Genomic DNA, 114,574 nt, shown 5'->3' with positions numbered 1-114,574 from the left:
ACTACATAGGCGCCTGGCTGCTCACGAGGGGCATGGTGGAGATCACGAAGAGACGGTTCAGTGAGTTTTAAAATCTCGCCTTTGGATTAGCGGGCGGTTGTGCGGTTCTAACCATTGGATTCTGCGTTCTCCGCGCGAAAATCATCTTACACCGACGTCCGAGATTCGGACCCCAGACTAAGGAACAAAACCATGTTCGATCTCACCGGCATGACCGCCCTCGTCACCGGCGCTTCGGGCGGCATCGGCTCGGCCATCGCGCAGGCGCTCGCGGCGCAGGGCGCGCGGCTCGCGGTGTCGGGCTCCAATGCCGACAAGCTCAATGCCTTCCGCGATACGCTCGGCGGCGACCATGTCGCGCTGCCCTGCAACCTCGGCGATGCGGCCGCGGTCGATGCGCTCGTCCCGTCGGCGGTCGAGGCGTTGGGCCAGCTCGATATTCTCGTCAACAATGCCGGCGTCACGCGCGACAACCTGATCATGCGCATGAAGGACGAGGAGTGGATGGATGTCATCCGCATCAATCTCGAGGCCAATTTCCGCCTTGCGCGGGCTGCGGCGAAGCCGATGATGAAGGCGCGGTTCGGCCGCATCATCTCGATCACCAGCGTCGTCGGCGCGACAGGCAATCCGGGGCAGGCCAATTATGCCGCGTCAAAGGCGGGCGTCACCGGCATGACCAAGGCGCTGGCGCAGGAACTCGCGAGCCGCGGCGTCACCGCGAACTGCGTCGCGCCTGGCTTTATCGCCACCGCGATGACCGACGACCTGCCCGACGCGCAGAAAGAGGTACTCAACCAGCGCATTCCGGCCGGCCGGATGGGTGCTGGCGACGATATCGCCGCCGCCGTCGTCTATCTGGCGTCGAAGGAAGCGGGCTATGTCACCGGTCAGACGTTGCATGTGAACGGCGGGATGGCCATGCTGTCCTGAGGGGGCGCACCCTAAAGGGCGGAAGGATTCGTCGATGCATAAGGGTCTGATCGCGGGCGTTGCACTTGCCTTGGCGATGCTTCCGGGCGCGGTCCGGGCGCAAGAGGGCGAGAAGTTCGACTGCGTCGTCACGTCGGTCCCGATCGGCACCAAGAATTCGATCGGTCTCGCGATGGCCGGTGGCGGCGACGAAGCATCGCGCGAGGCGCTGTTCAAACAGCTTGGCGCGGTCACCGACGATTGTGTGACGCGCCATGGCATCGCCGCCGAACAAAAGAGTGTCTATTTCGACTACAGCCTCGCGCGCATTTCGCGCGAATGGCTGATGGGCGACATCGCAAAACTCGGTCTGGCGAGTGTGATCGTCGACAAGGCGCTCGATTTCGGTCCCGGCGGCGCGAACCCCGATCTGTCGGGCGACATGACCGAGGATCAGATCATGAAGATCGTCCAGGCCTATATCGAGAGCGGCGTCGACATCGAAAAGGTCGACGGCGCGGCGTGGGAAAAGGTCGGCGCCTATGCCGCGGCGACCTCGATCTACTGGAACAAGCGCAAGCAACTCGCCTTCTGAACCCGAACGGGCCGGATCCGGCTGAACCGGACCCGGCCCTCGGGACGAGCGGAGAGAGGGGTTAGAAGCTCGCCCGGGCTGTCAGCCGGAAATCGCGTCCGGCCAGCGGCACATAATCCTTGGTAAAGCTGGCGTGGCGGCGCGCTTCGACGTCGAAGATATTGTTCGCCGACAGGCTGAGCGTCAGATTCTTCGTATCGGGAAGCGGGCGCCAGCTGAGCGAAGCATTGACCAAAGTGAAGCCCTTGGTCGGCGTCTCGAACTGCGCGACGCGCGTCTGGTCGTCGGTCCATTCGACCTCGACGCGCGCATCGACGCGTTCGCCTTGTGCTTCGAGCCCGCCGAGGACGCGGAGCGCCGGGATGCGCGGCACGTTACGGTCGAGCCCGGCATTCTTGATCTTCGCGCGCGTCATGTCGGCGGTCACATCGCCGACGATGTTGAAGCCGCCGATCTGCGCCAACCGCGCGCTCGCTTCGGCCTCGAAGCCATAGACGCGCGCGTCGCGCTGGAAATACTGGAAGACGGGCAGTTCATCCTCTTCCGCGCCGGTTGCGGCCGAATAGATGAAATTGTCGAACCAGTTCGAATAGCCGGTCAGGCTGAGGTTGAACGCATCGGTCTTGATCTTGAACGAAGCTTCGGCACCCCAGTTCGATTCGCGCTTCAAATTCGGGTCGCCGAGCTCGAAGCTCTGCGTTGCGATGTGCGGGCCGTTCGACAGCAGCTCCTCGGCCGACGGCGCACGGACCGCGCGCGATACCGAGACGCCGAATTTCGCGCCCTCGAATATGTCGTAGGTCGCGCCGAGCGCGCCCGAAAAGCTGTCGAAATTGCGTTCGAAACCCAGCGTGTGGGCGCGGACATTGGTCTTTTCGTACCGCGCCGCGGCTTCGAGCCCGAGCGGACCCATCGTATATTCCTGCAGCGTGAAGAGCGCGAACTGGTCGGTCAGGTTGTGGGGCACGAACGCCTCGGCGCCGATCGCGTCAAAGTCGCGATGGCTATACTGCACGCCGCTCGCGCCGCGCCAGCCGCCGCGGTCGTTCTGCGCCAGCTCGATCCGGCCTTCGATGCCCTGGTTGGTGAAGATGGTGCCGACCTCGTCGCCCTCGAACTCGGTGTGTTTGTAATCGGCAAAGCCCGCACGGACGCGCAGCTTGTCGAAGAAGCCGTCGCCCAGCTCGACTTCGCCGCGAAGATCCGCGCGCCACTGCTTCAAGCCGATGGTGACGGGACCTTCGCCATGGTCATGACCGCCTTCTTCCTCGCCGCCATGGTCATGCGCGGTGTTCGGGCGGTCGGGCACACCGTAATTGGAGTCGAAATAGCCGATCGATATGCCGAGCTGGCCGCCGTCGTTGATCAGCGACAGGCCGCCGCCGGCGGTCCATGTCTCGCTCTGCGTGTTGTCGATCTTGCCGCGCTTGCCCGCCTGTGCCGTCAGCTCGGCCGCCTCGTCGGGATGCCCGTCCTCGATCTCATGCTCGGCAAGGTGGAGCAGGTCCCCGCGAATGCCGGGAGCATAGACGAAGCCGCCGCTGCGGGCGTCGCCCGTCTTGCGCCAGCTGCCGTCGAGATGCGCGACGATCTGCGGGCTCAGCGCGACGTCGATCGAGCTGCCGATGTTGCGGTCGTTCGCGGCGGTCGCATAGCCGCCGATCGCATCGATATGGACATGATCGGTCGGAACCTTGCGCGGGATGCGGCGGTCGAACATGTTCACCGCGCCGCCGATCGCCTGGCTGCCGAACAGCAGCACCGCGGGGCCGCGCAGAATCTCGATGCGTTCCACGGTCAGCGGGTCGATGGTGACCGCATGGTCGGCGGAGGTGTTCGACGCGTCGATCGACCCGATGCCGTCGGTGAGCACGCGCACGCGCTCGCCCGAAAAGCCGCGGAGCACGGGGCGCGAAGCGCCGGGCGAGAAGCTCGTCGCCGACACGCCCGGCTGGCGGGTGAGCGTGTCGCCGATCTGCCCGCGAATGTCGCGCGCCAGCTCGTCGCCTTCGAGCACCGACACATTGCCGAGGATATCGAGGCTACGGACATAGGGCGCGGTGACGACGATCGGCTCGCCGGTGTGCACATCGTCGTCGCTGCCCGCGGCGGCGCGGTCCTGCGCGTACGCGGGGGCGGCGAGGAAGAGGGCAAAGGTGAAACCGGCGGAGCAAAGCAAACGCATAAGGGGAGAGTCCTGTTGTTATGGCGACCTGTCGGCGCACCCAGTAATGATATACTGTTACAATCGCAACCCTTGAGGTGGTCCCGGGCTGTCGTTCGTCGGACGTCGATGCCCGTTGGTCGACAAAGGCCGAACATTGACAGGGCAAGCGAAGCTGTCTTGCGAGGCTGCGGGCGGCGCCCTAGATCATGCTTATGACTATTGCTGCAAACAGCCTCGACCTCATCGGCAACACCCCGCTGGTGCTGCTCAAGGGGCCGAGCGAAGCCACCGGCTGTGAAATCTGGGGCAAGTGCGAATATGCCAACCCCGGCGGATCGGTGAAGGACCGCGCCGCGCTCTATATTGTCCGCGATGCCGAAGCGAACGGCAGCCTGCGTCCCGGCGGTACGATCGTCGAGGGCACCGCGGGCAACACCGGCATCGGGCTGGCGCTCGTCGGCAATGCATTGGGCTACAAGACGATCATCGTCATGCCCGACAACCAGAGCGCCGAGAAAATGGCGACGATCCGCGCCCTGGGTGCCGAACTGGTGCTCGTCCCACCCGCGCCCTTCGCCAACCCCGGCCATTTCGTCCACACCTCGCGCCGCATCGCCGAGGAAACCGACAATGCGATCTGGGCCAACCAGTTCGACAATATCGCCAACCGCAAATCGCACATCTTCGGCACCGCCGAAGAGATATGGGAGCAGATGGACGGCCGCATCGACGGCTTCACCTGCGCGGCGGGCACCGGCGGCACGATCGCGGGCACCGGGCTCGGGCTGAAGGCGCATAATTCCGACGTCGTCATCGCGCTCACCGATCCGCACGGCGCGGGGCTCTATAATTATTATCAGTGCGGCGAGCTGCGCGCCGAAGGCAATAGCGTTGCCGAAGGGATCGGTCAGAACCGCATCACCGCCAACCTCGACGGCGCGCCGATCGATACGCAGTTCCGCATCTCGGATGCCGAGGGGCTCGCGGTGGTCCGCCAACTGCTGGACGAAGAGGGGCTATGTCTCGGCCTGTCGTCGGGGATCAACGTCGCCGGGGCGATGGCGCTCGCGCGGCAGCTGGGTCCGGGCAAGCGCATCGCAACCATCCTCTGCGACAGCGGGTTTCGCTATCTCTCGACGCTCTACAACCCCGAATGGCTGGCGAGCAAAGGACTGGAGACGCCAAAGGAGACGGCGGCATGAGCGTGCGGATCGAAATTCCTTCGTCCCCAAAAGAGGCGCCGCCGCCACCCCCCACCGCGCCCGTCGACGACACGATACGCCGCTTGCAGATCGGCATCGCCGGGGTGCTCACGGTGTTGCTGCTCGTCGGCATGGCCGGGTTGATCGGTGATCGCGCCCGGGAAAGCGCGGCCGGCGACACCGCCGCCACCGCCGAAGTCAAGATGCCGGGTGACGAAGAGAAAACCAGCGGCGCGCCGCTTGAGGAACTGGGCGTTCAGGCGGTGTCGCCCTCGTCGAAGGATGAAAATGCCGCGACCCCGGTAAAGGTGCCGCAGGCCGCCCCATCGGCGACCGTGCCCGACCTCGAACCCGATCCTGCACTCCAGCGCGCGCGCCAGTCGAACCAGTGACGGCGGCATCGCGCCGGCCCGTGCTGCGCGCTTTCATGATAGCTGCCACGATCGTCGCGCTGGCCTGGGTCGCGGGCGGGCAGGCGCTGCTCGGCCGCATCGATCCGGCGCTTGCGATCCCGCTGCTCGCGCCGCCGATGCTGCTTTTGGCCTGGTGGCAGCGCGGTGAGCCCGTCGCGGCGCGGCGTCGCGCTTGCCTTCTCACTCTCGCGCTTGTGGCGATAACGCAGGCTTTGCTTGGCGTCGTTCTCGCCGGATCGGCGGCGTGGTTGCAGCTGCTACTGGCGATCATAGCGGGGGGCATCGCGGCTTGGCTCGCGGACAGGATCATCCAATGGCGCAGCCCGAGTAAATTGCTGTCGTGGCTCGCCGGATTTCTGCTCGTGGTCGGCTGGTTCGGGGCGGGGCACGCGCTGCTCGCGACCCTCTATCGGCCCGCGTCGGCTTCGGCGGGCGCGCCTGCCGTCACCATGCTCACCGGCCTGCCGCTGCGCTGGTCGGCAAGTCCAAGCATCGCGGCGATGATCGCCGAAGGGACGAACGACGATCCGGCGCTCGCGCGGCTGGCGGCGGCGGGGCCGGTGTCGCTGGTCGACAGCCTCGCCGATCATGTGCCGCCGCCGGGCGGGACTCTGTTCATCGCGCACCCGCGCGCGCTGGCGCCGCAGGAACTGGTCGCGATCGATGCGTTCGTGCGGGGCGGCGGGCGCGCGGTCGTACTCGCCGATGCGCTGTCGGGCTGGCCGGCGCGCCATCCGCTCGGCGATCCGCGCAACGCGCCGGTGACGAGCCTGCTCACCCCGCTGCTCGACCATTGGGGTGTGATGCTGGGCGCCGCGCCCGCGCAGGAGAGCAAGCCGCTGCCGGTCGATGTCGATGGCGCGCGCCTGCGCCTGTTCAGTGCAGGACGCCTCGATCGCCTGCCGCGGGCGTGCCGCGCCCACGCCGACCGCCGCGTGGCGCAATGCCGGATCGGGCAGGGCGAGGTCTGGCTGGTTGGCGATGCCGACCTGCTCTTCGAGCCATTATGGCAGCCGCTCGTTCCGGGCGCATTTCATCTGCGCCAAGCCGATACGATGGAGTGGCTTTCGGCCCGCCTGTGGCGCGGTTCCGGAAACAGCTTGCTTCATCCGCTCTGGATTCGCGCCCGTACCACCTGAGTCGGGCGTATCCGCCCCGATTTACCCCGATCGAAGCCTGTCCCGCAGTGCCGCTGTGCGCCGTGGGACCGGTATTTACCCAATTCGGAGGTCTTTTTGCGGCAAATGGGGGTCAGATTCCCTATTTCACCCTAAATTACCCCTTTTCACCCCGATCTATAGTTGATACTCAGGAATCGGAGAGGGGCATTCTCCACCCGTGCCGAACCAGCTGGAATCATGCGATTTCGGGGACGGGGAAGTTTTGCCCGGTGGCACGATACGGGGGGCAGAGCGATGGCGATTGTGACGCCCGGCCAGTATGCGGGCACCAGCTTTGCCGCGATCGATGGCAAGGGGCGCATCGCCGTCCCCTCACAATTCCGCAACAATGTGCCCCTCATTGCGGACGGCCAGCGCGTGCTTTGGGTCGGTTTCCACGAAAAGCTGCCCTGCCTCGTCGCCTATGGCCAGGATCAATATGACCGGCTGAACGGCGAGATCGAACGCGACCGCGAAACCGCGCGGCTGCGCAACCTCGACTTCGACGAAGATGCCGAGTTCAAGAAGCGCTTCAGCTACACCGAGCCATACACGCTCGACGACAGCGGTCGCTTCCTTCCCAGCTTTATCCACCGCGACCGCGTCGGCGATGCCGGCGCGACGGCTTTTGTGGGCTCGGGTCGCCGCCTCGAAATCTGGTGGTTGCCGGCCTTGGCCGAATGCGCCGAGGCGGACCCGGTGTTGCAGCGCCTCGCCGCGTCGTGGGACGCGACAAAAGGGAAGGGGCGCAAGTGACCGACCTTCCCCCCGAACTCCCTCGGGACCCACGCCACGATCCGGTCCTCCGTGAAGAAGTCCTCGCCGCACTTGCCATCGCCCCGGGCGAGCGCCACGTCGACGCGACCTTCGGCGCCGGCGGCTACACGCGTGCGATGCTCGCCGCGGGCGCCGACGTCATCGCCTGCGACCGCGATCCCGACGCGATTGCCGAAGGGCAGGCGCTCGTCGAGGAAGCCGGCGGCAAGCTGACTTTGATCCATGGCCGCTTCGGCGAGATCGACCGGCTGCTCGCCGAACGCGGAATCGACGCGGTCGACGGTATCACGTTCGACATCGGCGTGTCGTCGATGCAGCTCGATCAGGGCGAGCGCGGCTTTTCGTTCCAGAAGGACGGTCCGCTCGACATGCGCATGGCGCAGGAGGGCGAAAGCGCCGCCGACTGGCTGAACAGCGCCGACGAGCATGTCATCGCCGACGTGCTCTTCCATTATGGCGACGAACGCCAGTCGCGCCGCGTTGCGCGCGCGATCGTCGCGGCGCGTCCGCTCACCCGCACCGGCGAACTCGCGACGGTGATCCGCAAGGCGCTGCGCCATCCGCCCGGCGCGCCCAAGGATCCTTCGACCAAGAGCTTTCAGGCGATCCGCATCCATGTGAACGGCGAGCTCGACGAGCTGATCGCAGGCCTCAACGCCGCCGAGCGCCTGCTGCGCCCCGGCGGCCGGCTCGCCGTCGTCAGCTTCCACAGCACCGAGGATCGCATTGTGAAGAACTTCCTGCGCGAACGCAGCGGTGGCGATGCCGCGGGTTCGCGCCACCGGCCCGCGCCGCTCCCTCTGGCGCGGGCCGCAACTTTCGAAACCCCGGCGCGCAAGGTGCGCCCGGGCAAGGCCGAAGAGGCGCGCAACCCGCGCGCGCGTTCGGCGACGCTGCGCAGTGCGATCCGGACATCGGCTCCGGCCCATTCGACGATCAAGGAGGCGATGTCATGCTGATGGCGGCCCGCAAGCTCCAGGGAATCGGCCTGGTCCTGCTCGTGCTCATCTTCGCGATGATGCTTTATCCCGTGTCGCTCAAAGTCGCGGCGACGCGCAGCGAGCTGACGCGCATCGAAAAGCAGATCGACCGCACGCGCGACAATATCCGCTACCTCGAATCCGAACTCGCGGTGCGCGCCTCGATGCGCCAGCTCGAACAGTGGAACGCCGACACCTTTGGCTATTCGGCACCCGATGCGGGGCAATATCTGGCGAGCGAGCGCCAGCTTGCGTCGCTCGACCGCCTGCCGCGCGCCCGCGGCGCCAACGAGGTCGCGCCGGTGCTGATGGCGATGGTGTCGCCCGTCGGCACGCCCGCCGTCAGTGCGCCGAAAGAAAGCCCGGTCGCCGGCAAGATCGCCGCCGTGAAGCCCGTCACTCCCAAGCCGGTCGTGCTCGCACAGGCCGACACCGCCATCCGCAGCGACGTGACGCCGCGGATGGCGCCGACGCGCCGCCGCGAACAATTGAAGATGATCGAGGACCAGTTGCTCGCCGAATCGACACTCGCCGATCTCAAGCGTGCCGCGGCGGTCGAAGCGGCAGGAGGCAAGTCCGGCCGATGAACACGCTGGTCGTCCGTCCAACGAGGGTCCGAACCGCCGGAGTGCGGCAGCAGATATTGCTGACCGCGCAACAGCGTTTGATGATCCTGATGCTGCTGTTCATGGCGGCATTTTTCGTTGTGTCGGTGCGGCTGCTCTATTTCGCGCTATTCGATACCTCGTCGAGCGCCCACGCGGCGACCGCCTTCGTTCCGGCGCGCGCCGACATCGTCGACCGCAACGGCGTGCCGCTTGCACGCACGATCGACGGCTATTCGATCCGCGTCGTCCCGTCGAAGCTGCTCAACAACCGGCAATATCTCGCCGACGAGCTCCACAAGATTTTCCCCGATATGCCGCGCGAGGAATTGCTCGCAAAGGTTAGCGGCTCGCGCCCGACCTATATTCGCCGCCGCGCGCTGCCGGACCAGGTGGCGGCGGTGAATGCGATCGGCGACGTCGGCTTCGACTTCCCGCGCGAAAAGGAACGCCTCTATCCTCAGTTGACGCTCGCCGCACATGTGCTCGGCTTCACCAATGCCGAGGGGCACGGCGTCACCGGCGTCGAGGGCGCGTTCGACCAGCGGCTGATCGACAAGGCGACGCGCGGCGAGCCGCTCGCGCTGTCGATCGACGCGCGCGTGCAGGGCGTGCTCGAAAGCGAACTGAGCTCGGCGGTCGCGAACCTCGAGGCGATCGGCGGCGCGGGGATCATCCTCGACGTCCACACGGGCGAAGTCGCCGCGATGACCTCGCTGCCGACCTTCAACCCGAACAAGCTGACCGGTAGCGACCCGGCGACGCGCCGCAACGCGGTGACCTATAATCTCTACGAGCTCGGTTCGACCTTCAAGCCGCTGTCGATCGCGGCCGCGATCGACGACGGCACGATCACTAGTATGGCACGCCGCTACGACGCGTCGGCGCCGTTGCCGATCGCAGGTTTCCGCATCCGCGACAGCCATCCCGGCCGCTGGTACAATGTGCCCGAGACGCTGATCGAAAGCTCGAACATCGCCACCGCGCGTATCGCCGACGAACTCGGGCGCGAAAATCTGGAGCGGCTCTTCCGCAATCTCGATTTCGACAAGCGCCCGCAGATCGACCTCAAGGAACGGGCTTTCCCGCTGTGGCCGAAGGACTGGGGCCGCGTAACCACGATGACGACCAGCTATGGCCACGGCATCGCGGTGACCCCGATGCATCTCGCGAGCGCCTATGCCGCGCTCGTCAACGGCGGCATCTATCGCCCCGCGACGCTGATGAAGCTCGGCGACAAGGCGCCGCCGCAGGGCCGCCGCGTGTTCAAGGCGGCGACCAGCGCGCGGATGCGCCAGCTCCTCCGCCTCATCGTTTCCGACGGCACCGGCAAGCAGGCGAACGCGCCGGGCTTTCGTGTCGGGGGCAAGACCGGTTCGGCAGAAAAGCCGGGCGCGGGCGGCTATCGTCGCCATTCGCTCGTCTCGACCTTCTCGGCGGCTTTCCCGATGGACAATCCGCGCTATGTGGTGATCGTGATGATCGACGAGCCGAAGGGTAACGCGTATAGTTCGGGACAGCGCACCGCAGGCTGGACCGCAGCGCCCGTGGTGCGCAAGGTCGTGACTCGCGCGGGGCCGATGCTGGGTGTCTTCCCCGACGAAAGCCGCGACGTCGATGTCTCCGAACTCATCCCCTTGCTGCGGAGAAACGAGGAAACGCACTGATGCGTCTCGCCGCGCTGCTCGAAGATCAGGCGCTGGGGGGCAGCGATCCCGTCGTTACGGGGCTTGCGATCGATCATCGCAAAGTCGCGCCGGGGACGATTTTCGGCGCCTTCGTCGGCGAAAAATTCAACGGCGAGGATTTCATTGCTGCCGCGATCGAAGCGGGCGCGGTCGCGATCGTTGCGCGTCCCGAAGCGAAGGTCGAGGGCGCGGTACATATTACCGACGCCAACCCGCGCCGCGCCTTTGCGCATATCGCCGCGCGCTTCTTTCACCGCTTTCCCGCGACCTGCGTCGCGGTGACGGGCACGAACGGCAAGACCTCGACCGTCGAAATGACGCGCCAGCTGTGGCGGATGGCCGGATTCAACGCCGCGTCGATCGGCACGCTGGGCATCACGACCTCGATGGACAGCGCATCGACGGGACTCACGACGCCCGACATCGTCACCTTCCTCTCGAACATGTCGGGTCTCGCCGCCGAAGGCATCACCCACGCCGCGTTCGAAGCATCGAGCCACGGGCTCGACCAGTATCGGACCGAAGGCCTGTCGGTGAAGGCGGCCGCCTTCACCAATCTCAGCCACGATCATCTCGACTATCACGGCACGATGGAGGCCTATCTCGCCGCCAAGATGCGGCTTTTTGACGAAGTGGTGGTGAAAGACGGCGCGGCGGTGATCTGGGCCGATGACGCCTATTCGGCCGAAGTGATCGATGCGGTGACCGCGCGCGGCGTCCGCCTGCTGACCGTCGGCACGAAGGGCGAAACGCTCCGCCTCGTTTCGCGCGAGCCGACCCAACTCGGCCAGTCGCTCGTCATCGCGGCGGGCGATCTCACCCAAAAGGTCGATCTGCCGCTGATCGGCGCCTATCAGATCGCGAACGCGCTCGTATCCGCGGGACTCGTGATTGCGACCGGCGGCGACGCGGCGCAGACGCTGAGCAATCTCGCGCGGCTGCAGCCGGTGCGCGGTCGCCTCGAACGCGCGGCGATCACGCGGACCGGCGCGCCCGTCTATGTCGATTATGCGCATACGCCCGATGCGATCGAGGCCGCGCTCGACGCGCTGCGCCCGCACGCGACCGGCCGCCTGATCCTCGTTTTCGGCGCCGGCGGCGACCGTGACCAGGCAAAGCGCCCCGAAATGGGCAAGGCCGCCGCAGCCAACGCCGACGTGCTGATCATCACCGACGACAATCCGCGCGGCGAAGACCCCGCCGTCATCCGAGGCGCGATCGCTGCCGCCGCGCCCGACGCGCAAGTCATCGGCGACCGCCGCGCCGCCATCGCCGCCGCGATCGCCGAAGCAAAGGCCGAGGACATCGTCTGCATCGCGGGCAAGGGCCACGAACAGGGTCAGATCGTCGGCCGCGGCGACGCCACGCGCGTCATTCCCTTCGACGATGTGAGCGTAGCGCGCGAGGAGGCGGCATGAACCCGCTCTGGACCGCACGCGCCATCGCGGCTGCTACGAGTGGCGAAGCGAGCGCCGACTTCACCGTCCATGGCGTCGCCTTCGACTCGCGCGAGGTGACGAAGGGCGATCTCTTCGTCGCGATGAAAGGTGAGGCGACCGACGGCCACAAGTTCATCGACAAGGCGATCGCGGCGGGCGCCGCGGGCATCGTCTGCGAAACCGTGATCGATCACCCGCACGTTCGCGTCGCCGACAGCGCCGAGGCGCTGAATGCGCTCGGCATCGCGTCGCGCGCGCGCAGCCATGGCCGGATCATCGGTGTCACCGGCTCGGCGGGCAAGACGGGGACGAAGGAAGCGCTGTTCGCTGCGCTCGACCGCTTTCGCCCGGGCAAGGCGCACCGCTCGGTCAAAAGCTACAACAACCATGTCGGCGTGCCATTAAGTCTCGCGCGCATGCCCTCGACCGCCGATTTCGGCGTGTTCGAAATGGGGATGAACCATGCGGGCGAGCTTGCCGAATTGACGCGCATGGTGCGCCCGCACGTCGCGATCGTCACCACCATCGCCCCCGCGCATATGGAATATTTCGGCAGCGAAGAGGCCATCGCAGACGCGAAGGGCGAGATTTTCGAAGGACTCGAACCCGGCGGCACCGCGATCGTCCCGTTCGACAGTCCGCATTATGCAAGGCTGCGCGCCAAGGCGGAACAGCACGCGGCGCACGTCGTCAGCTTCGGTCTGAACGAAGGGGCCGACGTCCGCGCGGTCGACTGGCTTTCGGACGGGCGGGGCGGCTCACTCGTCACCGCGCAGGTCCAGGATTCGCTCCTCTGCTTCACCATCGCGCAGGCCGGGGCGCATTGGGTCGCCAATTCGCTCGCCGTGCTTGCAGCGGTCAAGGCGGTCGGCGGCGACCTTCCCGCAGCGGGCCTTGCCTTTGCCGAAATGGGCGGCCTCACCGGGCGCGGCGCGCGCCACCGCGTCGAAGTGCCGGGCGGCCACATCCTCGTCATCGACGAAAGCTATAACGCGAACCCCGCTTCCATGGTCGCGACGATCAACCAGTTCGGCACCGAATCCGCCGACCGCAAGATCGCGATTCTCGGGGCGATGAAGGAGCTTGGGCCGGGCGGGGAGGCGTATCACGCGGGTCTCGCGGCTCCGCTCGTCGCGGCCGGAGTGCAATTCGCCCTGCTTGTCGGCGAAGAGATGGCGCCGCTCGCCAAAGCGCTTGAGGGCCGCATCGATTTCGAGCATGTGCCCGCGCACTCTGCCGCGGTAGGGCGGCTGAAGGACCTGATCCGTCCGGGCGACGCCGTGCTGGTCAAGGGGTCGAACAGCGTCGGGCTGTCGCATGTCGTGACGGCGCTGACCAACGGGGACTCAGGGTTCAAACCTCTTACCAGCGGCAACGAGGTTTGAGTCAGAATGGCTCAGCACTAGGAGAGAAGACGCAGTCATATGTCGATATTACAAGACTTCTCGACGCAGGGGTGGGCCATTCTGGCCAAATCCCTTCGGGACGGCCAAATGGCTTCCATCTCGCGCGAAGGCGCGCTTGGACAGGCAACCAGCCTGTCCGGCGCGCGCCTTCGCGCGACCTGTTCGCCATTTGGCCGCCTCGTTGGCGCTGGTAAGAGGTTTGAACCCTAATGCTTTACTGGCTGGCGGAATGGCTTGGCTTTCCGGGGGCTCTCAACCTCATTCGCTACCTGAGCTTCCGCTCGGGGGCAGCGGTTGCGACCGCGCTGATCATCGGGCTGTGGATCGGCCCGCGTTTCATCCTGATGCTGCGGATGCGGCAGGGGAAGGGGCAGCCGATCCGCGACGACGGGCCGCAAAGCCACCTCGCCAAAAAGGGCACGCCGACGATGGGCGGGCTGATGATCCTGATTTCGCTGATGATTTCGGCGCTCCTGTGGATGGACCTGTCGAACCGCTTCGTCTGGGCTTGTCTGTTCGTCACTGCGGGTTTCGCGGTCGTCGGCTTCCTCGACGATTTCGACAAGGTGACCAAGGCCAGCCATCGCGGGATTCCGGGTCGGGTGCGGCTGCTGATCGAATTTGCCATCGCCGCGGTCGCGGTGCTGCTGATCGTCTCGCGCACCGGTACCGACCTGTATCTGCCCTTCTTCAGCGGAATCGTCATCCCGCTCGGGCCGCTTTACTATGTCTTTGCGATGATATTGATCGTCGGTTTCGGCAATGCGGTGAACCTCACCGACGGGCTCGACGGCCTCGCGACCTTTCCCGTGATCATCGCCAGCCTGACCTTCCTCGTCATCGTTTACCTCTCGGGCAACGTGAAGTTCGCGGGCTATCTCGGCATTCCGCACGTCCCCGGCGCGGGCGAGCTTGCGGTGTTTGCCGCGGCGATCATCGGCGCCTGCCTCGCCTTCCTGTGGTTCAACGCGCCCCCCGCGGCGGTGTTCATGGGCGATACGGGCAGCCTCGCGCTCGGTGGCGCGCTCGCGACGATCGCGGTCACCGCGCAGCATGAACTTGTCCTCGTCCTCGTCGGCGGGCTGTTCGTGGTCGAGGCGCTGTCGGTGATCATCCAGGTCTTCTGGTACAAGCGCACCGGCAAGCGCGTGTTCCGTATGGCGCCAATCCACCATCATTTCGAACAATTGGGCTGGCCCGAATCCACCGTCGTCATCCGTTTCTGGATCGTCTCGATCGTCCTCGCGCTCGCAGGGCTCGCGACCTTGAAACTCCGTTGATCTCCTCGCGCGCCTTTGCCGGTCGCCGCTACGCGGTGCTGGGACTGGCGCGCTCGGGCCTGGCGACCGTCGAGGCGCTCGTCGCCAGCGGCGCGGGCGTGACCGCATGGGACGACCGCGAGGAAGCGCGCGACGATGCGATGGCCTTGGGAGCCGACATCGGCAATCCGCTCGAGATCGACCTGATTGGTTTTGCAGGGGTCGTGGTGTCGCCCGGCGTGCCGCTCAACCGTCATCCGATCGCGGCGCACGCGCGTGAGGCGCATGTCCCGGTCATCGGCGACGTCGAGCTTTTTGCCGAGGCGCGTGACGAGTTGCCCGCGCACAAGGTCGTCGGCATCACCGGCACGAACGGCAAGTCGACCGTCACCGCGCTGATCCAGCATATGCTCGAAAGCGCCGGGGTGCCGTCGCTGATGGGCGGCAATATCGGCCTGCCGATCCTGTCGCGCGACCCGCTTGCCGAGGGCGGGGTCTACGTCCTCGAACTGTCGAGCTACCAGATTGACCTGTCGCACAGCCTCGCGTGCGACATCGCGGTGCTCACCAACCTCAGCCCCGATCATCTCGACCGCTACGACGGCTTCGCGGGCTATACGGCGTCGAAGGCGCGGCTGTTCGGCCTCCAGCACCGCGATCAGGTCGCGATCGTCGCGGTCGACGACGATCCGTCGAAGATGATCGCCAGCCGCATCAACCACCGCCTCCACCGCGTGTCGGCAAAGGATATCGACCCGGTCGACCAGGCGCGCTGGCCCGCATTGCAGGGGCCGCACAATGCCCAGAACGCCGTGTGCGCGATCGCCGTGTGCCGCGTGCTGGGGATGAACGACGAACAGATCGAACGCGGCCTCGCGACCTACAAGTCGCTGCCGCATCGTATGGAATTGGTCGGCGAAGTCGGGGGGGTCAGCTGGTTCAATGACAGCAAGGCTACCAATGCGGCTTCCGCTGCACCGGCGCTGGCGGCTTTCCCGCCAGCGCCGGACCAGCGTTTGCACTGGATTGCGGGCGGCAAGGCCAAGGGCGACGGGCTCGCGGCGTGCCGTCCCTGGTTCGGCCACGTCAAACGCGCCTATCTGATCGGCGAGGCGATGGAGCCGTTTGCCGCCGAAATCGGCGATGCGCTGCCCGTCGACCTGTCGGGCGATATGGCGACCGCAGTCGCCCGCGCGGCGGCGGCGGCAAAGCCGGGCGATATCGTTCTGCTCTCGCCGGCGTGCGCGTCGTTCGACCAGTTCAAGGATTATGAGCAGCGCGGCGATGCGTTTCGCGCCGCCGTTCAGGCGCTCGGGGCATGAGCGGGGGGGACAATATGGAGAGCGCGACCGAAAGGCCGGTGATCGCCGCCACGCGCACCACGAAACGCCGTGGCCCGCGCCTCAGCCGCGCCGACCGCACGCCGCTCGGCCTGTGGTTCTGGGAAATCGACCGCGTGCTGTTGTTGCTCGTGTCGATCCTCGTCGCGGTCGGGCTCGTCGCCGTGGCCGCGGCTTCGCCCGTCGCGGCGCAGAAATTGTCGACCTCGACCGCGTCGCTCGACCCGCTCTATTATTTCTATCGCCAGCTGATGTGGGTGATCGTCGGCGTGCCGGTGATGCTGATGGTGTCGATGCTGCCCAAGCCGCAGGCGCGGCGGTTCGCCATTTACGGCACCATCGCTTTCCTCATCCTCCTCTTCCTCGTGCCGCTGGTCGGCACGTCGGTGAACGGTGCGCAGCGATGGATCGGCAGCGGCGCGTTCCGGCTCCAGCCGTCGGAATTCCTCAAACCCTTCTTTGCCGTGGCGCTCGCGTGGGTGTTGTCGCTACGGCTGCACGACCAGAGCCTGCCCGTCGTGCCGCTGGCGCTCGCGCTCACCGGCGTCATCGCGCTGCTGCTGATGAGCCAGCCCGACCTCGGGCAGACGGTCATTTTCGTCGCGACCTGGCTGGTGCTGGTGATGGTCGCGGGGCTGTCGATGCGCATCCTTGCCGGTCTTGCCGGAGCCGGGGTCGTCGGGCTCGTGCTCGCCTATTTCTTCTATCCGGTCGCGCAGCAGCGCATCAACATCTGGCTGTTCGCCGAGGGCGACAGCTTCCAGGTCGACAAGGCGCATGCGACGCTGACCGCGGGCGGCCTCATCGGCACCGGCCCCGGCGCGGGGCTTGCCAAGTTCCAGCTGCCCGAGGCGCACACCGATTATATCTTCTCGGTCATCGGCGAGGAGTTCGGGATGATCGCGTGCATCGCGATCGCGGTGCTCTATCTCGCGATCATCGTGCGCGTCCTCGTCCGCCTGCTCGACGAGGAAGACAGCTTCCTGATCCTCGCCGTCGCGGGCCTGATCGCGCAGTTCGGCGGACAGGCGGTGATCAACATGGCGGTGAACACGCAAATCTTCCCGTCGAAGGGGATGACCTTGCCGTTCATCAGCTATGGCGGCTCGTCCTTCATCGCTTTGTCGATCGGCATGGGTTTGCTCTTGTCGCTGACCCGCCGAAACCCCTATGCGGCACGGGTGTCGATGACCCGAAACTGGAACAAGAAATGACCGCAACACGCCACTTCCTTCTCGCCGCCGGCGGGACGGGAGGACATATGCTGCCCGCCTACGCCCTCGCGGGCGAACTGATTTCGCGCGGACATCGCGTCGCGCTGGTCAGCGACGACCGCGGGCTGAAGATTCCGGGCGCCCCCGCTGAGATGGAAACGCACGTTCTGCCCGCCGGCCGCGTATCGGGTGGGCCCGTCGGCTGGCTGAAGGCTGCATTCGCGATCCGCAAGGGCCGCCGTATGGCGATCGAGCTGATCCGCGAGTTCGATCCTGCCGTCGTCGTCGGCTTCGGTGGTTACCCGTCGCTGCCCAGCCTGCTTGCCGCAGGCGCGATGAGGCGGCCACGCGTGCTCCACGAACAAAATGCTGTGCTCGGCCGCGTCAACCGGATGATGGCGCCGCGCGTCGATGCGGTGGCGGTCGCCTATCACAATATCCAGCGCTACCCTGAGGGGCATGAGCTGAAGAAGCATATCACCGGCAACCCGGTGCGCGACGAGATCATCGCGATCCGCGAAGAAGGTTATCCCCCACTTCCCGAGGACGGCATCGTCCGCCTCCTCGTCGTCGGTGGCAGCCTGGGCGCGACGGTGCTCAGCGAGGTCGTTCCCGCCGCCATCGCGATGCTGCCCCCCGCACTGCTCAGCCGTCTGCAAGTCGTGCAGCAGTGCCGCGAGGCCGATCTGGAAACGGTACGCGCGAAATATGCCGAACTGGGCGTCGCCGCCGAATGTGCCCCCTATATCGCCGATTTCCCCGAGCGGCTGCGCTGGGCGCATATGGTGATCGCGCGCGCGGGTGCCTCGACCGTCGCTGAGCTGGCGTGCGCCGGCCGTCCGGCGATCTTCGTGCCCTATCCGCACGCGATGGACGACCACCAGACCTATAATGTCGTCGACCTCGTCGAAGCGGGCGGGGCGATTGCCTTCCAGCAGCCCGATTTCACGCCGGCCGAGGTTGCGAAGCATATCCAGCGCATGGCGCTCGAGCCCGGTGCGCTCGAAGCGGCGGCCGAGCGCGCGGCGAGCTGCGGCTTGCCCGATGCCACACGCGATCTTGCCGACCTTGTCGAATCGCTCGTCGCGCCGCCGATGATGGACGTGATCCGCGTCGGGGCGTCCTCGGGCCAGCGTGCCGCCGCAAGCGGCATGGCCTCGGCCCGCACGGGAGATAAATGATGCGCGGCGTTGCGACCGACATCGGCACCATCCACTTCATCGGCATCGGCGGCATCGGCATGTCGGGGATCGCCGAGGTGATGCACAATCTCGGCTATCAGGTGCAGGGCAGCGACATCGCCGACGGCTATGTCATCGAAGGGCTGCGCAAGCGCGGGATCAAGGTCGCGATCGGGCACGAGGCGTCGAACGTCGACGGCGTCGCGGTCGTCGTGACCTCGACCGCGGTCAAGCGCGGCAATCCCGAGGTCGAGGCAGCTCTCGCGGGCCGCATCCCGCTCGTCCGCCGCGCCGAAATGCTCGCCGAGCTGATGCGGCTGAAGTCGACCGTCGCGATCGCGGGCACCCACGGCAAGACGACGACGACCAGCCTGGTCGCGGCGTTGCTCGATGCGGGCGGGATCGACCCGACCGTGATCAACGGCGGCATCATCAACAATTACGGCTCGAACGCGCGCCTCGGCGCCAGCGACTGGATGGTCGTCGAGGCCGACGAGAGCGACGGCAGCTTCCTGCGCCTCGACGGCACGATCGCGGTCGTCACCAACATCGATCCCGAACATCTCGACCATTATGGCAGCTTCGACGCGATCAAGGACGCCTTCGTCGAGTTTATCGAGAATGTGCCTTTCTATGGCGCGGCGATGCTGTGCCTTGACCATCCCGAGGTGCAGGCGATCATTCCGCGCATTCGCGACCGCCGGATCATTACCTATGGCTTCTCTGCCCAAGCCGACGTGCGCGGCACCAATGTGACGCCCGGCCCCGACGGCAACCGCTTCGACGTCGTCGTGCGCGACCGCGACGGCAACAGCCGCACGATTGAGGGCATTCACCTGCCGATGTCGGGGCGGCACAATGTCCAGAACTCGCTCGCGGCGATCGCGGTCGCACTGCACATGGGCGTTTCGGACGACAAGATCGTGTCGGGCTTCCACGGTTTTGCCGGGGTCAAGCGCCGCTTCACGAAGGTCGGCGAGATTGCTGCCGGTGAGGGCGTGGTGACCGTGATCGACGATTACGCGCATCACCCGGTCGAAATTCGCGCCGTCCTGTCAGCCGCACGCGAGGGCGTCGGTGCGGGCCGCGTCGTCGGCGTCGTCCAGCCGCACCGCTTCACGCGCCTCCGCGATCATATGGACGATTTCCAGCAGGCGTTTAACGACGCCGATATCGTGCTCGCACTGCCCGTCTATGCGGCAGGCGAAAGCCCGATCGACGGCGTGTCTTCGGATGCGCTGGTCGAAGGTCTGCGTGATCGTGGGCACCGCCAGGCGAATGTCGTCGCCGACGCCGGCGCACTGGCTTCCGCTATCGCGGCGAGCATCGCTGCGGGTGATCTCGGCGCCGGCGACAAGATCATCTGTCTCGGCGCGGGCGACATCACCAAGATGGCGGCGGGCCTCGCCGCCGCGGTGGAGGCGGCATGAGCGCCGTCGACACCCTTCCGGCGGTGCGCGGCAAGCTGACGGCAAAGGCGCCGCTGGCGCCGCTCGTCTGGTTCAAATCGGGCGGTCCCGCCGACTGGCTGTTCGAGCCGAAGGATGTCGGAGACCTCGCAGATTTTCTTCGCGACCTCGATCCCGCGATCCCTGTGATGGCACTCGGTCTCGGATCGAATCTGATCGTCCGAGATGGCGGTTTTCCGGGCGTTGTCGTCCGATTGGGCAAGCCATTTGCCAAAGTGACCCGCGCTTGGGATCCAGACGACCATGTTACGCTTGAGTGCGGCGGCGGCGCATCAGGCATCTTGGTTTCCTCAACTGCGCGTGATGCTGGAATCGCGGGGCTGGAATTCTTGCGCTCGATACCCGGCACGGTCGGCGGTTTCGTGCGCATGAACGGCGGCGCTTATGGCGGTGAGGTCAAGGACATATTGGTAGACTGCGAAGTCGTGCTCCGTACGGGCGAATGCCGGACGCTGTCGCTCGCCGATCTGGATTATAGCTACCGCCATTCCGAGCTGCCCGATGGTGCGATTGTCGTACTCGCCAGTTTCCGCGGCCAGCTCGGTGACCCTGCGGCGATCCAGACCGAAATGGACCGCATCTCGGCCAGCCGCGAAGCGTCGCAGCCGCTGCGCTCGAAGACCGGCGGCTCGACCTTCAAGAATCCCGACGGCCACAAGGCGTGGCAGCTCGTCGACGAGGCCGGCTGCCGCGGTTTTGCCGTCGGCGGGGCGCAAGTCAGCGAGAAACACACCAATTTCCTGATCAATACCGGCGATGCGACGAGCGCCGATATCGAAGCGCTCGGCGAGGAAGTCCGCCGCCGTGTAAAGGCCAAGAGCGGCATCGAACTGCAATGGGAGATTCAACGCGTGGGAGTGGCGAAGTGAGCCGGGGTCCGTGGCATGTCGCCGTCCTGATGGGCGGCTGGTCGGCCGAGCGCGAAGTGTCGCTGATGAGCGGCAATGGCGTTGCTGACGCGCTGGAATCGCGTGGGCACAAGGTCACGCGCATCGACATGGACCGCGACGTCGCGCTGCGGCTCGCCGAGGCGAAGCCCGATGTCGTGTTCAATGCGCTCCACGGCGTTCCCGGTGAGGACGGCACCGTGCAGGGTATGCTCGACCTGATGGGCCTCAAATATACGCACAGCGGCCTCGTCACCTCGGTGATCGCGATCGACAAGGAATTGACGAAGCAGGCGCTGGTGCCGCATGGTATTCCCATGCCGACGGGGACGATGGTCGACAGCGAAAGCCTCTTTACAGTCGACCCCTTGCCGCGCCCCTATGTGCTGAAGCCCGTCAACGAAGGCTCGTCGGTCGGGGTCGCGATCGTCAAGGACGACAGCAATTATGGCAACCCGATCGCGCGTGAAGCCGTCGGCCCCTGGCAGGAATTCGACCGGCTGCTCGCCGAGCCTTTTATCAAGGGCCGCGAACTGACCGTCGCGGTGCTCGCCGATCAGGCGCTCGCGGTCACCGAACTGCGCGTCAAATCGGGTTTCTACGATTATGACGCCAAATATACCGATGGCCTGACCGAACATGTCTGCCCCGCCGACGTTCCCGACGAGGTGGCGCAGCGGATGAAGGATCTGGCGCTGCAATCGCACCGCCTGCTCGGCTGCAAGGGCGCCTCGCGCTCGGATTTCCGCTGGGACGATGAACATGGCCTCGCGGGCATCTTCCTGCTCGAGGTCAACACCCAGCCGGGAATGACGGCGCTCAGCCTCGTGCCCGAACAGGGACGCGCCGTCGGCATGGATTATGCCGAACTGGTCGAACGCATCGTGGGGGAAGCGTTATCATGAGCAAGACACAGATCAAGCGCGGGAAGGCGCCGCCGCGCCGCCCGGCGCGCGCGCCGAAGAAGCGGCGGAAGGTACAGACCTCGCGCCTCAACGCGATCATCAACGCGCTGCCGATCAGCCCGCAGCGGCTGCAGAAGGTCGCGAACTGGACGATCGGGCTCAGCCTGTGTGCGGTGGTCGCGATCGGCGCACACGCGACGGGCGTCACCGCGAAGATTCACGAGGAATATGCGCAGGCGGTCGGCCGCGCCGGCTTCCAGGTCAAGAAGGTCGAAGTCGTCGGCGCCGACCGCATCGACCGGCTGAAAGTTTATGACATCGCGCTCGCGCAGAAGGACCGCTCGATGGCCGCGGTCGATCTCGAGGATGTGCGCGGCGACCTGATGCGCTATGGCTGGATCAAGGATGCGCGTGTGTCGCGGCGTCTGCCCGACACGCTCGTCGTCGACATCGTCGAGCGCACCCCGGCGGCGATCTGGCAGCATAATAATCGCCTGTCGCTGATCGACGAAAAGGGCGTCGTGCTCGAACCCGTCACCGTCGCGACGATGCCCGACCTGCCGCTCGTCATCGGGCCGAAAGCGAACCAGCGCTCGCAGGATCTCGACCGGCTGCTGACAGAGGCGAGTAGCCTCAAGGAATTGCTTGCCGGCGCGACGTGGGTCGGCAATCGCCGCTGGGACCTGCGTTTCCGCAGCGGCGAGACGCTGTCGCTTCCCGAAGGCGAGGCCGAGGCAAAGGCCGCGCTCGCCAAATTCGCGCATATGGATGGCGCCAACCGCTTGCTCGGTCGCGGCATATTGCGCTTCGACATGCGCGATCCCGCGCGCTTCGTGCTGCGCCTGCCGCACGAAGGGCAGGTGGCGCCCGCAAAGCTCGACGATGCGCGCGCCGCGGTCGATGCGGTCGCCGAAGCCTCGGCGGAGAAGGGATAAGCCATGGCGCCGCCGCGCATTGAAAAGATCATCACCGCGCTCGATGTCGGGTCGTGGAAGGTCTGCGCGCTGATCGCGGGACAGACCGCCGACGGCCAGCTGCACGTGCTCGGCACCGGGCAGCGCGAAAGCCGCGGGGTCCAGCGCGGCTATGTCGCCGACATGGAACAGACCGAGCATATCGTACGCGAGGCGATCGAACAGGCCGAACGCATCGCGGGCCTCAACATCGACGATGTCTGGGTCAGCTTTTCGGCGGGCGGGCTTTTGAGCGATGTCGCGCCAATTGAAAGCGAACTCGGCGGCCACCGGATCGAGCAGGAAGATATCGACGACCTGCTCGCCGCGGGCCGCGCCGGCATCGACCCCGAAGGCCGCATGATCCTGCACGCGCAGCCCGCGCTCTACACGCTTGACGGGCTCAACGGCGTGAAGAACCCGATTGGCCTCCACGCCGACCGGCTGGGCGTCGATATTCATATCATCATGGCCGACGGCGCGCCGGTGCGGAACCTTGAGGCCGCGGTCCGTCAGGCGCATCTCGACGTCAACGCCGTCGTCGCCTCGCCGATCGCCGCGGGGCTCGCCTGCCTCTCGGATGAGGAACGCGACCTTGGCGTCGCGCTGGTCGAACTCGGCGCGGCGGTGACGACGGTGTCGCTCTATGCCGGCGGCATGCTCGTCGAGATGGCGTCGCTGCCCTTCGGTGCGAGCGACATCACCGACGACATCGCCTCGGCCTTTGGCATCCGCCGTAGCCAGGCGCAGCGGCTGCAGAGCTTCTACGGCTCGGCGTCGGCTAGCCCGCGCGATAATAACGAGATCATCGAGCTGGAGCCCGGCGCCCCGACGAACGGCGACTCCCCGCGCATAACGCGTGCGCAATTGGTGTCGGTCATCCGCCAGCGCCTCGACGCGATGATGGGCGAGATCGGCCGGACGCTGAAGGATCTGCATTTCGTCGGCCCGATCGGGCGTCAGGTGGTGCTTGTCGGCGGCGGCGCCGACCTGAAAGGCATCGCCGACTACACCCAGAGCGCGCTCGGGCGTGCTGCGCGCGTCGGGCGACCGCGCGGCTTGCACGGACTGCCCGATGCGCATAGTGGCCCCGCTTTCGCGACGCTCGCAGGTCTGGTTCTCTATGCCGCATCGGACCCCGTGGACCTCCGCGATCTGCCGATGATGGCGCAGGATGTGTACAAGCCCGCGGGCACGTCGATCCTGCATCGTCTTATGGCAGCACTGAAAAGCAGTTTTTGAATGGTGGGGTCAAAAATTGCCACTGGCACGTTCGAGGTTTGAAGCGATTTTGTTCAGGGCAAGGAAGCGAGACGCAGGCATATGAGTATATTCCAAGGCTCGCTGACGCAGCCATGGGCAAAATCGGTCAAATCCCGAAGGGACGTCGAAATGGCTTCGATCTCGTCTCCACGCGGCCTTGCGGATGGAACCACCATCCGCGGCGGCCACGCGAAGCCGATATCTTCGCCATTTCGACGCCTCGAACGCGCCAGTGGCAATTTTTGGCCCCGTCGCGACGAAAAGGTTAATTTTTTGGGTGATTCCCACGTCACAATAGTGCAATGCGGTAGTAGAAAACCGGGCGGACGGACTACCGCCCGGCTGGGTCGCAAGGTTGGGGAAGCGGCACCTGTCCGCCGCTGCAGGGAGACTTTTTGATGAGCATCAATATTGGCCCGCCGCAGGTCGACGAGCTGAAGCCGCGCATCGCGGTGATCGGCGTCGGCGGCGCGGGCGGCAATGCCATCGCAAACATGATCGCGGCACGCGTCGAGGGCGTCGATTTCATCGTCGCGAACACCGACGCGCAGGCGCTCAACGCCTCGCCGGCCGAACGGCGCATCCAGCTGGGGACGCAGATCACCCAGGGACTGGGCGCGGGTTCGCGGCCCGAGGTCGGCCGTGCGGCCGCCGAGGAAAGCATCGCGCAGGTCGAAGAGGCGCTGAACGGCGCGCATATGTGCTTCGTTGCCGCGGGCATGGGCGGCGGCACCGGCACCGGTGCCGCGCCCGTCATCGCCAAGGCGGCGCGCGACCGCGGCATCCTGACCGTCGGCGTCGTGACCAAGCCCTTCACCTTCGAAGGCCAGCGCCGCATGCGTTCGGCGGACTCGGGCATCGCCGAGCTGCAGGACCATGTCGACACGCTGATCGTCATCCCCAACCAGAACCTCTTCCTGGTCGCCAACCCGAACACGACCTTCAAAGAAGCCTTCACCATGGCGGATGAAGTGTTGCAGCAAGGCGTTCGCGGCATCACCGACCTGATGGTCATGCCCGGCCTGATCAACCTCGACTTCGCCGACGTGCGCAGCGTGATGCGCGAAATGGGCAAGGCGATGATGGGCACCGGCGAAGCCGAAGGCGACGGCCGTGCACTCGAAGCCGCGCAGAAAGCGATCGCCAACCCGCTGCTCGACGGCGTGTCGATGGCGGGCGCGAAGGGCGTCATCATCTCGATCACCGGCGGCGAGGACATGCGCCTGATGGAAGTCGACGAGGCGGCGAACCATATCCGCGAGCTGGTCGATCCCGACGCCAACATCATCTGGGGCAGCGCCTTTAACGATAACCTCGACGGCAAGATCCGCGTGTCGGTCGTCGCGACCGGAATCGACAGCAACGGCGAAGCGGCGGCGCAGGCATCGCCCGCGACGCGCAGCTTCTCCTTCGCGCCCGCGCGTGCGGCCGCCCCCGCTCCGGTGGCCGAAGAGACCGTCGCACCGGCGGTTCAGGAAGAAACCCTCGCCGAAACCGCGTCGGTGGAAGACAATGATCCGGCCCCCGGTTTTTCGCTGGGCGACACCGCTGAGCGCGATGCTCCGGCAGCCGCTGCCGAAGAGGAGCCGATGGAATTGTCGCAGGTCGCCGCGAGCTATGACGATACCGCCGACGAGCTCGTGCTCGACGCGCCCGAAGCGCCCGCCGAATATCGCTCGGCGCCTGCCGCGGATCCGACGCCGGCGGACGAAGCGCCCGCACGGTCGGTCGGTGGTGGAACCTTGTTCGAGCGCATGTCGCGCCTGTCGCGCGGGGCTTCGGCATCCGAAAGCGATGACGGCGGCAAGGAGGACGGAGTCGATATTCCGCGCTTCCTCGGGCGGCAGAACAACCAGTAACGGGGCTATCGAGGGGCCGCCCGCCGGGCACGGCGGGCCGGAAATCGGGATGAGTTGCCCATGCGGCAAGCGAAATTGACGGCGAAGCCGGCGCGCGCACGGCGGATCGTCGGCGCGCTCGCCGCGCTGTTGTTTGGGACGGCCGCGCTGCCGTCCGTTCACGCGCAGGTGACTCCGCCCGATCCGGCGACCAGGGCGGCGATGGAAAAGCGGACTGCGGCGCGCGCGCTCCTCTCTTCCTCACTCGCGCGCATCGCCTCGAACAACAGCGACACGTCCGCGCTGCTCAATGCCGGCCGTGCGTCGATCGAGCTGGAGGATTATCGCGCCGCTGTCGGCTTCCTCGTCCGTGCCGAACAGGCGAGTCCGCGCGACGGAGCGGTCAAGGCCGCGCTGGGTTCGGCGATGGTCCATATGGAAAACCCGACGCGCGCGCTCGATTATTTCGGTGAAGCGCAGCTGATGGGCGCGCCCGAGCGGCTGTTCCTCGCCGACCGCGGCCTCGCGCGCGACCTGCTCGGGCAGCAGGATGCGGCGCAGCGCGATTATCAGCTCGCGCTGTCGATCGCGCCCAACGACGAACTGACGCGGCGCTATGCGCTGTCGCTCGGGATCAGCGGCGATGCCGATCGCGCGATAGCGTTGCTGACGCCGCAATTGCGGGCGCAGGATCGCGGCGCATGGCGCCTGCGCGCGATGATCCTCGCGATGAACGGGCGCGACAAGGAAGCGACCGACATCGTCAACGCGACGATGCCGCCCGCGATGGCGCAGAACATCATGCCCTATCTGACCCAGATGGACCGGCTCAATCCCGCGCAACAGGCGGCCGCGGCCCATTTCGGGCGCTTCCCGAACGGGCAATTGGGGCCAAAGCGCAAGCCGGTGCAGGTTGCCGCCGCCACGCCGCCGCCGGCCGCTCCGCCGGCTGCAGCGACGGGCAAGCGTCAGGCAACGCGCGACCAGCGGCGCCCCGTCATGTCGGCGACGCCCGCGCCGTCAGGCCGCAAACCCGTTTCGGAACCGGTCACCCGGCTGGTCGCCGCAACGCCCGCCGCGGCGTCGACATCGCCCGGTCCGTCCGCCTCGAATGCCCCGGTGCTGCGTTCGCCGTCTGAGCAGGCTATTCGCAAGCCAATCGAAGCACCAGCCCCGTCTCCGAGCCCGGCCCCGACGCAGGCGGTCAGCCCTGTCCCGCCACCCGCTTCGATACCCGCCGCCTCGGCGCCCGATCCGATCGGCGTGGCCGTCGATCCCGGCAAGGGCCCGGTCGGCCCGGGCTTTTCGATCGCCGACATGGGCCGTTCGACGGGGGCAGTGTCGACTCCGGTGCCGCCCGCCGCGACCGAAGCCGTTGCGCCTGCCTCGTCGCCGGCGGTGAACGTGGCAGCCGCCACACCAGCATCCGTTTCGGCGGCGCCGCTCGCCTCGCTCGCCGACATCGTCGGATCGATTGAAATCCCGGCCGAAGAACTGGCGCAGTCGGGCAACGCCGTCGGCGCCGACACGCTCGCCCGGCTGATGGCAGACAAGCGGAAGGCTGAGGCGGCCGAGGCGGCGAAGCGCGAAAAAGACAGTGCTGCCGCGAAATTGAAGGCAGAAGCCGACGCGAAAGCCAAGGAAGAAGCGGCCGAGAAGAAGGCCAATCCGGCGCGTATCTGGGTCCAGGTCGCGACCGGTGCGAATGCCAAGGCGCTCGCGACCGATTTCGGAAAATTCGCCAAGAAAAGCCCCGCGGTGTTCAAGGGCAAGACTGGCGCCACGACCGAATGGGGCAAGACCCGCCGTCTGCTCGTCGGCCCGTTCAAGGACCGCAAGGCGGCGCAGGATTGGCTCGCCGACCACAAGAAGGCTGGCGGCGACGGTTTCCTGTTCAACAGCGAGGCGGGCCAGTCCGTCGATCCGGTCAAGTGAGCATAGGCAATTGCGCCAGCGATCCCGCATCTAGCCGCGGGCGCCTTCATGCCGAGCTCGGCCGCGTCGTGCGCGGCCCGCGCGACGACTTCCAGCGTGACCGCGACCGCATCATCCACTCGATCGCCTTTCGCCGCCTGCGTCACAAGACACAGGTGTTCGTTGCGCCCGACGGCGACCATTACCGCGTCCGCCTGACTCACAGCATCGAGGTCGCGCAGATCGGCCGCGGCATCGCGCGCGCTCTCGGGCTCAACGAGGATCTGACCGAGGCATTGTGCCTCGCGCACGATATTGGTCATCCGCCGTTCGGCCATGCGGGCGAGGACGCGTTGAAGGCCGCGATGGCGGCGCATGGCGGCTTCGACCACAACGGCCACACGCTGCGCACGCTCGCGCGGCTCGAATGTCCCTATCCGCTTTTCGACGGCCTTAACCTGACATGGGAGACGCTCGAAGGGCTCGCCAAGCATAATGGGCCGGTGGCAAACCCCGGCTGGGCGCTCGCCGAAATCGACCGCGATTTTGGACTCGATCTTGGCAGCCATGCCAGCCTCGAGGCGCAGATCGCGGCGGTCGCCGACGACATCGCCTATGACAACCACGATATCGACGATGGCCTCCGCGCCGGGCTGCTTGACCTCGACCAGCTGATGGAACAGCCCTTCGTCGCCGCCAATTACCGCGCGGTCGAGGAGCGTTTCCGGGGCGCGCCGCGCGACCGCTTGCTCCGCGAGCTCGTCCGCGACCAGATCGGCGTGATGGTCAACGATGTGATCGCGGCGACCGAGACGAATGTGACCGAAGCGGGGGTGGGGAGCGTCGAGGAGGTTCGCGCCGCGGGCCGCGCGCTCGGCGGCTTTTCGTCCGAACTTGCGGCGCAGGAGCGCGACCTCAAGCGTTTCATGTACGCCAATCTTTATCACCATCCCGAACAGGTCGCCGCCGCCGAGGCGGCAAACCAGGTCGTCGGCGATCTCTTCGCGGCCTATGCCGCCGATCCGCGCCTGATGGGCGCAGACTGGTCGGGGCGCCTTCCGCATGAAGAATGCGCGACAAACCGGCATATCGGTGATTATATCGCGGGCATGACCGACCGTTTCGCCATCGACCGCTATGCTGAAATCTTCGGCCGCGGTGCGGTGCCACAGGCGCTGGCGCATGCCTGACGCGCTGATCGTCGGCGCGACGGGGCTGATCGGGCGCGCGGTGATCGAACGTTTCGGTTCCAATCCCGTCACCGTGCTTGCACGCCGCGAAGTCGAAGGGCTGGCGGCGCAGCACAAGCCACTGGTCGCCCCGCCCGAACGCTGGGCCGACATTATCGCCGCCGAAAAGCCCGCCGTGCTCATCTGCTGCCTCGGGACGACGATCCGGCAAGCGGGGTCGCAAGCTGCCTTTCGCGCGGTCGATCACGATCTCGTGCTGGCCGCTGCGCGCGGGGCCAGGGCGGGCGGCACCCCGCACATGATTTCGGTGAGTTCGGTCGGCGCGGCGGCAAAGAGCGGCAATTTCTATCTGCGGACCAAGGGCGAGACCGAGGACGACCTCCGCGCGCTTGGCTTTGACCGGCTCGACCTGATCCGCCCCGGCCTGCTGCGCGGCGACCGGCCCGGGCCGCAGCGGCTGGGCGAAGGGATTGCGACGATCGCGGCGCCGTTGACCGACGCATTGCTTCACGGCTCCTTCCGCCGCTATCGCTCGATTTCGGGCGCTACGGTCGCCGCGGCGATCGTCGCGCTCGCTGGGCAGGGCGGTTCGGGCGTGCATATCCACGAAAACGACGCGATCCGCGCGCTCGCCGATTGACTCCGTAAATCGGCAGCGCCAAGGCTCGCAGCGTCTGTCGGGCCTCGCAAGAGATTCGACCGGCCGCGCGGGAGAGCGTGAGGGCAGGGCAACCGGCACCTCACCACCGAAGGAGCAACCGCCCCGGAAACTCTCAGGTCAGCAGGACCGCGCAGGCTGGAACGGACACTCTGGAAAGCGTTCCGGCCCTAAACCGGAACCACCGAAGGGGTAACCCCATGATATGGGGGAAAACTCTCAGGTTCCCGTGACAGAGGGGGCATGGCGACAAGGCGCGGCGATGGGCCGCGCGCACGCTATGCAACCGCGGGAGACTGGCATGACCGACACCGAATTCACAGGCGATGAAGCGGGACTTGAGACCGCGACGCTGCCGCTTGACGCCTGGCACCGCGCGAAGGGCGGCCGGATGGTCGAATTCGCCGGTTACTGGATGCCGATCCAGTATGAAGGCATCATGGCCGAGCATCTGTGGGTCCGCGAAAACGCCGGCCTGTTCGACGTCAGCCATATGGGGCAGCTGGCCTTGTCGGGCGACAATGTCGCCGAAGCGCTTGAAACGCTCGTTCCCGGCGACATCACGGGGCTGAAGCCCGGCCGGATGCGCTATTCGCTCTTGCTGGACGAAGACGGCGGGATCCTCGACGATCTGATGATCACCAACGAGGGCGACCAGTTCGGCATCGTCGTCAACGGCGCGGTGAAGTGGGAAGATATCGGCCACCTGCGCGAAAACCTGCCCGACGATATCACGCTCAACCACAATGAAGATTATGGCCTGCTTGCATTGCAGGGGCCGAAAGCCGTCGACGCGCTCGCACGTCTGGTGCCCGAGGCCGCGAGCCTCGTCTTCATGCAGGCGGCCCGCGCGACCTGGGCCGGCCATGCGATTGCGCTCAGCCGCTCGGGCTATACCGGCGAGGATGGATTCGAGATTTCGCTACCCAACGAGGCGCTTGAAGCCTTTGCCGACGCGCTCTGCGCGATGGACGAAGTGAAGCCGATCGGGCTCGGCGCGCGCGATTCGCTGCGGCTCGAAGCAGGCCTGCCGCTCTACGGCCACGACCTCACCCCCGCGATCGATCCCGCCGAAGCCGATCTCGGCTTCGCCGTCAGCAAGCGTCGCCGCGAAGAAGAGAATTTCCCCGGCGCGGCGCGTATCCTCGGCCACCTCGCCGACGGCAGCCCGCGCAAGCGCGTCGGCCTGCTCGTCGACGGCAAGCTGCCGGTGCGCGAGGGCGCGAAGCTGTTCGATGGCGAGGACGAGATTGGCGTCGTGACGTCGGGTGGCTTTGCGCCGAGCGTCGGCGCGCCGATCGCGATGGGCTATGTCCCGCGCGATCATGCCGTTCCGGGCACTGCGGTCGCTGCCGAAGTGCGCGGCAAGCGCGTGCATTGCACCGTCGCCGCGATGCCCTTTGTCCCGCATAATTATGTACGTAAAACAGGAGGTTGAGTGATGCCGCGTTATTTTACCGAGGAGCATGAGTGGATCGACGTCGACGGCGATGTCGCGACGGTCGGCATCACCGACTTCGCACAGGGCCAGCTTGGCGACATCGTGTTCGTCGAAGTTCCCGACACCGGGGCGGAACTCAGCAAGGGCGGCGACGCCGCGGTGGTCGAATCGGTCAAGGCGGCAAGCGACGTCTATGCCCCCGTCGACGGCACCGTTACCGAGGGCAATGGCCAGCTCGAGGAAGATCCCGCGCTCGTCAATTCGGACCCTGAGGGCGAAGGCTGGTTCTTCCGCATGACGCTTGGCGACAAGAGCCAGCTCGAAGGGCTGATGGACGCGAAGGCGTACAAAGTCTTCTGCGACGCGCTTTGAAGGATTCCCCTCCCGCTTGCGGGAGGGGGAGATAATGTGATCGCAACCGATCCTGCCCTTGCCAATTGCCGTCTGATGGTGGCGACGCCCATCTATGAAGGGGCGCAGGGCACCTATGTCCGCGCGGCGCTCGACCTCGCGCTGCGCGCGCAGGCGATTGGCATGGTGGTGCGGTTCGAATTCATCCTCTATCAACCGTCGATCACGCGCGCGCGCGACATGCTGACCGCGATGTTCCTCGCCAGCGACTGCACGCACCTGCTGTTCGTCGACGCCGACATCGACTTTTCGGTCGATGATGTTTTTTCGCTGATCAAGGTCATGGCGGAGCATTCCGAATGCGGCGTCCTCGGCGGTGCCTATCCGCGGCGAATGATTAACTGGCGCAACGTCGCGCGCGCGGTCGAACTGGGGCTGGCGAAGGATAATCCCGCCGACCTTGCCCGGTTTTCGGGCGATTTCGCGCTGCATTTCCTGCACCCCGACCAGAATTTCAAGATGACCGATCTGGTCGAACTGGCGCGGCTCGGCACCGCGATGATGCTGATCCGCCGCGAAGTGCTCGAAGGCATGCGCGCCGCTTTGCCCGACCTCCTTTTCCGGCCCGATCCGGCCGAACGCGACGCGCACGGCGTCGGCGAACTCGAACCCGCTTTTTTCTGCCCGCTGATCGAGCCCGAAAGCCAGGCGCTCCTGGCCGACGATTACGCCTTTTGCCGCCGCGTCCGCGATGCCGGGTTTCGCATCTGGCTCGCGCCCTGGATCCGCACGACGCACGCCGGTCCCGCGGTCTTTTCGGGCACGTTAGCGGACACCGTCCAACTTTTTTCCGCAAAACCAGCCTCTTCTTCGGAGTAGTTCATGCGTTATCTTCCTCTTACGTCCGACGATCGCACGGCGATGCTCGCCACCATCGGCGCTGCGTCGATCGACGACCTGTTCGCCGATGTCCCTGCCGAGGCGCGGCTCGCCGGTCCGATAGCGGGCTTGCCGATGCACGCCAGCGAGCTCGCGGTCGAGCGCCACATGGGCGCACTCGCGCGCCGCAGCCGCGCCGCGGGCGAGGGGCCCTTCTTCCTCGGCGCCGGCGCCTATCGCCACCATGTGCCGGCGAGCGTCGATCATCTGATCCAGCGCGGCGAGTTCCTCACCGCCTATACGCCGTACCAGCCCGAAATCGCGCAGGGCACGCTCCAGATGCTGTTCGAATTCCAGTCGCAGGTTGCGCGGCTGCTCGGCACCGACGTTGCCAACGCGTCGATGTACGACGGCTCGACCGCGTGCTGGGAAGCGATCGTCATGGCGCGGCGCATCACCAAACGCGCGAAGGCTTTGCTCTCGACCGGCCTCCACCCGCATTACCGCAGCGTTGCGCGCACGATGGCGAAATATACCGGCGATGTGCTGGTCGATGGCGACCCGAGCCTCGACGCCGGCACCGACTGGGCGGCGCTCGCGGACAGCATCGACAAGGAAACGAGCTGCGTCGTCGTGCAATATCCCGACATCCTCGGCCGCATCGACGATATGACAAAGCTCGCCGAAGCGTGTCAGGCCGCGGGCGCGCTGCTGATCGCGGTCGTGACCGAACCCGTCGCGCTCGGCCTGATCAAATCGCCCGGCGAAATGGGCGCCGATATCGTGGTGGGCGAGGGGCAGTCGCTCGGCGTCGGCCTGCAATTCGGTGGTCCTTATGTCGGCCTCTTCGCTTGCAAGACCAAATATGTCCGCCAGATGCCCGGCCGCCTCTGCGGCGAGACCGTCGACGCGAACGGCAAGCGCGGCTTCGTGCTGACGCTGTCGACGCGCGAGCAGCATATTCGCCGCGAGAAGGCGACGAGCAATATCTGCACTAATTCAGGGCTGTGTGCGCTGGCATTCAGCATCCATATGACCTTGCTCGGCGAAGCGGGCCTCCGCCAGCTCGCTGCGATCAACCATGGCCGCGCGAAGGCTGCCGCCGCCGAACTGGCGAAGGTGCCCGGCGTGTCGGTGTTGAACAACAGCTTCGTCAACGAGTTCACGCTGCTGCTGCCGACCCCGGCGCGGCCCGTGATCCACCAGCTCGCTGAAAAGGACATATTGGGCGGCGTCTCGCTCGGCCGTCTCTATCCCGACAACGCCGGCCTCGAAAATGGCCTCGTCGTCGCCGTGACCGAAACCGTGACCGAGGCGGATATTTCCGCCTTTGCCGCTGCCCTGAAGGAGGTGCTGGCATGACCGCGCTCAACCGCGCCGGCTGGCGCCCCGAAATGAACGTCGCCGGCGGCGCCGACGATAGCACGACCTTTACCGGCAACCGCGCGCTGATGCTCGAGGAAGCGCTGATCTTCGAGATTGGCGGCAGCGAGACGACCGGGGTCGACTTCGACGAGGCCGCACCCGCCGCCGACCTTGGTGCGCTTGCGCGCACCGCGCCGATCGGCCTGCCGGGGCTCAGCGAATCCGAAACGGTGCGGCATTACACGCGCCTGTCGCGGCAGAATTACGCGATCGACCTCGGCCTCTTCCCGCTCGGCAGCTGCACGATGAAGCACAACCCGCGCCTCAACGAAAAGGTCGCGCGGATGCCCGGTTTCGCGGACGTTCATCCGCTGCAGCCGCAGGAAACGGTGCAGGGCGCCTATGCAGTGATCCACGAGCTCGCCGAATGGCTGATCACGCTCACCGGCATGCACAGCGTCGCGATGTCGCCCAAGGCGGGCGCGCATGGCGAACTGTGCGGCATCCTTTGCATCAAGGCGGCGCTCGAAGCGCGCGGCGAGGACCGCCGCGTGATCCTCGTCCCCGAAAGCGCGCACGGCACCAATCCGGCGACGGCGGCCTTCGCGGGCTTCACCGTCGAGGACATTCCGGCAACCGAGGCGGGCCGCGTCAACCTCGAAGCCTTGAAGGCGCGCCTTGGCCCCGATGTCGCTGGCGTGATGATCACCAACCCCAACACCTGCGGCCTGTTCGAGCGCGAGATGAAGGCGATCTCGGACGCGGTTCATGCCGTCGGCGGCTATGTCTATTGCGACGGCGCGAACTTCAACGCCATCGTCGGCCGCGTGCGCCCCGGCGACCTCGGCGTCGATGCGATGCACATCAACCTGCACAAGACCTTCTCGACCCCGCACGGCGGCGGCGGTCCCGGCTCGGGCCCGGTCGTGCTGTCGGCGGCGCTCGCACCCTTCGCGCCGCTGCCTTTCGTCACGAAGCACGGCGATGACTTCCGCCTGATCGAGGAGGAGAATGCGGGCGAGGATCATCCGCAGACCTTTGGCCGCATGACCGCTTTCCACGGCCAGATGGGCATGTTCACGCGCGCGCTGACCTATATCCTCAGCCACGGTGCCGACGGACTTAAGCAGGTCGCCGAGGACGCGGTGCTCAACGCCAACTATGTGCTGCGCAGCCTCGAAAGCGTGCTCGATGCGCCGTTCGCGGCGTCGGGTCCGTGCATGCACGAGGCGCTGTTCAGCGACAAGGGGCTCGCCGAAGGCTTCTCGACGCTCGACATCGCCAAGGGGCTGATCGACGAGGGTTACCATCCGATGACGGTCTATTTCCCGCTCGTCGTCCACGGCGCGATGCTCGTCGAGCCGACCGAGACCGAGAGCAAGGCGGCGCTCGACCAGTTCATCGGCGCGCTGCGCAGCATCGCGCTGCGTGCGAAGAACGGCGACCCCGCGCTCAAGACCGCGCCGCATTTCGCCCCGCGTGCGCGCCTTGACGAGACGCTCGCGGCGCGGAAGCCCATACTCGCCTGGGAGGGCTGATGACCGAACCCGCGTCCGGCCCCGAACGCCCCGAAACGCGCTCCGGCGCGGGGTGTTTGGCGGCCGGCGCGCTGTTCGCGATCGTCGCGATCCTCGGCTGGCTCATCGCGATCACCGCCTATGGCCTCGTCGTCGAGCAATGGGAGATGATCGAGGTCCGCCGCGAGTTCAGCTACGACTGGGCCTTTGTCTATGCGCCGCTGTTTGCGATCGGGCTGGGCGCGGCGGCGGCGTTCGCGGCGTCGCGCCGCGCTTCGGCGGCGCGAATGACCTTGCTGATCGTCGTTACGGGGGCCATTGCGCTGCTCGGCGGCGTCGTCCTGTTTGGGCTCGGCGGGCTGATCTGAACAGGCGAGGGGGCAAGACATGAGCTGGGACACGATTTTTCTGCTGGTGAATTACTGGGCGTTCGCGAGCTGGTTCGCGCTCGTTTTTCTGCCGCGCGGCCCGAAAACCCTCGCAGCAATTCTCTATGCCGGCGTGTTCCTCCTCTGCCTTGCCTATACGGTGATGATCGTGGGCTACCTGACCGGCGGCATCGACCCCGGCGGGCCAAGCAGTAACGATTTCACGACATTGGCCGGGGTGATGAAGCTGTTCGACAGCCCGGGCGGCGCGACGCTGGGGTGGACACACTATCTGGCCTTTGACCTGTTCACCGGCATGTGGATCGCGCGCGACGCCGACCAGAAGGGGTTCAGCCGCATCGTGCAATTTCCCTTCCTCTTCCTGACGCTGATGGTCGGTCCGGTCGGGCTGTTCGCCTGGCTGATCGCGCGCGAACGCCGCGCGCGGGCACAGGCAAAGGGCAAGTGACAGCGCAGCCGTGGATGCCGGGTGACGGCGATCCGGCCGACAAGCGCCACGCGCCCGCGACCTTGCGCAACCGCGACGCGATCGCCGCGGTTCTTGCCGATTGGCTGCCCGAAGCCGGCACGGTGCTGGAGGTCGCGAGCGGATCGGGCGAGCATGTCGTCCACTTCGCCGCCGCTTTTCCGCATATGGGCTGGCAGCCGAGCGATCCCGATCCCGCCGGTCTGACCTCGATCACGGCGTACCGCGCCGAAGCCGGTCTTGCGAACATCGCGCCGCCGCTCGCGCTCGATGCGTCGGCGCCCGAATGGCCCATCGACCGCGCCGGTGCGGTGCTCTGCATCAATATGGTCCACATCAGCCCGTGGGATGCGACGCTGGGCCTGTTCGCGGGCGCGGCGCGGCTGCTCGCCCCCGCTGCACCGCTGATCCTCTATGGCCCCTATGTCGAACCCGACGTGCCTACTGCGGAAAGCAATCTCGCCTTCGATGCCAGCCTGCGCAGCCGCAATCTCGCATGGGGCCTGCGCGATACCGACGCCGTCAAAGCCGCCGCCGCCGCTGCCGGTCTCGCCTTCGCCGAGCGCCGCGCGATGCCCGCGAACAACCTGATGCTGCTGTTCCGCCGCACCTGACGGACCTGACAGGATCGGCGATCGGCGCTTTACCTCGCGGGTACAGTCGCTAGCCTCCCCTCGATTGCGCGCAAAAGACGCGATTCGAGGAGAGAGAGCCGATGGGCCGCGACGTTTCGGAGCTGTTTACGTTCGACGAATTCCTGACCCATTGGGCCAGCGAGCGCCCCGACCGGGTGGCGCTGCGCGAAGAGGGGCGCGTCTATACCTATGCCGAACTCGACGATCGCACCGCGCGCGCAGCATCGGCTTTGATTGCGGCGGGGCTGAAGAAGGGCGACCGCATCGCGTGGATCGGCAAGAACAGCGATCTCTATTTCACGCTCTTCTATGGTGCGGCGCGCGCGGGCATTGTGATGGCGCCGATCGGCTGGCGCCTGTCGCCGGCCGAATGGGCTTTCATCGTCAATGACACGCAGGCAAAGATCGTGTTCGCGGGGCCGGGGTTCGATACGCTCGCCGAACAACTCGCGGGTAAGCTGCAGAACGATCCGGCGATCGTCGGCGCCGCCGATGCCTGGGCGATGATCGACGGCGCGACGCGCGTGCCCTTCGAACCCTCGGGCGCCAACGACGCGGTGCTTCAGCTTTATACCTCGGGCACCACCGGCAATCCCAAGGGGGCGGTGCTGTCGAACCACAACCTCTTCGCGCTCCGCAAACATTCCAGCACGCTCGACCTGCCCTATACCAAATGGGAGGATGACGAGGCGGTGCTGGTCGCGATGCCGTGCGCGCATATCGGCGGCACCGGGCTCGGGATCATGGCGCTCGCCTCGGGGCTCCCCGGCGTCATCCTCGCCGAATTCAACCCCGACGGGGTGTTCGACGCGGTCGAGCAGCATGGCGTCACGCGCTTCTTCATCGTCCCCGCCGCGCTCCAGATGCTGCTGATGCATCCGCGCTGCGCCAGCGTCGATTACAGCCGTCTCAAATATATTCTCTATGGCGCCGCGCCGATCCCGCTCGAACTGCTGCGCCAGTGCATCAAGGTCTTCGGCGCGCAGTTCATCCAGGCTTACGGCATGACCGAGACGACGGGCACCATCTCGATGCTGCCGCCCGAGGACCATGATCCCGAAGGCAATGCGCGCATGCGCTCGGCGGGCAAGGCGCTCCCCGGGGTCGAAATCGTCATCCTCGGACCCGACGGGCAACCCGTGCCGACGGGCGAGGTGGGCGAGGTCGTGACGCGCTCGTCGAACAATATGCTGGGTTACTGGAACCTGCCCGACGCGACCGCAAACACGATGACCGACGACGGCTGGATCCGCACCGGCGACGCGGGCTATCTCGACGCGGACGGCTATCTCTTCATCCACGACCGGATGAAAGACATGATCATCACGGGCGGCGAGAATGTCTATCCGGCGGAGGTCGAGAGCGCGATCTTTGGTCACCCCGCGGTGCAGGAGGTTGCGGTGATCGGCATTCCCGACGCAAAATGGGGCGAGACGGTGAAAGCGGTCGTCGTCGCCAAGCCCGGCACGACGGCCGACGAAGCCGACATCATCGCCTGGGCGCGCGAACGCATCGCCCCCTTCAAATGCCCGCGCAGCATCGACGTGATCGAGGCGCTGCCGAGGAACGCGAGCGGCAAGATTTTGCGCAAGGACCTGCGCGCGCCCTATTGGGAGGGTTATGCTCGGATGGTGAATTAAGTGTCCGGTTACGACCGCTAGCGGACCTTCTTCTCCCCTCCCGCTTGCGGGAGGGTTCGGGGGAGGGCCTGTGACGGTGCGATACCCTCCCCGCTGCGGCTAGCCAGCAAGCTGGCAAGCCTCGCTGCCCCTCCCGCAAGCGGGAGGGGTGATCAGCTCGCTACTGTATTGGCCGCTTCCCACCCCCAAACCGACATTGGACGATGCGGGAAAAATCGCTGTCCTACTTTGTCGCGCCATGCCAGCCTCGTGATCGCTCTTTGAAATCTAAAGCGACAAAGCCTGTCCTGAGGCCGCCGAAGGCCGGCGCTAAAGCCGCAAAGGACACAAAATCGTTGCGCCCATGCGGGGCTTTTGTGGCTTTAAGCGCCTGCCGGGTCCGGCAGCAGCTTGCACCCAAAGTCGGAAGGCTGTTCGCGCGTCCTATCGCTGAACCGATCGGGAAACCGACGCGGCATCCGGGGCCGTGAAAATGTGAAAGCCAACCTTCCCGCGGCGGCATAAATTCACCCCACATCCGGCCTTTCACGCGACCTACACCCCGAAAGGCCGATGCGTTTTCTCCGTTGGCGTTGCCATGCACGGGGGCACGGAGGGCTTCACCCTGTGGTGGAGCCCTTTTGCGTCAGGCTGCGGCTTTTTGCCGCGCGCGGGCGCTGCGGAAACCTTCGCGCGCCGTGCAGCGGGCCAGCCAAGCCTTTGTCGCATCGCCCAGCACATCGTCGGCGCCCAATGTCGTCGCGAGGAAGGCGGCGTAGCCGATCACGATGTCGGCGATGGTGAAACGCCCCGCGACGAGCCACTCGCGCCCGTCGTCCAGCGCAGCCTCGATGCTCTTGGCGCGGCCGCCGAAGAAGGCTTTGTAATCGTCGACCGCCTGTGCAAGCCGACGCTCCTCGGGCTCGACGCGCGTATAGCGGATCATGATCGCGAGTGGGAAGGTCAGGGTCGCGTCGCTGCGGTGCAGCCAGTTGCGCCACGCCCAATAATCGGCCTCGTCGCGGCGCACCTCGAGCGGCGTTCCCTCGGCGATCCGCTCGCAGATCGCCGCCGATTCGGTCATCAGCTGCCCGTCCTCGACCCAGCCGGGAATCGTCATCAGCGGATTGACCGCGCGATAGTCGGGTTCGAACGCGCGCGGCGGGAATTTGAGCAGCCTGAGGTCGACGTCGATCCCGGCTTCCTCGACCGCCCACAGGCAGCGCAAAGAGCGGGCGTCGGGGCAGTGATAGAGAATGGGAAGCGTCATGCGGCAACCTCCTTCGGGCGGTCGATATGGCGGCGATGTTCTCGCCAGGCGATGAACAGGCCCGACGCGATGATCAACGGCGCGCCGACCCACGTTGTGTCGGCGGGCAAAGTTCCGAAGAACCACCAGCCCGCGGCGATCGCCCACAGCAGGCTCGAATAATCCATCGGGATTACAACCGATACGGGCGCAAGGCGCAGCGCGCCGGTCAGCGACATCTGGACGACCGCGCCCAGAAAGCCGAGCCCGATCAGCAATAGCCATTCATGGCGGTCGTGCGGGGTGATGACGAAGGGCAGGGCGATGCCGAGTGGGATCATCGACAACAGGCTGAACCAGAAGACGATCGTCCCCGCATTTTCGGTGCGGCCGAGGTCGCGCACGGCAATGGTGATCAGCGCGGTCATAATCGCGCCTGTGAGCGCGACGATCGTGCCGAGGCCGTGCGTGCCGCCGAATCCGCCCGCGAAGCTCGAAATCGGATCGAGCACGACGAGGACGCCGATAAAGCCGACGATCACCGCGCTCCATCGCTGCCACCCCGTCGCCTCGCCGAGGATCAGCGCGGCGAAGATGACGGCAAAGATTGGCACCGACAGGCTGATCGTCGTCGCCTCGGCCATCGGCAGCAGGATCATCGCGCCGAAATTGCACGCCATGCCGGTCAGCCCCATCAACATCCGCCGCGCGTGCGCGCCGATCCGCTGCGTCTTGAGCGACGACAGCCCGCTCGTCGCCTGGACCCAGAGCAGCAGGAAAGGCAGAACGAGCGCCTGCCGCCAGAACAGGCTTTCGACGATATGGATGCCCGCGGCGTCGATATATTTCACGAGCACGAACATCAGCGACAGGCTGACCATCGCGAGCAGCCGCAGTCCGATTCCGCCCAGATAATTCTGCGGGGGCCCGTCGGGCGGGGCAGGGGACGGCGCGGCGCTCATGCGAAATTGCGCATATCAGCCCGGCCCGCCCGCGCAACCCGTGATCCCTCTTGCCCCGCCTCTCCAATCCGGCTAGTGGCGCACTCCGGCCTAGGGGTATAGCTCAGTTGGTAGAGCATCGGTCTCCAAAACCGAGGGTCGTAGGTTCGAGTCCTACTGCCCCTGCCAGGCCGCCAAAAAGAGGCCACGTCCTCGCCCGCGCGCTGCGCGGGCTTGCAAGTCCGGGACGGCCCGGCAGCCTTTGAAGGAGGCTGTCATGGCCTGGATATATTTGACGATTGCCGGAATTTTCGAAATCATATGGGCCTATTCGATGAAGCAGTCGGAGGGCTTCACGCGCCCCGGCGCGACCGCCATTACGCTCGTCGCGATGATAATAAGCTTCGCCCTGCTGTCGCTGTCGATGAAATCGCTGCCGCTGGGGACCGCCTATACGATCTGGACCGGGATCGGCGCGGTCGGCGCCTTTCTGGTCGGTATCTTCGTGCTTGGCGAACAGGCGAATGCGATGCGGATTACCGCCGCGCTGCTGATCGTCAGCGGATTGGTGATGATGAAGCTGTCCGCGCCCGCCTGATCGGAACGCCATAACCAGCGAGGCCACGTCCTCCCCGGCGCGTTCCGCAAATGCGCCGGCATCAGGTCCGGGACGGCCCGGCGACTTCCAAGGGAGGCCGCCGTGCTGTCCAAATCCGTGTCTGGCGTGAATGTGGGATCGTCATCCGCGCTGTTGATCGAATATCTTCCGATCCTGATTTTTATGGGCGTCGCGCTGTCGCTGTCGCTTCTGTTCGTCTTCCTGCCGATGGCGGTGTCGCGCTTCACTGGAACCCACGCCCCGGACAGCGAAAAACTTTCGGAATATGAATGCGGCTTTCCGGCCTTCGAGGCGCCGCGCAAGCCGTTCGACGTCCGCTTCTATCTTGTCGCGATCCTGTTCATCATTTTCGACCTCGAGGCCGCCTTCCTCTTTCCCTGGGCGGTGGTCGTCGACGACCTCGGCTGGGAAGCGTGGGGCGCGATGATGGTCTTTTTGGGCATTTTGACGATCGGGTTCATCTACGAATGGAAAAAGGGCGCGCTCGACTGGGATTAGCCAGGACGGGAAGGCGCCCGCCCTGTGTCATAGCAGGATGTGACAGATGTCGGGTCGCGGGCGGACGATGCCGTGCGTGATCCGGGCGAGCGCGCCTTCGTCGACGCGCCCCGCATCGGCGAGTTCGACCCGGAAGCGGCCGTGAAGCGCGTGGACAGTGCGGACATTGGCATCGCCGCCGAGCGCGCCGACGATTTCCGCGGGGAGCCCCGAGGCGTCGGTGCCGCCCGCCACTACCGGGGTCAGCGTCGCCGCCGCCGCGGCGCCGCTCCACGCCAGGGCGCCGCGGATTTCCTCGGCGACCAGGTCGGCGATCGGCCCGAGCACCACCTGTGCGGCCTTTTCGGACGGACGGATGATACCGCGCGCGCCGAGTGAGGTTAGCGCGTCGTCGTCGATCGCTTGGCTGTCGGCGACGATCAGGCGCAGGCGCGTGGTACAGGCATCGACGCTGACCAGATTGGCCGCGCCGCCGAGCGCCGCGACAAATGCTCCGCCGCGCGCACCGCCCGCCGATTGGGTCGCGGTTTCGGCGACGACGCCCTTTTCGCGCCCCGGCGTCGCGAGGTCGAAACGGCGGATGAAGAAGCGGAACAGGCCGTAATAGAGCGCGGCGTAGGCCGCCCCCACGGGCAGCAGCATCCATGGCCGCGTCGCGAGACTGAAGTTCAGCACATAGTCGAACAGCCCGGCCGAAAAGCCGAAACCGAGCTTGACGTCGAGCGCGTTCATCAGCGCCATCGAGGCGCCTGTCAGCAGCGCGTGGATCGCGTAGAGCAGGGGCGCGACGAACATGAAGGTGAACTCGATCGGCTCGGTGACGCCGGTCAGGAAGCTGGTGAAGGCGAGACTGAAGAGCATGCCGCCGACCGCCTTGCGCCGTTCGGGCCGCGCTTCGTGATACATGGCGAGGCACGCGGCGGGCAGGCCGAACATCATCACCGGGAAAAAGCCCGACATGAACGCGCCCGCATTGGGGTCGCCCGCGAAGAAGCGGCGAAGATCGCCCGTCGCGCCCCCGAAATCGCCGACGAGGAACCAGGCGGCGTTATTGATGATGTGGTGCAGCCCGGTGACGATGAGCAGCCGGTTGAGCGCGCCATAGACGAAGAGACCGGCGCTGCCGCTTTCGACCACGGTGCGGCTCGCGGTATCGATCGCGCCGCTGATATGCGCATAGCCATAGCCGATGACGGCGGCGAGCAGCAGCCCCGCGACCCCGCTGGCGATCGGGACAAAGCGCCGGCCGCCGAAGAAGGCGAGATATTCGGGGAGCGCGATCGTTGCGAAGCGGTTGTAGAAATTGCCGCCGATGAGGCCGGACAATATGCCTATCGGCACCTCGAGCTTGTCGATCTGGGTCAGCGCCCAATTTTTCGCGGCGAGCGCCGCCGCCGCCTCGGGCAGTCCCGCGCCAATATCGGGCGGTGCGGTGAGGAAGGTCTGCGCGCCAGTGGTGGTGACGAGATAGCAGACGACGCCCGCGAGCGCCGCGGCGCCATTGCCGTCGCGCGCAAAGCCGACCGCGACGCCGATCGCAAAGAGGATGCCGAGATTTTCGAAAATCGCGGCGCCCGCTGCCGAGATGAAGGCGATGTCGAGCAGGTCGGGCTGCCCGATACGCAGCAGCAGGCCCGCAATCGGCAGCACCGCGATCGGCAGCATCAGCGCGCGGCCGAGCGGCTGGAGCGTTTCGAGAATTTTCCTCATCGCCGTGTCTCCTCGAATGCGCGGGCGAGCGCGCGAACCTCGGCCGCCGACTTGCATTGCAGCGCGAGTTCGGCATGCGCGCGTGCTTCGATCAGGGTCAGTCCGCGCACGATCTGCTTCGCCTCGGCGACGAAGCCGGGGACGGCCGAGAGTTCGGTGGCGCCGAGCCCGACCAGGATCGGCAGCGCCGCGGGATCCGACGCGAGCCCGCCGCACACCCCAACCCAGCGCCCGCGCGCGGTGGCGAGGCGGCAGGTTTCGCCGATCATGCGCAGCACCGCGGGGTGCATCGCGTCGACACCGGCGGCGACCGCCGGATTGCCGCGATCCATCGCGAGCACATATTGGGTCAGGTCATTGGTGCCGATCGACAGGAAATCGGCCTCGGCGGCAAGCAGGTCGGCGGTCATCGCCGCCGCGGGGGTTTCGACCATCACGCCGACCTCGACCGGCGCCGCGATCCCCATTTCGCCGCGGAGCCGCTCGACGAGTGCGCGGACTTGCCGCAGCTCATCGAGGTTCGCGACCATCGGAATCATGATCTTGCACTGGCCGACGGGCTCGACGCGCAGGATAGCGCGGAGCTGCGTTTCGAGCAGCGCCGGATGCGCGAGCGCGACGCGGATACCGCGCTGGCCGAGCGCCGGATTTTCCTCGGCATCGATCGGAATATAGGCGGCGGGCTTGTCGCCGCCGATGTCGAGCAGGCGAATGATGACGGGCTTGCCCGCAAGCGCGTCGGCGATGCCTTGATAGGCAGCGTGCTGCTCATCCTCCGACGGCGCGGTATCGCGGTCGAGGAAGAGGAACTCGCTGCGGACGAGCCCCGATCCCTCGGCGCCCTGTGCGGCGGCAAGTATGGCGTCTTCGACCGTGCCGATATTGGCGAAGATTTCGATGCGCGTGCCGTCGGCGGTCTGGCAAGCGTCCTTCGCTGCCGCCTGCGCGGCCTCGCGCCGCGCATCGCGTTTCGCGAGGCGCGCTGCGAAGGCTTCGGCGTCGGCGGGCGAGGGCGCGACCGTGAGGTGGCCCATCTCGGCGTCGAGCAACAGGCGCGCGCCGTCGTCGACCGCGTCGAGCGCGTCGCCCATCGCGACGAGCGCTGGAAGGCCCATGCCCGCGCACAGGATGGCGACATGCGAGGTCGGGCCGCCGCGCGTGAGGCAGATGCCGGCGGGTTTCGCCGCTGCGAGCGCCACAAGCTGCGACGGCAGCAAATCTTCGGCAACCACGATCACCCCGGCCAGAATGGCATTGCCGTCGAGCGGGATGCCTGTCAGCGTCGACAGCAATTGACGCTCAATATCGATCAGGTCGTCGATGCGTTCGATCAGATGCGCATTGCCCGTCGCGCGGATCGCATCGACCTGGTCGTGGATCGCGCCGCGCCACGCAAAGCCCGCGCTTCGTCCCTCGGCGATGCGTTTCTCCGCCCCCGCAAGCAGTTCGGGATCGTCGATCAGCGCCAGATGCGCGTGCATGACCGCCGCGACGCTGCCGTCGGCACTCTCGGCGCGCGCCGCGATCCGGCCGCGAACGTCGCTCCGTGCCGCAAGCAGCGCAGCGCGCTCCTCGACCGGACCCGAACCATCGCGCGCGACCGCAATCTCGGCCTGCCGCAACCGCGCCGCCGGACCCATCGCGAGCCCGGGCGAGGCGATCACGCCCCCGATCTGTCCCGCGCGCAGCACCTGCTCGTTGATCGCCGCGACCGATGTCGCTGGCGGCACACTTTCGCCCATATCGGTCGCAAGCAGCGCCACGACGGCGGCGAGCGCCGCCTCGGCATCGTCGCCGCGCGCCTGCACCACAACCTCGTCGCCAAAGCCTGTGCCGAGCGCGAGCAGCGCCACGGTGCTGCGCGCATCGCCGCGCTTGTCGCCGTTCAGCAGATGCACGTCGGCCTCGAACCGCCGTGCCGTCTCGCCGATCCGCGCGGCGGGGCGCGCGTGGATGCCGTGCGGCAGCGACAGCGTTACCGCCTGTTCGACCACCGTGCCGTCGTCCGATCGGCGGCGCGCCTCGGCCTGTACCGGCACGAGCGTCATCAATGCTTCGCACGCGCCGATCGCGCAATCGACGGAGCGGCGGCTGATCGCAAAAGCCTCGGCATTGGTGACGATCACCGGGGTGATCAGGCTGGTGGCGGCGAGCGCGACCGCGTCGAGATCGAAGCGGATCAGCGGGTCGCCGCGCGACACCTTGTCGCCGACCCTGACGAGCGGGGTGAAGCCTTCGCCTTTCAGCATCACCGTATCGAGCCCGATATGGATCAGTATCTCGGCGCCCTCGGCGCTGCGCAGCGAAATCGCGTGGCCCGCGTCGTGAAGCGTCACCACCTCGCCGTCGAACGGCGCGACGACGGTATCGCCGAGCGGCTGGATCGCGACGCCGTCGCCCATCATGCGCTGGGCAAAAACGGGGTCGGGAACGCTGTCCAGCGTCGTCGCCCATCCTCTGAGCGGAGAGGTGATGATCAAGCTCATCGGCTTATTCCCCAAAACTTTCGCCGCTTGTTGTTGTGCGGCTTGTTTATCATTGTGCGGCTTGGACAAGGTCCGATGCGGTTTCCGGAACGATCCGCCCGCCGATCCATGTTGCGCGCGGCGTGAGGTCGGCACTCAGCCACACCCAGTCGGCGCGCTGCCCGGGGGCGATCGCGCCGATGCTGTCCTCGAGCGACAGGAAAGCGGCGGGTGTCGCGCTCGCCATGGCCGACACATCGGGGACGGAAAGCCCCGTCACCTCGACCGTCTTGCGCAGCGCCGACGCCATGTCGAGGTGCGTGCCCGCGAGCGTGCCGTCCTCAAAGATGCAGACGCCGTCCTTCACCGCGATGCGTTTTCCCTGCAGCGTGAATTCGCTGACATCGGTGCCGACGCTCGGCATCGCATCGGTGACCAGCATGATGCGATCCTTGCCCTTCGCATGGACCGCGAGCCGCACGACCGCGGGGTGCAGATGGACGTCGTCGACGATCAGCCCGCACCAGCTATCGGAGTCGAATGCCGCGCCGACCGCGCCCGGATTGCGGTGATGAAGCGGCGACATCGCGTTGAACAAATGCGTGAAGCCGGAGAGTCCCGCGCCGATCGCGCGCTGCGCCTCGTCATAGGTCGCATCGCTATGCCCCGCGCTGACGATCACCCCGTGGCGGACGAGCGTGCGGATGTCGTCCTCGTCGCACAGTTCGGGCGCCAGCGTCAGCATCACGCGCCCGCGATGCGGCGCGGTGAGCGTCGCAAGGATGATGTCGTCGAGGCGGCGAATACGATGCGCCTCGTGGATGCCGCGCTTCACCTCATTGATGAACGGGCCTTCGATATGAATGCCGACGACGCCCGGAACGCCTTGCTCGATCGCGGCATCGACCGCGGCGAGCGCGGCGGCGATCTGCGCGGGCGTGTCGCTGATCAGCGTCGGAAGGAAGGCGGTCGTGCCATAGCGCGCATGCGCGGCGCCGATCGCCGCGATCGCCTCGACATCGACCTGGTCGTTGAACAACACCCCGCCGCCGCCATTGACCTGCGTATCGACGAAGCCGGGGAGGAGCCAGCCGCCGTCCAGGTCGATCTCCCGGTCTGCGGGCGTGTCGGCCGCGGGTGTGACGGCGGTGACGGTGCCGTCGGCGACGGCGATGTCCACCGCGCCGACGGCACCGGCCGGCAGTGCGACCCGGCCGTTATGGAAACGAAAGATCATAAAGTCTCGGTAACCTTGTTGAGATGCGGAGGCGAGTCGGGGTTGAGCCCCCGCGCCAGCGCCAGCGCGCTCGCCATGCGGTAAAAGCTCTGGATCAACAGGATCGGCTCGATCGCCGGATGCGCCGAGATCGCGGGCAGGTCGCCGCCCGCGGGATCGGCGAGCAATACGGTGGCGCCGCGCCCGCGGAACTCGTCGGCGACTTCGCGAACACCGGCGGCGGCGCGGTCGGTGCCGCCCAGCGCGAGGACATGAAAGGCATCGCCGACGATCGCCATCGGGCCGTGGCGCACCTCGGCAGCGCTGAAGCTTTCGGCGTGAAGTCCCGAGGTTTCCTTGAATTTAAGCGCCGCCTCCTGCGCGACGCCAAGGCCATAGCCGCGCCCGAGAACGAACAGGTTCGTGGCATCCCGAAAGGCGCCGACCGCGGGCGACCAGTCGAGCGCGAACGCCTGTGCAAGCTGATCGGGCAGGGCGGTCAGTGCGTCTTCAAGCGCCGCGTCCTCCGACCAGGCTGCGACGAGTGCGGCGATCGCGGCGAGCGAGGCGATATAGGATTTGGTCGCGGCCACCGACCGTTCGACCCCGGCGGACAGCGGGATCACGACGTCGGCGAGGGCTGCGAGCGGCGAGCCTTCTGCGTTGACCAGCACGACGACGAAGGCCCCGGCATCGCGCTGCTGCTCGACCGCGGCGAGCAGGTCGGGGCTTTTTCCCGACTGCGAAATCGCGAGGCACAGCCGGTTTCCCGTGACCGCAGGGGCGTCATAGAGCGACGCGATCGACAGCGCCGCCGACGCGGTCGGGGTCCCCGTCATCGTCTCGATCAGATATTTGGCATAGGTCGCCGCATGATCCGACGATCCGCGCGCGCAGGTGACGACCGCTGCGGGGGGCGACGCGCGCAGGCGCCGGGCGACCGCGGCGAACGCGTCGCGATTCGCCTCCAGCATCCTTGCGACGGCGTCCGCCGCCTCGCCTGCTTCCTGCTCCATCAGCGTCTGTCGTCCGTCTGATGCGGCGTTCGGCGTCATAGAATCTTGTCTCCCGGTCGGTGCTGTGCAGCCTTCGATATATTGGTACTATATAGGTTATATATGTCCTATCAAGAAATATGTTTGCTGCGCCCGGATTTTGACCGTCCATCCCTTGCGGTGTACCCATTTCAGCGCGTGTGGCCACCATCGATCACATTTTGCATGATCGCTGCCGGCCGCCGATGGCACGCGGGCTTGTAGCGTATTGGTAGTAAATGGCGGCCGATATTGGTCTTGTGCAGATTGCGCAGGCTGCGAAGATTCGGTTGCGCATCTCGCGTTGCGCGGGCGCGCCGCCGCGCGGCTTGGCTGGGGTCTGCGCAGAGGTTTTTTGCGCGGCCTATCCGTTGAGCTCCGCCACGACGTCATAAGCGTCGCCGCGATAATAGCTCTGGGTAAATTCGGCGGTGCGGCCGTCGGGCAGAAATCCGCGCCGTTCGATGAACAGGCCGGGCGTGCCGGTCTCGATCCCCAGAACCTCGGCTTGTTCGGCGGTGAAGGCGACCGCGCGCAGCCGCTGGAGCGCACGCACGGGCAGATGTCCCGCCGCTTCGAGCGCCTCATAGAGCGACGCGCCGACCCCCTCGACCGATGGCAGGCAATAAGCGGGGATCGTCGCATATTCGAGCGCCATCGACGTGTCGTCGGCATAACGGATGCGGTGGAAGCGATAGACGAGCGAGCCCGGCGACAGGCCGAGCGACAGCGCTTCCTCGGGCGTCACCGCGCCCGCGGTCTTGCTGATCCACTTGCTGTGCGGCTTGCGCCCGCGCGACACCATGTCTTCCGAAAAGGAAGTGAGCTTGGAGAAGCTTTTCTCGACGCGCGGCCGTGTGACGAAGGTTCCCGCGCCCCGGCGCCGTGCAACGATTCCATCGGCGACCAGGCCGTCGATCGCCTTGCGCACGGTGATGCGCGACACGTCGAATTCCTCGGCGAGGTCGCGTTCAGTCGGGATGGCCTCTTCGGCCTTGACCAACTGCCCCTCGATCGCGTCGCGCAGGATCTTCTGCAACTGAAGGTACAGCGGGGTGGGATCGTCCTTTTGCAGCGGACCCACGCGTTCGATCAGTGACAAGGACGTTTGCTCCATCCGGTTGTAAAAGCGCTTCAGCCGATAGGACCAGCGCCGCAGCCTTATGTGTTGCATTGGTATCGTCGCGTCAATCTTTGTTGCGAACCTCTCGCGTAAAAGGGTCCACCCGATTGCCCGCGCCTCACGTGATTGAGATAGGACCAATTCGGCTTTTCTCCGTCGAATTCCTAACGGCCAAGGCGCCGCCCCGCCCAATGCGCGACGATTGCGCTCCAGCGACGCCGAGTTGCAATACTAATATAAAACCAATTTGGTGGCTGCTATGAAGAGAAATGCGACATTTCTCGAAATCTTGCTATTTTCCTCTATAAAACAGCCGAATGGAAAGGCGTTGACCGGTCAGTTTCTACATGACAAATTAGATACAAATTATCGATCGGGAGAATGGGAATGCAGGCCACGGGGTTGATCGGGATGGCGATTGCGGCGCTGGCCGCCCCTCAGGCTCTGGCGGCAGACACGTCGTCGCAAGCCGCGCTCGACCGTTTCGCCGACACGCTGGGTTATCGGCTCGAGGTGGTCGACAATCGCCCGGCGTGCCCGGCCGGGATCGAGGGTTGTTTTCTGTCGACGATCACGCTGACCCTTCCCGAAACGCTGCCCGCCGACCTGCCGACCAAGGGGTTCGCGCTCACTTTCAGCTTCGTCAATCCGCTGCCACGCGTCGAAAGCGACATTTTCACGCATCGCCACGTCAATGGCGACGTCCAGCAATTGACGCTGAAACCCGGCGTGACGCTGCGCCCCGGTTCGACGCACGAGATCAGGCTGTGGGGCGTTGGCTCGAATTTTTCAAAGGCGTTCGCGATGCCCAACGCCTATCTGGTCGCTGACGGGCTGAAACCGCGCACCATCGCGGCGACGCGGGCGGTGATCGATCCAGAGACCGGGCTCGAGACGCTGCCTTTTGTCGCGCCGATGACCGATGAGGCCAAGCTCGCGACCAAGAGCGATGCCGACAAGACGCGCTGGCTGACCGCCGAACGCGCCTTCGATGTGCAGGCCGGACGGCTGGCGCCCGAGGCGAAGGGCGTCGTGATCCTGCCGAAGCCGGCGAAGGCGGTGCAGGGCAGGGGGCGGGCGATCGACCTCGGCCGCGGTATCGCGCTGACATTGAACGGCGTCGAACGCAGCGCGGTTGCGCCTGCTTTGGCGGCGCTCGGGGCGCCTGAGGGCGGCGCGCTGCCGCTGACGATCCGCATCGATCCTGCCGCCGCGAAAAAGGCCGAGGGCTATATTATCGACGTCAAGGCATCGGGCATTGCCATCACCGCGCACGACGCGGCGGGGGCAAGCCACGCGCTACGCTCGCTCGCGCAGCAGGCGGCATTCGACAAGGGCAAGCTCGCGCCGCTCCACGTCGAGGATGCGCCCGAATATGGATTTCGCGGCCTCCACATCGACCTTGGCCGCAACTTCCATGGGCGCGACCAGATTTTGAAGCTGGTCGAAGCGATGGCGGCGTACAAGCTCAACAAGCTGCACCTCCACCTCGCCGACGACGAGGGCTGGCGTATCGAAATCCCGGCGCTCCCCGAACTGGCCGCGGTCGGGTCGAAACGCTGCCACGATCCCGCCGAACAGACGTGCCTTCTGCCGCAGCTCGGCGCGGGTCCCGACGGCGCGGGGGGCGTCAACGGCTATCTGAGCGTCGCCGACTATGTCGCGATCGTGCAGGCGGCGGCGGCGCGGCAGATCGAGGTGATCCCGTCGATCGACATGCCCGGCCACAGCCGCGCCGCGATCAAGGCGATGGAGGTGCGCCATGCGCGTCTGACCGCCGCGGGCAAAAAGGCCGAGGCCGAGACGTACCGGCTGATCGACCCCGCCGACACCACCGAATATCGCAGCATCCAGCATTACAGCGACAACACGCTCAATGTCTGCCTGCCCGCGGCCTATCGCTTCGTCGACACCGTGGTCGATGCGCTCGCGGCCATGCACCGCCAGGCAGGCGTGCCGCTCAAGACCTTCCACCTCGGCGCCGACGAGACCGCGGGCGCGTGGGTCAAATCGCCCGCGTGCATGGCGATGATCGCCGAAAATGGCGGCGATGCGGGCAAGCTCACCCCGCGCTTCATCGAGCGCGTGAGCAAAAGCCTCGCCGCCAAGGGGCTGGAAGCCGCCGGCTGGAGCGACGGCATGGGGCATACCGAAGCCACCGCGATGCCAAAGAAGGTGCAAACGAACATCTGGGGCGTGCTGCACGCCGGCGCGATCCGCGAGGCGCACGACCAGATGAACCGTGGTTGGGACGCCGTGCTGTCGATCCCCGACCTTGGTTATTTCGACATGCCCTATGCGCCGCACCCCGACGAGAGCGGTTATAACTGGGCCTCGCGCGGCGTCGATCCGTATCAGGTGTTCGGCTTCATGCCGGGCAACCTGCCCGCCAACGCCGCGACGATCCGCAACATCCAGGCCGAGGGCAAGGCGATAGAGGACAAGCCCGTTCTGCAACCGGGCCGCCGCGTCGCGGGACTGCAAGGGCAGCTCTGGAGCGAGACGATCCGTACCGACGCGCAGGTCGATTATATGCTCTTCCCGCGCCTGCTCGCGCTCGCCGAACGCGCGTGGGCGCCGGCACCGTGGACCCCGATCTATCAGGCGGGGGCGAGCTATGAATGGGGCGACAAGCGCGTCGACGCTGCGGAGCTCAAGGCGGGCTGGCAGGATTTCGCCGGGCGCACCGCGGCACAGTTCCCGATGCTCGAAAAAATGGGCGTCGCCTATCGCGTCGCGCCGCCGGGCGCGCGGATCGCGAACGGCAAGCTCGAGGCGAACAGCATGTTCCCCGGCACCGCGATCGAATATCGTGTCGAGGGCGGCGCGTGGACACGCTATGCCGGGCCGGTGGCGGTCAGCGGTGCCGTAGAGCTGCGCAGCCGGTCCGCCGATGGCAAGCGCACCAGCCGGACGGTTCGGGTCGAGGCTGCGCGGTAGGACGGGCCGCGGCGGATCGGGTCAGGCGGCCTTCATCCATATGACGAGCGCAAAGCGCGTCGCGCGCGCAGGCAAGGTACGATGCGGGGTGAAGCGATCGAGGAACAGCACCGTCCCCGCCGGGCACTCGGGGTGAACACGAGGCAGGCCCGCAAGCCGCCATTCGGGGATTTCAAAGCCGTCATCGCCATCGCTCGCCAGCGGCGCGGGCTGGCGCCCCGCCGCGATCTCGAGCCCGCCGCTTTCGGGCCCCGCATCGCTCAGCGGGATCCACGCGGTCACCGCGACCTTGCCGCATCCGGTGCCGTCGTCGCGCGCAACGTCGCTGTGCCAGGCGTGGCGATGCTCAGGAAAGCAGGCGATGCTGGCGCGCACGCGCACGATCTTTCCGGCCAGCGCGCGGCCGCCTAGCCGCTCGGCGGTTTCGATCAGCCGCGCGTCGTTCGCGAGTGCCTGAAGCCTCGGCCCGCGATGCGCGTCGGTACATACCGCGACACGCAGCAAATTCGCGACGCTGCGCTCTTGAGCGCACACGCGGTCGATCCGTTCGCTAAGCGGAGCGTTGGGGCAGCTTTGTTCGAACGGCAGGTACAGCGCACGCGACACGCGGTCGACGTGCTCGGCGATGTCGCCCGCCGCCGCCCGGACAACCTCCGGATCGAATAGCGGCACCGCGGCATAGCCTTGCCCGGCGAACAGCGTTTCGGCGCTCATCGTGCGCGGCCGAACAAGGTGATCGTCGGCCACTCGCCGCCCGTCTCGACCGCTGCATCGATGCCATAGACTGCACGCAGCCGCTCGGCGGTCAGCACCTCGCCGGGCGTCCCGTCGGCGACGATCCGGCCTTCGTCGATCAGCAGCAGCCGGTCGCAATAGCGCGCCGCGAGCGTCAGGTCGTGGAGCACCGCGATCACCAGCGCGCCGCCCGCGGCTTCGGCGCGCAGCATGTCCATCACGTCGATCTGATGCCCCGGGTCGAGGCTTGCGAGCGGTTCGTCGGCGATCAGCGCCGGCGCCTCGACCGCGAGCGCCCGCGCGAACAGCACGCGGGCGCGCTCGCCGCCCGACAATTCGGTCGCGATTCGGTCGCGCAGGTCGAGCACGTCGGCGCGCGCCATCGCGCGCTCGATCGCGGCGGTGTCGGCATCGGCGATCCGCGACATCGGCGCGAGATGCGGCAGCCGCCCCAGCCCGACAAGCCGCTCGACCGTCAGCGGCCAGTGTAGCGTCTGCCCCTGCGGCACATAGGCGATGCGCCGTGCCAGTTCGGCGCGTGGCATCGCCGCGGCATCGACGCCGTCGACGCGCACCGCTCCACTGGCGGGCACCAGCGCGAGCATCGCGCGCGCGAGCGTCGACTTGCCCGCGCCATTGGGGCCGACGATCCCGGTCAGCGTGCCGGGCCCGAATTGGGCACTGACGTCGTGGACGACGGCGCGGCGGCCGAGCGTGACGCCGACATGGTCGAGGACCAGGCTCACCATAGCCGTCGCTCCCGCATGAGATGGACAAGGAAGACCGGGACGCCGAGGAACGCAGTGACGACGCCGAGCTTGAGCTCGTTCGTCGTCGGGATGATCCTGACGCCGAGGTCGGCGAGCGTCAGCAACGCCGCGCCGCCGATCGCCGAGGGTAGCAAGATCGCCGAGGGGCTGCGGTCGGTGAGCGGGCGGATGAGATGCGGTACGATCAGCCCGACAAAACCGATCGCCCCCGTTACGGCCACCGCGCCGCCGACCCCGATCGCGGTGCCGATCAGCAGCCGGAGCCGCGTGCGCCGCAGGTCCGTCCCGAGCGCCTGCGCCGCATCTTCCCCGAGCGTCAGCGCATCGAGCGCGCGCCCGTTCCACAGCAGCATCGCGGTGCCGATCGCGATGCACGGCAGCGCGATCCATACATGGTCGAACGACCGGTTCTCGAGGCTGCCGAGCAGCCACGTCATGATCTCCATCGCAGCGAACGGGTTCGGCGACAGGTTCAACGCCAAGCTGGTCCCCGCCACCGCCAGCGTTCCCACCGCGATGCCAGCGAGGATCAACGTCAGCGGGCTTTCGGCCTTGCCCGAAAGGATGAAGAGCAAAGCGAGCGAGAGGAGCGCGCCTCCCGTGGCGAGCAAGGGCAGCACGATCGGATGGATGTCGGCCAGCCCGAAATAGATCGCGGCGACACCACCAAGCGCTGCCGCGTTCGACGTGCCGAGCACCGACGGCTCGGCGAGCGGATTGCGCAGATAGCCTTGCAATGCCGCGCCCGCGAGCCCGAGCATCGCGCCAACGGCAATCGCGAGCAACGTGCGCGGTAGGCGGAGATCGAACAGGATGACGCTCGCGACCTTGTCGCCGTCGCCGGTCGCGGCCGCTAGCAGGCGCGTGACCGACAGGTCGACCGCGCCGAACAGCAGCGATGCGACCGCCGACACCAATGCCAGCGCCGACAAGGCGGCGATCAGCGACCAGCGGGGGAGGGCGAGGCGGGTCATGAACGGCCCCCATCGATGTGCGCGATCTGCGCCGCCATGCTGCGCGCTGCCTGCGTGTAGGCGGGACTGCCGCACACCGTCCACGCCTGCGGGACGCTGATGCGCGGAATGTCCTTGAGCGCCGGATGATGCAGCATTTCACTCCCCTGGTCAGTCACCTTGTCGGTCGCGCTTTCGACGATCAGGAAGTCGGGTTCCGCCGCGACCATCTCTTCGAGGCTGAGCTGCGAGAGCGGCGGCTTGCCGAGCTTGCCCGCGAGGTTGACGAGGCCGACGCGCGTCATCAGCTCGTCGATCAGCGTGCCCGTCCCGGTCATATAACCGCGCCGCTGGTAATAGGCGGCGACGCGGCCCTTCCCCGGCTTCGGCAGGCCCGCCAGCTCACGCTCCATCCGCGCGATCAGCGCCGTGCCGCGCTCGGGATGGCCGACCGCCGCCGCGGTTTCGCGGATCGAGGTGTAGATTTCATCGACGGTGTTTGCGGTGGCGAGGTCGAGTAGCGGATAGGTATGCTTGGGTAGCGCCGCCAGCGCCGCGCTGCGGCTCGCCGGCATGCCGACGATCAGGTCGGGCTCGATCGCCAATATCTGCTCGGCCGAATTGCTCAGCAGCGGGATGCCGTGCGCCCTCGCCGCCTCGCCCGACATTTCGATGTCGGTTGCATTCTTCGTCAGCCCCGCGATCTGCTCCCGATCGGCGAGCGCGAGAACGAGCTGATCGGCGCACAGGTTGATCGACACGATGCGCTGCGGAATCGCCGGGGCTTTTGTGGGCTGGGCGGGGGAGGCAGCCCACAACAGACCCGCGCCGCCTGACAGCACAGCAAGCGCCAGCATGCCGCGCCGTCGCATCAGAACTCGATCCCCCGCTGCGCCTTCACATTCTGTTCGCGGAACGGATGCTTCACCTGCGCCATTTCGGTCACCAGATCGGCGGCGTCGATCAGCTCCTGCGGCGCATTGCGGCCGGTGATAATGACATGCGTCATCTCCGGCTTGGCGGCGAGCGCTTCGAGAACCTCATCGACCGGCAGATAGTCGTAACGCAGCACGATATTGAGCTCGTCGGCGATGACCATCGCATAGCCTGGGTCGGCGATCATCCGCTTGACCTCGTCCCACGCTTCGCGCGCCACCGCGATGTCGCGCGTGCGGTCCTGCGTGTCCCAGGTGAAGCCTTCGCCCATCGGCTTGAACTCGATCAGGTCCGGGAAGCGGTCGAACACCGCTTTCTCGCCCGTCGCCATCGCGCCCTTCACGAACTGGATGACGCCGACCTTCATGCCGTGGCCGATCGCGCGCACCGCCATGCCAAGTGCGGCCGACGTCTTGCCCTTGCCGGGGCCGGTGTGGACGATGATCAGGCCCTTTTCGACGGTTTTCGTCGCGACCTTCTTCGCCTGCGCGGCCTGGATTTTCTTCATCTTCGCCGTGTGTTCGGCGTCGGTACGCGTTTTCATGGGAAGACCCCCGCACGCCGGCAACGAAGGCGGAGCCTGCCGATGCGCGGGCGCGATCGACCGGTGCTGGCGTCGCAAGCGGCGTAATGCCTGCGCCTCCGGCACCGAAGCGGCTCCAGCCGCTTGGTCGTCGCTCGACGGATGTCTCCGTGCCGCGGCCTTTCCCTGGGCCAGGGCATTGAGCGACCCACGCCGGCAGGTCTCCTGGCTCGCGGGTCAGGGCTTGATGCACGCCTTCCCAGGGTGGCCCCAGTGGCTGATCCGAAAGTTTCGGACCGGTGCATCGCGCTCGCCGCTTACAGTTGCAGGGACAGCCTCGGCTTCGGGGGTTCAGGACGAACCCCGTTACCGCGTTCCCATTTTAAGCCCTCTCGGGCACCGACGCGATCATGCGCGGGGCAAGCCCCGCCCGCGCAGCCCATAAAGGAGCCGCGCTTTTTCGCAATGCCTATTGCCGTTCGACGATCATCGCCGCGCCCACCCCATCGCGCCGAGGCTGCTTACCCTGTTCGCGCTGCCGACGCTCTATGCGTGTTATGGAAGGCCGCGCGTCTAGGGCAACAACCTGCCTTCGTCGCGCCGCGGCATCGGCGCGACAAAGCGCAGCACGAGCGCCGAGAGGATCAGCCAGCCGGCCGAAATCAGGATCGCGGCCGGTAGTGACGCCAGATCGGCGATCAGCCCGAGCGCATAGGCGCCGAGCGCCATCGCGCCGAAGGTTACCGCCTGATAGATCGACAGGCAGCGGCCGAGGATTTCCTCGGGCGAACGGAGTTGCATCGCGACGTTGAGCGTCGTCAGCGTCGACACCCACGCCCCGCCCGCGACGAAGGCGGCAACGATGACCCATGGAAGGCCTGTCGTGAGCGCGACCGGCAGCATCGCGGCGGCAAAGATCAGCGAGGCGGCGGTCACCACCCGGTCGCTGCCCCAGCGGTGCCGCGCCGAACTCACCAACAGCGCACCGAAGATCGACCCCGCGCCGAAGGCGGCAAGGCATAGCCCATAGATGACCTCGGTCCCGTGCAACCGGTCGCGGACGAGCGAGGGCAGCAGCGCCTGAAACCCCGCGGCGCCAAAGCCGAACGCGAAGCCGCGGATCAGCACGCGGCGTACCGGGTCCGAATGCGCGCAGAAACTTATGCCCGCGGCGATCGCGGTCAGCATCGAAGTGCGGCGCCGCGGCGTGGTTTCGGGATGCCAGCGCAGCAGCACGACGATCAGCACGATATAGCTGATCGCATTGAGCCCAAAGGCGGCGGCCGTGCCGACAATCGAGATCAGCAGGCCGCCGAGCGCCGGGCCGACGCTGCGCGCAAGGTTGTACGCGATGGTGTTGAGCGCGATCGCCTGCGGCAGGTCCCTCGGCCCGACCTGCAGCCGCACCGACGCCTGCCACGCCGGGCCGTTGAGCGCGGTCCCGCACCCGACCGCGAGGGTGAAGAAGAGCAGGCTCAGCGGCGTGATCGCGTCGAGATAGGTCGTCAGCGTCAACGCCGCCGAGACGATGAGCATCCCCGTTTGCGCCGCGAGCATCACGCGCCGCCGGTCGAAATTGTCCGCGATCGCGCCCGCGAAGATACCGAGCAGCAGGATCGGGATTGTGGCGCCCGCCTGTACCAGCGCGATCAGCAGGTGCGATTGGGTGAGTTCGGTCATCAGCCACGCGGCGGCGACCGACTGGATCATCGACCCCATGTTCGACGCGAGGTTCGCGATCCAGATCGCGCGAAACGCCGGGTAGCGGAACGGCGCGAGCGCGGAGGGCGGGGGTGGCGTGTCGGGACTCACGTATCTGCGCCTAACCCCGCTTGGCCCCCGCGACAAGTCGCCGGCCTAGATCGAGGGTCCGCTATCGTCCTGATACTGGCGCCGAAGTTCGACCAGCTTCCGCTTCATTGTAGCGATCGGCGCCTTCATCGCCGGGTCGTCGAAGCGGTTGTGCATTTCGCCGGGGTCGGTCTTCAGATCATAGAATTCCCAGGCATCGATGTCGGCGCCGTAAAAGCGCACGAGTTTGTAGCGCTCGCCGCGCACGCCATAATGCGCGCGAACCGAATGAAAGCCCGGATATTCATAATAATGATAATAGACCTCCTTGCGCCAGTCGGCGGGTGGACGGGCGGCGAAAAGTGCGCGCATCGACCGGCCCTGGATGGTGCCCGGACCCTTCACCCCGGCAAAATCGAGGAAGGTCGGCGCATAGTCGATATTCTGGATCGGCGCGGTAATGCGGGTTCCGGGACGGATATGACCTGGATATTGGATCAGGAACGGCGTCCGCATCGATTCTTCATAGATGAAGCGCTTGTCGAACCAGCCATGTTCGCCGAGGTAAAAGCCCTGATCCGATGTGTAGACGACGATCGTATTCCGATCGAGGCCGCTGTCCTTCAGATAGTCGAGCACCGCGCCGACGCCCTCGTCGACCGCGGCGACGGTGCCGAGATATTGCTGCATGTAGCGCTGATATTTCCAGCGCGCCATGTCCTGTCCCGCGAGCTTCGCCGCGTTCATCCGGTCGTTGTCGGGCTGCATCAGCGCGTCCCATTCGGCCTGCTGCTTGTGCGTCATGCGGTCGAACGCGCCGGGCCAGCGGTTGTAGCGAAGCTGTGCCGATCCCGCCGCGACCGTCATCTTGAGGTCGTGGCCTTCGTACATGTCGCGATAGATATTCATTTCCTGCGCCGCGGCCGCGCGGCGTCCGGCATAATCGTCGAAATAATTGGCCGGAACAGGGAAGCTCACGCCCTGATACTTCTGCACATGGCGCAGCGCGGGCATGAAATTGCGGTGCGGCGCCTTGTGATGGATCAGGATCGCGAAGGGCTTCGACTTGTCGCGGCCGTTCTTCAGCCAGTCGAGGCTGTACTGCGTGATAAGGTCGGTCGCATAGCCTTCGACGACGCTGCGCCCCTTCGGCGTGATGATGTCGGGGTTATAATATTCGCCCTGGTCGTCGAGCACCTTCCAATCGTCGAAGCCGATGCCCGCGGGCGAATGGTTGATGTGCCATTTGCCGAACATCGCGGTGGTGTAACCCGCCTGCGACAGCGCGCGGGGCCAGACCCAGACATCATTGTCGAACTTGTTGCCATTCTGCTTGAAGCCGTGCGCGTTGCTCTGGCGGCCGGTGAGCAAGGTTGCGCGGCTGGGGCCGCAGAGCGAATTGCCGACGAAGCTGTTCGTGAAGATCGCGCCGTTTCGCGCGATCCGGTCGATATTCGGCGTCGGCGCGAGCTTCGATACAGGCGAGCCATAAGCCGAGATCGCCTGATAGGCATGATCGTCCGACATGATATATACGATGTTCGGGCGCTCGGCCCCTTGCGCGCGCGCCGGTGCGGTGAAGACCAGCGGCGCGGCGGCAAGGGCGATCAGGTTGCGGACACGCATCGGCGTCATCCTATTCGGACAGCTCGAAACTGGCCTCCGACCCTTCGGCCGACGACGGACCGACCCACAGCTTGAACTGGCCGGGTTCGCTGCCCCAGCTCATGTCCTGGCGCGTGAAGGCGAGGTCGGCGTCGGTCAGGGTGAAGCGGATCGTGCGCTTCTCGCCCTTCTTGAGCATCACCTTCTCGAAGCCCTTGAGCTCCTTCACCGGCCGCGTCACCGATCCGACGAGGTCGCGGACGTATAGCTGCACGACCTCCTCGCCATCGCGCGCGCCGCTGTTGGTCACCGTGACGGTCGCGGTCAGTTTCTCACCCGGGCGGATTTTCGCCTTGTCGAGCGTCACCGGCGAGTAAGCGAAGCTGGTGTAGCTGAGCCCGTAACCGAACGGATAAAGCGGGGTGTTCGGCGTATCGAGATAGCGCGAGACATATTTGGCGTTCGGATCCTCGGGCTTGATCGGCCGCCCGGTATTTTTCATGTCGTAATGGATCGGCACCTGCCCGACATTGCGCGGGAAGGTCACGGGCAGTTTGGCCGACGGGTTGTAATCGCCATAAAGAACGTCGGCGATCGCATGGCCGCCCATCGTGCCCGGATACCAGGCCTCGAGGATCGCATCGACATTGGCGTCGGCCCATTCGATGCTGTTCGGGCGCCCGCTCATCAGCACGAGGATGATCGGCTTTCCGGTCTTCTTCAGCTCTTCGAGCAGCGCCTGTTGGTTGCCCGGCAGGTCGAGCGAGGTGCGGCTCGCCGCTTCGCCGGTCATGTTCCAATGCTCGCCCATCGCCGCGATGATGACGTCGGATTTCTGCGCGAGCGCGATCGCCTCGGCAAAGCCGTCGTTCTTGCCCGCGTCGGCAAATTGATAGCCGGCACCCCGGGCATAGGCGACCGTCGTGCCCTTGGGCGCGCGCGCCTGCATCCCCTCGAGCAATGTCACCGGCCGCTCCTTGCGATCGCCCGCGGCGGACCAGCTGCCGATCATGTCGTCCTTGCTGTTGCCGAGCGGGCCGATCACCGCGATCGACTTCGCTGTCGCGGCGAGGGGCAGGGCATTGTCCTTGTTCTTCAGCAGCACGATCGACTTGCGCGCGACGTCGCGCGCCGCCTCGAGGAAGTCGGGGCGATAAATAGTCGCCTTTTCGCGCGCTTCGTCCGAGTAACGATAGGGATCCTCGAACAGGCCGAGGCGATATTTCATTTCGAGGATCGCTTTCACCGCCTCGTCGACGCGTTTGACGTCGACCTTGCCCTCGGCGACCGACTTGGCGAGGTGATCCATGAACACCGCGCCCTGCAAGTCCATGTCGACCCCGGCGTTGATCGCCTGTTCGCCCGCTTGTTTCAGGTCGCGCGAATAGCCGTGCGGGACCATTTCGTTGATCGACGTGTAATCGGTTACGATGAATCCCTTGAAGCCCCATTTCTTGCGCAGCACGTCGGTGAGCAAATAGTGGCTGCCCGACGCCGGGACGCCATCATATTCGTTGAACGAGGTCATGAAGGTCGCAGCGCCCGCGTCGGCGGCGGCCTTGAACGGCGGCAGATAGATGTCGCGCAGCGTGCGTTCGGAGATGTCGACTGTGTGATAGTCGCGCCCCGCCTGCGCCGCGCCATAGGCGGCGAAATGCTTGGCGGTCGCCAGCACGGTGTCGACACGCTTCAGATCGTCGCCCTGGAAACCGCGCACGCGCGCGGCCGCGATCTTGCTGCCGAGGTAGACATCTTCGCCCGCGCCTTCGGACATGCGGCCCCAGCGCGGGTCGCGCGCGACGTCGACCATCGGCGCGAAAGTCCAGTGAATACCCTCCGCCGATGCTTCGGTCGCAGAGATTCGTGCCGCTTTTTCAATGGCTTTCAGGTCCCAGCTCGCCGCCTCGCCGAGCGAGATGGGGAAGATGGTGCGGTGGCCGTGGACGACGTCATAACCAAAGAGCAAGGGGATCTTCAGCCGCGTTTCCTCGACCGCCAGCCGCTGCAGCTCGCGCGTATATTTGGCGGTAAAGGCGTTGAAGATCGACCCGATGCGGCCCTTGCGAATATCGTCCTGATAGCCCTGACGGATCGTCGGACCGGTCGAATCCCAGTCACTGGTCAGCAGCGACAATTGCCCGACCTTCTCGTCGAGCGTCATCTTTGCCATCAGGTCGGCGATGAAGCGATCCATCTTTGGATCGGGACGCATCCAGCCCGCGGAATCCATCGGCGCCGCCTCGTTCGTGCTCGTCGTCGGCTTTGCCATCAGCGGGGCGGGGGAGAGCTGCGCAGCCACCATCAGAGTGGCCAGCGTCAGGCATGTGAGGTTGCGCGTCATCGGCGGCATGATTCGTCCTTCCCAGTCGGATTTGCTTATACATTGTCACGAGGATTGGCCGAAATCGGCCGAAAACCGGCTGGCCCCCGATTGCATCCCTCTGTGTCGCTTCCCCCTATACAGTGATCGTGAAACCGGTTACAAACTAAAAAAACAACGACGCGATTTCCCGCGACTCGTCGCTGCACCGGAGGCAAGGCCGGCCAGCGAAGAAAACGAGCGCGGGGAATGTCGGGGGCCAAAAAGGGAGGATGCCGTGAAGTTTCCGCATGAATTTCAGACCGTTTCCGCGCGCCGGTCGCGCGCCCGCACGTTCGCCGCTGCGCTGGCATGGAGCAGCGCCGGTGCCGCGCTCGCCGTCGGGGTGGCGACACCTGCGTATGCGCAGGTGTCGAACGCCTCGCTGCGCGGCACGATAAAGGCCGAGGGCGGCGTGTCGCAGGTCACCGCGATCAACGTCAACACCGGCCTGACGCGCACCGCGACGGTTGGCGCGAGCGGCAGTTACAATATCGCTTCGCTTCCGGTCGGCACCTATCGGCTTGAAATCACGACGCCGGGCGGCGTGCGCAACACCGACGAATTCACCCTCTCGGTTGGACAGAGCGCCGTGCTCGACTTCGATTTCTCGCAGCCCGACATCGCCGAGGGCGGCGATGACGCGATCATCGTCACGGGCACCCGCATCCGGTCGATGGAGGGCGGCGAGGTCGGTTCGAACATCACTCAGCGCCAGATCGAGGTATTGCCGCAGAACAACCGCAACTTCCTCGCCTTTGCCGACCTCGCGCCGGGTGTCCAGTTCGTGACCGGGGCCAGCGGCCAATCGCGCCTGCAAGGCGGCGCTCAGGACAGCCGCGGCGTCAACATCTTCATCGATGGCGTCGGGCAGAAGGACTATGTTCTCAAGAACGGCATAACCGGCCAGGATTCGACGCAGGGCAATCCCTTCCCGCAGCTTGCGGTCGGCGAATATCGCGTCATTTCGTCGAACTATAAGGCCGAATTCGACCAGGTCAGCTCGGTCGCGATCACCGCGGTGACCAAGTCGGGCACCAATGAATTCCACGGCGAAGCCTTCATCGATTACACCGATCAGAGCCTGCGCGACGCGCGGCCGACCGAACTGACGACGAGCAAGGTCAAGACGAAGGATTTCCAGTTCGGCGGCGCGCTGGGTGGTCCGATCATCAAGGATATGCTGCACTTTTTCGTGACCTATGAAGGCAAGCGGCAGCAGCAGCCGGTCGACGTCCAGCCGGGACTCAACCTGCCGGTCAGCTATTTTCCGTCCGAATATCAGGGCGTGTTCGGCCCGACCAACGCGACGTTCAACGAAGATCTCTATTTCGGCAAGCTCAACTTCCAGCCGTCGAACAGCGACTTGATCGAGCTGTCGGGCAAATATCGCAAGGAAACCGGCGAGTTTCTGGGCAGCGGTTTCAACGCGCGCAGCACGATCAGCTCGCAGGATGTCGAGGAACTGCGTGTCACCGCGCGCTGGGAGCATACGGCCGACAACTGGATCAACGATTTCAAGCTGACCTATGAAGACGCCAAATGGGCGCCGACGCCGACCGAATTCGGCAACGGCTTCCTCTTTGCCTATGCCGGCCCGTCGCCCACCAATCCGCAGCCGGGTGTGGTCGTCCGCGGCGACATCCTGCGCATTGGCGGCGGCAGCAATTTCCAGGAAAAGGGCCAAAAGGGCTGGGGCGTCCAGAACGACTTCACCTGGACCGGGTTCGAGGGCCATACGATCAAGGTCGGCGCCAAGGCGAAATGGGTCGAACTCAATTCGCTGCAGCTCAACGCCTTCAATCCGGTCTATACCTATAACCCGGCGTTCAACCCCGGTGGCGGCACCTTCAACGACGATGTGCCCTACCGCGTCCAGTTCGGCGCCTCGACGGGCAACGGCGACCCGATCATCAATTCGAAGAATTTCCAGTTCGGCATCTATGTGCAGGACGATTGGGAGGTTACCGACCGGCTGACGCTGAACCTCGGCGTGCGCTGGGATTATGAGCGGACGCCGGCCTTCCTCGACTTCGTCCACCCCGCCGATGCGGTGAATGCCGTGTCGCCGGCCAATTACCCGAACCTCGTCAACGCCGATTACGACATCCGCGACTTCATCTCGACGGGCAGCGAGCGCAAGGCGTTCACGGGCGCGTGGCAGCCGCGTATCGGCTTCAGCTACGAGCTCGACGACGATGGGCGCTTTGTGGTGTTCGGCGGGGCGGGGCGCTCGTACGACCGCAACCAGTTCGACTTCCTGCAGCAGGAAATCAGCGTCGGATCGTTCACCACGCGGACATTCAACTTCATCACCGGCGACCCGAACAACACATGCGCCCCCGGGCCGACCTGTGTGCCGTGGAACCCGATCTACCTGACCGAAGCGGGCCGCCAGCAGCTGCTCGCCGGCGCCGGCGCGGGCGGCGGCCGCGAGCTGCGCTTCATCGAGAACGACCTGAAGGTTCCCTATTCGGACCAGTTCAGCCTGGGCTTCCGCGCCAGGGTAACCCCGTTGTTCGAGGCCGAGGTCGGCTATAGCCATATTGAATCGAAGGACGGCTTCGCCTATTTGCTCGGCAACCGCCGTCCCGACGGCACCTTCTTCCCGCCGGCACCCGCGGCGCCGAACTCGCCCTTCGGTTTCGCGCCTCCGGGCTTCGGGTCGATCATCATCGGGACCAACGGCATCGAAACCAGCGCGGACACGGGCTATCTCAAGCTGGTCAAGAACTACACCGCCGCGTCGCCGTGGAGCTTCTCGGCAACCTATACCTATACCCAAGCCGAGGAAAACCGGCAGTTTGGCGAAACCTTCAGCCTCGATTTTCCGTCGCTGGAGGACTATACCGTCACGCGGTCGAGCGGGGTGCGCAAGCATCGTTTGGTCGCGACGGGCTCGGTCGATCTGCCGATCGGCGTCACACTGTCGGGCAAGTTCCAGATCGCGTCGCCGCCGTACCTCAAGGCGTTCATCAACCAGGGCGGAGCGAACCCCAGCCGCACCGTCATTTCGAACGAGGCCGACGGCAATGGCGATCGCTGGGGTTTCCGCCAGATGGACGTCGCGATCACCAAATATATCCCGTTCAAGTTCATCAGCGAGGAATCGCGCCTGCGCCTTCGCGTCGACATTCTGAACCTGTTCAACGATCGCAACTATGTCGATTACAACAACGACCCGACGTCGCCCCGCTATCTCGAAATTTCGGGCATTGGCGTTGGCGGAAACACGCCGCGAACGGTAAAGCTATCGGCCGGATTCTCTTTCTGACCGGCTGACAGGCGCTCGGCCCGCACCCCCCTCCCGCGGGCCGGGCGCCTCCCTTTTTTGGAGTATCGCATGTCGTTTCGTATCGGGGCATCGCTCCTGCCCCTGGTCGCGCTGACCGCGGCCTGCACCGCCACTCCAGCACCGTCGACCTCCACCCCCGCCGCGACGCTGCCGCCAATGACCGAGGCGGCTTTTTCCGAAGAATTGACCGAGCGCACCTTCCGCTATTTCTGGGACACCACCGACACCAAGCGCTGCCTCGCGCCCGATCGCTGGCCGAGCAATCCCTTCTCGTCGATCGCGGCGACGGGCTTTGCGCTGACCGCCTATGGCATCGGTGCCGAGCGCGGCTATGTGACGCGCGCCGACGCGGCGCTGCGCACGCGCGATTGCCTGCGCTTCTACTGGACCGCACCGCAGGGCCCGGACGCTGCGGGCACCACCGGTTACAAGGGCTTCTTCTACCACTTCCTGAAGAATGATGACGGCACGCGCTACAAGACCAACGAGCTGTCGACCGTCGACACCAGCCTGTTCCTCGGCGGGGCGCTGTTCGCGCAAAGCTATTACGACCGGAACGACCCGGTCGAGGCCGAGATCCGCGACCTTGCCGAGAAGATCTACACCCGCGTCGACTGGACCTTCGTCCAGCGGACCAACACCGGCACCGAGGCGCGAAACCTCGCGGGTTCGCACGGTATCACCATGGGGTGGAAGCCCGAGAAGGGTTTCGAGACGCACGACTGGGTCGGCTATAACGAAGGCATGCTCGTCTATGTCCTCGCGCTCGGTTCGCCGACGCATCCCGTCGGCAAGGACGCGTGGGACAGGGGCTGGGCCACCGATCTCGAAAAGGATTGGGGCACCTATTACGGGCAAGAGCATCTGCAGTTCGAGCCATTGTTCGGGCACCAGTACAGCCATGTCTGGGTCGATTTTCGCGGCATCCGCGACGACTTCATGCGCGGCAAGGGCATCGATTATTTCGAGAACAGCCGCCGCGCGACGCTGGCGCAGCGCGCCTATGGCGCCGACAATCCGAACAAATGGACGGGCTATAGCGCCGATATCTGGGGCTGGACCGCGTCGGACGGGCCGGGATATTCGAAGGATAAATATAGCGTCGGCGGAACCCCGCGCTTCTTCAACGGCTATATGGCGCGCGGCGTCAGCGCGATCCGCGTCGTCGACGACGGGACGGTCGTTCCGACCGCGGCGGGCGGCTCGGTCGCCTTCGCGCCCGAGGTGGCAATCCCCGCACTGATGGCGATGCGCACGCAATATGGCACGCGCCTCTACACGCGCTACGGCTTCAAGGACGCATTCAACCCCAGCTTCACCTTCGCCGATCCGAATATGCGTAGCGGCGCGGTCGATCCGGTTCATGGCTGGGTGGCGAACGACTATCTCGGTATCGACCAGGGGCCGATCCTTGCGATGATGGAAAACCATCGCAGCGGTTTTGTGTGGAAGGTGATGCGCAAAAATCCGCATATCGTCCGTGGGCTCCAGCGCATCGGTTTCACCGGCGGCTGGCTGGGTCAGACCCCGGCGAAATAACCCACCCCGTCATCCCGGCCTTCGCGGGGACACTTATGCTATAATTTGTTGGAAGTCGCCATTTGAAACCCTCAAGCGCCCGATAAAACGGCGGGTTTGCGCCTCGTCTCGGTTGTTCGTTCCAAAGCGGTTTTCCCCGAAAGCGGTCATTTCATAGGCTCGGAAAAATTGAGTGCTGCGCGCCCTGAAACCTCTGGGGCGGCTCGGCCCCATAAGTGCGAGCGCATGAGTTCAGTGAGAGTGGGCAGTAGCCGAATTCAGTCGGTCCCGCGAAAAATCATACTAACCCAGGTTGGATTATCCGGAGCGTACGGAACATCGCCTCTCGCGCGGGGGTTCCTCGTACGGCGCCCAGCTTTTGGTTGCCCTCATCAGGAGAATATCCATGTCGCTTCTCGACCGCTTTATCGCCGCCGTCACGCCTCCCGAAAGCGAGGAGGCACGTCGCGAAGCGCGCACCAAGGCGAACGGCGCCGCGATGCCCGGCGACTGGCTCGACCAAATCCTTCAGCATCATTTGGACCTCGAGGACGCCTTTGCTGAGGTGAAAGCGTGCAAGGACAGCGCGAGCCGCACGGCCGCGCTCAAGAAACTCGGCGTCATCCTGACCGGCCATGCGATCGCCGAAGAGGCCGTCATCTACCCCGCTATGGCCGATGAGGCGCACAAAGCGCACGCGGCCATGGGCTATGACGAGCAGGCAATGGTCAAGGTAGAGATGGCGATGCTGGAGAAGCTCGACCCCATGTCCCAGGATTTCATCGACAAGCTCGAGCATATCGAGGGTGCTGTGCAGCATCATATGTATCAGGAAGAAGGCACTTGGTTCCTCGAGCTCAAAGAGAGCGCATCGGTCGCCGACGAGGCCATGCTCACCAAGCGCTATCAGCAGGAATATGAGCGGTACGTGGGCGCTCCGTTGCTGGCGTGACGCGTGGCTCCGGCACCCTCGGGGGTGCCGGGGTGCGTCGCGGGGCTGTGGATCAAAACTGAAGCGATTTGCTGCTCCGCCTCCGGGAATTCGCTTTAGTTCCTTGCTAACAAACGCTGACGTCGCTGGGAACGGTTGCCGACGTCGCCTTTTGACGATCTGCACCTAGAAGCGGACAGTCTCCAATCGGCCAAAAAAATGCTATCATTGGTGTCCCCGCTTTCGCCGGGATGACGAATGAGGTGTGGTCAGCAACCCTTCCCGATGCACAGGTCCGCAACCACCGGATAATGATCCGACGGCAGTTTGCCGCCATTCTGGTCGGTCAGCGTCGCGTGGCGCAGCACCGTCACATCGTCGCTGACGAAGATATGGTCGATCGGGCTCGGGTCCATCTGCGCGATCTTGAAGCCGGTGAAGGTGCCGAGCGGGCCGTAATGCGGCGTGCGGCTGATGATGCGGCTGTCGCGGAGCGCGCCTTTGCCCGGCTCGACGATCGCGGCATAGGGATTGCTCGTCGCGGGGCTGTTGAAGTCTCCCAACAGCACCGCGGTTTCGCCCGCCTTGCGCTGCCCGTCGATCCAGCGGCGGATCTGGCGCGCGCTTTCCTGCCGCGCGACCTCGCCGATATGATCGAAATGGGTGTTCACGACGAGCAAGCTGCGCTTCGCGCTCCGGTCGTGCAGCCGCGCCCAGGTGGCGATCCGCGGCAGCGCGGCGTCCCATCCCTTGCTCGGGGTCTCGGGCGTCGGCGACAGCCAGAAGGTTCCCGATCCGGCGAGAGTGAAGCGATCGCGGCGGAAACCCAGCGGCGAATATTCGCCCTTTTCCTTGCCGTCGTCGCGCGCGACGCCGACGAATTGATAGCCGGGCAGATCGGCCTCGACCGCCTGTTTCTGGTGCTGCAACACCTCCTGCATCCCGACGAAATCGGGCGCCTGATAGGCAACGAGCGCGATCAGCGCGCTTCGCCGGTGCGGCCAGGCATTGTCGCCGTCCGACGCGAGATCGAGGCGGATGTTGTAGGTCATCGCCTCATAATGATCGGCGCGTTCTTTGGCGGCGGCGGGGAGCGCGAGCAGCACCGCGGCAGCGAGGATCAGTGCTTTTTTCATCCGAGGTTCCCTCCATTGGCCGCGATCACGCTGCTGTAGAAGCGCGCGCTGCGCTTCGGCGTGCGGACCTGCGTTTCATAGTCGACATGCACGATCCCGAAGCGTTTCGAAAAGCCTAGCGACCATTCGAGATTGTCGAGCAGCGACCACGCCATATAGCCGCGCACGTCGACGCCCTTCCTGATCGCATCACCGATCGCCGAGATGTGCGTGCGCAGATAGTCGCAGCGCAGCGGATCGTCGATCCCGTCGGGGCCGGCGGTCGGCGGGTCGTAGAAGGCGGCGCCATTCTCGGTGATATAGACGGGAATATCGCCATAGGTGTCGCGGAACCAGACGAGCATGTCGGTGAGCGCGGGCGGATAGACTTCCCAATCGGTCGTCGTGTGCGTCGCGATCTGCTTCACCGGCGAGGCGCCGACGGGCCACTGGTTCGGGTCGGCCTTCACGACATTGCGCGTGTAATAATTGATCCCGATGAAATCGACCGGCTGGTTGATCGCCTTCAGGTCTTCGGCGGACCATTCGGGCCATGCCTCACCGAACACCTCGGCGAGTTCGGCGGGGTAGAAGCCTTTCAGCGCCGGGTCGAGATATTGGCGGTTCATGTAAGCGTGCGCGCGCGCGGTCGCGGCAATATCCGCGGGGCTGTCGCTCGCGGGATATTTGGGCTCGATATTGACGACGAGGCCGATCTCGTGCGCGCCTTCGCTGCGGTAGGCTTCGACCGCCGCGCCGTGCGCGCGCATCAGATTGTGGCTCGCGATCGGGGTCTCGAACAGGTTGCGGTGGCCGGGGGCGAGCGCGCCGTGGAGATAGCCGCCGTCGGTGATCACCCACGGTTCGTTGAGCGTCACCCACTTCTTCACGCGCCCGTCGAGGCGGCGGTACATCACCGCGCCATAGTCGGCGAACCAGCCGGCAATGTCGCGGTTGAGCCAGCCGCCCTTGTCGTCGAGCGCGGCGGGCAGATCCCAATGGTGCAGCGTCAGCAAGGGCTCGATATCGTTCTTGAGCAATTCGTCGACCAGCCGCTCATAGAAATCCAAACCCGGCTCGTTCACGCGCCCGGTTCCCTCGGGCAGCACGCGGCCCCAGTTGACGCTGAAGCGATAGGCTTTGAGCCCCAATTCCTTCATCAGCGCGACATCGGCGGGCATGCGGTTATAATGGTCGCACGCGACATCGCCGGTGTCGCCCTTCACCGCCATCAGCCGCGGGTCGTGGCTGAATCGCTGCCAGATGCTCGCGCCCGCGCCATCGGCGAGCGGCGATCCTTCGATCTGATAGGCGGCGGTCGCCGCGCCCCACAGGAAATCGTCGGGGAAGACACTCTTGCTCATTTCTTGTCCTTGTTGGTGATCGTTGGGGAGGGGAGCTTTTGCTCGAGCAACCAGGCGTAGAGCGCCGGGTCGTCATAGGCGGGATCCCAGGCGTTGTGGCCGAGGTCGGGATAGATGGTCAGGCGGACCTTGCGGCCGCCGCACGCGCGGATCGCGCGCGCCATGGCGAAGCTGCCTTCGGGGATCACGACATCGTCGCGGTCGCCGTGAAACGCCCAGACGGGGAGGTCCATCAGGCGGCACGCCTCGCCCGGATTGCCGCGCCCGGCGACCGCCGCGACCGCCGCGAACCGCTTGGGCTCGGCAATCGCCCAGCGCCAGCTGGCATGGCCGCCGCGGCTGAGACCGGTGAGGTACACGCGCGTAGAATCGATGCGATATGCCTTGGCGATATGGTCGACCAGCTTGTCGAGCTTGTCGATGTCCCAATCCTGATCCGTGCCGAGCAGAGGCGACACGGTGAGGAAGGGGAAGGCCGGGTCGCGCTCGGCGATCTTCGGCGGGCCGTGGACCTTGACCTTCGCGACATCGTCGCCGCGCTCGCCCGAGCCATGGAGGAAGACCAGCAGCGGATATTGCTTCGCGGTGTCGGTCAGATAGCCCTTCGGCACGAACAGCTGATACGGATAATTGCCCGCCTCGATCGGCTGCTGCGGCGTCTGCCCTTCGACCGGCGGAGCGGCTTTCGTCTTCGCGGCAGCCGGAGCGGCGGCAAGGGCAAGCCCCAGCAGCGCCGCAGTCCAATATGTCATGCATCTGTCCTTGGTTGAAAAACTCATCCCTTGACGCTCCCCGTCAAAAGGCCGCTCAGGTAAAAGCGCTGGAGCGCGAGGAAGAGGATGAGCACGGGCAGGGTGGTGACCACCGCGCCCGCCATCATCAGCTCATTGTCCTGCACATGCTGGCGGCTCATCGCGGCGAGCGCGACGGGCAGCGTGTAGAGGTCCTGATCGGCGAGGATGATCAGCGGCCACATGAAATCGTTCCAGCTGCCGAGGAAGACGAACAGCGCGAGCGTGACGATGATCGGGGTCAGGATCGGCAGCACGATGCGGCGGAGGATCTGGCCCTCGCTCGCGCCGTCGATGCGCGCCGCCTCGAGCATCTCGTCGGGGATCGACAGGCAATACTGGCGGACGAGGAAGATGCCGAAGATGCCCGCGAGCCACGGCACCAGCGCGCCGGCATAGCTGTTGACCAGCCCCATCGCCTTGAGTTCGAGGAAGAGCGGCAGCATCCCGATCTGCCCCGGCACGACGAGTGCGGCGACGAGCAGGCGGAAGGTCGCGTCGCGTCCCTTGAAGCGCAGCTTGGCGAACGCGTAGCCCGCGGGGATCGTGAAGAGCAGCGCGAGGCCCGTCGCGAGGGTCGAGATCAGCAGGCTGTTGAGCAGGAAGCGGCCGATGCCGAAGGTGCCGAACAGCATGCGGTAATTGTCGAGGCTAGGGTCGTTTGGCAGCAGCGGCGGCGGGAATTGCGATGCCTCGCCGCGCGCCATGAAGCTGACCGACAGCATCCACAGCAGGGGCGCGATCGTGAGCAGTGCGACGAGCGCGGCGAGCAAGGTCACGGACCAGCGGCGCAGGCTCATATCGCGCCGCTCCGCCTGGCCAGCCGCAGTTGCACCAAAGTCACCGCGAGGATGCAGAGGAACAGCAGGAAGGCGACTGCCGCGCCCGACCCGAGGTTCCACCATTTGAACCCCTCCTCATACATGAAATAGAGGATGGTGACGGTCGACTGCGCGGGGCCGCCCTGCGTCATCACATAGGGTTCGGCGAACAACTGGAACATGCCCGCGACGGTCAGCACCGAGACGAGCAGCACGGTGGGGGCGATCGCGGGCAGGGTGACGTGGCGGAGGCGCGTGAACCATCCCGCGCCATCGATCCGCGCCGCCTCGTCGAGCTCGCGCGGCACCGTCTGCAATGCGGCGAGGAAGATGATCATATTATAGCCGAAGGTCTTCCAGCCGACGAAGATCAGGATCGCGGGCAGCGATGCATGCGGATCGCCGAGCCAGTCGATCGGCGCGATACCGAACAGCGAGAGCAGGTAATTGACGAGGCCGTAGCGCGTGTGGAGCAGATAGCGCCATACGACCGCGGTTGCGACGAGCGTCGTCACATAGGGCGCAAACAGCGCGACGCGCCACACCGGCCGCCATTTGAGCCAGCGCGAATTGACGAGCATCGCCGCGAACAACGACAGCGCTACGATGAAGGGCACGCCGAAACCGACGAACAGCAAGGTGTTCGTCACCGCTTTCCAGAACAGCGGGTTGCCGATCAGCCTTTCGTAATTCTCGAAACCGACAAAGCGCAGATTGCCGATGTCGGCGAGCGCATAGATGTCGAAATCGGTGAAGCTCAGGGCCAGCGACGCGATCGCGGGCAGGACGAAGAAGAGGATGATCGCGGCGAGCGCGGGCGACGACATCGCCCAGCCCGCGCGCGCTTCGCTCGCCCGTCCGGCGGCGCTCGCGCTTTCGCTGGTTCGCCGCTGCGCGCTCACAGTGCACGCCCTTTGTCCAGCATCCAGCGCCGCTTTTCGAGCAGGCGGTCGGCGCGGACGTCGATCTCCTTCGCCGCCTCATCGACGCTATACTGGCCGCGCACCATGCGCTCGGCGACGATCTGCATTTCGGTGACGATGCGCTCCCATTCGGGCACCTTGGGCAGCGGGGTCGCATGGTCGAGCTGGACCCCGAAGGGGGCGACGATCGGGTCATCCGCGAGCCCGGCTTTCGTCCATACCGAGCGCCGCGCGGGAAGGTCGCCGGTGAGTTGCTGGAACTTGAGCTGCGCGGCGGGCGCCATCAGCCGCGACACCAGATCCCACGCCGCATCGCCATGATCGTTGCCTGCGAATACGACGAGGCTCGATCCGCCCGGGGCCGCCGATCCGATGCCGTCGGGGCCGGGATTCGGCGCGGTCGCCCAATTGCCCTGCATGGCGGGGGCGAGGCGGGACTTCATATCGCCGATCGTCCATGGGCCCGACAGGAACAGGCTGAAATAGCCCTTCGCAAACTCGTCCCATATGTTCGAAATCTGGGCCGAGGATGCCAGCGGCGCCAACCCCTCATCGAACAAGCTTTTGTAGAACGCCAGCGCGGCCTTGAATTCGGGGTCAGAAAACGCACCGCGTGCGCCGTCGTCGCGCAGCATGCGCGCTCCGGCCGACAGCGCGAGCGTCGTCAGCTGCTCATATTCGTTGAGGGGGTAGAGCAGCGCATAATTGCCCGCGCCGACCTGACGCTTCACCTTGTGCAGCGCGGTCTTCCATCCGGCCCAGTCCGCCGGCGGCGCATCATATCCGGCGCGCGCGAACAGATCCTTGCGGTAATATTGCAGCCGCGTGTCGACATACCAGGGGATCGCCCACGCCAGTCCTGCGATGCGGTTGGTTTCGACCACCGCGCCGAACTGATCGTCAAGCAGCCCGAGCGCGCGATCGGGAACCGGCGCGATCGCACCGATCGCCGCCAGTTCGGCGATCCAGCTGTTGCCGACCTGTCCAACCGTGGGCAGCGACCCGCCGGCGAAGCCGGTGAGCAATTTTTCGTGCGCCGCGGTCCATGGCAGCGGCTGGATGGTGATCGGGGGCGCGTCCGCAGGCCAGTCGATCGTTTTCAGCAGTTCGGGAAGGCTCGCAGCCTCATTACCCATCGCCCAGACGGTCAGTTCGGCATCGTCGCGCACGCCGCATCCGGTCAGCAGCGAAGCAAGGGGCAGCGCGGCGAGCGCGCCCGTCAGATGGCGCCGCGTCAGCTGCATAGGCATGGCCGCGCCGGTTGCATCATGTCGGCAAGGCGCCCGCTGCGGCGACGCTCACCGGCGTTGCCGCCCCGCCCGTTGTGCCCCGCGCAACCAGCGTCGGGGTCAGGATCGTCGCGCTCGCGCCCCCCAGCGTCTCGCCGCGCAGGATGCGCAGCAACATCATCATCGCGGTCGACCCCAGCCGATCGATCTTGACCTGCATCGTCGTCAGCGACGGATTGAGGTGGCGTGCGAGCGGGATGTCGTCGAACCCCGCCACCAGCACGTCACCGGGAACCGACATGCCCGCATTGGCCAGCTCCGCCATCAGCCCGACCGCCATCTGGTCGTTCGCGGCAAAGACGGCGTCGGCGGGCAATTGTCCCTGCACGAGCAGCCGGCCGGCCTGCGCGCCGCTCTCTTCCGAAAAATCGCCGGGCAGGATCGCGGGGTTCGAAATCTTGGCGATCCGTGTCATCGCGTCGACAAAGCCGCGCTGGCGGTCGCGCGCGTCGCGGTTGTGCTTGGGCCCCGCGATATGGACGATCTGCCGCATGCCGCGCGCGAGCAGCGCCTCGGTCATCGCATAGGCCCCTTGATAATTGTCGACCGCCACAAAGGGCAGGTCGAGCGAGCCCGCGTCATAATTGAGCAGCACCGTGGGGAGCGCCGGGTCGAGATAGTCCGACAGCAATTCGGGCTTCAAATCGGGCGGCATCACGAGCAGCCCGTCGACGCGCCCGCGCATCGCCGCGATCGCGGCGGCGGTTTCGTGCGTGCTGCCGTGCATGTTGCCGAGCAGCAAGTGCATGCCCGATTCATGCGCGACCAGATCGATGCCGCGGATGATTTCGGAGAAGAATTCGCCAAACAGGTCGGGCAGGATGACACCGACGGTGTCGGTCTTGCGCCGCGTCAGGCTGCGCGCGCCGCTGTGCGGGACGAAGTTGAGCTTCTTGACCGCCGCCATCACTGCGGCCTTTGTCGGTGCCGTGACATTGCCGAGCCCGTTGATTGCCCGCGATGCCGTCGCCACCGAAACCCCCGCTTCGCGGGCGACGTCCCTCAATGTAGCCATGCCGTCGGGCCCCTTTCCCTCAAATGGCGCCAAGCCGCTGATGCGACTCTGTTTTTTTATCCATGCCGGGCGCGGAAACCGTCGTAACGTAACCGGTTACACGGGCAAAATGCAAGGTCATTCGCCCGCCGTCCCGAGCGCCTGACCATCGGCACCGAACAGGTGCAGATGCGCGGGCGGCAGCGAGGCAAGGACCGTGTCGCCCTCGTCGAGGCTGCCGTCGTCGCGCAACTGGCACGCGATCGGCTCGTCGCCCTCGCGTCCGCCCAGATGCAGGGTTGCGAGCCCGCCGAGCCGCTCGATAAAGCGGATCGTGAAGGGCAGCGCATCGGGCGCGTCGCCGATCGCAATGTCCTCGGGCCGGATGCCGATCGAAAGCGGCGTTCCGGCCGTCAGCGCCGCCGCAAGCGGGGGCAGGGCGATGCTGCGCCCATCTTCCAGCGCCGCGCGACCATCGGCGGCGATCGTCGTGGGCAAGATGTTCATCCGCGGCGTGCCGAGAAATTGCGCGACGAAGATATTCGCGGGCCGCGCATAAAGTTCGCGCGGGGTGCCGACCTGCTCGATCCGTCCGTCGCGCAGCACGATGATCCGGTCGGCGAGCGTCATCGCCTCGACCTGGTCGTGCGTCACGTACAGCGTCGTCGTGCCGAGCTGGCGGTGCAGGCTGGCGAATTCGTAGCGCATCCGGACACGCAAATCGGCGTCGAGGTTCGACAGCGGTTCGTCGAACAGGAAGATCTGCGGCTGGCGCACGATCGCACGCCCGATCGCGACGCGCTGGCGCTGGCCGCCCGACAGCGCGGCGGGCTTGCGGTCGAGCAGCGCCTCGATGTTCAATATCTCCGCGGCGCGGTGCACGGCCTCGTCGATCTCGGCCTTCGCCGCCTTCGCGATCTTCAAGCCGAACGCCATATTCTCGCGCACCGTCAGGTGCGGGTAAAGCGCGTAGGATTGGAACACCATCGCGATGCCGCGCTCCGATGGCGGCAGATGGGTAACGTCGCGGTCGCCGATGACGATGCTGCCGCCGGTCAGCTCTTCCAGCCCCGCGACCGACCGCAGCAGCGTCGACTTGCCGCACCCCGACGGGCCGACGATCACCGTGAATTCGCCGTCGGCGACGTCGATCGACACGCCTTTCAGGACCTCGGTGGCGCCGAAGCTCTTGCGCGCGTCACGGATCGACAGTCCGGCCATGGCTCCCTCGTTCCTAATGCCTCAGTGAACGGTCACGCCCGCGCTCGCCTGCCGGGCCGGCGCGCGTCCGGCCGCGATGGCGAAGACGCAGAGGAGGGCATAACAGGCGGCGGGCAGGATCAGCGCGGCGGCATAGCCGACCGCGCCCGACAGAAGGCCGATGAAATAGGGGATCACCGCCCCGCCGACGATCGCGGTGCAGAGCAGCCCCGACGTCGCCTCGGCGCGCGCCGTCGAGCGCTCGAGCGTCAGGGTGAAGATCACCGGGAACATGATCGAATTGAAAAGGCCGATCGACAGCGCGACAAAGCCCGCCGTCACGCCGCCGACAAGGACGATATAGAGGCAGAGCAGCACGGCAATCGCGGTAAACGCCACAAGCATCTTCGACGCCGAGAAGCGTGCGAGCAGCACCGACCCGATCGCGCGGCCGACCATCGCGCCGCCCCAGTAAAGCGCGACGGCCTTGCCCGCTTCCTGCAGCGAAACGCCGGGAACGCCGTCATTGCCCATGATCCAGCCGAAGGTGCCAAAGGCGGCGTCCGATTGGCCCCAGATCGCATCGCTGTTGAGGAACAGCGCCATCTGCGTGCCGATCGCAACCTCGGCGCCGACATAGAGGAAGATCGCCAGTCCGCCGAGCAGCGCCCAGCGCGACGAAAAGGCCTCGCGGATCAGCTCGCCCATTCCGGCGCGCTCGCCCATCGGCGCGGGCGGCACCGCTTCGTTGACGATCCGCCGGCTGACCCAGAAGAACAGCAGGAGCGCGATGATCAGCCCGCAAATCCAGAAATAGGCCGAATCGATCCCGGCGAGCGCCTGCGCGCGCACGGCTTCGGTGACTACCGTGCCCTCCTTGACCTCGACGCCCTCGAGGAACAGGTGCGCGCCGATCAGCGGGCCGAGGAAGGTGCCGAAGCTGTTGAAGGTCTGGCTGAAGGTCAGGCGGAAATGGCTGCGTTTCGGATCGCCCAGCGCCGCCGCGAGCGGGTTCGCCGCAACCTGCAGGATCGTGATGCCGCTTGCGAGGATGAAGAGGCCCGCCAGCACAAGCGGATAAATCGCGAGGTTCGCCGCGGCGAGCATGACGAGGCAGCCGACCACCATCGTCGACAGCGCGGTCAGGATCGACGGCACCGAGTGGAAACGCGCGATCAGCGCGGCGGCGGGGAAGGACATCAGGCCATAGGCGATGAAGAAGGCCGATGCCGAAAGCTGCGCCTCGGCGTCGCTCAATGTGAAGATGCCCTTCACCGCGGCGACGAGCGGATCGATCAACGACGTGATGAAGCCCCAGGCGAAGAAAAGCACGGTCACCGCGGCAAAGGCCGCCATGGCATTCGAGCGACCGCCGCTATGGGTGGTCGCCTGGCTGGGCACGTTCATCCGGAATATCCTCTTCGCCGAAACTATGTTATGCGCAGCGGTCTAACGAGCGGCCCGAGGCAATGCAACCGGTTACATTTCGGTGACTGTCGGCTCCCGTTCCCGTGCTCCCGCCAATCATCCCGCGCCACGCGAAATAATCGTTCGTCACCCACTGGCGCGCCCGCGCGCGACTGGTTACATGGGCCGCCACCAAACGAATCGCGCGTGCCGCCCCGAAAACCGGGACAGGCGCCGCCCGCACCAGAAAGTGGCACCCATGGAAATCATCACCGGCCTGACCTTCGACGATGTGCTGCTGGTGCCCGGCGCGTCGGATATCCTGCCGTCGGACGCGAACCTGTCGACCCAACTGACCAGCGAAATCAGCCTCAACATCCCGATCCTGTCGTCGGCGATGGACACGGTGACCGAGGCCGACATGGCGATCCTGATGGCGCAGATCGGCGGTATCGGCGTGCTTCACCGCAATCTGACGATCGAGGAACAGGCGGCGGCGGTGCGTCAGGTCAAGCGCTTCGAAAGCGGGATGATCGTCAATCCGATCACCATCACCCCCGACGCGCCGCTGTCCTATGCGATCGCGCTGATGGACCAGCATCGCATCTCGGGCATCCCCGTCGTCGAGACCGGCGGCAAGCTTGTCGGCATCCTCACCAACCGCGACGTGCGCTTCGCTGACAATCCGGGCCAGCCGGTGCGTGAACTGATGACCGCCGAAAATCTTGCGACCGTGCGCCCCGGGGTCGGGCAGGACGAGGCGCGCAAGCTGCTGCACCAGCGCCGCATCGAAAAGCTGCTCGTCGTCGACGATGATTATCGCTGCATTGGCCTGATCACCGTCAAGGATATGGAAAAGGCGGTCAATTTCCCCGAGGCGACCAAGGATGCCAGCGGCCGCCTGCGCGTTGCGGCAGCGACCAACACCGGCCCGACGGGGATCGAACGCGCCGAAGCCTTGCTCGACGCCGAATGCGATCTGATCGTGGTCGATACCGCGCACGGCCACAGCAAGATGGTCGGCCAGACGGTCGAGGCGATCAAGAAGCTCTCGAACCGCGTCCAGATCCTGGCGGGTAATGTCGCCACCGGCGATGCGACGCGCGCGCTGATCGATGCGGGCGCCGACGGGGTGAAGGTCGGCATCGGCCCGGGATCGATCTGCACCACGCGTATCGTCGCGGGTGTCGGCGTGCCGCAGCTCACCGCGATCCTCGACAGCGTCGAAGCGGCGTCGAAGTTGGGCGTCCCCGTGATCGCCGACGGCGGCCTGCGCACCTCGGGCGACATCGCCAAGGCTCTGGCCGCGGGCGCGTCGAGCGTGATGGTCGGATCGATGCTCGCGGGCACCGCCGAGGCGCCGGGCGAGACCTTCCTCTATCAGGGCCGCACTTACAAAAGCTACCGCGGTATGGGCAGCGTCGGCGCGATGGCGCGCGGCTCGGCCGACCGTTATTTCCAGCAGGACATCAAGGATCAGATGAAGCTGGTCCCCGAAGGCATCGAGGGCCAGGTGCCGTTCAAGGGCCCCGCCAAGGACGTCATCCACCAGATGGTCGGCGGCGTGAAGGCGGCGATGGGCTATACCGGCAGCCGGACGCTCAAGGATTTCCGCGAGCGCGCCAAATTTGTGCGCATTACCAACGCGGGCCTGCGCGAAAGCCATGTCCACGACGTCGCGATCACGCGCGAAGCACCGAACTATCCGGCGGGGTAATCTGCCCCGTCGTCATTGCGAGCCATCGAAGCAATCCAGAGCGGCTATGACCGCACCGGACAGCTTCGTCGCTTCGCTCCTCGCAATGACGGGGAAGAAAGGTTGAACTTATGACCCCCGCTGCGCGCGTCCAGACTGCTATCGAAATCCTCGATGCCATCGCTACCTCCGCGCGTGACGGCGGGGCACCTGCCGACGCGATCTTTGCCGAGGCGATGCGCGCGCGCCGCTATGCCGGATCGAAGGATCGCAGAGCGATCCGCAACCATGTCTATGATGCGATCCGCGGCGTGCGGTCGGTGCCGGTCTCGGGCCGCGCCGCGATGCTGGCGCTTGCCGATGCCGACCCCGAACTCGCCGCGCTGTTCGATGGTGCACCCTACGGCCCGGCAGCGATTTCGGCCGACGAACCGCGCGCCGAAACCGGGATCGCCACCACCGCGCTCATGAAACTCTTCGACCCGCTGGTCGGCAAGGCGGAGCGCGAGGCGATGCTGGTGCGGGCGCCGCTCGACCTGCGCGCCAACCGCCTGCGCTCCAGCCGTGACGAACTCGCGCTGATCTTTCTGGACGGCGAAGCGATTGCCGGCCTTGCCGACGGCTGGCGCCTGCCCGGCGAAACGGCAGCGGTCCAGCACAGCTCCTACGCCGAGGGTCAGTTCGAGGTGCAGGACGCCGCGAGCCAATATGCCGCCGCCGCGCTGGGCGCTGAAGCCGGGCAGGTGGTGATCGATCTGTGCGCCGGCGCCGGCGGCAAGACGCTCGCGATCGCTTCGGCGACGGGCGACGAAGCCGCGATCCTCGCCTGCGACACCAATCGCGCGCGGCTTCAGCAATTGCCGCCGCGCGCGCACCGCGCCGGGGCAACCGCGATCGAAACTTTGCTGCTCAATCCGGGGCAGGAACGCGCGATGCTCGCCGACCGGATGGGCAAGGCCGATCGCGTCATCGTCGACGCCCCCTGTTCGGGCAGCGGCACCTGGCGGCGCAGCCCCGAACTGCGCTGGCGCTCGACCCCTGCACGGCTCGACCGTCATGTTGCCGAACAGGCGAAACTGATGGACATCGGTGCCGATCTTGTGGCGCCCGGCGGCAAACTTCTCTATGCTGTCTGCTCGATCATCACGCGCGAGGGGCGGGCACAGGTGGACGATTTTCTGAACCGGCATCCGGGCTGGACGGCCGACGACGGCTATCTTCCCGATGGCGTCGGACGCGCCGCGGGGGCGGGCTATCTGATGACTCCGGGACACGACGGCTGCGACGGATTTTTTCTCGCACGACTGACGGCACCATGTTAGCATCGCCTGCAATGAAGCGATGGGAGAATGCGATGCGTGTCGGCTTTCTGGCTCTTTCGGCGGGATTGATCCTCGCCAGCCTGCCCACGGCATCCGACGCACAGCGCGCCGATAACGACATCTTCCCCCGCTCGATCGCGCTCCAGCAAGAAGGTCACAAGGCGCAGGACGCCGGCGATCTCGACACCGCGATCGGTTTTTATGAATCGGCGCTCGCCGCCGACCCGCGCAACCGGTCGGCGATCATCGCGCTGGCGCAGGTCGCGCGCGCGCAGGGGCTGCCGGGCAAGGCGATCGGGCTCTATCGCGAGGCGCTTGTCCTCGAACCCAACGACATTGTCGCGCTGACGGGGCAGGGCGAAGCGCTCGCCGACAAGGGCGCGCTCGAGCTCGCGCGCGAAAAGCTGGCCGAAGCACAGCGCGTGTGCAGCGACAAATGCCCGCAGGTCGCGGCGCTCGAAAAGACGATCGCGTCGAGCGCGTCGAAGCGCGTCGTCGCCGCCGAAGTGCTGGTGCCGAAGCCGGTGGTCGCAACTGTCGGGACGACCAGCAGCAAGAATTGACCGCCGGCATTGGAAAATAACCGTCGCCCCCGCGAAGGCGGGGGCCGCAATCGGCCTTGTAAAACATTTCCAGCGGCCCCTGCCTTCGCAGGGGCGACGGTTTAGCCCAGCGCCCGCGCCAGTTCGACCCATTCGGCAACGCTGACCGTCTCCGCGCGCCGCGTCGGTTCGATGCCCAGCGCCTCGGCGGCGGCAACCGCACCCTCGACGCCCTTCAGGCTCTGCCGCAGCATCTTGCGCCGCTGGCCAAATCCCTTTTCAGTGAGCTTCGACAGCAGCTTCGGAGCGACGCCGTCGGGCTGGTCGGCGGGCGTCACATGGACGATCGCCGACATCACCTTCGGCGGCGGGGTGAAAGCCGAGCGGTGGACTTTCATCGCGATCTTCGCGGTCGAGCGCCACTGTGCGAGCACCGCCAGCCGCCCGTAAGCGTCCGCCCCGACCGGCGCGACGATGCGCTCGGCGACCTCGAGCTGGAACATCAACGTCAGCGATAGCCAGCGCGGCGGCCAGGCCGCGGGCTCCAGCCAGCGCGTGAACAGCGCGGTGCCGACATTATAGGGCAGGTTGGCGACGATATGATAGGGCGCGCCGCCGGTCAGCGCGTCGACATCGACCGCCATCGCATCGTCGGCGATTACCGTCAGTTGCCCCGGAAAGGCCTCGCCGAGCTCGGCGAGCAGCGGCAGGCAGCGGTCGTCGCGCTCGACCGCGATCACCTTGGCTCCGGCGCGCAGCAGCGCGCGCGTCAGGCCGCCGGGACCGGGACCAACCTCGAACACCGTGGCGCCGGCCAGATCGCCGGGGATCGCCGCGATGCGATCGAGCAATTGCTCGTCGAACAGGAAATTCTGCCCCAGCGCCTTGCTCGCCTGCAGACCGTGCGTGCGCACCGTCTCGCGCAGCGGCGGTAACGGAACCTGGGGCTCGACGGTCACTTTGCCGGCGCGTAGCTGCGCTCGCGCGCCGCGGCGAGCTGGGCCGCCATCGCGATCGCCGCGATCGTCGGCCCCGGATCGGCGGTGCCGGTGCCCGCGATATTGAACGCGGTGCCATGGTCGGGCGAGGTGCGGATGATCGGCAGGCCGAGCGTCAGATTGACGCCGTCGTGGAAATGCAGCGCCTTGAACGGGGTCAGCGCCTGGTCGTGATAAGGGCAGAGCAGCGCATCATAGTTCGCGCGAATGGCGGGTGCGAACAGCCCGTCGGCGGCGAGCGGGCCGTCGACGATGATCCCTTCCTCGGCCAGCTGCGCGACCGCGGGCACCATGATGCGCTCTTCTTCGCTGCCCAATTGCCCGCTTTCGCCCGCGTGCGGGTTGAGGCCGGCGAGCGCGATACGCGGCGCGTCGATTCCGAAATCGCGGCGCAGCCCGCGCGCGACGATCCGCGCCTTGGCGACGATCAGTTCGACGGTCAGCCGTTCGGACACTTCGGAGAGCGGAATATGCACGGTGAGCGGGACGACGCGCAGGCTGGGACCCGCCAGCATCATCACCGCATTGGTCGCGGTGACGCCGCAGCGTTCGGCGATGAATTCGGTCTGTCCGGGGTGCGTATAGCCGATGCCGTGGAGCGCATATTTGGAGACCGAACCCGTGACGAGCGCCGAACTCGCCTGGTTGCGGGTCAGCCCGATCCCGGTCTCGAGCGCATGGAGCGCACAGGTCGCCCCCGCCGGGGTCGGTACGCCGGGGGTCAGCGGGCCGCTGTCCTCCAGATGCCAGACGGGCAGGGCATCGCCAAACGCCCGCACCACCTCGTCCATGTCGCCGACGCGTGCGACCGGGCCGTCCCAGACGGCGGTGATCGCCGCCGCGTCGCCGATGGCGACAAAGGGGGGCAGGTTGTTTTCGCGGCGCGCGGCCCATGCGCGGGCCGCGACTTCGGGGCCGACGCCGGCCGGGTCACCCATGGTAACCGCGATCGGCCGTCGATTGCTGAAATCAGGCATAGGGTCAGCTATATTCGATCACGGCATCCCGGCGCAGGTCGCGCAGATAGCGCTGGGCCCGCTTGTTGACCTTGTCTTCCAGCAATTTCTGTTCGATCTGCTCGAGGTTCGGGGCGGTGGCGGTTTGCGGCATGTCGCGGCCGCAGAGCACGAGGACACTGACGCCTTCGTTCGCGGCGCCAAAGGGCTGCGTCGTCTGGCCGATCTGCAGGCTGGCGAGCGTCGCTTGCAGCGGCGCCGGCAGCGCGCGCATCTCGATATTGTCGCGCGACACGACGGTGGCGCCCAAGCCCTGCGCCACCGCGTCGGCCGCGCCGCAACCGGCGATGCCGCGCGTCTTTTCGGCAAACTGGCTCGCCAGTTCCGAAGCCTTCGCGGGGGTGGTGCCCGCCGGGAAATCGAGCGAGATCTGCTTGAGGCTGAGGATCGCGTCGCGCGGATCGGCGGTCAGCACCTGCCGCCGGTCGATCATCAACATGATCGAAATCCCGCCCGGCACCTCGATCGGGCCGACGAGCTGGCCCGGCGCCATCTGCGTTGCCGCCTCGCCCATCGATCCGGGCAGCTGTCCGGCCTTTACCCAGCCCAGATCGCCGCCGACGACGGCGGTCGAGGCTTCTGAAAACTGGCGCGCATAGGCGGCAAAGCTGCCACCGGCCTGCAACGCCTGGATGATCTTCTTGGCATTTTCGGTCACTGCCGCAGCGGTTTCAGGGGTCGACGACAGATAGATTTCGCCGAGGTGGAACTCGTCCTGGCCCTTAGTCCCGGTCATCTGGTCGGCGACGATCTTGACCTCTTCGGTCGACACGTTGGTCGTCGACTGGATGTTACGCGACAACAGGCGGTCCCAGGCGAACTCGCCGCGGATCTGCTGCTTCACCGCCGCCGCCGACGAGCCTTTCGACGTAAGATAGCTCGAAAACTGCTCGGGCGTCTGCTTGAAACGCGTGGCGAGGCGGGCGAATTGCTGGTTCACGACATTCTCGTCGATCGTGATCTCGGCCGCCTTGGCTTCCTGAATCTGCAGTTTTTCGTCGATCAGGTTGCTGAACACCTGGCTGCGCAGCCGTTGGACTTCCTCGGGCGGCAGTTCGACATTGTTGTTGGCGATGCGGATCAGCGCCATGCGCTGCTCGATATCGGTCGCGGTAATGATCTCGCCATTCACCGTGGCGGAAGGGCGATAGACGTTCGGCTTGGCATCACCGAAAAGCTGCACATTGCCCGGGATGTTGAGGCTGGTCGTCGGAACGTCACTGTCTGCAACGGTCTGGGCCACCACGGGCGTTACGCCAACTGCAGCCAGCGCGATCAGGCCGGTCATGGTCGAAAATTTGGTCATCTTTACCCTATTCGAGAAAGTCCGGACGCTCCGTATCAGCGGAAACGCCCGATGGTCCAGCGCAATCCGCCAAATAGACCGTTTGATGCCGGGACATAGGCCGCAGACGCTGAACCTAGGCTGAGCGAATGCCGTCAGAACCCCAGATTGCGGAAGGCGATGCGGAACGAGAAGCTGTTGCCGCGCCGCGCGTCGCCGGTGTCGGCATAGTCGCGGCGCCAGGTCAGCGCGATCGACAGGCAGTCATCGTCATAGGCGACGCCCAAACGGTGGCGAATCGGCTCGAAACCGTCGGCGCTGCTGAGCGGATCGTCGGTTCGCTGCGTCAGATCGACGATTGCCGACCCGAAGACCGACCAGTGTTTCGCGAACGCGACGCGGCCGCCGGCGCGTACTTCCTCGCGGTCCTGCAAATCCTCGCCGAGCAGCAGGATGTCGCGGTTGAGCCGCGAATATCCGAGCACGGCATAGGTCGAGCGGCTGCCGATCGTCGCGTCGAATTCGTTGCGGCGGATCGCGAAATTATCCTTGTCGAGCCGGTAGCGGTGAGTCAGGCGCAGAAAATCGCGATAGGCAACCGTGGTGCGCCCGACGATGTCCGACGTCCGGTCGGTCAGACCGGTGCCGTCGGGAAACAGGCCGGGCTTGTCCGACAGGCGATAGCTCTGGCCGACGACGCTGCTGATGTTGAAGCCCGGCCGGCTGTAATTCCATTCGACACCATAGGTGATGCGCGCGCCGTCCTCGAACCGGTCGTGGCCGTTGAAGCGGTTGATCGCGAACAAATTGCTGTCTTCGAGGTCGAAGGCGCGCGAATCCTCGTTCGGGATGTCGATATTTTCGATCGGCGGCGTCGCGACGATCTGGACGCGCGGGGTCAGCGTTTGCGTGCCGCCCGCGAATTCGCCGATGAAGGGCCAGCGCATGTCGGCCGCGACCGCGGCGATCGCGCGCGCCTGCCAGCCCGACTTGCCGCGATAGCCGGGGATCGCGGTCAGCAGATTCTCGTCGCTGTGATAGACGTCGCCGCGCACCAGGGCGGTCAGCGTCACTTCCTGACCCAGCCCCGTCAGCCCGCGCAAATCCCAGCGCGCGCCGGCAAAGGCGCGCTGCGTGTCCTGCCCCGCGGTGCGGCCGATTGCGAGTGTGTTGAGCTGCAGCTCGAACTGCCCGCCAAAGATCGGATCGGCAAGCCGCTGGCGATAGTCGATGATCGGCAGCGCGATCGGCTGCTGGCCCTGTTCGTCGTTGCGGCGCAGCGTCTGCGTCGCCCAGCCGGCGATCGACAGGTAGCTATTGCCCCCGATCCGCTCGAGCTCGAAGGTCGAGCGCAGCCGGTCGTCGCGGCTGATGTCATAGCGGCGCATGAAGGTGCGGTCGGTCGCGATGCGGCCCGAATAGGTCAGGCTCCAATGCGGGTCGAACTGGAACTTGCCCGCGCTCTCGAGGTAGCCGCGGAAGCGCTTTTCGCTGTCGGGATCCTCGCCGGTCAGCGGGACGAGCGAGCCATAGGTGGCATAGCCGTTGATGCGGAACGACCCGATGTCGGTCAGCGCGCGGAACTCGCCTTCCAGCATCGGCGCCGCGCTGGTGTAGAGGTGCGGGGTGATCGTGATGTCGCGGTCGGATGCGAGCCGCAAATAATAGGGAACCGCGATTTCGAACCCGTTGCTGCGGTCGAGCCGGATTTCGGGCACCAGGATGCCGCTGCTCGGCTCGTTATTGATCGAATGGCTGAGGCCGGGAAGCGGGATCAGCGGCAGGCCGAAAATCTCGACGCGCGCGCCCTTGTAGCGGACCTTGTTCTCCGCCCGGTCGTACAGCACCTTAACGGCGCGAATCTGCCAGCTCGGATTCTTGGGGCAGCCTTCGTCATCTTCGACCGGGCAGGGGGTATAGGCGGCGTTCTCCAGCTCGATATTGCCGTTGTCGAAGCGCGTGCCCTTGACCGCGGCGAGCCGCGATCCATTGTCGAGCACGACGAGCATGTTTTCGACGACCCCGTCGCGCAGCGTGTCGGTCAGTTCGATCTTGTCGCCATAGGCGGTGTCGCCCTCGGGGTTCTTGATGACGACATTGCCCTCGGCAAAGACCTGGCCCGTCTTTCGGTTCCAGGTGACCTTGTCGGAACGCATCTCGACCGCTTCGCGGTTCATCTGGACATTGCCCTCGGCAACGACGACTTCGGTGTCGCTGTCATAATTCAGATTGTCGGCGGCGAAACCGATCTGGTCTTCGTCCTTGACCGCGGGGGCATCGGTCGTTGTCGGGACGACGTCGGGCGTTTGCAGCTCGGGTTCGCCCACGACCTCTTCCGGCTGGGCCGGATTCGCTTCGGTCTGGGCCAGCACGGGGCAAGCGGCCAGGGCCGCGCCGCTCGCCGTCGCCAGCCAGAAGGGCCGCGCACGCGCTGCTTGTTGGAACAAAGCCCAGCTCATTTTGATATCTTTGTCCCGCACCTTATTTAGCGTCCACCCGGCTTGGACCGGCAGCTTTGTTTTTGCAACTCGCAAGCGAAACCCCTATCGGTCCGCCACGTTCCAATCAATCATCGCATAAGAAAGTTAAGGCATGGACATTCAGTTTGTCGCGCAAATCGATGCGTCTGCCGACGTCGTCGCATTTCCGGTCCGCAAGGGCGAGGCCGGCGCGCTCGGCGCGCTGCTCGGCGCCGCGGCGGCACAGGCACGCTTCGACGGCGTCGCGGGTGCGATTGCCGAGACCGCGGCGATCGACGGCGACCAGGCGAAGCGCCTGCTGCTCGTCGGCATCGGCGAGGGCAGCGAGCAGGATCTTGAGCGCGGCGGTGCGGCGCTGACGGCAAAGCTGCAGACGAGCGGCGCGACCGCGGTCCAAGTCGATTTCGCCAGCACGGGTCAGAGCGACGCCGACGACGTCCTCGCCTTCGCAATGGGCGCGCGCCTGCGCAACTGGCGCCTCGACACCTATCGCACGCGCCTCGCCGAGACGGCGAAGCCGAGCCTGAAGACGGTGACGATCGCGTCGCCCCACGGCGACCTGCCCAGCCGCTGGGCCGAAAATGAGGCGATTGCCGATGGCGTCGCGCTCACCCAGACGCTCGTCGCCGAGCCGCCGAACATCCTCTACCCCGAGACGTTCGTCGAACGCTGCCAGCACCTGACCGACCTTGGCGTCGAACTCGAAATACTCGACGAACGCCAGATGAAGGCGCTCGGCATGGGCGCGCTGCTCGGCGTCGCGCAGGGCTCGACCCGCCCGCCGCGCCTGCTCGCGATGCGCTGGAACGGCGGCAATCCGGGCGATGCTCCGGTCGTCTTCGTCGGCAAGGGCGTGACCTTCGACACTGGCGGTATCAGCATCAAGCCCGCCGCGGGCATGGACATGATGAAGTGGGACATGGGCGGCGCGGGCGCCGTCGCGGGCGCGATCAAGGCGATCGCGGGCCGCAAGGCGAAGGCGAACGTCGTCGGCGTCGTCGGTCTTGTCGAAAATATGCCCGACGGCAATGCGATGCGCCCCGGCGACGTCGTTTCCACCATGTCGGGGCAGACGGTCGAGGTGCTCAACACCGACGCCGAGGGCCGCCTCGTCCTGTGCGATGCGATCAGCTGGGCGCAGAGCGCCTATAATCCCAAGGTGATCGTCGATCTCGCGACCTTGACCGGCGCGATGGTGATCTCGCTCGGCCACGAATATGCGGGCATCTTCGCCAATGACGACACGCTCGCGGCCGACTTGCTCGCCGCGGGCGAGGCGAGCAACAACAAATTGTGGCGTTTCCCGCTGTCGCCCGCGTACGACAAGCTGATCGACAGCCCGATCGCCGACATGAAGAATATCGGCCCGCGCGAAGGCGGCTCGATCACCGCGGCGCAGTTCCTCAAGCGCTTTGTCGGCGAAGGCGTCGCCTGGGCGCATCTCGACATTGCGGGCATGGCATGGGCCGACAAGGACGGCCCGGTGTGGGCGAAGGGCGCGACGGGTTACGGTGTGCGCCTGCTCGACCGCTACATCGCCGCCAATCACGAAGGCTGATGTCTTTCAGCTCGTCATTTCGAATCCCACTCGTCGCCCCCGCGAAGGCGGGGGCCGCTGGCAGCTTTAATCCGTTGCCGCTGCGTAAACCGGCGGCGGCCCCCGCCTTCGCGGGGGCGACGTAGCGACTATGCCGCGCGTCGACTTTTACCGGCTGACCCGCGACCCGGTCGAACGGGTGCTCCCCGCGCTCGCGACGCGTATATTGGCGAATGGCGACCGCCTGCTGGTGGTCGCCGCGCCCGCGATGCAGCGCCAGGCGATCGATGAGGCGCTGTGGACGCTGACCCCGGCCAGCTTCCTGCCGCACGGCCACGCGGGCTCGCCCGACGAGGAGATCGAACCGATCCTGATAGCGGGCACGCTCGATCCGTCGCCGCCCAACCGCGCGACGCTCATCGCGCTCGCCGATGGCGAATGGCGCGAGGAGGCGCTGGGGTTCGAGCGCACCTTTCTGCTCTTCGACAACAGCCGCATCGACGACGCGCGCACGCTCTGGCGCACGCTGGCGGCGCGCGACGACGTCGACAACCGCTTTTGGAAACAGGACGAAAACGGCCGCTGGTCCGAAGGGCCGTAACGCGCCCACGCTCTATCCTTGCGATACGGCCAAAGCGCCGCTAGAGGCGCGCGCATCGCAGACCATAATAACACAGGAGCTTCCCCCATGGCGGTCACTCGCACCTTTTCGATCATCAAGCCCGACGCCACGCGCCGGAACATCACCGGCGCCGTCACCAAGATGCTGGAAGACGCCGGCCTCCGCGTCGTCGCGTCGAAGCGCATCCACATGAGCCGCGAACAGGCCGAAGGCTTCTACGCGGTCCACAAGGAACGCCCCTTCTTCGGCGAACTCGTCGACTTCATGATCAGCGGCCCCGTCGTCGTCCAGGTCCTCGAAGGCGAGAACGCGATGCAGGCGAACCGCGACATCATGGGTGCGACGAACCCCAAGGACGCCGCTCCCGGCACGATCCGCAAGGAACTCGCCGAAAGCATCGAAGCGAACACGGTTCACGGTTCGGACAGCGACGAGAATGCGGCGATCGAAATCGCCTATTTCTTCAAGCCCGAAGAAATCGTCGGCTAGTAGGGTTTTCTTCGAATTGGCGGACCGGGGTAAACGCGGCTAGTAAAAGCGCCGCTTACCTCGGTCGCCATTCTCTCTTTTTTCAAGCGCGCCCTCGGTGAAATATTTTGGTATTTTGCAGGGGCGTCTTTCTGAAGCGTAACGATCCCCGTATCTATCGCTTTTACAACAGCCATGAGCTGTCGCCCGCGGCGAACTATTTGAGATGCGTGGTTTGAAAGCGCCCCCCTGTTGATCGGGACGAATTTTGATTCTTTGTTCCGCTGGCGCTTTAGGTAACCAAACGAGCCCTTTTGGGTAACTCCCGGACCTTCTTCTATCGCTTGGCTATCAAACGGCTTCCCTCCATCGCCGACAAGTGTAACCTCGATGCCATCAGAATATATGGTTCGGTGCACATAGTGTGAATGCACATATAAGTTGCGCTGCCTCCAGAGATCTTCAATCTTGCTCAGTAAGCGCTCTACGACTCTAGCATGAAGATCCTCTTGAATTGAATATTCTGCTACCGCCGAGATAAGTTGTATTCGTTGGGAGAAGGTCGTGATCGCATAAAGAGCTGCTTCACCTGCGTGATCGACACGCAGAAAGCGCCCAAGAAGCTCAGCCAACCCTTTTTCCAAGGCTGCCCATCGAACATTGATAAGTCCAATCGCGGCAACGGCTTCGGGCTCTAGTTCTAAGGGGCTATGCATCAGAATTCCTCTACGGCCCCCATCAGCCCGGCCAGCTTCTTCGGCGCGACCGACAGCCAGCTCTTGCGCAGCCATTCACCGATCGCATCCCAATCGGTATCGCCGAGGTCGAGGCGGATGCCGACCCAGCCGTCGCCGAAATAGGCGGGGCGGTAATAGCGGTCTTCGTCGAGCTCGATCAGCATCGCCTGTTCTTCGCCGCCGCTGATCTTGACGAGTATCGCGATCTTGCCGTCGCCATGATGATCCTCGGTGAAATAGGCGAATTTCTTGCCCTTCACGATGCCGAAGCAGGGCATGCCGTGCGAGGTCACCTCGTCGGCCTCGGGCAGCGCCATGGCGAGTTCGCGCACGCGGCCGCGCAGATAATCGGGCGACTGCTCGCGCGTCACGAACGCCGCGAGCGTGGCGGGGTAAAGCTGATGCTCGGCGAACTGCACCCGCCGCGCCAGCGTTTCGACGGTATCGCCGGGCAGGATCGCGACCGGCGTCTGCGCGAGGACCGGACCTTCGTCGACGCCGGGCGTCACGATATGGACGCTGCATCCGCCGAATTTGTCGCCAGCTTCGATCGCTTGGCCGTGCGTATTCAACCCCTTGTAAAGCGGTAGCAAGCTCGGGTGGATGTTGATCATCTTCCCGGCCCAGCGCGCGACGAAATCGTCGGACAGGATGCGCATATAGCCGGCGAGCGCGACGAACTCGGCGCCCGCCGCGCGCAATTGCTCGTCGACCAGCGTATCGAACGCGTCGCGGTTCATGCCCCTGTGCGATACGCCCCACGTCGCGAGGCCCTCGGCCTCGGCGATCTTCAGGCCGGGCGCTTCAGGATCGTTGCTGCCGACGAACACCAGTTCATAAGGGCAATCGGCCGCTTTCGCCGCATAGAGCAGCGCCGCCATATTGGTGCCGGCGCCCGAAATCAGGACGGCGACACGCGCCTTAGCCATTATGCGTGGCGCTCCACGCGCCCATCGCGCTCCAGGTTTCGGCGCTACCCGTCACGGTGCAGCCTTTCTCGCCTTCGGCGATATGACCGATCCGGAAAACCGTCTCGCCCGCGGCTTCGAGCGCCACGGTAACAGCTTCAACATCGGCCTCGGCGACGACCACCGCCATGCCGATCCCGCAATTGAAGGTGCGCGCCATTTCCTCGGGCTCGATATTGCCCTGCGCCTGCAGGAAGGCCATCAGCCGCGGCTGTTCCCACGCGTCGGCATCGACGTGCGCATGAAGGGTTTTTGGCAGGATGCGCGGAATATTCTCGAGCAGTCCGCCGCCGGTGATATGCGCGAGCGCATGGATCTTGCCGGTCTTCACCAGCGGGAGCAGGCTCTTCACATAGATGCGCGTCGGCGCCATCAGCGCGTCGATCAGCAGGATCGTCTGGTCGAACAGCGCAGGGCGATCGAGCTTCCAGCCCTTGTCCGCCGCGAGCCGCCGCACGAGCGAGAAACCGTTCGAATGCACCCCCGACGAAGCGAGGCCGAGAATCACGTCGCCCGCCGCGACCTTGTCCGCGGTCAGCACCTGATCGCGCTCGACCGCGCCGACGCAGAAGCCCGCAAGGTCGTAATCGCCGTCCGAATACATGCCCGGCATTTCGGCGGTCTCGCCGCCGATCAGCGCGCATCCGGCCTGCTTGCAGCCCTCGGCAATGCTCGCGACGACTTCAGTCGCGACGTCGTTGTCCAGCTTTCCGGTTGCGTAATAATCGAGGAAAAACAGCGGCTCGGCGCCCTGAACGATCAGGTCGTTCGCGCACATCGCGACGAGGTCGATCCCCACCCCGTCATGCTTGCCCGATTCGATCGCGAGTTTGAGCTTGGTGCCCACGCCGTCGTTCGCCGCGACGAGCAGGGGATCGTTGAACCCCGCTGCCTTCAGGTCGAAAAAGCCGCCAAAGCCGCCGAGATCGGCGTCGGCACCGGGTCGGCGCGTCGCACGGGCGAGCGGAGCAATGGCACGGACCAGCGCATTGCCGGTCTCGATCGATACGCCGGCCCCAGCATAAGTGTAGGGGGCGGGTTGGTTGTGCTTGGAATCCATGGCCCGCGCGACTAACGCTTCCGGCCGATAAATGCCATGATTTCCTTGTCGGGGCCCGCGCTTTTGGGCAAAGCATAGAGAAGATATGATTTCGGCTGCTTTCCCCCGCTTCGCCCCGAGCTTCGCCTTCGACGCCCTGCGGGGCCGCGATTGGCGCTGGGCGGCGCTTTTCGGCCTGTTCTTTGCGATTCTGCTCGTTGGCGTGGTCGATGGTCAGATCACTCGCGGCGACCGCGGCATCACCCCGATCAACAGCAGCGGCGATTTCCTGACGAGCGGCATCATGGTCGACGTCACCGGCGACAATGCCGACGATGCGCGAACCAAGGGTTGGCGTGAGGCGCAGCGCCTGGCGTGGGCCCAGCTTTACCGCAAATTGAACGGCAGCGACGGCCCCAAACTCGGCGATTCGGTGCTCGATGGCATCGTCACCGCGATCGTCGTCGAGGAAGAGCAGATTGGCCCGCGCCGCTATGTCGCCCGGCTCGGCGTCCAGTTCGACCGCGTGCGCGCAGGCCAGATTCTCGGCGTCAGCGGCCGCACTTTGCGCTCGCCGCCCTTGCTCGTCATCCCCGTCTATTCGATCGACGGCATCCCGCAGGTGTTCGAACAGCGCAGCGCATGGCAGCGCGCGTGGGCCGAATATAATACGGGGCAGAGCGCGATCGATTATGTCCGCACCGCGGGCACCGGCGCCGATACGCTGCTGATCAACGCGGGTCAGACCGGCCGCCGCGGCCGCGTCTGGTGGCGCGTGATCCTCGACCAATATGGCGCCGCCGACGTGCTGACGCCGATCGCGCGCGTCGAATATTCCTATCCCGGTGGCCCGATCAAAGGCCATTTCACCGCGCGCTTCGGCCCCGACAGCAAGCTGATCTCCACCTTCACCATGACCGGGCCCAGCCCCGCGGCGCTGCCCGACATGATGGAAAAGGCGGTCGCGCGGATGGACCGCATCTATATCGACGCGCTCGCGGCGGGCGTGCTGCGCACCGATACCTATCTCGTCCTCGAAAAGCCGGTCGAAAAGGAAGACCTGCCCGAAGAGATCGCGGCCGACGACGAGATGCTGCCCAGCGAAACCGATGCGAGTGTGCCGACGACAACCGCCGTCGGGGTACAGAGCTTCACCGTCCAGTACAGCTCGCCCGACGTCGATTCGGTCACCGCGACCGAACGCGCGGTTGCGGGCGCCGCGGGCGTCCAGTCCGCCTCGACCACCAGCCTTGCGCTCGGCGGCACCTCGGTGATGCGCGTCAGCTTCCGGGGTGACCTCGCCGCGCTCGGTGCGGCGCTCGCCGCACGCGGGTTCAAGGTGCAGGAAGGCGGCGGTCAGCTCAGGATCAGCCGCTGATGGCGCGCGCGTCCCAGATTGCGCTGCCGCTCGATTGGAGCGCGGGGGGCAGTAACGACGGTCCGCTGATCGTCGGCACCAGCAACGCCGATGCCGTGCGCTACCTGCGCCACGTCGCAACATGGCCCGTCCGCACGGCGGTGCTCACCGGACCGCGGGGATCGGGGCGCAGCCTGATGGGCCGGCTCTTCGCGCGCGACACCGGCGGAAAAATCATCGACGGGCATGACAGCGTTTCGGAAGAAGAGATTTTCCACGCGTGGAACGCCGCGCAGGCCAGCGGCTCACCGCTGCTGATCATAGCCGATGCGCCGCCGTCGGAATGGAATGTCGCGCTTCCCGACCTTCGTTCGCGCCTGGCGGCGGTGCCGGTGCTCGCGATCGGCGATCCCGACGACTGCCTTGCGCGCGACCTGATCGAGGCGCTGTTCGCGCAGCGCGGCATGGCGCTTGCGCCGGGCGTCGCCTCCTATATCGTGCCGCGGATGGAGCGCAGCTATGCGATGATCCACCGCGTCGTCGCGGCGCTCGATGCCGCATCGCTCGAAAAGGGCGGCGGTATTAGCATTCGTCTTACGCGTGAAACATTACTGTCACAGGGGCTCATCGATCCCGATTTGCTCGAACGACAGGATGACGCGACATGTCGATAACCGGCGGCCCTTTGCGCGCAGACAATGATGCCGATACCGCGGCGACGCCGCCCAGCTTTGGCCCCGAACGCTTCTTCAACCGCGAACTCTCCTGGCTCGCCTTCAACCGGCGGGTGATGGAGGAGGCGCGCAACCCCGCGCATCCCTTGCTCGAACGTCTTCGTTTCCTGTCGATCTCGGGCAGCAACCTCGACGAATTCTTCATGGTCCGCGTCGCGGGGCTGAAGGGGCAGCAGCTTCAGGGGATCGACGATCCTTCGGCCGACGGCCGCTCGCCGGGGCAGCAGCTTGCCGAGATCGAGGCCGAGGTGAACCGCCTCGTCGACCAGCAGCAGAGCGAATGGCAATTGCTCCATCGCCAGCTTGGCGAACAGGGCATCATTGTCCACGGCACGGGGTCCGACAAGGAAGCGCTGCGCACCGCCTTGCGCCAATATTTCATCGACCAGATTTTCCCGATCCTGACGCCGCAGGTACTCGATCCGGCGCATCCATTCCCCTTCATCCCGAACCGCGGCCTCGGCGTCATCTTCGATCTGCAGCGCAAGGCGACGGGTGACACGATCCGCGAACTGGTGATGATCCCTTCCTCGCTGGCGCGTTTCGTGCCGGTCCCGGGGCAGCCGGGCGCGTTCGTGCCGATCGAATATCTGATCGAGATTTTCGGCGACCTGCTGTTCCCCGGTTTCACCATCCGCTCGTTGGGTGTGTTCCGCATCATCCGCGACAGCGATATCGAGCTGGAAGAAGAGGCCGAGGATCTCGTCCGCCTGTTCCGCACCGCGATCCGCCGCCGCCGCCGCGGCCGCGTGATCTTGCTCGAACTCGAAGCCGACATGCCTGGCGAAATCGCCGAGGTGCTCAACGCCGATATTCAGGGGCACGAGGCGATCGTCGCCAAGATCGGCGGCTTCATCGGGCTTGCGGCGCTGTCGGCGCTCGTCGATGTCGATCGCCCCGACCTCAAATTCCCCGCCTATTCGGCGCGTTTCCCCGAACGCATCCGCGAACATGGCGGCGACTGTTTCGCGGCGATCCGTTCGAAGGACATCGTCGTCCATCACCCCTATGAAAGCTTCGACGTCGTCCTGTCTTTCCTACGGCAGGCGGCGGCCGATCCCGACGTCGTCGCGATCAAGCAGACGCTCTACCGCGCCGGCAACCAGTCGCCGGTGATCCGCGCGTTGATCGAGGCGGCCGAGGCGGGCAAGTCGGTCACCGCGGTCGTCGAGCTCAAGGCGCGCTTCGACGAGGAGCAGAATCTGCTCTGGGCGAACCAGCTCGAACGCGCCGGGGTACAGGTCGTCTACGGCTTCATCGAGTGGAAGACGCACGCCAAGATTTCGATGGTCGTGCGCCGCGAGGGGCAGGGGTATCGCACCTATTGCCACTTCGGCACCGGCAATTATCACCCGGTGACCGCGCGCATCTATACCGATCTCAGCTTCTTCACCGCCGACCCGCGCGCGGGTCGCGACGCGGCGCAGCTGTTCAATTACATCACCGGCTATGTCGAACCCGAACGGCTCGACCTCATCACCATGTCGCCGCTCAACATGCGCGCGCATCTGTCCGACCTGATCGACGCCGAGACGGCGGCGGCGAAGGCCGGCTTGCCGTCGGGCGTATGGGCCAAGATGAACAGCCTCGTCGACCCCGACATCATCGACAAGCTTTACGAGGCGAGCGCTGCGGGCGTGCCGATCGAACTGATCGTGCGCGGCATCTGCTGCCTGCGCCCCGATGTGCCCGGGCTGTCCGAAACGATCCGCGTCAAATCGGTCGTCGGGCGCTTTCTCGAGCACAGCCGCGTGTGGGCCTTCGCGAACGGCGCGGCGCTGCCGCATCGCGGGGCAAAACTCTACATCAGCAGCGCAGACTGGATGCCGCGCAACTTCGACCGCCGCGTCGAATATATGATCCCGATCGAGAACCCGACCGTCCACGACCAGATTTTGGACCAGGTGCTCGTCGCGAACCTGATCGACAATGAACAAAGCTGGATCCTGCAGTCCGACGGCACCTCAGTGCGGGTGAAGCCGGACGACAAGCCATTCAATCTGCATCATTATTTCATGACGAACGCGTCGCTATCGGGTCGCGGAACGGCGCTCCACAAGCGCCACGACGTCCCGACCCTCGCCTTCAACACGCGCGAAGATTGACGAAATTGACCCCACAGCGTTCCTCCAGGCAGGCGGTCAGTCGATCCGCCGTGATCGATATCGGCTCCAACTCGGTCCGCATCGTCGTCTATGAAGGACCGGCGCGCGCCCCCGCCGTGATCTTCAACGAAAAGGTCGCCGCGGGTCTTGGCCGCGGGCTCGCCATCGATGGCCGCATCGCCTCGCGAGACGCCGAGCGCGGCCTGGTCGCGCTGCGGCGCTACGCGCTGCTCGCCGAGCATATGGACGTCCAGGACGTGCAATGCGTCGCCACCGCAGCAGTGCGCGATGCGGTCAATGGTCCCGACTTCATCGCCGCCGCGGCCGAGGCGGGACTGAATATCCGGCTGCTGTCGGGCGAGGAGGAGGCCGAGGCTGCGGGGCATGGCGTGCTGTCGGCGATCCCCGACGCGCACGGCGTCGCAGTCGATCTTGGCGGTGGCAGCCTCGAACTCGCCGAAGTGTCCCGCGGCAAGGTCGGCCGCCGCGCATCCTTCCCGCTCGGCGTGCTCCGCTTGCCCGCGCTGCAGAAGGATGGCGAGCAGGCGTTTGAACGCGCGATCCGCAAGATGCTCCGCGCCGCGGGCTGGCCGGGCGAGGGGTTGACCGGGCTGCCGCTCTATCTGGTCGGCGGTTCGTGGCGCGCGCTCTCGCGGCTCGATCTCGAACTCACCAAGGACCCGCTCGCGGTCCTCGATCAGCACACATTGCCGCGCAGCGCGCTGCGCCGCCTGCTCCGCGCGACCAAAAGGTTGAGCTTTGAAGAGCTCCGCGCCATCCCCGGCATGGCGTCGAACCGCGCCGCGGCCTTGCCCGATGCGGCGGCGCTGCTCGCGGCGCTCGTCAACATTCTCGACGTGCCCGAAATGACCGTGTCGTCATCGGGGCTTCGCGAAGGCCTGCTCTATCAGGCGCTCGATGCCGAAACGCGCGCGCAGGACCCACTGATCGTCGCCGCCGAATTCGAGGGCCGACGCCTCGCGCGGTTCGCGCCGCACGGCCGCGCGATCGCCGAATGGATCGCGCCGCTGTTTGCTGACGAGACTCCCGCCGACAGCCGCGTCCGTTTGGCCGCCAGCCTGCTCAGCGATGTCGCCTGGTCGGCGAATCCCGATTTTCGCGCCGAGCGCGGCACCGAGATCGGCCTGCACGGAAACTGGCGGAGCATCGATATCCCGGGCCGCATCCTCCTTGCCCGCGCGCTGTACGCGGGCTTTGGCGGCACCGACGCCGAGTTTCCCGCGATGGGCAGTCTCGTGACGCCCGAGCGCCTGGCGCGGGCGCGTCAATGGGGGCTCGCGATCCGTTTGGCCCAACGCCTGACCGGCGGCATCCAGGCGCCGCTCGACGGCAGCTCGATCGCGATGCGCGGGGGCAAACTGCGGCTCACCCTCACGCGCGAATGGCACCATCTGATGGGCGAGGCGGTCGAGCGGCGACTGCGCGCACTCGCGAACGCGCTCGACGCCGAACCCGTGGTGGATTTGCTCGAAGGCGGCTGAGCGACCTAGGTCGCCGGCGCGGTGCAGGTCGTCCCGGCCGCCGATGCGGTTTCTTCACCGGGCTTGAGCGGTGCGAGCGAGCCTTCGGTCATGCCTTTGGTCCACCATTGCCAGCCGCCGCCGACATAGCGGGCGCCGCTCGCCGACATTGCGCTTTTCATCTCGACCGTCTTGCCCGCGACGACGATCTGCGCCGTGTCGGTGGTCGGGTAGCGTGCCTCGACGGTCGATCCGTCGGCGCAGGTGTAGCGAACAGGCTCCGCGGCAGGTGCGGCAGGCGCCTCAGCCTTGGGGGCGGTCGATTGTGCGGTGTCCGCGTTGGGGGCTTCGGTTTTGGTCGGCGCGGAGTTGCAGCCTGCAACGCCGATTGCGAGGGCGATAGCGACGGGGAAACGCATGGCCTGCTCCTTCATGACATCACTGCCCCCCGATTATGGGGCAACGGCCAATGCCGTGCAATAGCAAGGCCGTAGGCTCTCAGGCCGCGCCGTCGATCTCGCTCATCACCAGCTTGCCGTTCTTGACCGCAAAGCCCATCCGGCCTTCGACCAGATCGAGCGCCGCGTGACCGAACACGTCGTAACGCCAGCCGTCCATCATCTGGATGCCATCGCGGGCGCCCGCCGCGAGCGCTTCGAGGTCGTCGCTGCGCGCGATCAAACGCGCCGCGACGTTCAATTCGCGCGCACGGATTTTCAGCAGCAGCTTGAGCAGGTCGGCGACCAAAGTGCCTTCCTTGCCTAGCCCCGGGCCGCGCGGTGCGCGCTCGGGCATGTCGTCCTTCGACATCGGCTTGGCGCCCGCGATCGCGTCCATCAGCCGGCCGCCGATGTCGTTGGTGCGCCACGTTGCCGACAGTCCGCGCACGCGGCCCAGCCCGTCCTGATCCTTCGGCGGATGCGCGGCGAGGTCGGCGAGCGTTTCGTCCTTTACGATGCGGCCGCGCGGCAGATTCTTTTGCCGCGCCTCGCGTTCGCGCCACGCGGCGAGCGACTGCAAGCGGCCGAGCACGTCGAGCTTGCGCGTCGGGATCTTGATTCGCTGCCACGCCTTGTCGGGATCGACGCTGTAATTGGCGGGATCGGCGAGCTTTTCCATCTCCTCATCGAGCCAGTGACCGCGGCCGGTCTTGATCAGCTTGTCGAGCATCATCGGGAAAATCTTGGCGAGGTGGGTGACGTCGCCGACGGCATAGTCGATCTGGCGCTTGTCGAGCGGGCGGCGGCTCCAGTCGGTAAAGCGCGCGCCCTTGTCGAGTTGCAGCCCGATCCATGCTTCAACCAGGTTCGAATATCCGACCTGTTCGGCCTGACCGAGCGCCATCTGGCCGATCTGGGTGTCGAAGATCGGGTGCGGCGTCTTTCCGGTCAGGTTGAAGATGATTTCGACATCCTGCCCGCCCGCATGAAAGACTTTCAGCATGTCCTCATTGTCGACGAGCAGGTCGAGCAGGGGCCCCAGGTCGATGCCCGGCGCCATCGGGTCGATCGCCGCGGCATGGTCGCGGTCGGCCACCTGGATCAGGCAAAGCTCTGGCCAGAAAGTGTTTTCGCGCATGAATTCGGTATCGACCGCGATGAAATCGCTGTTCCGAATAAGGTCGCAGAATTCGACGAGCGCGGCGTTGGTTTCGATCAACGGATGGACTTGCATAGCGCGCCTATACAGCTAGTTGAGAGGAACGGGCAGGAAAATTTGCGCGTGCTCTTCGGGTCGCAGAGCCGGAATACCGGCCGGGGTAAAAGACGAAGGGATTTGGGGCATGATGTGGCTCGGTTGGGCGCTCGCCGCGCTCGGTTTTGCGTTGCTTGTCGGGCAATATGCCGCGGGGCAGGCTGATATCTTCCTCTCGATCGCCAATCCGCGGCCGCTCGACGAGGAATCGATGGTGGTGACGTTGAAGGGCTGGGGTTTCGCCGCGCAGGCTGCGCAGCCGTTTGTGACCCCCGAATCCGATCACGGCCTGTGCGACGTCCGCATGTTCGCGACGCGGCGCCAGATGCTGGTGACGATCGCGACCTTCGGTTTCCTCCGCCCGGTCACCGTCGCGTGGCGCGCGCATGCGGGTATCCTGCCGCTGGGAGGCGCGTGATGCCTATCGTCAAGCTTGGGGACGAAGGCCGCTGGACCAATTATCACGGCACCGGCACCTGCGAAGCGGCGACGCGCTTCGCCTTGCGCAGCGGTGACGCGGAGCGCGGGCGCGACGAGATCGCGATCGCCGCGAAGTCGGTGCAGGACTGGCTCGCGGCGGCGCAGGCGGCGAAGCGCCGTGTCCGTCCGCTCGGCGCGGGCTGGTCGCCGTCGAATGTCAATATCAGCTCGCAAAGCTGGCTGCTCCACACGCGGCGCTTCAATCGTTGTTTTCGCATCGGCGCCGATGACGTCCGCCCCGGGATCGACGCCGGCGCCCTGATGCTTGTCGAAGCGGGTGCGCTCGTCGACGAGGTGTCGGACAAGCTCGAAGCACAAGGCCGCTCGCTGTGGACCAGCGGCGCGGGCAATGGACAGACCTTCGCGGGCGCCGCTGCAACGGGCACCCACGGATCGATGATCGCGCGCGGCGGGATCCAGGACCATATCCGCGCGCTGCAGATCGTCACCCCAAGCGGTATCCGCTGGATCGAGCCCGACACCGGCGTGATGAGCGACGCCTTCATCGCCGCGACAGGATCGACGGCGCTCCGCGACGACAATATGTTCGCCGCGGCGCAGCTTCCCGTCGGCTCGCTCGGCATCGTGACGGCGCTCGTCGTTGACAGCGTACCGAAATTTCTCGTCCGTCCGATCCAGAATCTGCGCAAGGTCGATCGGGCGGCGCTGGACTGGCTCGCCGCCGGCGATTTCCGCCGCTTCTCGGCCGCCTATGCGCTCGATCAGGATCCCGATTTCGTCCAGATGATCGTCAATCCGTACAAGCCGTTCAAGCGGCCGGCGATGCTGCGCTTCCTCTATCGCGAACCCTGGCGCGACGATTATCCCCGCGCGACCCCCGGCCAGCTCGGCGCCGGTTATGACGCGCTCAGCCTGCTCGGCCGGTTGCTCAACGATTATCCGTGGGCGCGCGGGCCGTTGCTCCAGTTCGCGATGAAACAGGGCTATGCCAGCGGCCCCGATATCGACGCGCCGCCGGTCTATGGCAGCTGGGGGGAGGGACTCGATACGCATCGTCCCTTGGCAGACCTGTTCAACGCCTCGGTCACCATCGACCGCGCCGACCTTGCGCGCGCGTTCGAACGCATCTGCGCGGTCTATGCGCGCCACGGCGGCTCGACCGTCGTCACCATACGTTTCATGGAGCGCGCGCAAGGGCTGCTCGCTCCTGCGCGTTTCACGCACAATGCGGTGATCGATTTCGACGGCCCGCGCAGCCAGCGCACCGCCGACGCCTATACCCGCGTGGTCGAATGCCTCGATGCAGAGGGGATCACCTTCACCCGCCACTGGGCGAAAAGCTGCCGCCTCGACGCCGCGCGCGTCGCCGCCGATTATGGCGAGGATTTCCGCCGCTGGCGCACCGCGCGCGACCGGCTGCTTCCCGATCCGGCGCACCGCGCGCTGTTTGGCAGCGAGGTACTCGACGGGTTGGGGCTGACCTGCTGAAGCATCCGTCGCCCCCGCGAAGGCGGGGGCCGCAAGAGGCGTTGAGCAAGGTTGCCAGCGGCCCCCGCCTTCGCGGGGGCGACGAGCCAAGTCTTGACAAATCGCTCGCCGCGCTGCCTTAGGCGCGGCCATATCGGTACGTTTGCGCGTGCCTCCCCGGACATGTGAGAGACCCAAGAAAATGCACGCCTATCGCACCCATAATTGTGGCCAGCTCCGCGCCGAGGATGTCGGCCAGAATGTCCGTGTCTCGGGCTGGGTGCATCGCAAGCGCGATCATGGCGGGCTGCTCTTCGTCGATCTGCGCGACCATTATGGTCTGACCCAGATCGTCGCGGACTCGAGCGACGCGGCCTTCGCCACGCTCGACGGCCTGCGCGCCGAAAGCGTCGTGACGATCACAGGCGACGTCGTCGCGCGCTCGGCCGAAACGACCAACGCGAACCTGCCGACCGGCGCGATCGAAGTGCGCGCACGCGACGTGGCGGTCCAGTCCGCGGCGATTGAACTGCCGATGCCGGTCGCGGGCGAGCAGGAATATCCCGAGGATATCCGCCTCAAATACCGCTTCCTCGACCTTCGCCGCGATCGCCTGCATGCGAACATCATGCTGCGCTCGAACGTGATCGCAAGCCTGCGCCGCCGCATGGTCGATCAGGGCTTCACCGAATATCAGACGCCGATCCTCACCGCCTCGTCGCCCGAGGGCGCGCGCGACTATCTGGTGCCAAGCCGCGTCCACCCCGGCAAATTCTACGCGCTGCCGCAGGCGCCGCAGATGTTCAAGCAGCTGCTGATGGTCGCGGGCTTCGACCGCTATTTCCAGATCGCGCCCTGCTTCCGCGACGAAGACGCGCGCGCCGACCGTTCGCCCGGCGAATTCTACCAGCTCGATTTCGAAATGAGCTTCGTCACGCAGGACGACGTGTTCAACGCGATCGAGCCCGTGCTCGCGGGCGTGTTCGAGGAGTTCGCAAACGGCAAGTCGGTCACCCCGGCCGGCTCGTTCCCGCGCATCCCCTACCGCGAATCGATGCTGAAATATGGCAATGACAAGCCCGACCTGCGCAACCCGCTGATCATCACCGACGTTTCGTCGCACTTCACCGGATCGGGCTTTGGCCGCTTCGCCGACATCGTCGCCGCGGGCGACGTCGTGCGCGCGATCCCGGCACCCGCGACCGCGGAAAAGAGCCGCAAATTCTTCGACGATATGAACAGCTGGGCGCAGGGCGAGGGCTTTGCCGGCCTCGGCTACGCGACGCGCAAGGGCGGTGAATGGGGCGGCCCGATCGCCAAGAACCACGGCGCCGACAAGATGGACGCGCTCGCCGCCGAACTCGGCATCGGCCCCGACGATGGCCTCTTCTTCGCCGCGGGCAAGGAAGCGGTTGCCGCGAAGCTCGCCGGTTTCGCACGCACCCGCGTCGCCGAACAGCTGGAGCTGATCGATCCGAACAAGTTCGAAATGTGCTGGATTGTCGACTTCCCGATGTTCGAGGCCGACGAGGACACTGGAAAGATCGATTTCAGCCACAACCCCTTTTCGATGCCGCAGGGCGAGCTTGAAGCCTTGGAAACCAAGGACCCGCTCGACATCCTCGCGTGGCAGTATGACATCGTCTGCAACGGCGTCGAACTGTCGTCGGGCGCGATCCGGAACCATCGCCCCGACATCATGTATAAGGCGTTCGAGATTGCAGGCTATTCGCAGGCAGAGGTCGACGCGAATTTCAGCGGCATGATCAACGCCTTCAAGTTCGGCGCGCCGCCGCACGGCGGCTCGGCGCCGGGCGTCGACCGCATCGTGATGCTGCTCGCCGACGAGCCGAACATCCGCGAAGTCGTCGTCTTCCCGATGAACCAGAAGGCCGAAGACCTGATGATGGGCGCGCCCGCGCCGGTGAGCGACAAGCAGCTCAAGGAACTCGGCATCCGCATCGTCGACGGCCCGAAGGGCTAAGGCGTGAGCGAACCCCGGGAGCACCGGCTGGAAACGCCGGAAGGCGATATCTGCTGGTTCGAATGGGGAACGCGGGGGCAGGAGGCTTCGCTGCTCCTGCTCCACGCGACGGGCTTTCACGCGCGGCTGTGGGATCAGGTCGTCGCGGCGCTGCCCGCCGGCACGCACGTCATCGCGCCCGATCATCGCGGGCATGGGCGCAGCTACCGTCCCGCCACGCTCGCCAACTGGGCGGCGACATCCGACGCGCTGTTGCCGCTGCTCGACGGGCTCGGCGGGCATCCGCTCGTTGGCTGCGGTCACAGCATGGGCGGCTACGCGCTGACGCGGCTCGCATCGCAGCGACCCGCAGCCTTTCGTCACCTCGTGCTGATCGATCCGGTGATCATGGACCCCGCCTTTTATGAAGGCGAGGCGGCCAAGCCCATCCCCGATCCCGCCGAGCATCCCGTCGCGCGCCGCCGCAACAGCTGGGCGAGCGCCGAAGAGATGCGCGCGCGTTTCGCCGACCGGCCGCCCTATGCGAATTGGGACCCGCGCGTCCTTGCCGACTATTGCACCCATGGCCTGCTCCCGGCAGCCGAGGGCGAGGGGCTGGAGCTTGCCTGCCCGCCGGCGCTCGAAACATCGGTCTATCAAAATGCCCTACGCATCAGTCCGCACGAGTGGCTGCACTATCTGGCCACGCCGTCGATGGTGATCCGCGCCCCGACCGGCGAGCGCGGCGGCCCGCTCGATTTTTCGCTGAGTCCGACCTGGACCGGTCTTGGTGCGGCGCTCGGCGCCGAGCGCGACGAACTATGGGCCGAGCATAGCCATTTCATTCCGATGGAAGATCCCGCGCGCGTCGCCGCGCTGCTCGCGGAATTGCTCTAACCGCGTAACGAAACGCGCGCGCGCTGTCCCAGAAAATGACAGGGCTGCATCGCTCTTGGTAGGACGCCTCCGGTTGCGCTAGGGAGGCGCGATGAGCATTTCCCTCTCCGATCACGAAGCCGGCGCCAAATATGACGGCGACTATTCCGATGCGCTCGATGCGTTGCAGGAACGGCTTGAGCGCGTACAATCCGCGCATATTACGCACGGCCAGCGCAGCATCATTATGTTCGAAGGCTGGGACGCGGCAGGGAAGGGCGGCATCATCAAGCGCATGACCGCGCTGCTCGATCCGCGCTATTTCGAGGTCTGGCCGATCGGCGCGCCGAATGACGAGGAAAAGGCGCGCCATTTCCTGTGGCGTTTCTGGAAGCGCCTGCCGGGCAACCGCGAAATCTCGATCTTCGACCGCAGCTGGTACGGCCGCGTCCTAGTCGAGCGTGTCGAGGGCTTTGCGAGCGAGGCGGAATGGCGCAAGGGTTATGACGAGATCAACGAGTTCGAGGCGCAGCTCACGGGCAGCCGCACGAACCTCGTCAAGATATTCGTCCATTTGACGCAGGAAGAACAGGACAAGCGCTTCACCGACCGCCTCGACGATCCGTGGAAGCGGTGGAAGACGGGACCTGAGGACTATCGCAACCGGTCGAAGCGCAAGGCCTATCTCGCCGCGATGGAGGATATGTTCGCGCAGACGAACACGCGCTGGGCGCCGTGGAAGGTGATCGACGGCAATAACAAGAAGGCCGCGCGCATCGCGGCACTGACCCATATCGCCGAAGCGCTCGAGGCGATCGTGCCGATGACCCCGCCCGATCTCGACCCCGCGGTCGTCAAACTCGCGGGCAAGGCGTTCGGTTACAAGCCCAAAGACTAGGTTTTTCGGCCTCCTCGGCTAGCAATCGCGCGCCCCAGCCGCTACATGGGGGTGATGAGCCGCGCCAAGAGATCCGACGATTGGGGTTTTCCCCGCTGGCGCCCCTATGGCTCGTCGCGCGAGACGCAGAAGGTGCGCCTCTGCGATCGCCACGGTTGCACCAACCTCGGCAACTGCCCCGCTCCGAAGTCGCCGAACAGCCCCGAACGCTGGTATTTCTGCGAGACGCACGCCGCCGAATATAACCGCGGCTGGGACTATTTCGAGGGTTTGAGCGCCGAGGATGCCGCCGAGCGGGCTGCTAATGAGACGCGCGACGCGGGGGCGTATGCAAAGGCCCAGCATTATGCCTGGGGCGGGTCGGGCGACGGCAGCCGCAGTGCCGACGAAATGCGTGCGCTCGAAATATTGGACCTCGAACCCGATGCCGATTTCGAAGCGACGAAAAAGGCATGGCGCAATCTTGCCAAAGAAACGCACCCCGACGTGAAACCCGGCGACGCCGACGCCGCGAAACGCTTTGCGGCAGGGCAGGCGGCGTTCGAGGTGCTGAAGCAGGCCGAAGAGCGCAAGAGCTGGAAGCCGGCTTAGCTGCCTCTCCCAGCTTTACGGAGGCGTCGCGCCGCCGAATTGTTTGGGCACGAGCCAAAGGCGATTCTGTTTCAGATCGATGGCGAAGGCGTCGAATTTCCTCAGAAGCACCATGCCGGCGATGCCGTCGCTGCTGCCGACATAGCGTTCCATTTTTCTTACCGGTGTCTTTTCGACCACAAATGGGCCCACGGACAGTTCGGGCAGTTCCACTTTGGCAAAAGAGTAAACTTCGCCGCTGATATTCCTTGAAAAACCGACCTGATTGCCTCCAGTTAAACCTGTCCGGTCCCAAGGCTCGGGTTTGATCGCCAACCCGCCATTCGACCCTAGGTCGATGTCTACGACGAGGCTTTTCCCGTTGATTGTTATTGGCAATGCGGCCCGGGGGCCCGTTATCGGGAGAGCGGTTGACGCGGATCCCGCATTGATAGTGCCGCTGGGACCGATCTGGAACGATGCGGAGCGGAAATCGACCGCGAAGGCGAGATGGCGGAAGAAGTCCTGCCCGATCACCAGAGCGACGGCATTGTCCCGAACCTTGGGCAGAAACCGCAGGTCGGCGGTTTGCAGCGCCGCTGTCGCCGTCATTTGCCCCGGGAAATGGATGGCCAGCGGACGCGCAAGGCGATGGGCCTCGACCTGCTCATAACCGGGGCCATGGCCGGGCGTGATTGGCACCGAGCGGGGCCCGATCTCGGCCCCCGTCGCGCGGGCAAAAGCCAGATCGACGGTGCTGCGGCCTGCAAGATTGTCGAGAATCGCCCAACCCCTTTTCCCGTTTATCTCCACCTCGAAGGCAATGAGCCCGTTGGAAAGATCGATCGGGACGGGCTTTCGGTCGGCCCGTTTGAGGAAACTGACGGTCGCTCTCGCGGGAGCAACCTCCTCGGCCGCAATCGCCGGCGTATGGTCAAATGCCGATATGAAAATCGCGGGGAACGCCAATCCGGCCAGGAGGTAATGGCGTGTCACCATCCAGGTGCCCGCTCAGTCATAAACACACGCATCCAGCCCGTCGCGCTTGACCACGCCGATGCGCGCGCGGATCGTGTTGCCGTAACGCCGCGTGAAGCCCGACGGGCTCACCGCCTCGCGTTTCTTGGGCAGCGGCAGGATCGCGGCGATCCGCCCCGCCTCGGCGGGGGTCAGCTTGCCCGCGCCATGGTTGAAATAGCGCTGCGCCCCCGCCTCGACGCCATAGGTGCCGATGCCGGTCTCGGCGACGTTGAGGTAAACCTCCATGATCCGGCGCTTGCCCCAGATCTTTTCGATCAGGAAGGTGAACCACACCTCGGGCACCTTGCGGACATAGCGCGTCCAGCCCGTCCCTTGCCACAGGAAGACATTTTTCGCCGTCTGCTGGCTGACCGTCGATCCGCCGCGCATGCGTTTGCCCTTGGCGTTGCGCTCGATCGCCTGTTCGATCGCGTCGCGGTCGAAGCCGTTATGGCTGCAGAATTTGCCGTCCTCGGCCGCGATCACAGCGCGCACCATGTTGCGGTCGATACTCGAGAGACTTTCCCAGTCCTTGGTAATCCCGTTGCTGTCGGCCAGCATCGTGAACGTCACGGGCGGCGGCACGACGGCATAGAGCAGCACCCACAGCACCGAGGCGGCAATGAACCAGAACAGCCATTTGAACGGCCGGAGATACCAGGGGAGCTTGCGCTTCTTCGCGCGAGAGGACGTTACCATGCAGGCAAATTAGCCGCTTGCGATTTCGAGGCAAGCGGGCTTGATCTTGCGGAGCAAAAAACACTGATGTTTGCCGAAGGAAAGACCCGCATGTCGCTTCGATCCCTATTGCTGCTAGCCGCCGCGACGGCCGCTGCGCCTGCCCTCGCGAACGAGGATCGCCGCGACCTTTGCCCCGACCGGCCGGGGCTCGGTACACCCGCCTGCACGGTCGAGCCGGGGTCGATGCTGTTCGAGATCGGCTTGGCCGACTGGACGCTCGATCGCACCGCCGACAGCCGAAGCGATAGCTGGACCTTCGGCGACGCGCTGCTGCGCGCCGGGCTGACCTCGTCGCTGGAGGTGCAGCTTGGATGGACGATGCTCGGCCATGCGCGCGAACGTGACCGCGCGACGGGCGACGTGACCCGCCGGACGCGAACCGGCGACGTGACGCTCGCGTTGCGGCAGAATCTGCGTAGTCCCGACGGGTCGGGCTTTTCGTTCGCGCTGATGCCCTATGCGACGTTGCCACTGGGCGGCGATGGCGTCGGCGCGGGCGATTGGGGGGTGGGGATGATCGTGCCGGTCAGCGTCGAACTCGGTGCGGTGTCGCTGGGCTTCACGCCGCACGTCGATGCCGCCGTCGATAGCGACGGCAATGGCCGGCATACGGCCTATGGCTCGGTCGCGGGGGTGGGGTTCGGCCTGTCCGACGATGTCTCGATGGCGGCGGAGTTGTCGCTTACCCGCGACCGTGACCCCGGCGGTCACACAACCGAGGCGCTGGCCGGGCTTTCGGCCGGCTGGCAGCCCGATGCCGATAGCCAGTGGGATGTCGGTGCCAATTTCGGGCTCAATCGCGATAGCCCGGACGTCGAACTCTATTTCGGTTTCGTGCGCCGCTTCTGACGTTTGCGCGCCGCTCCCGCATTCCCATGTCGGCTTTAGGGTAGGGAACGGACATCGATCGACGCGAAGCCTAATCGTCGAGGTTGTTATCCGGTAACCGCTTCGTTGACAGGAAAAGCTGGGCGACGCCGTAAGGAACGGCCCCAAGCGCGCAAATCAGAGCGGCGCCAAAAGGGAAGACGATCAAAGCCATTCCCGCGCCGCCGCGGAGATCGCTCGTTAATGCGACCCACACGCCATAAGCGAGAAAAAGCACGGCTCCGAAAAGGCAGGCGAACCAAAATCTTTTGAAATATCGTAGGATTTTCGAGAACAAGCCAGAACGACCCGACGCCTCGACGGCCAAGTGATGACGGTATCTGGTCAGCAAATCCATCGAGGGAAGGCTAGTTCCTTGCGCCCGCGAGTCAAATCACGGGCGCAAAGGATGGACGCGGATCAGGCGCCGACCAGCCGCCGGTCGCCGGCAAGCTTCAGCATCGCTTTCTGCAGTTTTTCGAATGCGCGCACTTCGATCTGGCGCACGCGTTCGCGGCTGACGTCGTAAACCTGGCTCAGGTCTTCCAGCGTCTTGGGGTCGTCGGTCAGGCGGCGTTCGGTCAGGATGTGGCGCTCGCGCTCGTTGAGCGATTCCAGCGCCTCATTCAGCAGCGAATGGCGCACATCGCGTTCCTGCGCCTCGGCGACGCGCTCGTCCTGCAGCGGGCCTTCATCGCCGAGCAGATCCTGCCACTGGCTGTCGCCGTCCTCGCCCATCGGGACGTTCAGCGAGGTGTCGCCGCCCATCGCCATGCGGCGGTTCATGCTGGTGACCTCTTCCTCGGTAACGCCGAGGTCGGTCGCGATCTTGGTCAGATGTTCGGGCGACAGGTCGCCGTCCTCGAACGCCGCGAGGTTGTTCTTCATCCGGCGAAGGTTGAAAAACAGCTTCTTCTGCGCCGCGGTCGTGCCCATTTTGACAAGGCTCCACGACCGCAGGATGAACTCCTGGATCGACGCGCGGATCCACCACATTGCATAGGTCGCAAGGCGGAAGCCGCGTTCGGGGTCGAACTTCTTCACGCCCTGCATCAGGCCGATATTGCCTTCGCTGATCAGCTCGCTGACGGGCAGGCCATAGCCGCGGTAGCCCATCGCGATCTTCGCGACGAGACGGAGGTGCGAGGTGACGAGCTGCGCCGCAGCTTCATTGTCACCATGCTCCTGGAAGCGGCGCGCGAGCATATATTCCTGCTCGGGGGTCAGCAGGGGGAATTTGCGGATTTCCGCCAGATAGCGATTCAGGCTGGCTTCGCCGCCAAGCGCTGGAACCGTGGCCGGAACGTTGCTTTTAGCCATTGGAGAGCGTCTTCCCTTTAGAATCTTGAGTCAGAACATGCCGCGGTTGGGTCCAGCGGTCGAGATAGATTTTCATTCGAAACCTAAACGCGCAATTCATCGATCAGTTCCCGCATGTCGGCTGGGAGTTCGCTGTCGAGCGCGATGTTGTTACCGGTCACCGGATGAATAAAGCCCAAATGGGCCGCGTGCAATGCCTGCCGCACGAAATTCCGTGCTTTCAGCACCTCCGACAAAGGCTTTCTGACGCGTCCATAGACCGGATCGCCGACCAGCGGATGACCGATATGCGCCATGTGGACGCGCACCTGGTGGGTGCGTCCGGTTTCCAGCCGGCACTCGACCAGAGTCGCATTCTTCAAGGGCTCGATCGTGCGGTAATGCGTGATCGCATGCTTGCCGCGTCCTTCGGCGACCACCGCCATCTTTTTGCGGTTCGTGGTCGACCGGCCGAGCGCCGCGTCGATCGTGCCGTTCGCCGGGATCGGCCGGCCGGTCGCGATCGCGAGATAGCGGCGGTCGATGCTGTGCGAGGCGAACTGCTTGGCGAGACCTTCATGCGCCTTGTCGTGCTTCGCTGCGACGATCAGCCCGCTCGTGTCCTTGTCGATGCGGTGGACGATCCCCGGCCGCGCGACGCCGCCGATCCCCGACAATTGCCCCGCACAATGGTGGAGCAAGGCGTTGACCATCGTGCCGTCGAGATTGCCCGCGGCGGGATGGACAACCATCCCGGCGGGCTTGTCGACGACGATCAGATGCTCGTCCTCATAAGCGATGACCAATCCCATGTCCTGCGCGACATTATGCGCGGGCGTGGCGGCGGGCAGGCGAACCTCGATCGTTGCGGGCGCCGCCGCCTTTGCCGAGGGATCCCAAAGGATTTTGCCGTCGGCGCCGACGACGCGGCCGCCCTTGATCAGGCTCTTTAAACGTTCGCGCGACAGGCTCGGCAGCGCTTCGGCGAGCGCCCGGTCGAGCCGCAGCCCGGCCGCGCTGTCGTCCAGCGCCACGGTCAAAATGTCGTCATCCCCCTGCATTGATCGGAATGTGGTTTTCGGGCGCTGAAATTCAAGGGGACAGGCTCGTTCACACACCCTTCGTCATGCCGGACTTGATCCGGCATCCATTCGGCGGCGGCGGCATGGACCCCGGATCAAGTCCGGGGTGACGACGAAAAAGGGCGGGGCGCTTCGGCGCATCGCGCTTGCCCTTAGGGTCATGGCTGTCCTAGGAGCAGCCCACGCCGGAAATGTCCGGAACACTGCGCTGGGGAGCCTTTTCATCCATGTCCGACGATCGCGTCGATTTCGCCTCGATGCTGGCCTCGCGCCTGTGTCACGACCTGCTGAGCCCCGTCGGTGCCTTCGCCAACGGCCTCGAACTGCTCGCCGACGAGAAAGACCCGGCGATGCGCGAGCGTTGCTTTGAACTGCTCGAACAAAGCGCGCGGACCTCGGCAAACAAGCTCAAATTCTTTCGTCTCGCCTTCGGTTCGGCGGGCGGGTTCGGCGAGCTTGTCCCCGCCGATGAGGCCAAATCGGCGATTCAGGGCATCATCGGCGACCGCGCGATCGACCTCAACTGGATGATCGGGACCGATCCGCTGCCCAAGCCCGCGGTGAAGATCATCCTCAACCTCTCGCTTCTCCTCGTCGATGCGCTGGTGCGCGGCGGCCGGCTCGATGTCGGCTGCGAAAAGCAGGGGGAGGGCATCGAGATCGCGCTGCATGTCGAGGCCGAGCGCATCTTCCTCGATGCCGACGTCGAACGCATCCTGGCCGAAGGCGAGGGCGCCAGCCCGATGACCTCGCGCACCGCGCCCGCGGTGCTGGTGCAGGCGGTGGCACGGCAGAATGACGGTACGGTCATGCTGGCGCGCGAAACGCCGACGTCGCTGCTGGTCGGCGCCGTTCTCCGCGGTCGCTAGTCCCCAACATCGTCATTCCCGCGAAAGCGGGAACCCAGCGAGCTGAGGTTGCTACTGGGTTCCCGCTTTCGCGGGAATGACGAAGGTTGGGAGGATCACAAATTTCCTTCCGCCGCACGCACCAGTAAAACCCTCCTTAACCATTGTCGGGCATGGTCGAACCTCAGTTTTTGGGGCGCACCGGTATCGCGATGGACGATCTGCTGAACGACTTTCTGGCCGAAACGGCGGAAATCCTTGCCGAAGCCGGCGGGGCCATTGTCGCGTGGGAGGCGGACCCCGCCGACCGCGCGCAGCTCGACGCGATTTTCCGGCTCGTCCACACGATCAAGGGCAGCTCGGGCTTTCTGGCCTTGCCGCGCGTTACCGCCTTGTCGCATGCCGCCGAGGATGCGCTCGATCAGGTGCGGCGCGGCAACCGCCCGGCGAACGCCACGCTCGTCACCGGCGTGCTTGGCATCCTCGACCGGCTGGGCGACCTTTGCACGGCGCTGAGCCAGAAGGGCGTCGAGCCGGCCGGCAACGACCGCGATGTTATCGGCGCGCTCGCCGGCGACATTCCCGAAGATGCGCCGTTCGAGGTCGCGGGTGTTCCGCTCCGCCGCGACGATGATTTCAGCGCCGAACTGCAAAGCTGGCGCTCGATCCGCGTGCCCTTGCCGTTGCTCGACAGCGTGATGACCGGGGTCACCGACATCGTGCTGGCGCGCAATGAATTTGCGCGGATGCTGCGCGAATCGGGCGCCGACCTGTCGGTCATCGCGTCGTTCGATCGTCTTTCCGACTCGATCGCCGGAATGCGCCAGTCGGTTAGCCAGATGCGCATGCAGCGGATCGACAAGCTCTTCGCCCCGCTGCCGCGCATCGTCCGCGATCTCGCCAAGGACATGGGCAAGAAGATCGCTTTCCAGACGAGCGGCGGCGAGGTTGAGCTCGACCGTGAGATGATGGAGAATATCCGCGATCCGCTGATCCACATCGTCCGCAACGCGATCGATCATGGCATCGAGCCGCTTGAGGACCGGGTCGCTGCGGGCAAGGACATCACCGCGACAATCTCGGTCTCGGCGCGCCAGTCGGGCAACCAGATCGAAATCGAAGTGCGCGACGACGGCCGCGGCCTGTCGCCCGACGCCCTGACCGCGAAGGCGATCGCCTCGCGCCTCCTGACCGCGACCGAGGCGCGCGCGCTGGCGCCCAGGGACAAGCTCGACCTGATCTTCCGTCCCGGCTTTTCGACCGCGGCGAAGATCACCTCGGTCTCCGGCCGCGGCGTCGGCATGGATATCGTGAAGGCGAATGTCGAAAAGATCGGCGGCATCGTCGAACTGCGCAACGAAGAGGGGCGCGGGCTCGCGATCCTGCTCCGCGTGCCGATGACGCTGACGATCATTTCGGGCCTGATGGTCCGCGCGGCGGGACAATATTTCGCGATACCGCGCGGCGCGGTGCGCGAAATCCTGCTCGAAAATGGCGATACGGTGCGCATCGATCAGCTCGGCGGCGGCGAACTCGCGACGGTGCGCGGCGAACAATTTCCGCTGCTTCGCCTTGAAAATATATTGGGCCGCGAGCGCGACGAGGCCGACGACAGCGACGACCGCGCGCTCGTCATCGTGCGTCCGGGGCAGGGGCAAAGCTATGCGCTCAGCGTCGCGGCGATCCACGACCATGAGGAACTGGTGATCAAGCCCGCGGCGCCGATGATCATGGCGACGGGGCTCTATGCCGGCACGACGCTGCCCGACAACGGCCGCCCCGTCCTGTTGCTCGACGTCCAGGGCCTGCTGGCCACGGCGGCGATCGACGCCAGCGAAACGGGCCGCAGCCACGACCGGATGGCCGAGGCCGAGGCCGAAGCCGCGGCGGCGCGCAACGCCGTGCAGTTGCTGCTATTCCGCGATATGAACAGCCGTGTCCGCGGCGTCCGCCTGTCGGTGATCGAACGCGTCGAGGAGGTTCCGGCAAAGGCGCTTTTCGAAAGCGCGGGCAGGGTGCAGGCGCAGATTGGCGACGATATTTTCCCCGTCCATGCCGCGGCGCTGCCGGGCGGCGAGGGAACGCTGAAGCTTCTTCGCCTCTACGATGGCCGCTCGGTGCTCTGCTATCCGATCGCCGAGGTGATCGACATCGTCCGCTTGCCCGACGCCGTGCAGCCGTCGGCGGCGCCCGGCCTGATCGCGGGCGTCGTGCTCGTCGGCGGCGATCCTGTCGAACTCATCGATCCCTTCTGGCTGATGGAACAATATGCCGCCGGCGCGCCCGCGCCCGCGCTGCGCCGGCCGCTCTGCCGCCTTGCCGACGATCATGACGGCTGGGGCGGCAATTTCCTTGCTCCGATCCTGCGCAATGCCGGCTACCGCGTCGTCATGGTGGGCGATGCGTCGGATGAAGCGCCCGATGTCCTGCTCTGCCTCACCGAAGAAGGCGAGCCTTGCGGGCATGTCGACGGCGATGTGCCGGTGATCCGCCTGCGCACCTCGATCGCGGCCGCGGGGCCCGAAGACGAAACCGTCTATCGTTATGATCGCCAAGCGCTGCTCGACGCGCTGCGCCGCCAGGTCGGGGGAGAGAGCGCATGATGGACAAACTCTATCTGATCGCGCGCATCGCCGACACGCGCGTCGCCTTGCGCAGCCGCGCGATCAATTCGGTCGTCACCGTCGGCACGCCCGTCGAAGTGCCCGCCGCGCCGCCGCATGTCGCGGGGCTCTTCGCGCTCCGCAGCCGTGTCTTCACCCTCATCGACCCGCATGTCGTCATCGGCCTGCCCGCGGTGCCGGTGGCGCCGGGCCAGCGCGTGATCGTCGTCGACGTCGCCGAGCATGGTTATGCGCTGCTCGCCGACGAGATCGAGGATGTCTGTTTCATCGACGCCGCCGAAACGCGCATCGCCGGAAAGCTGCTCCCCGGCTGGGCGCGCGTCGCCGATGCGATGATCGAACATCAGGGCAGCTCGCTGCTCGTTGTCGATCCGTCGAACTTTATCACGCTGCCGGCCTTAAAAGCCGCATGAATTCGGCCGTCTATTAACTGGCTGCACACGCCTTCACCGTAAACATGCCCAAATCCCGGGGGTCGGAGTTAACTGAATGTCGAAATCTTGTCTGGTGGTCGATGACAGCAAAGTCATTCGCAAGGTCGCGCGCCATATCCTTGAAAGCATGTCCTTCGCCGTCGAAGAGGCGGCTGACGGGCAGGAGGCGC

At 65.8% G+C, this 114,574-nt stretch carries 100 protein-coding genes, 1 tRNA gene and 3 riboswitches (2 of these 104 running past the window's edge); of the genes, 62 read left to right on the top strand and 39 right to left on the bottom strand.

Features of this window, described 5'->3' with window-relative positions; genetic code table 11:
- The 3 genes from J2X38_RS19795 to J2X38_RS19785 form a co-directional block, all read left to right on the top strand.
- On the top strand, positions 1–71 hold the 3' portion of the coding sequence (locus J2X38_RS19795; RefSeq protein WP_310256594.1) for a hypothetical protein. The gene continues 535 nt to the left of window position 1, outside the view; 71 of the gene's 606 nt are visible here — the last part of the coding sequence; its start codon lies off the left edge, out of view; the stop codon is at positions 69–71.
- A gap of 121 nt (positions 72–192) precedes the next feature.
- Positions 193–933, top strand: coding sequence for a 3-oxoacyl-[acyl-carrier-protein] reductase (gene fabG, locus J2X38_RS19790; protein WP_310256591.1), 741 nt, complete (start codon positions 193–195; stop codon positions 931–933).
- Between the two features lie 34 nt (positions 934–967).
- Positions 968–1,507 carry a hypothetical protein gene (locus J2X38_RS19785; protein ID WP_310256588.1) on the top strand — a complete coding sequence of 180 codons (540 nt, stop codon included), beginning with the start codon at positions 968–970 and terminating at the stop codon, positions 1,505–1,507.
- A 61-nt stretch (positions 1,508–1,568) separates the two neighbouring features.
- On the opposite strand, the gene J2X38_RS19780 is transcribed toward J2X38_RS19785, so the two are convergent.
- On the bottom strand, positions 1,569–3,692 hold the full coding sequence (locus J2X38_RS19780; protein ID WP_310256585.1) for a TonB-dependent receptor: 2,124 nt from the start codon (positions 3,690–3,692) through the stop codon (positions 1,569–1,571).
- Positions 3,693–3,886: 194 nt separating this feature from the next.
- Here J2X38_RS19780 and J2X38_RS19775 point away from each other — a divergent pair, with 194 nt between their 5' ends.
- The 31 genes from J2X38_RS19775 to J2X38_RS19625 all read left to right on the top strand — a co-directional run bounded on the left by J2X38_RS19775 (position 3,887) and on the right by J2X38_RS19625 (position 38,098).
- A complete protein-coding gene (locus J2X38_RS19775) occupies positions 3,887–4,876 on the top strand; it encodes a cysteine synthase A (RefSeq protein WP_058536479.1) in 990 nt (329 codons plus the stop codon).
- Positions 4,873–5,268: a hypothetical protein gene (locus tag J2X38_RS19770; RefSeq protein ID WP_058536006.1), complete on the top strand. Its 396-nt coding sequence runs from the start codon at positions 4,873–4,875 to the stop codon at positions 5,266–5,268. Before J2X38_RS19775 ends, J2X38_RS19770 begins: the two co-directional genes overlap by 4 nt.
- A 35-nt stretch (positions 5,269–5,303) precedes the next feature.
- Positions 5,304–6,428 carry a DUF4350 domain-containing protein gene (locus tag J2X38_RS19765; RefSeq protein ID WP_310256582.1) on the top strand — a complete coding sequence of 375 codons (1,125 nt, stop codon included), beginning with the start codon at positions 5,304–5,306 and terminating at the stop codon, positions 6,426–6,428.
- 276 nt (positions 6,429–6,704) lie between these two features.
- Positions 6,705–7,205 carry a division/cell wall cluster transcriptional repressor MraZ gene (locus J2X38_RS19760; RefSeq protein ID WP_058536007.1) on the top strand — a complete coding sequence of 167 codons (501 nt, stop codon included), beginning with the start codon at positions 6,705–6,707 and terminating at the stop codon, positions 7,203–7,205.
- On the top strand, positions 7,202–8,185 hold the full coding sequence (gene rsmH, locus J2X38_RS19755; RefSeq protein ID WP_310256579.1) for a 16S rRNA (cytosine(1402)-N(4))-methyltransferase RsmH: 984 nt from the start codon (positions 7,202–7,204) through the stop codon (positions 8,183–8,185). The genes J2X38_RS19760 and rsmH overlap by 4 nt, the downstream gene beginning before the upstream one ends.
- Positions 8,179–8,793, top strand: coding sequence for a hypothetical protein (locus tag J2X38_RS19750; RefSeq protein WP_310256576.1), 615 nt, complete (start codon positions 8,179–8,181; stop codon positions 8,791–8,793). The genes rsmH and J2X38_RS19750 overlap by 7 nt, the downstream gene beginning before the upstream one ends.
- Positions 8,790–10,478: a penicillin-binding protein 2 gene (locus J2X38_RS19745; RefSeq protein WP_137889551.1), complete on the top strand. Its 1,689-nt coding sequence runs from the start codon at positions 8,790–8,792 to the stop codon at positions 10,476–10,478. The genes J2X38_RS19750 and J2X38_RS19745 overlap by 4 nt, the downstream gene beginning before the upstream one ends.
- The gene (locus J2X38_RS19740) at positions 10,478–11,917 is read left to right on the top strand and encodes a UDP-N-acetylmuramoyl-L-alanyl-D-glutamate--2,6-diaminopimelate ligase (protein WP_310256571.1); all 1,440 of its coding nucleotides are present in this window, start codon (positions 10,478–10,480) and stop codon (positions 11,915–11,917) included. The genes J2X38_RS19745 and J2X38_RS19740 overlap by 1 nt, the downstream gene beginning before the upstream one ends.
- On the top strand, positions 11,914–13,323 hold the full coding sequence (gene murF, locus J2X38_RS19735; RefSeq protein WP_310256568.1) for a UDP-N-acetylmuramoyl-tripeptide--D-alanyl-D-alanine ligase: 1,410 nt from the start codon (positions 11,914–11,916) through the stop codon (positions 13,321–13,323). Before J2X38_RS19740 ends, murF begins: the two co-directional genes overlap by 4 nt.
- A 230-nt stretch (positions 13,324–13,553) precedes the next feature.
- Complete coding sequence (mraY, locus tag J2X38_RS19730) at positions 13,554–14,624, top strand: phospho-N-acetylmuramoyl-pentapeptide-transferase (protein ID WP_310256565.1); 1,071 nt, start codon at positions 13,554–13,556, stop codon at positions 14,622–14,624.
- Positions 14,621–15,925, top strand: a complete 1,305-nt coding sequence (gene murD / locus J2X38_RS19725; RefSeq protein ID WP_310256563.1) for a UDP-N-acetylmuramoyl-L-alanine--D-glutamate ligase — start codon at positions 14,621–14,623, stop codon at positions 15,923–15,925. The genes mraY and murD overlap by 4 nt, the downstream gene beginning before the upstream one ends.
- A complete protein-coding gene (locus tag J2X38_RS19720) occupies positions 15,922–17,157 on the top strand; it encodes a putative peptidoglycan glycosyltransferase FtsW (protein WP_310256560.1) in 1,236 nt (411 codons plus the stop codon). Before murD ends, J2X38_RS19720 begins: the two co-directional genes overlap by 4 nt.
- A complete protein-coding gene (gene murG, locus J2X38_RS19715; RefSeq protein WP_310256558.1) occupies positions 17,154–18,338 on the top strand; it encodes an undecaprenyldiphospho-muramoylpentapeptide beta-N-acetylglucosaminyltransferase in 1,185 nt (394 codons plus the stop codon). The genes J2X38_RS19720 and murG overlap by 4 nt, the downstream gene beginning before the upstream one ends.
- Positions 18,338–19,768 carry a UDP-N-acetylmuramate--L-alanine ligase gene (gene murC / locus J2X38_RS19710; protein WP_310256833.1) on the top strand — a complete coding sequence of 477 codons (1,431 nt, stop codon included), beginning with the start codon at positions 18,338–18,340 and terminating at the stop codon, positions 19,766–19,768. The genes murG and murC overlap by 1 nt, the downstream gene beginning before the upstream one ends.
- The gene (gene murB / locus J2X38_RS19705) at positions 19,765–20,676 is read left to right on the top strand and encodes a UDP-N-acetylmuramate dehydrogenase (protein WP_310256556.1); all 912 of its coding nucleotides are present in this window, start codon (positions 19,765–19,767) and stop codon (positions 20,674–20,676) included. The genes murC and murB overlap by 4 nt, the downstream gene beginning before the upstream one ends.
- Entirely contained in the window at positions 20,673–21,599 is a 927-nt protein-coding gene (locus tag J2X38_RS19700) for a D-alanine--D-alanine ligase (protein WP_137889545.1), read from the top strand. Before murB ends, J2X38_RS19700 begins: the two co-directional genes overlap by 4 nt.
- The gene (locus tag J2X38_RS19695) at positions 21,596–22,534 is read left to right on the top strand and encodes a cell division protein FtsQ/DivIB (protein WP_058536019.1); all 939 of its coding nucleotides are present in this window, start codon (positions 21,596–21,598) and stop codon (positions 22,532–22,534) included. The genes J2X38_RS19700 and J2X38_RS19695 overlap by 4 nt, the downstream gene beginning before the upstream one ends.
- A 3-nt stretch (positions 22,535–22,537) precedes the next feature.
- Entirely contained in the window at positions 22,538–23,794 is a 1,257-nt protein-coding gene (ftsA, locus tag J2X38_RS19690) for a cell division protein FtsA (RefSeq protein WP_058536020.1), read from the top strand.
- 419 nt (positions 23,795–24,213) lie between these two features.
- Entirely contained in the window at positions 24,214–25,674 is a 1,461-nt protein-coding gene (ftsZ, locus tag J2X38_RS19685; RefSeq protein WP_058536021.1) for a cell division protein FtsZ, read from the top strand.
- Positions 25,675–25,734: 60 nt separating this feature from the next.
- Positions 25,735–27,588, top strand: coding sequence for an SPOR domain-containing protein (locus J2X38_RS19680; RefSeq protein ID WP_310256551.1), 1,854 nt, complete (start codon positions 25,735–25,737; stop codon positions 27,586–27,588).
- Complete coding sequence (locus J2X38_RS19675) at positions 27,585–28,757, top strand: deoxyguanosinetriphosphate triphosphohydrolase (protein WP_310256548.1); 1,173 nt, start codon at positions 27,585–27,587, stop codon at positions 28,755–28,757. Before J2X38_RS19680 ends, J2X38_RS19675 begins: the two co-directional genes overlap by 4 nt.
- Complete coding sequence (locus J2X38_RS19670) at positions 28,750–29,397, top strand: NAD-dependent epimerase/dehydratase family protein (RefSeq protein ID WP_310256545.1); 648 nt, start codon at positions 28,750–28,752, stop codon at positions 29,395–29,397. The genes J2X38_RS19675 and J2X38_RS19670 overlap by 8 nt, the downstream gene beginning before the upstream one ends.
- A gap of 58 nt (positions 29,398–29,455) precedes the next feature.
- Positions 29,456–29,557, top strand: a riboswitch (glycine riboswitch).
- A riboswitch (glycine riboswitch) is annotated at positions 29,558–29,661 on the top strand.
- Positions 29,662–29,716: 55 nt separating this feature from the next.
- Positions 29,717–30,853: a glycine cleavage system aminomethyltransferase GcvT gene (gene gcvT, locus J2X38_RS19665; RefSeq protein ID WP_310256543.1), complete on the top strand. Its 1,137-nt coding sequence runs from the start codon at positions 29,717–29,719 to the stop codon at positions 30,851–30,853.
- 3 nt (positions 30,854–30,856) lie between these two features.
- Entirely contained in the window at positions 30,857–31,228 is a 372-nt protein-coding gene (gene gcvH, locus J2X38_RS19660) for a glycine cleavage system protein GcvH (protein ID WP_058536025.1), read from the top strand.
- 36 nt (positions 31,229–31,264) lie between these two features.
- Positions 31,265–32,086, top strand: coding sequence for a hypothetical protein (locus J2X38_RS19655; protein ID WP_310256539.1), 822 nt, complete (start codon positions 31,265–31,267; stop codon positions 32,084–32,086).
- Between the two features lie 3 nt (positions 32,087–32,089).
- On the top strand, positions 32,090–33,448 hold the full coding sequence (gcvPA, locus tag J2X38_RS19650; protein WP_310256535.1) for an aminomethyl-transferring glycine dehydrogenase subunit GcvPA: 1,359 nt from the start codon (positions 32,090–32,092) through the stop codon (positions 33,446–33,448).
- Between the two features lie 32 nt (positions 33,449–33,480).
- Positions 33,481–34,989, top strand: a complete 1,509-nt coding sequence (gene gcvPB, locus J2X38_RS19645; protein WP_082639374.1) for an aminomethyl-transferring glycine dehydrogenase subunit GcvPB — start codon at positions 33,481–33,483, stop codon at positions 34,987–34,989.
- On the top strand, positions 34,989–35,336 hold the full coding sequence (locus J2X38_RS19640) for a hypothetical protein (RefSeq protein ID WP_310256533.1): 348 nt from the start codon (positions 34,989–34,991) through the stop codon (positions 35,334–35,336). Before gcvPB ends, J2X38_RS19640 begins: the two co-directional genes overlap by 1 nt.
- A 19-nt stretch (positions 35,337–35,355) precedes the next feature.
- Complete coding sequence (locus tag J2X38_RS19635; protein ID WP_058536029.1) at positions 35,356–35,805, top strand: ABA4-like family protein; 450 nt, start codon at positions 35,356–35,358, stop codon at positions 35,803–35,805.
- A 14-nt stretch (positions 35,806–35,819) separates the two neighbouring features.
- Entirely contained in the window at positions 35,820–36,437 is a 618-nt protein-coding gene (locus J2X38_RS19630; RefSeq protein WP_310256830.1) for a DUF938 domain-containing protein, read from the top strand.
- A 101-nt stretch (positions 36,438–36,538) separates the two neighbouring features.
- On the top strand, positions 36,539–38,098 hold the full coding sequence (locus tag J2X38_RS19625; protein ID WP_310256529.1) for a fatty acid--CoA ligase: 1,560 nt from the start codon (positions 36,539–36,541) through the stop codon (positions 38,096–38,098).
- A 625-nt stretch (positions 38,099–38,723) separates the two neighbouring features.
- Here the strand turns inward: J2X38_RS19625 and J2X38_RS19620 are convergent.
- Both J2X38_RS19620 and J2X38_RS19615 read right to left on the bottom strand, forming a co-directional pair.
- Complete coding sequence (locus J2X38_RS19620) at positions 38,724–39,347, bottom strand: glutathione S-transferase (protein WP_310256527.1); 624 nt, start codon at positions 39,345–39,347, stop codon at positions 38,724–38,726.
- On the bottom strand, positions 39,344–40,288 hold the full coding sequence (locus J2X38_RS19615) for a DMT family transporter (protein WP_310256525.1): 945 nt from the start codon (positions 40,286–40,288) through the stop codon (positions 39,344–39,346). Before J2X38_RS19615 ends, J2X38_RS19620 begins: the two co-directional genes overlap by 4 nt.
- Before the next feature lie 92 nt (positions 40,289–40,380).
- Here J2X38_RS19615 and J2X38_RS19610 point away from each other — a divergent pair.
- The 3 genes from J2X38_RS19610 to J2X38_RS19600 all read left to right on the top strand — a co-directional run bounded on the left by J2X38_RS19610 (position 40,381) and on the right by J2X38_RS19600 (position 41,384).
- Positions 40,381–40,456 (top strand) — tRNA-Trp (locus J2X38_RS19610).
- Positions 40,457–40,544: 88 nt separating this feature from the next.
- Positions 40,545–40,865 carry a multidrug efflux SMR transporter gene (locus J2X38_RS19605; RefSeq protein WP_058536035.1) on the top strand — a complete coding sequence of 107 codons (321 nt, stop codon included), beginning with the start codon at positions 40,545–40,547 and terminating at the stop codon, positions 40,863–40,865.
- Positions 40,866–41,048: 183 nt separating this feature from the next.
- Positions 41,049–41,384, top strand: a complete 336-nt coding sequence (locus J2X38_RS19600) for an NADH-quinone oxidoreductase subunit A (protein WP_310256828.1) — start codon at positions 41,049–41,051, stop codon at positions 41,382–41,384.
- Between the two features lie 27 nt (positions 41,385–41,411).
- Here J2X38_RS19600 and nagE read toward each other — a convergent pair whose 3' ends face one another.
- The 5 genes from nagE to J2X38_RS19575 all read right to left on the bottom strand — a co-directional run bounded on the left by nagE (position 41,412) and on the right by J2X38_RS19575 (position 48,911).
- Entirely contained in the window at positions 41,412–43,094 is a 1,683-nt protein-coding gene (gene nagE / locus J2X38_RS19595; protein WP_310256523.1) for an N-acetylglucosamine-specific PTS transporter subunit IIBC, read from the bottom strand.
- Positions 43,091–45,580, bottom strand: a complete 2,490-nt coding sequence (gene ptsP, locus J2X38_RS19590; RefSeq protein ID WP_310256520.1) for a phosphoenolpyruvate--protein phosphotransferase — start codon at positions 45,578–45,580, stop codon at positions 43,091–43,093. The genes nagE and ptsP overlap by 4 nt, the downstream gene beginning before the upstream one ends.
- A gap of 49 nt (positions 45,581–45,629) precedes the next feature.
- Entirely contained in the window at positions 45,630–46,796 is a 1,167-nt protein-coding gene (nagA, locus tag J2X38_RS19585) for an N-acetylglucosamine-6-phosphate deacetylase (RefSeq protein WP_310256517.1), read from the bottom strand.
- Entirely contained in the window at positions 46,793–47,830 is a 1,038-nt protein-coding gene (locus J2X38_RS19580; protein WP_310256515.1) for an SIS domain-containing protein, read from the bottom strand. Before J2X38_RS19580 ends, nagA begins: the two co-directional genes overlap by 4 nt.
- A 343-nt stretch (positions 47,831–48,173) precedes the next feature.
- Positions 48,174–48,911, bottom strand: coding sequence for a GntR family transcriptional regulator (locus tag J2X38_RS19575; protein WP_058536485.1), 738 nt, complete (start codon positions 48,909–48,911; stop codon positions 48,174–48,176).
- 408 nt (positions 48,912–49,319) lie between these two features.
- Between J2X38_RS19575 and J2X38_RS19570 the strand changes: the two genes are divergently transcribed.
- Positions 49,320–51,872 carry a family 20 glycosylhydrolase gene (locus J2X38_RS19570; protein ID WP_310256509.1) on the top strand — a complete coding sequence of 851 codons (2,553 nt, stop codon included), beginning with the start codon at positions 49,320–49,322 and terminating at the stop codon, positions 51,870–51,872.
- A gap of 21 nt (positions 51,873–51,893) precedes the next feature.
- On the opposite strand, the gene J2X38_RS19565 is transcribed toward J2X38_RS19570, so the two are convergent.
- The 8 genes from J2X38_RS19565 to bglX form a co-directional block, all read right to left on the bottom strand.
- Positions 51,894–52,586 carry a hypothetical protein gene (locus J2X38_RS19565; protein ID WP_310256507.1) on the bottom strand — a complete coding sequence of 231 codons (693 nt, stop codon included), beginning with the start codon at positions 52,584–52,586 and terminating at the stop codon, positions 51,894–51,896.
- A complete protein-coding gene (locus J2X38_RS19560; RefSeq protein ID WP_310256504.1) occupies positions 52,583–53,356 on the bottom strand; it encodes an ABC transporter ATP-binding protein in 774 nt (257 codons plus the stop codon). Before J2X38_RS19560 ends, J2X38_RS19565 begins: the two co-directional genes overlap by 4 nt.
- The gene (locus J2X38_RS19555) at positions 53,350–54,351 is read right to left on the bottom strand and encodes an iron ABC transporter permease (RefSeq protein WP_310256501.1); all 1,002 of its coding nucleotides are present in this window, start codon (positions 54,349–54,351) and stop codon (positions 53,350–53,352) included. The genes J2X38_RS19560 and J2X38_RS19555 overlap by 7 nt, the downstream gene beginning before the upstream one ends.
- On the bottom strand, positions 54,348–55,202 hold the full coding sequence (locus J2X38_RS19550; RefSeq protein ID WP_310256498.1) for an ABC transporter substrate-binding protein: 855 nt from the start codon (positions 55,200–55,202) through the stop codon (positions 54,348–54,350). The genes J2X38_RS19555 and J2X38_RS19550 overlap by 4 nt, the downstream gene beginning before the upstream one ends.
- Positions 55,202–55,810, bottom strand: coding sequence for a cob(I)yrinic acid a,c-diamide adenosyltransferase (gene cobO, locus J2X38_RS19545; protein WP_310256495.1), 609 nt, complete (start codon positions 55,808–55,810; stop codon positions 55,202–55,204). Before cobO ends, J2X38_RS19550 begins: the two co-directional genes overlap by 1 nt.
- A gap of 176 nt (positions 55,811–55,986) precedes the next feature.
- Positions 55,987–56,208: riboswitch (cobalamin riboswitch) on the bottom strand.
- Positions 56,209–56,362: 154 nt separating this feature from the next.
- On the bottom strand, positions 56,363–57,601 hold the full coding sequence (locus J2X38_RS19540) for an MFS transporter (protein ID WP_310256493.1): 1,239 nt from the start codon (positions 57,599–57,601) through the stop codon (positions 56,363–56,365).
- A gap of 45 nt (positions 57,602–57,646) precedes the next feature.
- Positions 57,647–59,206: a sulfatase gene (locus J2X38_RS19535; RefSeq protein ID WP_310256492.1), complete on the bottom strand. Its 1,560-nt coding sequence runs from the start codon at positions 59,204–59,206 to the stop codon at positions 57,647–57,649.
- Positions 59,207–59,216: 10 nt separating this feature from the next.
- The gene (gene bglX, locus J2X38_RS19530; RefSeq protein WP_310256490.1) at positions 59,217–61,535 is read right to left on the bottom strand and encodes a beta-glucosidase BglX; all 2,319 of its coding nucleotides are present in this window, start codon (positions 61,533–61,535) and stop codon (positions 59,217–59,219) included.
- A gap of 247 nt (positions 61,536–61,782) precedes the next feature.
- Between bglX and J2X38_RS19525 the strand changes: the two genes are divergently transcribed.
- The 3 genes from J2X38_RS19525 (at position 61,783) to J2X38_RS19515 (ending at position 67,309) form a co-directional block, all read left to right on the top strand.
- Complete coding sequence (locus tag J2X38_RS19525) at positions 61,783–64,818, top strand: TonB-dependent receptor (RefSeq protein ID WP_310256488.1); 3,036 nt, start codon at positions 61,783–61,785, stop codon at positions 64,816–64,818.
- Between the two features lie 69 nt (positions 64,819–64,887).
- Positions 64,888–66,378: a glucoamylase family protein gene (locus J2X38_RS19520; protein WP_310256486.1), complete on the top strand. Its 1,491-nt coding sequence runs from the start codon at positions 64,888–64,890 to the stop codon at positions 66,376–66,378.
- A 385-nt stretch (positions 66,379–66,763) separates the two neighbouring features.
- The gene (locus J2X38_RS19515; RefSeq protein ID WP_058536051.1) at positions 66,764–67,309 is read left to right on the top strand and encodes a hemerythrin domain-containing protein; all 546 of its coding nucleotides are present in this window, start codon (positions 66,764–66,766) and stop codon (positions 67,307–67,309) included.
- Between the two features lie 248 nt (positions 67,310–67,557).
- Here J2X38_RS19515 and J2X38_RS19510 read toward each other — a convergent pair whose 3' ends face one another.
- From J2X38_RS19510 to J2X38_RS19470, 9 genes are all read right to left on the bottom strand, one after another.
- The gene (locus tag J2X38_RS19510) at positions 67,558–68,424 is read right to left on the bottom strand and encodes an endonuclease/exonuclease/phosphatase family protein (protein WP_310256479.1); all 867 of its coding nucleotides are present in this window, start codon (positions 68,422–68,424) and stop codon (positions 67,558–67,560) included.
- Positions 68,421–69,767 carry a GH1 family beta-glucosidase gene (locus tag J2X38_RS19505; protein ID WP_310256476.1) on the bottom strand — a complete coding sequence of 449 codons (1,347 nt, stop codon included), beginning with the start codon at positions 69,765–69,767 and terminating at the stop codon, positions 68,421–68,423. Before J2X38_RS19505 ends, J2X38_RS19510 begins: the two co-directional genes overlap by 4 nt.
- The gene (locus tag J2X38_RS19500) at positions 69,764–70,519 is read right to left on the bottom strand and encodes an alpha/beta hydrolase-fold protein (protein ID WP_310256475.1); all 756 of its coding nucleotides are present in this window, start codon (positions 70,517–70,519) and stop codon (positions 69,764–69,766) included. The genes J2X38_RS19505 and J2X38_RS19500 overlap by 4 nt, the downstream gene beginning before the upstream one ends.
- 23 nt (positions 70,520–70,542) lie before the next feature.
- Entirely contained in the window at positions 70,543–71,358 is an 816-nt protein-coding gene (locus J2X38_RS19495) for a carbohydrate ABC transporter permease (RefSeq protein ID WP_058536055.1), read from the bottom strand.
- Positions 71,355–72,281 carry a sugar ABC transporter permease gene (locus J2X38_RS19490; RefSeq protein ID WP_310256472.1) on the bottom strand — a complete coding sequence of 309 codons (927 nt, stop codon included), beginning with the start codon at positions 72,279–72,281 and terminating at the stop codon, positions 71,355–71,357. The genes J2X38_RS19495 and J2X38_RS19490 overlap by 4 nt, the downstream gene beginning before the upstream one ends.
- Entirely contained in the window at positions 72,278–73,552 is a 1,275-nt protein-coding gene (locus J2X38_RS19485) for an extracellular solute-binding protein (protein ID WP_310256469.1), read from the bottom strand. Before J2X38_RS19485 ends, J2X38_RS19490 begins: the two co-directional genes overlap by 4 nt.
- 16 nt (positions 73,553–73,568) lie before the next feature.
- Positions 73,569–74,606, bottom strand: coding sequence for a LacI family DNA-binding transcriptional regulator (locus tag J2X38_RS19480; protein WP_310256466.1), 1,038 nt, complete (start codon positions 74,604–74,606; stop codon positions 73,569–73,571).
- A 117-nt stretch (positions 74,607–74,723) separates the two neighbouring features.
- Positions 74,724–75,806 (bottom strand): sn-glycerol-3-phosphate ABC transporter ATP-binding protein UgpC, encoded by a 1,083-nt coding sequence (locus J2X38_RS19475; protein WP_310256464.1) that lies wholly within the window; start codon positions 75,804–75,806, stop codon positions 74,724–74,726.
- Positions 75,807–75,827: 21 nt separating this feature from the next.
- On the bottom strand, positions 75,828–77,192 hold the full coding sequence (locus J2X38_RS19470; RefSeq protein ID WP_310256462.1) for an MFS transporter: 1,365 nt from the start codon (positions 77,190–77,192) through the stop codon (positions 75,828–75,830).
- A 259-nt stretch (positions 77,193–77,451) separates the two neighbouring features.
- Between J2X38_RS19470 and guaB the strand changes: the two genes are divergently transcribed.
- From guaB to J2X38_RS19455, 3 genes are all read left to right on the top strand, one after another.
- Positions 77,452–78,909, top strand: a complete 1,458-nt coding sequence (gene guaB / locus J2X38_RS19465; protein ID WP_058536059.1) for an IMP dehydrogenase — start codon at positions 77,452–77,454, stop codon at positions 78,907–78,909.
- 110 nt (positions 78,910–79,019) lie between these two features.
- Positions 79,020–80,210 carry an RsmB/NOP family class I SAM-dependent RNA methyltransferase gene (locus J2X38_RS19460; protein WP_310256459.1) on the top strand — a complete coding sequence of 397 codons (1,191 nt, stop codon included), beginning with the start codon at positions 79,020–79,022 and terminating at the stop codon, positions 80,208–80,210.
- A gap of 32 nt (positions 80,211–80,242) precedes the next feature.
- Entirely contained in the window at positions 80,243–80,773 is a 531-nt protein-coding gene (locus J2X38_RS19455) for a tetratricopeptide repeat protein (protein ID WP_310256456.1), read from the top strand.
- A 101-nt stretch (positions 80,774–80,874) separates the two neighbouring features.
- On the opposite strand, the gene rsmA is transcribed toward J2X38_RS19455, so the two are convergent.
- The 4 genes from rsmA to J2X38_RS19435 form a co-directional block, all read right to left on the bottom strand.
- Entirely contained in the window at positions 80,875–81,711 is an 837-nt protein-coding gene (rsmA, locus tag J2X38_RS19450; protein WP_310256454.1) for a 16S rRNA (adenine(1518)-N(6)/adenine(1519)-N(6))-dimethyltransferase RsmA, read from the bottom strand.
- Positions 81,708–82,727: a 4-hydroxythreonine-4-phosphate dehydrogenase PdxA gene (pdxA, locus tag J2X38_RS19445; RefSeq protein WP_310256451.1), complete on the bottom strand. Its 1,020-nt coding sequence runs from the start codon at positions 82,725–82,727 to the stop codon at positions 81,708–81,710. The genes rsmA and pdxA overlap by 4 nt, the downstream gene beginning before the upstream one ends.
- A 4-nt stretch (positions 82,728–82,731) precedes the next feature.
- Positions 82,732–84,072 carry a peptidylprolyl isomerase gene (locus J2X38_RS19440; RefSeq protein WP_058536064.1) on the bottom strand — a complete coding sequence of 447 codons (1,341 nt, stop codon included), beginning with the start codon at positions 84,070–84,072 and terminating at the stop codon, positions 82,732–82,734.
- A gap of 134 nt (positions 84,073–84,206) precedes the next feature.
- Positions 84,207–86,510: an LPS assembly protein LptD gene (locus J2X38_RS19435; RefSeq protein WP_310256449.1), complete on the bottom strand. Its 2,304-nt coding sequence runs from the start codon at positions 86,508–86,510 to the stop codon at positions 84,207–84,209.
- Between the two features lie 133 nt (positions 86,511–86,643).
- Between J2X38_RS19435 and J2X38_RS19430 the strand changes: the two genes are divergently transcribed.
- The 3 genes from J2X38_RS19430 (at position 86,644) to ndk (ending at position 89,179) form a co-directional block, all read left to right on the top strand.
- A complete protein-coding gene (locus J2X38_RS19430) occupies positions 86,644–88,089 on the top strand; it encodes a leucyl aminopeptidase (RefSeq protein WP_310256447.1) in 1,446 nt (481 codons plus the stop codon).
- Positions 88,090–88,219: 130 nt separating this feature from the next.
- On the top strand, positions 88,220–88,669 hold the full coding sequence (locus J2X38_RS19425; RefSeq protein ID WP_310256444.1) for a DNA polymerase III subunit chi: 450 nt from the start codon (positions 88,220–88,222) through the stop codon (positions 88,667–88,669).
- Positions 88,670–88,756: 87 nt separating this feature from the next.
- A complete protein-coding gene (gene ndk, locus J2X38_RS19420) occupies positions 88,757–89,179 on the top strand; it encodes a nucleoside-diphosphate kinase (RefSeq protein WP_037518700.1) in 423 nt (140 codons plus the stop codon).
- On the opposite strand, the gene J2X38_RS19415 is transcribed toward ndk, so the two are convergent.
- Genes J2X38_RS19415 through purM form a run of 3 tightly spaced genes read right to left on the bottom strand, consistent with a single transcriptional unit; the run spans position 89,176 to position 91,923 of the window.
- On the bottom strand, positions 89,176–89,874 hold the full coding sequence (locus J2X38_RS19415) for a hypothetical protein (RefSeq protein WP_310256437.1): 699 nt from the start codon (positions 89,872–89,874) through the stop codon (positions 89,176–89,178). The genes ndk and J2X38_RS19415 overlap by 4 nt on opposite strands.
- Positions 89,874–90,824 carry a phosphoribosylglycinamide formyltransferase gene (gene purN / locus J2X38_RS19410; RefSeq protein ID WP_310256435.1) on the bottom strand — a complete coding sequence of 317 codons (951 nt, stop codon included), beginning with the start codon at positions 90,822–90,824 and terminating at the stop codon, positions 89,874–89,876. Before purN ends, J2X38_RS19415 begins: the two co-directional genes overlap by 1 nt.
- The gene (gene purM, locus J2X38_RS19405; RefSeq protein ID WP_310256433.1) at positions 90,817–91,923 is read right to left on the bottom strand and encodes a phosphoribosylformylglycinamidine cyclo-ligase; all 1,107 of its coding nucleotides are present in this window, start codon (positions 91,921–91,923) and stop codon (positions 90,817–90,819) included. The genes purN and purM overlap by 8 nt, the downstream gene beginning before the upstream one ends.
- Positions 91,924–92,008: 85 nt before the next feature.
- Between purM and J2X38_RS19400 the strand changes: the two genes are divergently transcribed.
- Genes J2X38_RS19400 through J2X38_RS19385 form a run of 4 tightly spaced genes read left to right on the top strand, consistent with a single transcriptional unit; the run spans position 92,009 to position 97,600 of the window.
- Positions 92,009–93,280, top strand: a complete 1,272-nt coding sequence (locus J2X38_RS19400) for a heavy-metal-associated domain-containing protein (protein WP_310256431.1) — start codon at positions 92,009–92,011, stop codon at positions 93,278–93,280.
- Positions 93,280–93,933: an HdaA/DnaA family protein gene (locus J2X38_RS19395; protein WP_058536071.1), complete on the top strand. Its 654-nt coding sequence runs from the start codon at positions 93,280–93,282 to the stop codon at positions 93,931–93,933. The genes J2X38_RS19400 and J2X38_RS19395 overlap by 1 nt, the downstream gene beginning before the upstream one ends.
- Positions 93,924–96,098 (top strand): RNA degradosome polyphosphate kinase, encoded by a 2,175-nt coding sequence (locus tag J2X38_RS19390; protein WP_310256429.1) that lies wholly within the window; start codon positions 93,924–93,926, stop codon positions 96,096–96,098. The genes J2X38_RS19395 and J2X38_RS19390 overlap by 10 nt, the downstream gene beginning before the upstream one ends.
- Before the next feature lie 50 nt (positions 96,099–96,148).
- Positions 96,149–97,600 carry a Ppx/GppA family phosphatase gene (locus tag J2X38_RS19385; RefSeq protein WP_310256427.1) on the top strand — a complete coding sequence of 484 codons (1,452 nt, stop codon included), beginning with the start codon at positions 96,149–96,151 and terminating at the stop codon, positions 97,598–97,600.
- 5 nt (positions 97,601–97,605) lie between these two features.
- Here the strand turns inward: J2X38_RS19385 and J2X38_RS19380 are convergent, their stop codons facing one another.
- Positions 97,606–97,998, bottom strand: coding sequence for an MliC family protein (locus J2X38_RS19380; protein WP_310256425.1), 393 nt, complete (start codon positions 97,996–97,998; stop codon positions 97,606–97,608).
- Between the two features lie 79 nt (positions 97,999–98,077).
- Positions 98,078–99,253, bottom strand: coding sequence for a ribonuclease D (rnd, locus tag J2X38_RS19375; protein WP_310256423.1), 1,176 nt, complete (start codon positions 99,251–99,253; stop codon positions 98,078–98,080).
- 109 nt (positions 99,254–99,362) lie between these two features.
- Between rnd and J2X38_RS19370 the strand changes: the two genes are divergently transcribed.
- From J2X38_RS19370 to J2X38_RS19345, 6 genes are all read left to right on the top strand, one after another.
- Positions 99,363–99,692, top strand: coding sequence for a hypothetical protein (locus tag J2X38_RS19370; RefSeq protein ID WP_310256422.1), 330 nt, complete (start codon positions 99,363–99,365; stop codon positions 99,690–99,692).
- Positions 99,692–101,203 carry an FAD-binding protein gene (locus tag J2X38_RS19365; protein WP_310256420.1) on the top strand — a complete coding sequence of 504 codons (1,512 nt, stop codon included), beginning with the start codon at positions 99,692–99,694 and terminating at the stop codon, positions 101,201–101,203. The genes J2X38_RS19370 and J2X38_RS19365 overlap by 1 nt, the downstream gene beginning before the upstream one ends.
- A 181-nt stretch (positions 101,204–101,384) precedes the next feature.
- Positions 101,385–103,166 (top strand): aspartate--tRNA ligase, encoded by a 1,782-nt coding sequence (gene aspS, locus J2X38_RS19360; RefSeq protein WP_058536078.1) that lies wholly within the window; start codon positions 101,385–101,387, stop codon positions 103,164–103,166.
- Positions 103,167–103,169: 3 nt separating this feature from the next.
- On the top strand, positions 103,170–104,042 hold the full coding sequence (locus J2X38_RS19355; RefSeq protein ID WP_310256418.1) for an alpha/beta hydrolase: 873 nt from the start codon (positions 103,170–103,172) through the stop codon (positions 104,040–104,042).
- A gap of 91 nt (positions 104,043–104,133) precedes the next feature.
- The gene (locus J2X38_RS19350) at positions 104,134–104,919 is read left to right on the top strand and encodes a polyphosphate kinase (RefSeq protein WP_310256416.1); all 786 of its coding nucleotides are present in this window, start codon (positions 104,134–104,136) and stop codon (positions 104,917–104,919) included.
- 54 nt (positions 104,920–104,973) lie between these two features.
- On the top strand, positions 104,974–105,510 hold the full coding sequence (locus J2X38_RS19345; protein ID WP_310256415.1) for a J domain-containing protein: 537 nt from the start codon (positions 104,974–104,976) through the stop codon (positions 105,508–105,510).
- Positions 105,511–105,525: 15 nt separating this feature from the next.
- On the opposite strand, the gene J2X38_RS19340 is transcribed toward J2X38_RS19345, so the two are convergent.
- Together J2X38_RS19340 and mtgA are read right to left on the bottom strand one after the other, a co-directional pair.
- Positions 105,526–106,488 carry a hypothetical protein gene (locus J2X38_RS19340; RefSeq protein ID WP_310256413.1) on the bottom strand — a complete coding sequence of 321 codons (963 nt, stop codon included), beginning with the start codon at positions 106,486–106,488 and terminating at the stop codon, positions 105,526–105,528.
- A 12-nt stretch (positions 106,489–106,500) separates the two neighbouring features.
- Positions 106,501–107,208 (bottom strand): monofunctional biosynthetic peptidoglycan transglycosylase, encoded by a 708-nt coding sequence (mtgA, locus tag J2X38_RS19335; RefSeq protein WP_310256411.1) that lies wholly within the window; start codon positions 107,206–107,208, stop codon positions 106,501–106,503.
- Positions 107,209–107,298: 90 nt separating this feature from the next.
- Here mtgA and J2X38_RS19330 point away from each other — a divergent pair, with 90 nt between their 5' ends.
- Positions 107,299–108,099, top strand: a complete 801-nt coding sequence (locus J2X38_RS19330; protein ID WP_310256409.1) for a transporter — start codon at positions 107,299–107,301, stop codon at positions 108,097–108,099.
- A gap of 70 nt (positions 108,100–108,169) precedes the next feature.
- Here J2X38_RS19330 and J2X38_RS19325 read toward each other — a convergent pair whose 3' ends face one another.
- From J2X38_RS19325 to J2X38_RS19315, 3 genes are all read right to left on the bottom strand, one after another.
- Complete coding sequence (locus J2X38_RS19325) at positions 108,170–108,475, bottom strand: hypothetical protein (RefSeq protein WP_310256407.1); 306 nt, start codon at positions 108,473–108,475, stop codon at positions 108,170–108,172.
- Positions 108,476–108,537: 62 nt separating this feature from the next.
- A complete protein-coding gene (rpoH, locus tag J2X38_RS19320; protein WP_056371197.1) occupies positions 108,538–109,437 on the bottom strand; it encodes an RNA polymerase sigma factor RpoH in 900 nt (299 codons plus the stop codon).
- Positions 109,438–109,520: 83 nt separating this feature from the next.
- A complete protein-coding gene (locus J2X38_RS19315; protein ID WP_310256405.1) occupies positions 109,521–110,477 on the bottom strand; it encodes an RluA family pseudouridine synthase in 957 nt (318 codons plus the stop codon).
- 248 nt (positions 110,478–110,725) lie between these two features.
- On the opposite strand from J2X38_RS19315, the gene J2X38_RS19310 reads away from it, so the two are divergent.
- The 4 genes from J2X38_RS19310 to J2X38_RS19295 all read left to right on the top strand — a co-directional run.
- The gene (locus tag J2X38_RS19310; RefSeq protein ID WP_037518742.1) at positions 110,726–111,367 is read left to right on the top strand and encodes a histidine phosphotransferase family protein; all 642 of its coding nucleotides are present in this window, start codon (positions 110,726–110,728) and stop codon (positions 111,365–111,367) included.
- Positions 111,368–111,519: 152 nt separating this feature from the next.
- Complete coding sequence (locus J2X38_RS19305; RefSeq protein ID WP_310256403.1) at positions 111,520–113,949, top strand: chemotaxis protein CheW; 2,430 nt, start codon at positions 111,520–111,522, stop codon at positions 113,947–113,949.
- Complete coding sequence (locus J2X38_RS19300; protein WP_058536088.1) at positions 113,946–114,383, top strand: chemotaxis protein CheW; 438 nt, start codon at positions 113,946–113,948, stop codon at positions 114,381–114,383. Before J2X38_RS19305 ends, J2X38_RS19300 begins: the two co-directional genes overlap by 4 nt.
- Positions 114,384–114,459: 76 nt before the next feature.
- Positions 114,460–114,574, top strand: the 5' end (the start) of a protein-coding gene (locus tag J2X38_RS19295; RefSeq protein WP_039575078.1) for a response regulator. 260 nt of this gene lie beyond the right edge of the window; the window shows 115 of its 375 coding nt (coding positions 1–115); its start codon is at positions 114,460–114,462; its stop codon lies off the right edge, out of view.

The organism is Sphingopyxis sp. BE235 (genome assembly GCF_031457175.1).
Classification (GTDB): domain Bacteria; phylum Pseudomonadota; class Alphaproteobacteria; order Sphingomonadales; family Sphingomonadaceae; genus Sphingopyxis.
Note: the sequence above shows the minus strand (reverse complement) of the source record. Positions and strands in the feature narration are given on the sequence as shown.

What these genes read in the sequence shown, in the direction of transcription:
- fabG (WP_310256591.1), top strand. Translation starts at nt 193, where the DNA reads ATGTTCGATCTCACCGGCATGACCGCCCTCGTCACCGGCGCTTCGGGC.
- J2X38_RS19785 (WP_310256588.1), top strand. Translation starts at nt 968, where the DNA reads ATGCATAAGGGTCTGATCGCGGGCGTTGCACTTGCCTTGGCGATGCTT.
- J2X38_RS19780 (WP_310256585.1), bottom strand. Translation starts at nt 3,692, where the DNA reads ATGCGTTTGCTTTGCTCCGCCGGTTTCACCTTTGCCCTCTTCCTCGCC.
- J2X38_RS19775 (WP_058536479.1), top strand. Translation starts at nt 3,887, where the DNA reads ATGACTATTGCTGCAAACAGCCTCGACCTCATCGGCAACACCCCGCTG.
- J2X38_RS19770 (WP_058536006.1), top strand. Translation starts at nt 4,873, where the DNA reads ATGAGCGTGCGGATCGAAATTCCTTCGTCCCCAAAAGAGGCGCCGCCG.
- J2X38_RS19765 (WP_310256582.1), top strand. Translation starts at nt 5,304, where the DNA reads ATGATAGCTGCCACGATCGTCGCGCTGGCCTGGGTCGCGGGCGGGCAG.
- J2X38_RS19760 (WP_058536007.1), top strand. Translation starts at nt 6,705, where the DNA reads ATGGCGATTGTGACGCCCGGCCAGTATGCGGGCACCAGCTTTGCCGCG.
- J2X38_RS19750 (WP_310256576.1), top strand. Translation starts at nt 8,179, where the DNA reads ATGCTGATGGCGGCCCGCAAGCTCCAGGGAATCGGCCTGGTCCTGCTC.
- J2X38_RS19745 (WP_137889551.1), top strand. Translation starts at nt 8,790, where the DNA reads ATGAACACGCTGGTCGTCCGTCCAACGAGGGTCCGAACCGCCGGAGTG.
- J2X38_RS19740 (WP_310256571.1), top strand. Translation starts at nt 10,478, where the DNA reads ATGCGTCTCGCCGCGCTGCTCGAAGATCAGGCGCTGGGGGGCAGCGAT.
- murF (WP_310256568.1), top strand. Translation starts at nt 11,914, where the DNA reads ATGAACCCGCTCTGGACCGCACGCGCCATCGCGGCTGCTACGAGTGGC.
- mraY (WP_310256565.1), top strand. Translation starts at nt 13,554, where the DNA reads ATGCTTTACTGGCTGGCGGAATGGCTTGGCTTTCCGGGGGCTCTCAAC.
- J2X38_RS19720 (WP_310256560.1), top strand. Translation starts at nt 15,922, where the DNA reads ATGAGCGGGGGGGACAATATGGAGAGCGCGACCGAAAGGCCGGTGATC.
- murG (WP_310256558.1), top strand. Translation starts at nt 17,154, where the DNA reads ATGACCGCAACACGCCACTTCCTTCTCGCCGCCGGCGGGACGGGAGGA.
- murC (WP_310256833.1), top strand. Translation starts at nt 18,338, where the DNA reads ATGCGCGGCGTTGCGACCGACATCGGCACCATCCACTTCATCGGCATC.
- murB (WP_310256556.1), top strand. Translation starts at nt 19,765, where the DNA reads ATGAGCGCCGTCGACACCCTTCCGGCGGTGCGCGGCAAGCTGACGGCA.
- J2X38_RS19695 (WP_058536019.1), top strand. Translation starts at nt 21,596, where the DNA reads ATGAGCAAGACACAGATCAAGCGCGGGAAGGCGCCGCCGCGCCGCCCG.
- ftsA (WP_058536020.1), top strand. Translation starts at nt 22,538, where the DNA reads ATGGCGCCGCCGCGCATTGAAAAGATCATCACCGCGCTCGATGTCGGG.
- ftsZ (WP_058536021.1), top strand. Translation starts at nt 24,214, where the DNA reads ATGAGCATCAATATTGGCCCGCCGCAGGTCGACGAGCTGAAGCCGCGC.
- J2X38_RS19680 (WP_310256551.1), top strand. Translation starts at nt 25,735, where the DNA reads ATGCGGCAAGCGAAATTGACGGCGAAGCCGGCGCGCGCACGGCGGATC.
- J2X38_RS19670 (WP_310256545.1), top strand. Translation starts at nt 28,750, where the DNA reads ATGCCTGACGCGCTGATCGTCGGCGCGACGGGGCTGATCGGGCGCGCG.
- gcvT (WP_310256543.1), top strand. Translation starts at nt 29,717, where the DNA reads ATGACCGACACCGAATTCACAGGCGATGAAGCGGGACTTGAGACCGCG.
- gcvH (WP_058536025.1), top strand. Translation starts at nt 30,857, where the DNA reads ATGCCGCGTTATTTTACCGAGGAGCATGAGTGGATCGACGTCGACGGC.
- gcvPA (WP_310256535.1), top strand. Translation starts at nt 32,090, where the DNA reads ATGCGTTATCTTCCTCTTACGTCCGACGATCGCACGGCGATGCTCGCC.
- gcvPB (WP_082639374.1), top strand. Translation starts at nt 33,481, where the DNA reads ATGAACGTCGCCGGCGGCGCCGACGATAGCACGACCTTTACCGGCAAC.
- J2X38_RS19640 (WP_310256533.1), top strand. Translation starts at nt 34,989, where the DNA reads ATGACCGAACCCGCGTCCGGCCCCGAACGCCCCGAAACGCGCTCCGGC.
- J2X38_RS19635 (WP_058536029.1), top strand. Translation starts at nt 35,356, where the DNA reads ATGAGCTGGGACACGATTTTTCTGCTGGTGAATTACTGGGCGTTCGCG.
- J2X38_RS19630 (WP_310256830.1), top strand. Translation starts at nt 35,820, where the DNA reads ATGCCGGGTGACGGCGATCCGGCCGACAAGCGCCACGCGCCCGCGACC.
- J2X38_RS19625 (WP_310256529.1), top strand. Translation starts at nt 36,539, where the DNA reads ATGGGCCGCGACGTTTCGGAGCTGTTTACGTTCGACGAATTCCTGACC.
- J2X38_RS19620 (WP_310256527.1), bottom strand. Translation starts at nt 39,347, where the DNA reads ATGACGCTTCCCATTCTCTATCACTGCCCCGACGCCCGCTCTTTGCGC.
- J2X38_RS19615 (WP_310256525.1), bottom strand. Translation starts at nt 40,288, where the DNA reads ATGAGCGCCGCGCCGTCCCCTGCCCCGCCCGACGGGCCCCCGCAGAAT.
- J2X38_RS19605 (WP_058536035.1), top strand. Translation starts at nt 40,545, where the DNA reads ATGGCCTGGATATATTTGACGATTGCCGGAATTTTCGAAATCATATGG.
- J2X38_RS19600 (WP_310256828.1), top strand. Translation starts at nt 41,049, where the DNA reads ATGGGCGTCGCGCTGTCGCTGTCGCTTCTGTTCGTCTTCCTGCCGATG.
- nagE (WP_310256523.1), bottom strand. Translation starts at nt 43,094, where the DNA reads ATGAGGAAAATTCTCGAAACGCTCCAGCCGCTCGGCCGCGCGCTGATG.
- ptsP (WP_310256520.1), bottom strand. Translation starts at nt 45,580, where the DNA reads ATGAGCTTGATCATCACCTCTCCGCTCAGAGGATGGGCGACGACGCTG.
- nagA (WP_310256517.1), bottom strand. Translation starts at nt 46,796, where the DNA reads ATGATCTTTCGTTTCCATAACGGCCGGGTCGCACTGCCGGCCGGTGCC.
- J2X38_RS19580 (WP_310256515.1), bottom strand. Translation starts at nt 47,830, where the DNA reads ATGACGCCGAACGCCGCATCAGACGGACGACAGACGCTGATGGAGCAG.
- J2X38_RS19570 (WP_310256509.1), top strand. Translation starts at nt 49,320, where the DNA reads ATGCAGGCCACGGGGTTGATCGGGATGGCGATTGCGGCGCTGGCCGCC.
- J2X38_RS19565 (WP_310256507.1), bottom strand. Translation starts at nt 52,586, where the DNA reads ATGAGCGCCGAAACGCTGTTCGCCGGGCAAGGCTATGCCGCGGTGCCG.
- J2X38_RS19560 (WP_310256504.1), bottom strand. Translation starts at nt 53,356, where the DNA reads ATGGTGAGCCTGGTCCTCGACCATGTCGGCGTCACGCTCGGCCGCCGC.
- J2X38_RS19555 (WP_310256501.1), bottom strand. Translation starts at nt 54,351, where the DNA reads ATGACCCGCCTCGCCCTCCCCCGCTGGTCGCTGATCGCCGCCTTGTCG.
- J2X38_RS19550 (WP_310256498.1), bottom strand. Translation starts at nt 55,202, where the DNA reads ATGCGACGGCGCGGCATGCTGGCGCTTGCTGTGCTGTCAGGCGGCGCG.
- cobO (WP_310256495.1), bottom strand. Translation starts at nt 55,810, where the DNA reads ATGAAAACGCGTACCGACGCCGAACACACGGCGAAGATGAAGAAAATC.
- J2X38_RS19535 (WP_310256492.1), bottom strand. Translation starts at nt 59,206, where the DNA reads ATGCGTGTCCGCAACCTGATCGCCCTTGCCGCCGCGCCGCTGGTCTTC.
- bglX (WP_310256490.1), bottom strand. Translation starts at nt 61,535, where the DNA reads ATGCCGCCGATGACGCGCAACCTCACATGCCTGACGCTGGCCACTCTG.
- J2X38_RS19520 (WP_310256486.1), top strand. Translation starts at nt 64,888, where the DNA reads ATGTCGTTTCGTATCGGGGCATCGCTCCTGCCCCTGGTCGCGCTGACC.
- J2X38_RS19515 (WP_058536051.1), top strand. Translation starts at nt 66,764, where the DNA reads ATGTCGCTTCTCGACCGCTTTATCGCCGCCGTCACGCCTCCCGAAAGC.
- J2X38_RS19510 (WP_310256479.1), bottom strand. Translation starts at nt 68,424, where the DNA reads ATGAAAAAAGCACTGATCCTCGCTGCCGCGGTGCTGCTCGCGCTCCCC.
- J2X38_RS19505 (WP_310256476.1), bottom strand. Translation starts at nt 69,767, where the DNA reads ATGAGCAAGAGTGTCTTCCCCGACGATTTCCTGTGGGGCGCGGCGACC.
- J2X38_RS19500 (WP_310256475.1), bottom strand. Translation starts at nt 70,519, where the DNA reads ATGACATATTGGACTGCGGCGCTGCTGGGGCTTGCCCTTGCCGCCGCT.
- J2X38_RS19495 (WP_058536055.1), bottom strand. Translation starts at nt 71,358, where the DNA reads ATGAGCCTGCGCCGCTGGTCCGTGACCTTGCTCGCCGCGCTCGTCGCA.
- J2X38_RS19485 (WP_310256469.1), bottom strand. Translation starts at nt 73,552, where the DNA reads ATGCCTATGCAGCTGACGCGGCGCCATCTGACGGGCGCGCTCGCCGCG.
- J2X38_RS19480 (WP_310256466.1), bottom strand. Translation starts at nt 74,606, where the DNA reads ATGGCTACATTGAGGGACGTCGCCCGCGAAGCGGGGGTTTCGGTGGCG.
- J2X38_RS19475 (WP_310256464.1), bottom strand. Translation starts at nt 75,806, where the DNA reads ATGGCCGGACTGTCGATCCGTGACGCGCGCAAGAGCTTCGGCGCCACC.
- J2X38_RS19470 (WP_310256462.1), bottom strand. Translation starts at nt 77,192, where the DNA reads ATGAACGTGCCCAGCCAGGCGACCACCCATAGCGGCGGTCGCTCGAAT.
- guaB (WP_058536059.1), top strand. Translation starts at nt 77,452, where the DNA reads ATGGAAATCATCACCGGCCTGACCTTCGACGATGTGCTGCTGGTGCCC.
- J2X38_RS19460 (WP_310256459.1), top strand. Translation starts at nt 79,020, where the DNA reads ATGACCCCCGCTGCGCGCGTCCAGACTGCTATCGAAATCCTCGATGCC.
- J2X38_RS19455 (WP_310256456.1), top strand. Translation starts at nt 80,243, where the DNA reads ATGCGTGTCGGCTTTCTGGCTCTTTCGGCGGGATTGATCCTCGCCAGC.
- pdxA (WP_310256451.1), bottom strand. Translation starts at nt 82,727, where the DNA reads ATGCCTGATTTCAGCAATCGACGGCCGATCGCGGTTACCATGGGTGAC.
- J2X38_RS19440 (WP_058536064.1), bottom strand. Translation starts at nt 84,072, where the DNA reads ATGACCAAATTTTCGACCATGACCGGCCTGATCGCGCTGGCTGCAGTT.
- J2X38_RS19435 (WP_310256449.1), bottom strand. Translation starts at nt 86,510, where the DNA reads ATGAGCTGGGCTTTGTTCCAACAAGCAGCGCGTGCGCGGCCCTTCTGG.
- J2X38_RS19430 (WP_310256447.1), top strand. Translation starts at nt 86,644, where the DNA reads ATGGACATTCAGTTTGTCGCGCAAATCGATGCGTCTGCCGACGTCGTC.
- J2X38_RS19425 (WP_310256444.1), top strand. Translation starts at nt 88,220, where the DNA reads ATGCCGCGCGTCGACTTTTACCGGCTGACCCGCGACCCGGTCGAACGG.
- ndk (WP_037518700.1), top strand. Translation starts at nt 88,757, where the DNA reads ATGGCGGTCACTCGCACCTTTTCGATCATCAAGCCCGACGCCACGCGC.
- J2X38_RS19415 (WP_310256437.1), bottom strand. Translation starts at nt 89,874, where the DNA reads ATGCATAGCCCCTTAGAACTAGAGCCCGAAGCCGTTGCCGCGATTGGA.
- purN (WP_310256435.1), bottom strand. Translation starts at nt 90,824, where the DNA reads ATGGCTAAGGCGCGTGTCGCCGTCCTGATTTCGGGCGCCGGCACCAAT.
- purM (WP_310256433.1), bottom strand. Translation starts at nt 91,923, where the DNA reads ATGGATTCCAAGCACAACCAACCCGCCCCCTACACTTATGCTGGGGCC.
- J2X38_RS19400 (WP_310256431.1), top strand. Translation starts at nt 92,009, where the DNA reads ATGATTTCGGCTGCTTTCCCCCGCTTCGCCCCGAGCTTCGCCTTCGAC.
- J2X38_RS19395 (WP_058536071.1), top strand. Translation starts at nt 93,280, where the DNA reads ATGGCGCGCGCGTCCCAGATTGCGCTGCCGCTCGATTGGAGCGCGGGG.
- J2X38_RS19390 (WP_310256429.1), top strand. Translation starts at nt 93,924, where the DNA reads ATGTCGATAACCGGCGGCCCTTTGCGCGCAGACAATGATGCCGATACC.
- J2X38_RS19380 (WP_310256425.1), bottom strand. Translation starts at nt 97,998, where the DNA reads ATGCGTTTCCCCGTCGCTATCGCCCTCGCAATCGGCGTTGCAGGCTGC.
- rnd (WP_310256423.1), bottom strand. Translation starts at nt 99,253, where the DNA reads ATGCAAGTCCATCCGTTGATCGAAACCAACGCCGCGCTCGTCGAATTC.
- J2X38_RS19370 (WP_310256422.1), top strand. Translation starts at nt 99,363, where the DNA reads ATGATGTGGCTCGGTTGGGCGCTCGCCGCGCTCGGTTTTGCGTTGCTT.
- J2X38_RS19365 (WP_310256420.1), top strand. Translation starts at nt 99,692, where the DNA reads ATGCCTATCGTCAAGCTTGGGGACGAAGGCCGCTGGACCAATTATCAC.
- aspS (WP_058536078.1), top strand. Translation starts at nt 101,385, where the DNA reads ATGCACGCCTATCGCACCCATAATTGTGGCCAGCTCCGCGCCGAGGAT.
- J2X38_RS19350 (WP_310256416.1), top strand. Translation starts at nt 104,134, where the DNA reads ATGAGCATTTCCCTCTCCGATCACGAAGCCGGCGCCAAATATGACGGC.
- J2X38_RS19345 (WP_310256415.1), top strand. Translation starts at nt 104,974, where the DNA reads ATGAGCCGCGCCAAGAGATCCGACGATTGGGGTTTTCCCCGCTGGCGC.
- J2X38_RS19340 (WP_310256413.1), bottom strand. Translation starts at nt 106,488, where the DNA reads ATGGTGACACGCCATTACCTCCTGGCCGGATTGGCGTTCCCCGCGATT.
- mtgA (WP_310256411.1), bottom strand. Translation starts at nt 107,208, where the DNA reads ATGGTAACGTCCTCTCGCGCGAAGAAGCGCAAGCTCCCCTGGTATCTC.
- J2X38_RS19330 (WP_310256409.1), top strand. Translation starts at nt 107,299, where the DNA reads ATGTCGCTTCGATCCCTATTGCTGCTAGCCGCCGCGACGGCCGCTGCG.
- J2X38_RS19325 (WP_310256407.1), bottom strand. Translation starts at nt 108,475, where the DNA reads ATGGATTTGCTGACCAGATACCGTCATCACTTGGCCGTCGAGGCGTCG.
- rpoH (WP_056371197.1), bottom strand. Translation starts at nt 109,437, where the DNA reads ATGGCTAAAAGCAACGTTCCGGCCACGGTTCCAGCGCTTGGCGGCGAA.
- J2X38_RS19315 (WP_310256405.1), bottom strand. Translation starts at nt 110,477, where the DNA reads ATGCAGGGGGATGACGACATTTTGACCGTGGCGCTGGACGACAGCGCG.
- J2X38_RS19310 (WP_037518742.1), top strand. Translation starts at nt 110,726, where the DNA reads ATGTCCGACGATCGCGTCGATTTCGCCTCGATGCTGGCCTCGCGCCTG.
- J2X38_RS19305 (WP_310256403.1), top strand. Translation starts at nt 111,520, where the DNA reads ATGGTCGAACCTCAGTTTTTGGGGCGCACCGGTATCGCGATGGACGAT.
- J2X38_RS19300 (WP_058536088.1), top strand. Translation starts at nt 113,946, where the DNA reads ATGATGGACAAACTCTATCTGATCGCGCGCATCGCCGACACGCGCGTC.